The following is a 113,873-nucleotide window of genomic DNA, read 5'->3' on the forward strand; positions in this document are numbered from 1 at the left end:
AGGACGGCACCCTCCGCTTCCGGCTGCCCCGCGAGGAGGTCGGCCAGGGCCTCACGACCGCCGTGGCCATGCTCGTCGCGGAGGAACTCGACGCGCCGCTGGCCAGCGTCCGGGTGGAACTGGACGACGCCCGGCCCGAGCTGCTGTTCAACCAGCTCACCGGTTCCTCCAACTCCATCCGCTCCCTGTACGGGCCGGTCCGCCAGTGCGCCGCGACCGCCCGGGCCCGCCTCGTCGCGGCCGCCGCCGCCCGCTGGAACCTCCCCGCCGCGTCGCTGACCACGGCGAACGGCTCCGTACGGGCCCCGGACGGGCGCACCGCCGGCTACGGGAGCCTCGCCGCCGAGGCCGCCGCACCCGGCCTCGTCGTACTCGGCGCCACGCCGAAGCCGGCCGCCCGGCACTCCCTCGTCGGCACCCCGACCGGGCGCGTCGACGCCCGCGCCATGGTCACCGGCGCCCAGCGCTACACCCTCGACCTCGACGTGCCCGGCGCCAAGCCCTGCGTGGTGCGCCGCCCGCCCAGCCTCGGCGGTACCGTCCGCTCCGTGGCCAACCGCGCGGCCGTCCAGGCGATGCCGGGCGTCCTGCACGTGGTGACGGTCCCCACCGGGGTCGCCGTCGTCGCCGAGACGTTCGGGCAGGCCCTCGACGCCAAGGCGGCCCTCCAGGTCGACTGGGGACCCGGCCCCGCCGACCAGCTGTCGGACGAGCAGGTCCGGGCCAGGCTGCGCGCCGCCACCCCGCCCCCGCTGGTGCCGCCGCTGCTCACCCCGTACGTGGACGCCGAGTTCGACTTCGCCTTCGTCAGCCACGCCCCGATGGAGACCAACTCGGCCGTCGCCGACGTCCGCGACGACCGGGCCGAGATCTGGTCCGGCCTCAAGTCCCCCATCGTCGCCCGCGAGACCATCGCCGCGGACCTCGGACTCCCGCTGGACAAGGTGAAGGTGCACGTGGTCCAGGCCGGCGGCTCCTTCGGCCGGCGCCTGTTCTTCGACGCCGCCCTGGAGGCCGCCCGCGTCTCCCGGGCCTGCCGCCGCCCGGTCAAGCTCATGTGGACCCGCGTGGACGACACCCGCCACGGCCGGATGCGCCCCGCCACCCACCACCGGATCCGGGCCACCCACCTGCTCGGCGAGGTGCTCAGCTTCGAGCACCGGGTCGCCGCCGCCGAGACCGACTTCCGCCACGGACTCGGCGAGATCATCACCGCCACCGCCGCGAGCCTGCCCTCCGGCATCGGCAACGCCACCCTCGCCCAGACCCTGTTCCTCACCACGGTGAAGTCCCCGTACCACTTCGGGCTCACCACCCAGGCGCTGACCGAGGTGCCGACCGGCGTCCCCACCGGTTCCTGGCGCTCGGTCTACTCGGCCAACACCCGCGGCGCCGAGGAGATCATGGTCGACGAACTGGCCGCCGCCACGGGCAAGGACCCCTACCGCTTCCGGCGCACCTTCCTCAAGACCGACGCCCAGCGCGCCGTCCTCGACAGGGCGGCCACCGAGGGCCAGTGGGGGCGCGCCCTGCCGGCCGGCTGCGCACAGGGCATCGCCTTCCACGAGGAGTACAAGTCGCGCACCGCCTGCCTGGTGGAGATCGACGCCCGAGACCCGGAGCACGTCCGCGTCACCCGGGCGGTCATCGCCGTCGACGTGGGCCTGCCCGTCAACCCGCGCGGGCTGGAGGCCCAGATGATCGGCGGGCTCACCGACGCGATCTCCACCACCCTGCGCGCCGGGCTGCACCTGGACAGGGGGCTGCCGCTGGAGGGCAGCTACAGCCAGTTCCACTGGGCGAAGCAGCGCGACACCCCGCAGGACGTACGGGTCTTCGTGCTCCCGGCGACCGGCACCGAGCCGGGCGGCGCGGGGGAGCTCGGCGTGCCCGCCGCCGTGGGAGCCATCGCCAACGCCTGGGCCCGGGCGACCGGTTCCAAGCCGCGCAGCTTCCCCCTCGACTTCGACGTCGATTTCACCCCCTACCCGCGCTGACCACCGGAGTACCCCGCCGTGCCCTCGCACACCTTCACCGTCAACGGACGGAGCGTCACCGTCGACGCGCCCGACGACCTGCCCCTGCTGTGGGTGCTCCGCGACATGCTGGGGGTCACCGGCCCCAAGTACGGCTGCGGGGTGGACGTCTGCAAGGCCTGCACCAGCCACCTCGACGGGGTGGACGTCCGCCCCTGCGTGGTGCCGGTCTCGGCCTGCGCGGGCCGGCGCGTCACCACCATCGAGGGGCTCGCGGACGGCGACCGGCTGCACCCCGTCCAGGAGGCCTGGCTCGAACAGGACGTCGCCCAGTGCGGCTTCTGCCAGCCCGGCCAGATCATGGCCGCCGTGGCCCTGCTCCGCCGGACCGCCGAGCCCACGGACGAGGACATCGACGCCATCGCCAACATCTGCCGCTGCGGCACGTACTTCCGCATCCGCGAGGCCATCCACGGCGCGGCCGCCCGGATGCGGGAGCAGGGCACGCTTCCGTAGGGGCCGTCCGGGACCGCCCCTGGGCCGTACGGGCGACGCCGACCCGGCGGGGTACCGCGCGTGGACGCCCGAAATCCGCAGGACATTGATATCCATCGCGGAATGAGGCGAATCAATGCGAAACGGCTGCTGGTCGGTGAGCCCCTCGACACCGCGCGCCTGGGCGAGACGCTGCTCCCCAAACGGCTGGCCCTGCCCATCTTCTGCAGCGACCCGCTCTCCTCGGTGGCCTACGCCACCGAGGAGATCCTGCTGATCCTCGCCCTCGGCGGAGTCGCCCTCCTCCACCTCGCCTGGTACGCGGCCGCCGCCATCGTCTTCCTGATGGTGGTGGTCGTCGCCTCCTACCGGCAGACCTGCCACGCCTACCCCGGCGGCGGGGGCGCGTACGTCGTCAGCTCCGAGAACCTGGGCGCCACCGCCGCCCTCACGGCCGCCAGCGCCCTGCTCGTCGACTACGTGATGACCGTCGCGGTGTCGGTGGTCTCCGGGGTCGCCGCCATCACCTCGGCCATCCCCTCCCTCAGCGACCACCAAGTCGCCCTGTCCGTCGCCTTCGTGGTGCTGCTGACCGTCATGAACCTGCGCGGGGTGCGGGAGTCGGGGCGCGTCTTCGCCGTCCCCACCTACGGGTTCGTGCTCGTCATCTACGTCATGTTCGCCGTCGCCGCCGTCCGTCTGGGCACCGGCGCCACCATCCGCGCCGAGTCCGCCCACCTGCCGATCGAAGCGACCGGCACCTACACCGGCATCGCCGTCGTCTTCCTCGCCCTGCGCGCCTTCGCCTCCGGCTGCACCGCCCTCACCGGCGTCGAGGCCATCAGCAACGGCGTGCCCGCCTTCCGCAAGCCCAAGGCCAGGAACGCGGCGACCACCCTCGCCGCGATGGGCGCGCTGTCCGTGACCATGTTCGCCGGCATCACCGCCCTCGCCATGGTCTACCAGGTGCACGTCGCCGCCGACCCCACGGAACTCGGCCTGCCCCCGGGCACCCCGATGTCCACCGCCCTCGCCCAGATCGGCCGGGCCACCTTCGGGGACCGGCACCTCCTCTTCTACCTGCTCCAGGCCGCCACCGCCGGGGTGCTGGTCCTCGCCGCGAACACCGCCTTCAACGGCTTCCCGATGCTGGCCTCGATCCTCGCCAAGGACCACTACGCCCCGCGCCAGCTGTACAACCGGGGCGACCGGCTCGTCTACTCCAACGGCGTCGTCCTGCTCGCCCTCGCCGCCATCACCCTCATCGTCGCCTTCGACGCCGAGCTGACCCGCCTCATCCAGCTCTACATCATCGGCGTCTTCGTCTCCTTCACCCTCTCCCAGGCCGGCATGGTCCGGCACTGGCGGCGCGCGCTCGCCTCCCCCGACACCCCGCGCGCCGGGCGGGTCCACATCCACCGCAGGCTCGCCATCAACGCGGTGGGCGCGGCCATGACCGCCGTGGTCCTGGTCATCGTCCTGACCACCAAGTTCACGCACGGAGCCTGGCTGGTCGTGATCGCCATGCCCCTCCTCTTCCTCGGCATGAAGGGGGTCCGCCGCCACTACGACCGGGTGGCCGGACAGGTGGCCGTCGCCCCCGGCGAGCGGCCGCGCAAGCCGTCGCGCCACCACGTCGTCGTCCTCGTCGCCAACGTGCAGGCACCGACGCTCAAGGCCCTCGGCTACGCCCAGGGGCTGCGGCCCGACAGCCTCGGCGCACTCTCCGTGGCCGCCGACGAGCAGGAGGCGCGCGGGCTGCGCGAGGCCTGGGCCGATGTCGACCCGGGCATGCCGCTGAAGATCCTCCACTCGCCCTACCGCGAGGTGGTCGGCCCCGTGGTGGCCTACGTGGAGGAGGCCGCGGCCGCCGAGGGCACCGACATGCTCTCGGTGGTCATCCCCGAGTACGTCGTCGGGCACTGGTGGGAGCAGCCCCTGCACAACCAGAACGCGCTGCGGCTCAAGGCGCGGCTGCTGTTCACCCCGGGGATCGCGGTGATCGACGTGCCGTACCTGCTGGAGTCGGCCCGCCACCCGCAGCCCCGGGACCGGGAGGCGGCGCGGCCGTAGCGCGCTGGGCCACCGCCGCGTGGGCCAGCGCCAGTTCCACCACGTGCGCCGGGTCCGACAGGGCGCGGCCGGTGAGCTGCTCCAGCCGCCGCAGCCGGTTGGAGACGGTGTTGCGGTGGCAGTAGAGCCGCTGCGCGGCGTACGTGGTCGAGCCCTGGCAGGCCAGCCAGGTGCCCAGGGTGAGGAGCAGCACGCGTGCCTCCTGCGGCGGCAGCGCCAGCACCGGGCCCAGCACCACCTCCCGCAGCCGGGCCGCGAGTTCCGGGTCGGCCGCGACCAGCGCCGCCGGGATCCGCTCGTCGAGCAGGGCGACGCCGGCGCCGGACGGGGGCGGCCCGGCCCGCAGCGCGAGCGCCGCGAGCCGGCGGGCCCCCGCCAGCTCGCCCGGGGACCCGACCACCGGGCTGATCCCGGCGCGCACCGCGAGCGGGGCGAGCAGGGCGGCCAGGGCTTCCGGCGGGTGGTGGCCCAGCTCGGCGAGGCCGGTCTCCCCGTCGGCCCGGATCCGCCACAGCACCCGCGGGGCGTCCGGCCCCGCCCCGGTCACGCCGCCGGTGCCGCCCGGGCCCAGCACCACGACCGCGAAGCGGCCCCGTTCCGGCAGCCCCAGCCGTGCGGCGGCGGAGGCCGCCGACTCCGGTGTCCGCGCGGCCGCCGCGGAGTCGTCGAGCAGCGCGTCCAGCAGGGCCGCGCGCCGCTCGCGCTCCCGTTCCGCGCGCTCGGCCCCGGCCTGGTGGTACGCCTCCGACGCGGCGTCCGCCAGCTGGTCCAGTACGTCCCACAGCGCGCCCGCCCCGGCCAGCAGCCGGGGCAGCGCCGCCCGGTCGTGCGCCGCCACCGCCTCGGTCAGGCACTGCCACACCAGCCTCCCGACGTGCCGGTAGGCGCGCCGCAGGGAGGCGAGCGGCAGGCCCTGCCCGGCCCGCAGTGCGCCCGTGGCCCGGGCGTCCGCCAGCTCCACCGGCTCCCCGCGGGAGGTGCGCACCAGGCCCTCGACCGCCTGGTGCAGGGTGTGGTGGATCCGCTCGCGCAGCTCGCCCCGGCCGAGCAGGGCGGCGTAGGCGGGGTCCTCGGTCAGGGTCCGGTCGGTGAGCCGGTCGGCCGCGACGGCGATCCGGCGGTCCAGGTCCTCGCGTATCTCCTCGATGATCCGCTCCATGACGGGCAGGGTGACACGGGGGAGGGGGCGGTGGGGAGGGCCCGGAGCGGGCGGGTCCGCTAGCGTGGTGTGAGCACTGCACCCGCAGTGCTCACACGCGGCCCGCCGCCCGACCCCAGGGGAACCGCCATGCGCCAGAATCCGGAACGCCGGGCCGCGCTGCTCGACGCAGCCATCGAGGTCCTGGCCCGCGAGGGCTCCCGGGGCCTGACCCTGCGCGCCGTGGACAAGGAGGCCGGGGTCCCGACCGGCACCTCCTCCAACTACTTCGCCCACCGCGGCCAGCTGCTGGCGCAGATCCTGCGCCGCACCCGCGAGCGCCTCACCCCGGACCCCGCCGAACTCGCGGGCCCGCTCGACACCGTGGAGCTGCTGCGCCGGCTCCTGGGCCGGCTGCGGCGCGAGCCCAGCGTGCAGATAGCGGTCCTGGAGCTCCGCCTGGAGGCCACGCGCCGCCCCGAACTCCGCGAGGAGCTGTCCGCGTTCCTGGCCGCCGAGCTGGAGGCGAACATCGCCGGGCACCTGGAGGCGGGACTGCCCGGGGACCGGCAGGGCGTGGAACTGCTCTACTTCGCGATGCAGGGCCTGATCGTGGACGACCTCACCGTGCCCGCGCTGCTCGACGCCCACCCCGTCGAGCCCCTCCTCGGGCTGATGGTGGAGCGCCTGCTTCCGGAGCGGCCCGAGGAGTGACCGGAGCGGCCGCGGGTATGACCCGGAGACGGGTGTTCGGGGCGGAGGTTCCCCTTCCGGTGCGTGTCACGGGCACGCGACGACACTCTTGATCAAAAACGAACGGGTTCCGGCCAAGCTGTCACGCGCGACCGCGCATGTTCCAGCGGAAAATGCCAGAACACCCTTCCACAGTGTGGAACTTGAGTAAGTTCCCTCCTGTCACGCCGTACGACGACCGTGCGCCCAGCACGTCCGGCCGGGAGGGGAGCCCGCGTGCCCGGGATCGACGAATGCCTGCTCGAAGCCATGGCCCTGCCGGGTGCGCGGGGGGCCGCGCTGGTCGACTGGAGCAGCGGACTGGCCCTGGGCACCGTCGGGGAGTCCCCCGTCGGCGACCACGAGACCACCGCCGCCGAGACCGCCGAACTGGCCCGGGCGGCCGCCGAGTACGAGTCCTTCGCCCAGCCCGCCGCCGTGGCGCTCCCGGCGGGGGCGGGACCCGCGGGCCCGCCCGTCGAGGACCTGATCGTCACCACCCGGACCGGCTACCACGTGCTCCGTTTCGTCGAGACCAGCTTCGACAGCAGCGTCTTCCTCCACCTGTGGCTCGACCGGGCCGAGGGCAACCTCGCGCTGGCCCGGCTCAGACTCCGCAGCCTCGCCGAAGGGCTGGTGCTCCGGTGACCGCCGCTCCCGTCCAGGGCCTCGCCGCCGTGTCGCCCCTGCTGACCCGGCTCGCCGCCGAGCGGGCCACCGGCGCCCTGCTGCGCGACCGCGGCACCCTCTTCCTCGAGGACGGCCGCATCGTACACGCCGAGAGCCCCTCCACCCCGGGGCTGGACGTCCTGCTCACCACCGGCGGCGGCCTGGCCCCCGAACGCTGGAACGAGGCCGTCAGCGAGGCCGGGGCCACCCGCCAGGTCGCGCGGTTCCTCGTGGACAGCGGGGGCCTGGCCGACGGGGAGCTGGAGATCTGCCACATAGCCGCGATATTCGACGCCGCCTTCTTCGCCCTCTCCCCGGGCAGCGGCCCCTCCCGGTTCCGCCGCGGCGCCACCCACTGGATCGGCTCCGTCCGCTCGGTCCCCGCGGCCGCCGTGGAGCGCGAGACCCGCCGCCGCCGCGAGCTGCTCGACGCGGTCTGGCCGTACCCGCGGCTCGACACCGCCCCGGTCGTGCCCCGGCCGGCCGCGCCCGGGCAGATCGTCACCGCCCGCCAGCGCGCCCTCCTGGCGCAGGCGGACGGCGTACGGACCCCCGCCGACCTGGCCTGGGTGCTCGGCCGGCCCGCCTTCCACACCCTGCTCGACGTCCGAAGACTCGCGGCGGCCGGACTCGTCGAGACACCGCACACCCCGCCGGCGCCGCCGCCGGCCGCACCCCTGCCCGACTGGATGATCCAGGCCCAATCCCCGGACGTGGCGCTGCTCCGCCGGTTACGCGACGCACTGGAGGCAAGCCTGTGAGGCTCCCGCTGCGACCGGTTCTGCGAGCCGACCGCTCCGAGCGGAGGCCGCCCGAAGGGAGGAAGGCCGACATGAACACCGTGATGGTGCCCGCCGAGGCCGAGGCCGAGATACTCGCCGAGCTCCGCCGGCTGCGGGCCCGGGTCCCCCAGCTGAGCGGGGCCCTCGCCGCGAGCGTCGACGGCCTGGTCCTGGCCCAGGACAGCGCCGCCACGGAGGTCGAGTCCGTCGCCGCCCTGACCGCCGCCGCCCTCGGGGTGGCCCAGCGGCTCAGCGACTGCACCGGCCAGGGCGGCTTCCGCGAGCTGCTCGTGCGCGGCGAGCACGGCTACATCGCCACGTACGCCGCCGGAGAGGCGGCCGTCCTCACCCTGATCGCCGAGCCGCGCGTCAACGTCGGCCGCCTCCACCTGGAGGCCCGCCGCTCCAGCGTCCGGATCACCGAGCTCATAGAGCACAGCCTGGGGCGCCGCTCCGGTCCCGCGGCGCCGCCGCCGGACGGGTCCGACCGTCCCTGACGGAAACGACAGATCAAGCCCAGCGCAAACGACTGCAAAGGAAGACTCATGGCCAACGTGGAAACCGCCCTCAAGGAAGCCCACAGCAGCATCGAGGGCGCGATCGGCGCCGCGCTCGTCGACTACGGCAGCGGGATGGCGCTCGGCCACATCGGCGGCGGCAAGGACCTGGACCTCACGGTCGCCGCGGCCGGGAACACCGACGTGGTCCGGGCCAAGGTCCGCACCATGGAGATGCTCGGCCTCAAGGACGAGATCGAGGACATCCTGATCACTCTCGGTGGCCAGTACCACCTGATCAGGCTGATGAAGGGACGCAACAGCGAGGGCTTCTTCCTCTACCTCGCACTCGATCGGGGCCGGGCGAATCTGGCCATGGCACGCCATCAGCTGAAGAAGATCGAGGAGAGTCTGGAGGTCTGACGGTCCTCACGGCGGCCCCGAGGGGGCTCGCGACGGCGCGGTGGCGGGCGGCTGAATTCTTTGCCGTCCGCCCCGGCGGACCGAGCGATATGTCCGAGATGGGTCAGCTTTATCATCCCGTTACCGAGTAAGATGCTGTAATTGGCTGATCATCAACCCGGTCGACAAAGATAAATACGCTGGAGAACCCGTCACCCATGCCCCCGCGCCTGAGCATCGTCGTACCCGTGTTCAACGTCGAGCTCTATCTCGACGAGTGCCTCGAATCCCTAGCGGCTCAGACGTTCGACGACTTCGAGGTCGTCATCGTCGACGACGGGTCCACGGACAGCAGTGCGGTCCTCGCGAAGGCCTTCGCCGAGCGTGACAAGCGCTTCCGGGTGGTCCTCCAGGACAACGCCGGTCTCGGCGCCGCACGGAATGTAGGCTTCCGGCACGCCGCGCCGGGTACCGAGTACGTGGCGTTCGTCGACAGCGACGACACCATGCCGGCCGACGCCTACCAGAAGCTGATCGAGGCCCTCGACTCCACCGGCTCCGACTTCGCCGCCGGCAACGTCAAGCGCTTCCGCTCCGTCGGCGCGCAGCAGTCCTGGGGTCACCGCGTCGCGTTCGCGAACACCCGGCTGAAGACCCACATCTCCGCGTTCCCCGCGCTGGTCACCGACCGCACCGCCTGGAACAAGGTCTACCGGCGCGACTTCTGGGAGGAGCACGGGTTCCAGTACCCCGAGGGCATCCTCTACGAGGACGCCCCCGTCAGCATCCCCGCGCACTACTTCGCCAAGAGCGTCGACGTGATCAGCGACTGCGTCTACCACTGGCGCGTCCGCGAGACGGGCGAGCGCTCCATCACCCAGCGCTCCACCGACCCGGTCTCCGTCATCGACCGCGTCACCTCCGTACGCCTGGTCCGCGAGGCCCTGCTCGGCAAGACCGGCGAGAAGTACGCCCGCTACCTGCGGGACTACGACCACAACGTGCTGAGCGAGGAGCTCCCGCTCATCTACAAGTACGTCGCCGAGGGCGGGGACGACTTCCGCGCCGCCTTCGTCAAGGAGGTCGGCGGCCTCATCCGCGAGATCGGCACCGACCCCTGGACCGACCTCACGGTCGCCGACCGGCTCAAGGCGTACCTGGCCCGCGAGGGCCGCGTCGAGGAGTTCATCGCCCTCCTCCACCACCAGCGGGACTTCTCCTACAGCGTGCCGGTCAAGGGCCTGGCCCGCCCGCAGGCCGACTACCCGTTCCTCAAGGCCCCGGTCCCGCCGAAGCTGCTGACCCTCGGACCGCGCGAGCGCCGCGTCGTCAGCCGGCTGGAGCAGGCCGTCTGGAGCGACGGCAAGCTGCTGCTGCGCGGCTACGCCCTCCCGGGGCACATGGGGGCCGAGAGCCGTCTGGGCTCCCGCAAGATGCTCGTCTTCCGCGAGCAGGGCAAGCGCCGCCGCACCGTCGTACCCACCCGTACCGTGGCCTCCCCGATGGCCACCGTGCTCTCCCCGCACCTCGCCCTGCGGCACGCCGACTGGGCCGGCTTCACCGCCGTCGTCGAACCCACCGTCTTCCAGACGGGCGGCAAGTGGCGCGAGGGCATATGGACCACCTCCGTCGCCGTCACCGGCCCCGGAGGCCTGCACCGGGCCCGCCTCAAGGGCGGCGACCACGACAGCGGCATGAACCCGCCCGCCCACTGGGTCACCCCCGACGTCCGCATCCTGCCGACCGTCGCCGGCGCCCTCACCGTCCAGGTCGAGATCGTCCGCGCCCGCGTCCTGGACGTCCGCCCCTCGGGCGACGACGGCCTGGAGCTCACCGGAGAGCTGGCCGCCGGAGCCGGCGAGGGCGTCGTCCTGCGCGCCGAGCACACCGCCAGCGGCAGCGGCTTCGAGGTCCCGCTCACCCTGGGCACCGCCCCGGCGGGCGGCCGCGTCCCCTTCACCGCCGTCGTCCCCCTCGACGGGCTCGGCGCCATCGCGCCGGCCGTCCGGGAGCCCGGCGAGTGGAGCCCCCAGGTGTGGACCCTGACCGCGGTCCGCCCCGACGGCACCCGCCACCCGCTGGCCCACGACGAGCGCGGCGGCTTCACCGGCCTGGCCGCACTGCTGCCCGGCGACGACACGGACCTCGCCGTCTTCGCCAAGCGCGCCAAGAGCGGCCACCTCGTCCTCTCCGTCCAGCCCTCGCCGCCGCTCGTCGACGCCGTCTCCGCGGAGGCCGGCACGCTGACCCTGCGCGGCAGCTTCCACGCCCCCGCGGACCGTGCCGACGAGCCCTACGAGCTGGTCCTGCACGACCAGCACGGCACCGAGTTCAGCTACCCCGTCACCCGCGACGGGGACCGCTTCGAGGCCGCCTTCGAGCCCGTGCTCCCCGAGCCGTACGCCGGCCGCACCACCCTGCCGGAGGGCCGCTGGTGGCCCACCCTGCGCCCGGTGGGCCAGGGCGGCACCACCGCCGGCCTGCTCGGCGTCGACCGCGGCGCCCCCGTCCAGCTCGTCGGCCCCGCCCTGAACGCCGGACCCCACGCGGTCACCGTGCTGGGCCGCCGCATGCGCGTCGAGGCCCGCCACCACGACCGGATGGCCCTGGTCAGCGACCCGCTGCTGAGCCCGCACGACCGCTCCCGCTTCGCCCAGCGCGTCGCCCGCGACGTGACCTACCCCGAGCAGCGCCGGCTCCCGGTCAAGGACCTGGCCGTGTACGACACCTTCCGGGGCAGCGGCGCCGGCGACGCCCCCCGCGCCATCCACGAGGAGCTGCTGCGCCGGGGCGAGAAGCTGGAACACGTCTGGCTGGTCCGCGACGGCCGCGCCGAGGTCCCGCCGACCGCCCGCGCCGTCCAGTACGGCAGCCTGGAGGCCTGGGACGTCCTGGCCCGCGCCCGCTACTACGTCGTCAACGACAGCGTGCCGTCGACCTTCCGGCGCCGCCCCGGCCAGACGGTCGTCCAGACCTGGCACGGGACGCCGCTCAAGCAGATCGGCTACGACTTCGTCCACGACTACTACACCAGCCCCGAGGTCCTGGAGGGCCTGGCCCACGACAGCGCCCAGTGGACGCTGCTCGCCTCCCCGAGCTCGTACGCCACGCCCATCCTCAAGCGGGCCCTGGGCTACGAGGGCGAGGTCGTCGAGTCCGGCAGCCCGCGCACCGACGCCCTGGTGCGCCCGGACGCGGAGCGGATCGCGCAGGTCCGCCGGCGGCTCGGCCTGCCCGAGGGCAAGAAGGTCGTCCTCTACCTGCCGACCTGGCGCGAGAACCGCGAGGGCTGGAGCGGCGGCTACAAGCTCGACCTGCGGATCGACCTGGACGAGGCCCGCCGCGAGCTCGGCGAGGACCACGTCCTGCTCGTCCGCGGCCACCACCTGGTCACGGAGCAGGTCCGCGACGGCGTGCGCGACGGCTTCGTCGTGGACGTGTCCCGCTGGCCCGACACCACGGACCTGCTGCTCGTCGCCGACGTGTTGATCTCGGACTACTCGTCCGCGCTGTTCGACTTCGCGCTGACCGACAAGCCGATCCTGCTGTTCACGTACGACCTGGAGCACTACCGCGACACCCTGCGCGGCTTCACCTTCGACCTGGAGGAGAAGGCGCCCGGCCCGCTGCTGGGGGACTCCGCGAGCCTGATCGCGGCCGTCCGCGACGCCGACGCCGTCGGCGCCCGGTTCGCCCAGGCGCGGGCTGCGTTCCGCGCCGAGTTCTGCGACCTGGACGACGGCCGCGCCGCCGAGCGGGTGGTCGACCGCATGCTCCAGAAGTGACCGTGTAACCCGAACGGGTGAAAGTCACGGACCGGCCCCGCGCCCACCGATGAGTTTCGGGCGCGGGGCCGGTCTGTAGGGGAGGGACGGCCGCCCGGCCCCCTCACCCACCCCCCGGAGGCAGCAGCCATGACCAGCAACGGCTTCACCACGTGCCTGTGGTTCGACGGCGACGCGGAGGCCGCCGCCGACTACTACCTCTCCGTCTTCAAGGACGGCCGGATTCTGCGCACCGGCCGCTACACGGATGCGGGCCCCGGTCCGGCCGGCGAGGTGATGGTCGTCGAGTTCGAGATCAACGGACAGAGGTTCATCGGCCTCAACGGCGGCCCCCAGTTCCCCTTCACCGAGGCCATCTCCTTCCAGATCCACTGCGCCGACGAGCCCGAGGCGGACTACTACTACGAGGCGCTGACCGGCGGCGGGGGCCAGGAGTCGGCCTGCGGCTGGGTCAAGGACCGGTTCGGGGTCTCCTGGCAGGTCATCCCGCCCGGCGCCCTCGACCTGATCACCGACCCGGACCCGGGCCGGGCCGCCCGGGCCACCGCCGCGATGCTGAGGATGAAGAAGCTCGACGTGGCGGCCATGCGCCGCGCGGCCGACGGCGAGGACACCCCCTAGGCGAAGCGGGCCAGCAGGGCCGGGAGGGCGGTGCCGATCGGCTCGCGGACCAGCTCCTCGGCCAGGGAGTCGTACGGGGTCTCCTCCGCGTTGACGATGATCAGCCGCGCCCCGGCCTCGGCCGCCATCCCGGCGAGCGAGGCGGCGGGCTGCACCTGGAGGGTCGTCCCGACGGCGATGAACACCTGGCACCCCTTGGCCACGGCCACCGCCTGGGCGAGCACCTGCGGATCCAGCGGCTCCCCGAACATCACGGTCGCCGCCTTGAGGATCCCGCCGCAGGCCCGGCAGGCCGGATCGGGTTCCCCGGCGGCGACGCGGGCCAGCGCCCCGTCCATCGGCGAGCGGGCGTGGCAGCCGGTGCACACCACGGACCGGGCCGTCCCGTGCAGCTCGAACACCTTCCGCCCGGGCATCCCGGCCAGCTGGTGCAGCCCGTCCACGTTCTGGGTGATCACCCGCACCGGGGTGCCGCCGCGCTCCAGCCCGGCCACGGCCAGGTGGGCCGCGTTGGGCCGGGCCGCGAGCGCCGCGATCTCGGCGCGCATGAGCCAGGAGCGGCGGCGGATCTCCGGATCGGCCATGTAGTACTCGTACGTCACGAGCTTCTCGGCCTCCGGGTCGCGCCGCCAGAGCCCCTGCGGCCCCCGGTAGTCCGGGATCCCGGAATCGGTGGACATCCCGGCCCCGCTGAACACTGCGACAAGCTGCTTCCCCATGCGCCGACCCTAGGCGGAACCCGCCCCGGCCGGCGAACGAATTCCGCCGCCGCCCCGGCGATGCACCGGGGGCCGGTCGGCGCAAGCGGAGGGGCGTTCCTGCGGTGAATCTCCACGCCCACCGGAGTGAGAACGCGCCGCGCCCCGGCAGACCACCGGGGCCGCCGGTTACAAACCCGACATGACGCTCACCCCGCACCGCTCCGGCACCCTGCTGCTCGCCGCCGTGTCCGCCCTGATCCCCCTGGTCGCGTCGTCGGCACCGGCGGCCGCCCTCGCCGACCCCCACCCCGTCCGGCACCACCGGCACATCCGTGCCGACCCGCAGCCCCGCTGGTACCACAGGCACACCACGGAGGAGATCACCCGCTTCCTGCGGACCTTCTACGGCAGCCACGGCCCCTCGCAACAGGACCGGGTCCAGAGGGTCTCGCAGCTGCTCCGGGACAAACAGGCGCACGCGCCGGAGACCGACGTGCTGCTCTGCCACCCGGGCACGCCGCAGTCCGTCACCGTCGGCCAGGCCACGGCCATGCCGGCCGCGTTCGTCGGCTGGGCCACCGTCACCACCACCTGGGCCTCCGGGGCCACGGACACCTTCACCGCGTACGTCCGCACGGACTCGCGTCCGATCATGCTCGACGACGTGATCTGCGCGGGGTGATTTCCGGGGTAGAACACCCGGCATGACGCGATTCGAGATCACCGGCGCGAGCGCCGCCGACATGGAGATGCTGCGCACCTGGGCCGACGAGGAGGGCTGGAACCCGGGGGACGGCGACCGCTACGCCTTCGCGGTCGCCGACCCGGAGGGCTTCCTCGTCGGCCGGCTCGACGGGGAACCCGTCGCCTGCATCTCCGCCGTGCGCTACGGCGCCGGCTTCGGGTTCATCGGCTTCTACATCGCCCGACCCGACGTCCGCGGCCAGGGGTACGGCATCCGGCTGTGGCGGGCGGGGATGGAGCGGCTCGACGGGCGGCTCGTCGGGCTGGACGGCGTGGTCGAACAGCAGGACAACTACCGCAAGTCCGGGTTCCGCTCCGCCTGGACGAACATGCGCTACTCGGGCGTCCCGCGGTCCGGCGACGACTCCGGGGTGGAGATCGTGGACGCGGCCTCGCTGCCCTTCGCCCGGCTCGCCGCCTACGACCGCCGCTTCTTCCCGGAGGCCCGCGACGCCTTCCTCTCCGCCTGGACCGCCCTGCCCGGCCGGACCGCCCTCGCGGCGGTCCGCGACGGGCGCATCGAGGGCCTCGGCGTGATCCGCCCCTGCAGCTCCGCCTCCCGGATCGGCCCCCTGTACGCGGCCTCCCCGGAGGTGGCCGCCGCCCTGGTGCGGCGGCTCGCCGGGCACGCCCCCGACGGGGAGGTGGCGGTGGACGTGCCCGACGCGAATCCGGCCGCGGCCGCGGTGGCGGCCGGCCTGGGGCTGGCCCCGGCCTTCGAGACCGCCCGCATGTACACCGGCCCGGCGCCGGAGCTGGAGCTGGCCGGGCTGTACGGGGTCACCAGCCTCGAACTGGGCTGACGGGCAGGGCCCGCGGGGCCGGGCGGCGATCGGCGGCGCCGCCCGGCCGCTCCGCGGGCGACCCGCCCGCGCGCGGCGGCCTCAGATGCCGAAGAGCACGCCGGTGCTGCTGTGCAGCCCGCAGGGGTTGCCGAAGGTGTAGGTGTAGCTCATCCGGCGGCCCTGCCAGACGCCGTCGGCGGTGACCGTCACCGGGTTCCACTCCCGGGTGCAGGCCGTGTCGGGGCGCGGGGCGGCGAGTGCGTCCAGCGACCGCCCGTTCGCCTTGAGCTCCGCGCAGGCCGCGGCCGGCGACGGGTGCGTGCCGCCCGGGCGCGGGGCGCACACGAGGGTCACGGCGCGCAGCACCGTTCCGTCGGCGGCGTTCTGACCGGCCGTCACGCTGACCACGAGCGCGGACGGGGCGTACAGGCTCTGCGTTCCGGTCGGTGCCGCGTCGGCGGCTCCGGTCCCGGCCAGGGCGGTGAGGGCAGTGAGCGCCATTGCTCCGGAAGCCAGTCCCAGACTCCTGGTGATGGACCGCATTTCGAACACTCCTCGGGTCGGTGTTTCGGATAGCGGACGCGAGTCTTGCCCATCCGGAGCGGGAACGCCCGTTCGTACCGCTATTTCTCGTCACCGATCGTGAGCGCATGAGTGCACTCCGCAGCGGGCGCCGCCGCCGTGACCTGTGGGGGAGGCATTCCGGGAATCGGCCGAACACGCCCCCCGCACGGTGCCGGAGCGGGGTGCGGGGGGCGGGTGGCCGGGGTTCGGTCCGGGGGGCGGCGGCGGTCCCGGCGGCCGCCGCCGGGGTCAGCGGGTGGCCGTGGTGCGGGGGGCGTAGAGGTCGAGGAGCCGCGTGCGGGTCTGCTGGAGCCGCACCGCGAGGATCCGTGCGACCCAGTGGCCGACCGCAGAGCCGAAGGCCGGGTCGGCGTCCATGAGCATCCGGACGGCCGGCCCGTCGAACTCGTAGGCCCGTACGGGCGTCATCGCCTCGGCGCTCAGCTGCCAGGTGTACGGCGGGAACAGCCAGGACCAGCCGACGAGCTCCCCGGGTCCGAGGCTCTCGACGGAGACGGCGCCCCGGCGGCCGCCCGAGGGGAGCGGGACCTCCAGGGTCACCGTGCCCGAGCGCACGATCCAGAAGGCCTCCGCCCGGCCGCCCTCTTCGAAGATCCGCGCGCCCTCGGGGAAATTGACCTCACGTGCGTAGGACATCAGCCGGCCGCGGTGTTCGGCGGACAGTACGGCGGCGATCCGGATGGGGGAAGGTGTGCTCACGACGGCCTCCGTTCAGGACCCCCCGCAACCTTCTGCTCCCCCCAGTGTCGCCGACGGGGGCCGGATCGCCGCACACCACGGGGCACCGGGGTGCCCGAGTGCCTTCCCTCCGGTACGACCGGCCGGTAACTTGTGCGCCGCAGCCGCCCGGACGGGGCGGCCGGAACGGGTGGGAGCCAGATGAAAAGCCTTGTACGGGTGCTGTTGAGCGTGCTGCTCCTGGCGGGCGGAGGTATCCTGCCGGCCGCCGCCCCCGCCCTGGCCGCCGTACCGGCCGCGCCGCAGGCCCCGCAGTCCGCCGACCCCGCGCCGTGGACGCCCCCGCTGTCCACCCGGGGCCGGTACGTCGTCGACGCGCAGGGCAACCGCTTCCGGCTGCGCTCCGGCAACTGGGACGGCGCCCAGGGCTCCTGGAACGGCTCCGGCGACCGCAGCGACCCCGCCAACCACCACGCGGGCCAGGACTCCCACGGCATCCCCCTCGGCCTGGACCGGGTGGCGCTGCCCGCGCTGCTCGCCGACTTCCGCGCGCTCGGGCTGAACAGCATCCGGCTGCCCTTCTCCAACGAGATGCTCCACACCGCCGCCCCCGTCCCGGACGCGGCGGTCGCCGCCAACCCGGCGCTGCGCGGCCGCACCCCGCTCCAGGTCTACGACGCCGTCGTCGCCGCCCTCACCGACGCGGGCTTCGCCGTCATCCTCAACAACCACACCGGAACCACCCGCTGGTGCTGCGGGCTCGACGGCAACGAGCGCTGGAACAGCACGCGTTCCACCGCCCAGTGGGCCGACGACTGGGTCTTCCTGGCCCGCCGCTACCGCGACAACCCCCGCGTGGTCGGCGCCGACCTCTACAACGAGGTCCGCCGCGACACCTGGGACGACCCCAACTGGGGCCTGGGCGACGGACACGACTGGCAGGCCGCCTCACAGGAAGCCGCCGACCGGATCCTGACCGAGGCCAACCCGAACCTGCTCATCGTCGTCGAGGGCATCAACTGGACGGGCATCCCGGCCGACGGACTCCCGCACGGCCGCCCGGCCCTCACGCCCGTCCGCACCCTCTCCCACACCCTGGTCGTCTCGAACAAGCTGGTCTACTCGGCCCACTTCTACGGCTATACCGGCCCGCACCACAGCGGCGCGACGGGCCTCGGCGAGACCCATGACGCCCGCTACCAGGACATGAGCCGGGCCCAGCTCGAACAGACCCTCTACGACCAGGCCTTCTTCGTCTCCGCCGAGACGGGTGCGCACTTCACCGCGCCGGTGTGGATCAGCGAGTTCGGCATCGGCGCCGACGAGAACGCAGCCGCCCCGCGCGCCTGGTTCCAGAACATGACGGGCTACCTGGCCTCCTCCGACGCCGACTTCGCGTACTGGCCGCTCGTCGGCTGGAGCACCACCGCACAGGGCGCCCCCGGAGGCGACAGCTGGGCGATGCTGCGCTACGACGCCACCGGCCGGCGCAGCGGCGTCCTGGACCCCGCCGACTGGCGCACCGCCCCCTGGACCGCACTGACCGCCGCCGCCGGCCGCACCGGCCCGGTCCCCGCCACCCCCTCCTGGTACCAGCTCAGCACCGACCACCGGGACCACGACGCCTCGCTGCTCAGCAGGGCCGCCGGGGACTGGGACGCCGGCGCCCGCAAGGCCGTCTGCCCCGACGGCTCCCGCCTGGCGGGCCTGAGCCACACCGGCGGGCGCGGGCTGTGCTCCACCTCGGACCTGCGGGCACCGGGAGGCGCCCGGACGGTGGTCCGCGACGAGTCGTACGTCCCGCAGGGCGGCGACTGGGCCACCGGCTACACCAAGCTCCAGTGCCCGGCCGGGCAGTTCCTCATCGGGTACAGCCTGCGCGGCGACCGCGTCTCGGCCGCCCTGTGCGCCCCCTCCCGCCTCCCGCTCGCGGGCGCCGGCCGCACGGTCTGGTTCGACCGGGGCGACGACCGCCCGGCCGGGAACCCGGGCGCCGACTTCGCCTACGGCCACTACAAGGGCCAGTGCCTGCCCACCGAGTACGCGGCGGGCATCGCCTTCACCGGCCGAGCCGGGTTCCGCCCCTCCCCGGCGTCCCTGCTGTGCCGGGCGCTGCCCGCGGGCTGAGGCACCCGGGGCCCGGGGGAGGGGCGCGGACCTCCCCCGGGCCGGAGGCCGTCCGGCATTCGTCCGGTCGACCCTGGTGACCGCGGGGGCGATCCGACCTAGGGTGCGCCCTTACGGACAACGGACACCGAACTGGGGGGTTCATGCGTAGATCCAGAGGGCCGGCAGCCGCTCTCGCCCTGTGCCTGGCCGGCACCGGAGCGTTCCTGGGGCTCGGGCCCGTCCCACAGGCCGCCGCCATCACCCCGCCCGTGGCCTTCACCGCCGACGCGCTGCCCACCTGGCAGCCCAACGGCATCGTCTGGGCCCTCGCCGAGGCCGGGGGCACCGTCTTCGTCGGCGGGACCTTCTCCGCCGTGCGCCCGCCCGCGGGCGGGGCGGGCGGCGAGCGGCCGGCCGTGAACTTCGCCGCCCTCGACGCGGCGACCGGCGCCCCGACCTCCTGCACCCTGTCCTTCACCATCGGCAGCGGCACCGCGACCGTCCGCGCCCTCACCCTGTCGCCCGACAAGAAGACGCTCTACGCGGGCGGCTACTTCGGCGCGGTCAACGGCACCCCGGTCTCCAGCATGGCCGCCATCGACGTGGCCACCTGCACCGTCAAGCCCTCTTTCCGCCCCGCCTTCGCGGCCACCGTGCGGGCCATCGCCGTCACCGGCGACACGGTCTACGCGGGCGGTGACTTCCTCACCGTGAGCGGCCAGCCCCGGCAGCGCTTCGCCGCCGTCGGCGCCGGGGACGGGGCGCTGCGCCCCTTCCGGGCCGACGCCGACGAGCCAGGCCGGGCGGTGGAGGTCACCCCGGACGGCGGGAACGTCCTGCTCGGCGGCGACTTCTTCACCGTGAACGGGACGAACACGCACGCGCTGGCCGTCGTCGACGCCGCCAGCGGCGCCCTCACGAAGGGCTACCCCGGGTTCATCGAGACCAACTCCGTGGTCAAGGACATCGCGACCGACGCCACGGGCTTTTACACCGCCAACGAGGGCACCGGCGGCGGTGTCTTCGACGGACGCATCGCCCTGAACCTCTCCGACTTCGGCCAGCGCTGGCGCGACACCTGCCTGGGCGCCACCCAGGCCGTGCTGCCGTACCGCGGGGTGCTCTACAGCGCCTCGCACGCGCACGACTGCTCCAGCGTCGGCGAGTACCCCGACGGCCAGCGCCACCACCTGCTGGCCCAGCCCACCACCGGCGTGGGCAAGTTGGGCTGGGCGCCCGACACCAACGACGGCGTCGGCGAGGGCATCGGCCCGCGCGTGATGACCGTCGGCTCCGGGGACGGCACGCCGTACCTGTGGGTCGGCGGTGAGTTCACCACCGTCAACGGGTCGGCGCAGCAGAGCCTGACGCGCTTCTCCTCCACGGGCGACACGGGCGCGCCGACGGTCCCCGTCGCCAGCGCGGCGAGCTTCAGGCCGGGCGAGGTCCAGGTGCGCTGGCGCACCAGCCTCGACCTGGACGACAGCGCGCTCACCTACCGGATCTACCGCAACGGCGCGGCCTCCCCGATCGGGACGGTCACCGCGGACTCGCTGTTCTTCAAGCGCCCGCAGGCCTCCTGGACCGACACCACGGCCCAGCCGGGACAGTCGTACACCTACCGGGTGACGGCCTCCGACGCCGCGGGCAACACCAGCGCCCTCTCCGCTCCGGCGGGCGTGACCGTCCCCACCTCCGCGGAGGCGTACGCGAACCAGGTCCGCGCGGACGGCGCCCAGCTCTACTGGCGCTACGACGACACGGTGCTGCCGTACGTCGCGGACTCCTCGGACGGCGGCAACCAGGCGGGCGTGCACCACTACGCCCCGGCCCTGCGCCAGGGCCCGGGGGCGGTGGCCGGCCCGAGCACGGCGATCGGCTTCAACGGCACCGACGCACACGTCTACGCGGACCGCCGCCAGACGGTGGGCGCCGGCTACAGCATCGAGACCTGGTTCAAGACCGGCACCACCCGGGGCGGCAAGCTCGTCGGCTTCGGCAACCAGCAGACCAACGGCAGCAGCCAGTACGACAAGCACGTCTACATGACCGATGACGGCCGGCTGGTCTACGGCGTCTACACGGGTGCCACGCGCACCATCACCACGACCGCCGCGTACAACGACGACAAGTGGCACCACGTCGTCGCCACCCAGGGGCCCGGCGGGATGGCGCTGTACGTGGACGGCGTCCAGCGGGGCACCCTGGGCGTCACCACCCACGAGAACTTCGCGGGCTACTGGCGCGCGGGCTTCGACGGGCTCGGCGGCTGGCCGGACCGGCCGACGAGCGAGCACTGGGCGGGCCTGCTGGACGAGACCGCGATCTACCCGGCCGTCCTCAGCGCGGCCCAGGTGCAGAACCACTTCGCCCTGGCCTCCGCCCCGGCCGACCCGGTCGTCCAGGTGACCGCGGCGGAGGACACGTACGCCAACGCGGGCGCTCCGGGCACCAACTACGGCACCTCCGGCTCCCTGGCGGTCCGCGGGACCTCCCTGTACACGAGCTACCTGCGCTTCGACCTGCCGGCCGCGCCGGCGGGCAAGGTCCTGAAGTCGGCCACGCTCAGCGTGAAGACGAGCACCATGGCCGGCGCCGGCACCACGGACACCGTCTCGGTCGTCCCGGTCACCGGCGCCTGGACGGAGGCCGGGACCACGTACGACAACCGCCCGGGCACGGGCGCTCCGGCGCTCGGCGCCTTCCCCGGGGTCCCGGACGGCTCGGCGGTCCACACCGCCGGGCTGAACACGGCGGCCCTCGCGGGCGCCCTGGGCGGCCCGTACAGCCTGGCGCTGACCAGCGCGGGGACCGACGCCCTGTGGCTGTGGTCCTCGGAGGCGGCGGCCGGAGAGGCGACGCCGCGGCTGACGCTCACCTTCGGGGCGCCCTGACCGCGGCCCCGGCGCGTGCTGCGCCCGGCGGCCGTGGTGCATGTGTTCCGGCACGTGCCGCAGCAGGGCGGTGACGTGCTCGCCGTGCAGCTCGTAGACCACGCCGCGCCCGTCGCGCCGCCCGGCCACGAGGTCGAGGCGGCGTAGCGGGCGCAGGTGGTCGGAGACGGTGGGCCGGCCGAGGCCGAGTGCCCCGGCCGGCTCCCCGACCGGGCCGGGCGCCTCCAGCCGGGCGGGCCGGGATGCGGATCCGGGCGGGCCGGGCGAGCCCCCGCACCGTCCGCCCCACCGGACCGACCCTCCAGCCGACCGGCAACGGCGGCGCCGCCCGGGCCCTCTTCGCGGCCGCCTCCGCGCTCGGCGGGCTCTCCGCCCTCCTCGTGGCCGCCAAAGCCCCGCGCCTGCTGCGCCACCGCGGCGCGGCCCGAGCCGGGGCCGCCCCCGGCTGACGTACCTCACCCCCCGGGGTGGGGCGCGCGCACCTCCAGGAACCGGCGCCCGCGCGGGCCCCGGTAGAGCAGGCAGTCCCAGCCGTGGCGCTCCAGCTCCGCCGCGCAGGCCGTCAGACGCTCCTGCTCCTCCCCGGCCGCCCCGCTCCCGGGCGGGCCGACCCAGCCGACCTCCACCGGCCCGTCCGTCCCGGCCGCCACCCGGTAGCCGGTGCGGCTGCGCCGGCCGTCGGCGTCCATCGCCGACGGCGGGAATCCGGCCGCCTCTAGTACGAGGGCCACCGCGCGCGGCGCCCTGCGCAGCTCCCACGGGGCGGGCGCGCGGGTGCCGCCGGTCAGCAGGCGGCGGATCTGCACCAGCCCCTCGTACGCCGTGCGCAGCTCGGCGGCCCGTCCGGCCCCCGACGGCTGCGGGCCGTCGCCCGTCGCGGGCTCGAAGCCCCGCCCCTGCGGATCCGCCACCACGTCCGCCCTCCGCGATCTGAGTACCCCGGGTCCAACGGCCTGAGTACCCGCGCCGATTCCCCGGCGCGGCGCCGCTGCTGGAATGACGGCATGACCTCGACGAACCCCCGCCCGCACCTGCGCCGGGTGACCTGCGCCGGCTCCGCCCTCGCCGTGGCCCTCGTACCGCTCGTGGTCGGGGTCCTGGCGGCCAAGGGCCTGGGCGCCGACCCGCACGCCCCGGTCAACGCCCTGATCACCGGAGGCGGCCAGCGCGCCGGGCTGCCGCGCGCCGAGTGGAGCCGGCGGGGCCACGGTGCCGTGCGCCGGCTGCGGACGGCCCGCCGGTCGGTCCGCAGCCGGTGCGGGGCCCTCGGGAGGCCGCCGGTCCGGGTGCCCCGCTGACCTTCCGCGCGGGTTCCGGTCCGCCGGCGGCCCGGCGCCGGCCTTCCGCGCGGGTCACCGGCCGTACTGGCGGACGCACAGGTCGACGACGGCCGGCGGGACCGTCCCCTCCGCCGCCTCGCACAGCTCCTCCCCGCGCGGGAGCGGCCGTACCGCGCGGTACGGGGGAGCGGGCTTCGGGGGCCGGGCACGGCGGGGCGGGGCGGGCTTCGCCGGGCGCTCGGCGGGCGGCCGCACCGTGCGCTCGGGCGCCGCGGGGGCCGGGTCCGGATCGGGTGCCGGGCTCGGTTCCGGGACCTCTCCCAGGGGGAGCGGCAGGTCCGGCGGTGCCGCGGAGGGGCGAGCCGGGTCCGGGGCGCCGGCGGGCGGTGCGGAACCCCGGGCGGGGCCCGGGGCGCCGGGCTCCGGGCCGACGGAGACGCAGCCGGCGCTCGCCAGGAGGGCCAGGAGGGAGAGGGGCAGGGCGGCGCGGCGTAACAGCACCCGACCACCATGCCGCAGTCCGGGGCCGCCCGGCCGCGAAGCTCACGCTTCCGGGTGATGGAGGAGGCGGAGGGGAACGGCCCGCCCACCCCGGTGAACCGATTCTCCACAGGGCCGGCCGGAAAGGGCCCCGACGGCCGCAGAATGGGCACGAACGCGATCGGCACGGCACGGCAGTGCGGGCGACGGGGGAGGCGCGACCCCCGGTGCCTGGTGCCGCCGTGCCCCGTTCACCGTCCGCCCGCCAACACCCCGTACGGAGTGCCGAGCATGACCGAACCAGCCGCGTCCAGCGTTCCCCGACCCGATGACCGCCCCTGGAAGGGATGGGCGGCCGTCGCCGCCGTCTCCCTCGGGATCTTCTGCCTGATCACCTCCGAGCTCCTGCCCGTCGGACTGCTCACCCCCGTCGGCGCCGACCTCCGCGTCTCCGACGGCACCGCCGGCCTGATGGTGACCGTCCCCGGGCTCGTCGCCGGCCTCTGCGCGCCGCTCGTCACCGTCGGCGCCGCCCGTCTCGACCGGCGGCACGTGCTGTGCACGCTGATCGGCCTCACGGCCGCCGCCAACCTCGCCGCCGCGCTCGCCCAGGACTTCGCCGTCGTCCTGGCCGCCCGGCTCCTCGTCGGCGTCGGCGTCGGCGGGTTCTGGGCCATCGCGGGCGGCCTCGCCGTCCGCCTGGTCCCCGCGCACCGCGCCGGCCGGGCCACCGCCCTGATATTCGGCGGCGTCCCGACCGCCTCGGTGCTCGGCGTACCCGCCGGCACCCTCCTCGGCGAACTCGGCGGCTGGCGGGCCGCGTTCGCCGCCGTCGGAGCACTCGGCGCGCTCACCTCGGCGGCCCTGCTCCTGCTGCTGCCCGCCCTGCCCCCGACCGCGCGGGTCGGCTTCGCCGAACTGCCCGCCCTGCTGCGGCACGACGCGGGTGTGCGCACCGGAGTGGTCGTGACCTTCCTCGTGGTCGCCGGCCAGTTCGCCGCCTACACCTTCGTCCGGCCGATCCTGCGGGACGTCTCCGGCGTCGACGCCGGCCTCGTCAGCACGCTGCTGCTGGGCTACGGCCTGGCCGGAGTCGCCGGCAACTTCCTGGCGGGGCCGCGCAATCCCCGCCGCACCCTGCTCACCGTCAGCGCGGCCCTCACCGCGGTGCTCGCCCTGATCGCCGTCCTGCCGGGTGCCGCCGCCGGGACCGCACTGCTGGTGGTCTGGGGCCTGGTCTACGGCGGGGTCTCCGTCAGCCTCCAGGGCTGGATGCTCAAAGCCGCCCCCGGGGCTGCCGAGGCCGCGTCCTCGCTGATGGTGGCCATGTTCAACCTCGCCATCGCGGCGGGCGCGCTCGCCGGCGGGCTCGCGGTGGACCGGGTCTCGGTGCCCGCCGCCCCGCTGACCGGAGCCGCCCTGATGCTGGCGGCCGCACTCACGGTGGCGGTCCACCTCCGCCGCGGCCGGAAAGACGGAGAACGGATGGATGGGGCGGATCGGACACCCGGCTTGACCGGAGTGGTCCCGGACGGAAAGAGTCCGCTCCATAACGACCGCATGAGCCGCACTTCGGAGTTGCCCCAGATGTCGATATCCGCCCGCTCCCCGCTCACCGTGCCGGCCATCGGAGCGGGCCGGATTCCGGCCGTCCGGCGGCGCAGGGCCTGACCGGCGGGCCGGGGTCCGGTGCCGTACCGGCACCGGACCCCGGCCGAGCCGGGAGACAACCGTGTCCCCACACTCCGACGAGAGCGGGCCCGAGCCCGACGACCGCCTGTTCGTACGCCCCTACATCGCCGTCCCCGAGGACCCGTCCGGCTCCGCGTACCCCGCCTGGCCGACGCTCCCGGAACCGGTGGAGGAGCCGACCGAACCCCTGCCGCGCGTACCGTCCCCGCCCCCGGCCCGCCCGGCGGCGACGGCGTCCCGCCGCCACGCGCCCGAGCGGCGGCGCAGCCGCCTGCCCCTGGCCGCCCTCGCCCTGGTGGCGCTGGCCGGAGCCGGCACGCTGCTGCTCCTGCCGGACGGGTCCGGACCGGACTCCGCCCCGGCCCCGGCCCGCCCGGACCTGGCCCTTCCGGCGCTGCCCGCCCGCAGCCCGGGCGCCGGGGAACCCGAGGTGCGCAACCAGGCCGCCACCGCGAAGCCCTCCGCGGTCACGCGCACCCCCTCGGCGTCCGCGACCTCCGCGAAGCCCGCGACGAGTCCCACGACCGGACCGGACAAGTCCGCGACGCAGCCTCCCACGGGCTCCGGGACCCTGCGCCCGGGCGACAAGGGGCCCGAGGTCAGGGCCCTCCAGGAGCGGCTCTACGGGCAGGGCTTCACGTACGTCCGCCCGACCGGGGTCTACGACGGCCAGACCAAACGCGGCGTCTCCCAGCTCCAGCGGGACCGCGACATCAAGGGCGACCCCAACGGCGTCTACGGCCCGGCCACCCGGGCGGCCTTCGGCTGACCCGCGGCCCGGGCCGGCTCACCGGCCGCCGGAGACCCGCAGGACCGCCCCGGTCGTGTACGAGGCGTCCTGCGAGAGCAGCCACGCGATGGCCCCGGCGACCTCCTCCGGCTGCCCGGGCCGTCCCAGCGGGATGGTGGCGGCCGCCCGGGCGGGACGGTCCGGGTCGCCCATGGCGGCGTGCATGTCGGTCTCGATGACGCCCGGCGCCACGCAGTTGACCCGGATGCGGTCCGGCCCCAGCTCCTTCGACAGGCCCGTGGTGAGGGCGTCGACGGCCGCCTTCGCCGCCGCGTAGTGCACGTACTCGCCCGGGCTGCCCAGGGTGGCGGCCGCGGAGGAGACGTTCACGATGGCCCCGCCGCCCGTCCGCGCCATGTCCCGGGCGGCCCGGCGGCAGCAGAGCAGGTAGCCGAGCAGGTTCACCTCCACCACCCGCCGCAGGTCCTCGGTCCGGGCCTCGGCGAGCCGGCCCAGCGGCCCGGTCACCCCGGCGTTGTTCACCAACCCGGTGACCGGGCCCAGTTCGGCTCCGGCGACGTCGAAGAGCCGCTCCACGTCCTGCTCCCGCGAGGTGTCGCCGCGCACCGCCACGCACCGCGCGCCCGCCGCCCGTACGCGCTCCGCCACGGCCTCGGCGGCCTCCTCGTCGCGCGCGTAGCCCAGCACCAGGTCGTGGCCCTCGGCGGCGAGCCGGACACAGGCCGCGGCGCCGATGCCCCGGCTGCCTCCGGTGACGACGGTGACGGGGCGATGTTCCACGGGTTCCTCCACCTCGTACGGCCGTGCGGCCGGTTGCCGGGCCCGGCGCAGGCTAACACCCCGATATCCGGTGGACCAGCGGAAATGGCGGCCCCGACAGTGATCCGGTCACCACCCGGCCGATCCGAGGAGCCGCCCGTGTCCACCCTGCGCGTCACCGCCGAGGAACTCACCGTCCACGCCCACCCGAACGCCGACGCCCTGGAGCTGGCCCAGGTGGGCCTCTACCGCGCCGTCGTCGCCAAGGGCGCCTACCGGACCGGGGACTTCGCCCTCTACATACCCGAGCAGGCCGTCCTGCCCGCCGCCCTCGTCGAGGAGCTCGGCCTCACCGGCCGGCTGGCCGGCAGCTCCCACGACCGGGTCAGGGCCGTGCGGCTGCGCGGGGAGCTCTCGCAGGGGCTGGTGTGCAGGCCCCGCGCACTCGACGGGGTCGACCTGGCGCTGGCCGCCGAGGAGGGCACCGACTTCGCGGAGGCCCTCGGCATCGTCAAGTGGTCGCCACCCGTCCCGGCCACCATGAACGGCGAAGTGGAGGCCGCCCCGCGGCTGCTGCCCTGGGTGGACATCGAGAACCTCCAGCGCTACCCGCAGATCTTCGAGCCGGGGGAGCCCGTCGTCCTCACGGAGAAGCTGCACGGCACGGCCTGCCTGGTCACCTACCTGGCCGACGAGGGCCGGGTGCTCGTCTCCTCCAAGGGCTTCGGCGCGCGCGGCCTGGCGCTCAAGGAGGAGGAGCGCAACCTCTACTGGCGGGCCGTCCGCGGCCACGGCGTGGAGCGGGCCGCCGCCCGGCTGGCCGAGCGGCTCGGCGCGAGCCGCGTCGGCGTCTTCGGCGAGGTGTACGGGTCCGGGGTGCAGGACCTGCCGTACGGCGCCCGCGCCCGGGCCGCCGACGCCCCGCCCGGCTTCGCCGTCTTCGACGTCTCCGCCGAGATCGGCGGACAGGTGCGCTGGCTGGACCCGGCGCGGGTGCTGGAGGAGGGCGACCTCCCGCTGGTGCCCCGGCTCTACGAGGGCCCGTACGCCCTGGAGACCGTGCTGGAGCTGGCCGGCGGCCGGGAGACCGTCTCCGGGCGGGACCTGCACCTGCGCGAGGGCGTCGTCGTCCGGCCCGCCACCGAGCGCCACAGCCCGGTCGTCGGCGGCCGCGCCATCGCGAAGGCCGTCAGCCCCGCCTACCTGACGCGCAAGGGCGGCACCGAGTACGAGTGAGGCGCGGGTTCGGCCGCCGCCCGCGTTGCGCCGGGGCGCGCCGCGCGGTTCGTGGTGGGATGGGGGACGGGGTGGTCGCACCGGTTCACCGAGAGGGCACACCCATGCCGCAGGACCCCCGGCCCACCATGAGGGCGATGGCCTACGAGACGTACGGCGGACCGGAGGTCCTGGCCGAGACCCGGCTCCCGGTTCCCAAGGTCGCCCCCGGCGAGGTCCTCGTGCGCGTGCGGTACGCGGCGGTCAACCCGGTCGACTGGAAGATCATGGCGGGCGGGCTCGACGGCCTGATGGACGTCGTGTACCCGGTGGTGCCGGGCTGGGACGTGGCCGGCACCGTCGAGCGGGTCGGCATCGACGTCCCCGAGTTCGCGGAGGGCGACGAGGTCATCGCGTACGCCCGCAAGGACTACGTGCACGGCGGCACCTTCGCCGAGTTCGTCTCCGTCCCCGTACGGGCCCTCGCGCGCAAGCCCGTCTCGCTCGACTGGCGCGAGGCGGCCGGCCTGCCGCTGGCCGGCCTCACCGCCTACCAGCTGCTGACCCGGCTCGGCACCGGCGCGGACGACACCGTCCTCGTCCACGGCGCCGCGGGCGGGGTCGGCTCCCTCGGCGTGCAGATCGCCCGCTCCCTCGGCGCCCGCGTCATCGGCACCGCCTCGCCCCGCAACCACGACCGGCTGCGCGGCCTGGGCTGCGAACCCGTCGCCTACGGGGAGGGGCTCACCGAGCGGGTGCGCGCCCTCGCCCCCGACGGCGTGAGCGTCGTCGCGGACTTCGTCGGCGGGGTCCTGGACGTCACCACCGCGGTGCTCGCCGACGGCGGCCGGCACGCCTCCATCGCCGACCACACGGTCCTCGGGGCCGGCGGCCAGTGGATGTGGGTCCGCCCGCTCGGCGAGGACCTCACGACCCTGGCCCGCCTCGCCGACGAGGGCCGCCTGACGGTGACGGTCGCCGAGACCTTCCCGCTCTCCGGCCTCGCCGACGCCTTCGCCCTCAGCCAGGCCGGCCACACCGCCGGAAAGATCGTGATCGAACTCTGAACCCGGCGGGCGGTGCCGCCCCCGGGTCCGGCCGTGTGCACAGGGCCCGCCCGGCCGGCCCCCGCCGTCCGGTGCCGCCCCCGGGTCCGGCCGTGTGCACAGGGCCCGCCCGGCCGGCCCCCGCCGTCCGGTGCCGTGCACCGCAGGACCGCGTCCGCGAGAAGGGTGCACCTCCGCCCGCCGGCCGCCACGGCGGCACCGGCCCGGCCGGAGCACCGGGCCGTGCCTTCCGCATCGTGGCGGGGCCGCGGCGGGTCGACCCGGCCCGATCCGGGACGGACGGCCTGGGTCGCCTCCTTCGGATCCCGCCGGTTGGAGACCGTCTCGCCCGGTGCCGCGCATCGGCACGCCGGCGGAGCGCCGCCGTACCGGACGTACGCGGTGCCCCGCCAAGGCGGCGAGGTGCGGTACCGGGCGACACGGGTCAGGCCCGATCCGGGAGGGAGGCCTGGACGAGGTCCGGGACCTCGCCGCCGTCCGCCCGGGCCGTGTCCACCCCCGGCAGGCCCGCCGCCCAGGGGCCCGTCACGGCGGCCAGGGCGGCGGCGTCCGGCGGGGCGGAACCCAGCCCGACCGCGTAGCGGGCCAGGGCCGCCGAGCGCTCGAAGGCGTGGGGCCAGGCGTGGGCCTCCGCGAGCCCGGCCTCCTCCAGGGCGGCGAGCAGGGCGCGCATCCGGCCCCGCGCCCGGCCCAGGTTCTCCTCGAACTCCGGAGCGGAGTCCCCCCGTACGGTCACCACCGCCCAGGCCGCGTGCCGGCGGTGCGGCGGGGGAGCGGCCAGGATCCCGTCGAGCCCCTCGGGCTCCGCCTCCAGCCGCTCCCACGTCTCGTACAGCTCCCGCACCAGCAGGTCCCGCAGGCCCGCCCCGACCTGGGCCGTGCAGCTGCGGACCGGCGCCGAGGGGGTCAGGACGGTGACCGGGCCCGTCCCCGCACCGGTGTCGGCCGCCGGGTCCAGGGACACCGGCCGACTCCAGTCCCAGGCGGCCCAGGTACCGAAGAAATCCCGCCGCAGCGCCGCGGGCGAACGGTCCCCGGCCTCCCGCACCGTCCGGGCCGCCAGCACGGACCAGGCCAGGCCCGGCAGGCCCCCGAAGGGTGCCGAGTCCAGGCCCCGGGCCCGCGCCCAGGCCTTGACCTCGCGGGCGAGCCGGGCGAAGGCCGAATGCTCCGCCCCCACCGCCTCCCGGACGGCCTCCGCGTCGGAGAGCGCGCTCAGCGCCACCGCCCGGGCCCCGCCGAGCTCCGACCGCCGCTCCACGGCCCGCGCCGGGTCCTGCCCGCCGGCCCCGACCACCACCAGGTCCACGTCCAGGCCGGACGCGCGCAGCCGCAGCCCCGGCACCCGCGCCCCCGTCACCTCCCGCAGCCGCTCCGCCTCCGGCAGGGCGGCCGCCACCCGCGCCCGCAGCGCCGCGGGGTCGGCCGCCCCCGGCAGCACCGCCACCAGGTCCAGGTCGGCCTCCGGCAGGGCGCAGCCCATCGCACGGGATCCGGCCGGACGCACCACCGCCCCGGGCAGCGCCGCCGCGATCCGCGCCATGAGCCTCCCGGCAGCCCCCGGCACCTCGGTCGCCGCACCCGGCGTCGGCGGCCCGCTGCGCCCTCCCGGCCCGCCGGGCCCCGGCCTCTCCCGGGGCGTCCCGGTCTCCCGCCGCTCCGCCAGCGCCGACGGCGTCCGCTCCGGCCCGCCGGGCCGCGCGGTCCCCGCGGGCATCCCGTGGTGCGCCACCACCGCCGGCGCGGCCTCCGGGCCTGCGGGGCCCGCCGGCTCCCGGTCCGGCGACGTACCGGAATCGGTCCACCGCCAGGCACCGGTGCCCAGTTCCACCACCGCCCGCACCCGCATCGGGCCGTCCCCGCGCCGCGACAGCACCGCCAGCTCCCCGACGCACGCCGTACGCGCGTCCGCCCCGAGCCGCCGCGCGCACTCCCGCTCCGCCCGCTGCGGATCCCCGCTCCGGCCCAGCGTCAGGTGCGGGGTCCAGCCCCCGGAGCGCCCCCGGCAGCCCGGGAACCGGTCGGTGAGCGCCCGCCGCAGCTCCTGCCAGGGCGCGTCCCCGCCCTGGCCCGCCGCCGGGTCCAGCCACAGCGTCGCGTCCTCGCGCCAGCCGAAGGAGTGCACCCCGTCCAGCCGGGCGGTGAACGGCCGCACCGCCGCCGCGGCCCCGGCCAGCAGCGGCAGCGCCCGGGCGAAGGAGGACTCCGGTACGAAGCCGAACAACAGGTTGACGTGCGCCGGCCAGCGCTCCACCCCGGGGTCGTGCGCCCGGCGCAGCTCCGCGACCGCCGGATCGTACGGCGGCAGCCAGGCCACCGCCGTGCGCGCGGTCGCCGGTACGCCGAGCAGCACCTCGGCCGCGTCCCGCGCCCCGTACTCCACCGTGGCCTCCACCCCGAAGTGGTCGGAGGGGAAGAGCCCGTCCGGCGCGGGGGAGTCGCCCCGCAGCGCCGCGCCCAGGACGCGTGCCCCGCCGGCGCAGGACAGCAGGATCCGGTCCAGCCGGCCCGCCCGGCCCGTCAGCGAGCCGACCGCGGCCAGCGGGTTGGCCCCGGGGTCGAAGGTGGGCGTGTCGTCGGCGGGGCCGTGCACGTCGTTCCAGGCGTCCCGCAGCCCCAGCGCCGCGGCGGGCCCCTCGGCCCCGGACCGGCCGTCGTTGAAGTCGCCCAGCAGCGCGAGCCCGGCGTCGATCCGGCACAGCCCCTCCGCCAGCCGCGCCAGTTCGACGGTCCGCCGCCCGGCGCCGCCCTCGGTGTGGTCGCTGGTGAGGTGCGTCGCGGCGACGACCAGGGGGCCGCCGGCGGTGTCCACGGTGACGGCGGCGACCGCCTTGTGCGGGCCGAGCGCGTGCAGCCCCGCCTCCCGCACGGGCAGCCGGCTCAGCACCAGCAGCCCGCTGTCCGCCACGTCCGCGCCGTGCGGATCGGTGCCCAGCGCGTACCCGGCCCGCACCCAGGGCTCCGCCATCAGCAGGGCCAGCAGGGCCGGTTCGACCTCCTGGAGGGCGATCACGTCGGCGTCGGCCACCGCCAGGTCCGCCAGGAGCAGCGGCCTGCGCCGGGCGGTGGCGATGCGCGGGGCGTCGTACCGGTCCCACAGGGTGTTCCAGGTCAGCAGCCGCACCCGCGCCGGCGGGTGCGCGGCGGGACCTGCCCGGACGGGCCGCCAGGCGCCGCCGTCCGCAGGGTCCCAGGCGTGCGGGGTCCGCGCCGTGAAGAACGGCCCGTCCAGCAGCCGCCGGCCGCGCACCCGTCCGGCCTGCGTCGTGTCGATCCGGTCCAGCCCGGTCGCCCGGTCCCACACCGGTTCGCCGTCGGCCTCGACGAACAGCACCCGGTGCCACGGGACGTCCCCGCCGGGCACGAACGAGGGAAGCGGCACCCGCTTGGGGGCGGCCCCGCGCTGGAGCAGGCCGAGCGTGAACCGCGCCGGATCGAACCGGGGGTCCCAGCGGACCTGGTGGTAGAGCTGCTCACTGGTGCGCATCAGAGGTCCTCCCCCTCGTCGGCCGCCCCCAGGGAGCCGGCCCTGTCCCCGACGGTTCCGTCCGCCCCGACGTACCAGGTCCGGTGCGCCTGCCCGGGGTGGGGCGGGCTGAACCGGCGCAGCTGCGCGGCCAGTACGGGTTCCGGCACCGGGTGCGGGCGGACCGCGTTGCGCCGCAGCAGCTCGGCCTCCCCGACCAGCACCGCGACCCGGGTCACCAGCGCGTCCCGGCGCCGTGCGACGGCTGCGGCCAGGCCGCGCTGCCGCTCCGTCAGGGAGGTGGCGTCCCACACGACGGTGCCGCCGGCGGCCAGGGCGCGGTCGAGCCGGTCCAGGCCCTCGCGCAGCACCTCCGGGTTGGCCCGCTGGTCGGCCCGCGCGCCCCGGGCCTCGCGCAGGTCGTCCAGGGCGATGTACGCGTCCACCCCGGGCAGGCCGCGCGCGAAGGTGCTCTTCCCGCTGCCCGAGGGCCCGCAGAGCTGGACCAGCCGCGGGTACGCCGCCGGGTCGCGCCACCGCCAGGTCGCGGCCACGGCCTCCTGCGGGGTGGAGAGCGCACCCCGGCCGAAGGCCTCGCGGGCCTCGGCCCAGCAGCGGTCGGCGGCGTCGGCGTCCAGCCCGCCGAGGGCCCCGCGCAGCCCGTCCCGCAGGGGGCCCAGCGGGTCGGGGCCGAGCAGCCCGGCCTCCTCGGCGCACAGCGCGGACCACTCCGCGCAGTCGGCCTCCTCGGCCGTCGCGTCCGGAAGGGCCGACGCCAGCGCGTGCAGCACCCCCAGGTCGGCGGCGGCCGCCAGCCGGACCAGCCCGGCCCGCCGCTCCTCGTCCGGGTAGGGCCTGCGCAGCGCCGGGTGGAGCCCCACCAGGTCCGCCACCCGCCGCGCCGTCCGCATCCCGAGCGGCCCCGCGGCGAGCCGCGCCGCGAGGGCGGCCCGCGGCTCGCGGTGCAGCGCGGCGGCCAGCACTCCGGCCAGCCGGGCCTCCCCGGTGCGGCCGGCGCCGTCGAGCCGTGAGGTGACGGCGGCGACGGCCCGTTCGTCCTCCGGGCGGGCCGGAACCCCGGTGCCGAGGGCGGACAGCAGCCCGCCGAGGTCGGGTTCGGCTCCGGAGCGGACGGCCCACAGGGGGGCGGCGGGGCCGAGCCCGTTCACCACCACGGGCGCGTACATCCAGTGCGTGTCGGTCCGCACGTGCCCGCCGCGCACCCACTTGGCGACGTAGCGGCCGAAGTCGGCGCGGTCGAAGCCGGCCGTCGTGCGGACGACGTACCCCTCCTGCCGGGCGGTGTCGACGCGCAGCCTGCGCAGCGCGCGCTCGTCGTAGACCCCGCGCCAGAGCACCCGGGGCACCGGGACGCCGAGGCCGCTCAGGAACCGCACGGTGCGGTCCCAGTCCAGGCAGTGGTCGCCGTCCCACACCGAGAACCCGTAGAACCAGCTGTCGAGTTCCTCGTAGCCGAGGGAGTGGCGGGCGTACAGGTTCTCCCCGCAGATCCGCCGGCCGGCCGGGATCCGCGCACCGATCCGGCCCTGGAGGCCCTTGACCCAGGTGCGGGAGGGGTGGTGGCCGGAGTCGAGGGAGCGGGCGTGCAGCCCGTCCGGGTACAGGGTGGTGTTCTCCCCGTCGAGCTTCTCGGTGACCACCACCTCCCGCCCGGCCAGCGCCGCCGTGCCCCCGGAGCGCACGTCGTCCGCCGTGGCGCCCGGGGACCACGGCAGGTGCGCGGTACGGGGGTAGTGCGTGCGCATGGTCGGCTCCTGCTCAGGGGGACGGGGTGTCCGGTCACTGTAGGTAGCCGGGGCCGGAGCATCCACCCAATTCCCGCCTGCGCGGTCGGGGTCGTCTAGTCCAGCCGGTCCAGCTCGTGGAACTCCAGGCCGTCCGGGCCGAGTTCGGTGTTCTCCGCGTGCTCGGCCATCCGCGCGGCGTACTCGGGATGTGCGGCGAGCGAGGTGTAGTCGTCGAAGTCCAGGTCGAGGACCTCGGCGAGGTCCGCGAGGTACACGTCGAGGCCGGGGTACATCACGGCCACGTACGGCAGGTCGTCGAGGTCCGTCACCAGCACCGGGTACTCGCCCGTGGAGTCCGGCGAGCCCAGGTAGAGCAGGCGGCGCGAGTCGCAGCCGCCGACGAGCGGCAGGCACACGGCGGGCAGGAGCTCCTCGAAGTCGGCGAACATGCCGGCCATGCCGTCGCCGGTGCCGTACATCCACTCCGCCGTGGCCCCCAGCCCCCGGTCGCCGAACACGGGCGCGGCCGGGTCCTCGTACCAGCCGACGCCGGCGAGCCAGGAGCCGTCGAAGGCCAGCCAGCGGCGCAGGCTGGGAGGCAGCGGCCTGCCGCCGGGCAGCCGCAGCCGGTCGAGCACCTCCGGCGCGACCGGCACCGGCTCGTCGAGGTCCGGGGCCTCGCAGGTGGGCCAGCCCCGCTCGCGGACCCGTTCGATCACCCGGTCGATCAGTGCGGCGCCGTGCATGTGCTCGTCCATGCGGTGCACTGTGCCACGCGCCACCGACAGCGCCCGCCCCGCTACCGGCACAGGGCCGCGATCGCGGGGTCCACCCGCCCCTTGGCCGCCTCGCACAGCGCGGACATGTCGTACGAACGCCGGGGCGCGGGCCGGGGCGCGGGGCGAGCGGGCTGCCGTGCGCGCGGCTTCGCGGCGGGGGCGCGGTGGGTCGGCCGGGCGGGGGAGGCGCGGCGCGGGGGACGGTCGTCGGAGCGGTGCGGCGCGGCGGGAGCGGGCCGCTGCGGAGCGGCTTCCGGCTCCGGGGCCCGTACGGGGGCCGCCTCCTCGGCGGGCGGCGGCGCGTCCTGCGGCTCCGGGACGGGCCCCAGCGGCAGCCCCTCCGCCGCGGGCGGCCGGGGCGTCCATGCGGTCCGGACCGCGGCGGGCTCCTGCCGGGGAGCCCCGGCCGGCGCCTGCGGCCGTACGGTGACGCACCCGGCGGCCAGCAGGAGGACGGGGACCCAGAGCGGGAGGCGCAGGCGCGACGGCATCCGCCCACCCTGCCGTACCGGGGCACCGCCCGGCGCCCCCGCTCACACGGACGGGTGAGTGCGGGGTCGCATACGTGGTCGGACCAGCGACTTTCACACCGCCAGCCCGCATCACGGACCGTATCAAGATCGACATAATCGGGCAATAAGGAGGGCCCGTGAGGTATGCGGCCGGCGAAGCCGCGGGCCCCCGACCACCCGCCGCCCGCCGTAACCCGGCGGTCGCGCCCGCTGTTGCACAGGCGGCGGACCCACCCACGGTGAACGGAGTGCCCATGCCCCAGCTGACCGACGACCCCGGACGGAAGGGCACCTGGATGACCCCGGCGGAGTACGGGGCCTCGCGCGCCGCCCTCTGGACCGGAGCGGTCGTCCTCGTCACCGACACCGACGGGCGGGTCCTCGTGCAGAGCGTCGACTACCGCCCCGACCGGCTGCTGCCCGGCGGCGCGGTGGACGCCGGGGAGGCGCCCGCGGCGGCGGCCGCCCGCGAGGTGCGCGAGGAGCTCGGGGTCGACGGCCACTACCCGCGCGGCCTCGCCGTGGACTGGATCCCCGCCGACACCCCGGGGATCCCGCCCGAGATGCGCTTCCCCGGCGAGATCCTGCACGTGTACGACGGCGGCACCTGGACCCCCGACCGGATCGCTTCCATCCGCCTGCCCGCCCAGGAGATCACCGGCATCGACTTCGCCGAGCCCGCCGACCTGCCCGCCCTGATGGAGCCGGGCGACGCCCGCCGCGCCCTCGCCGCCCTCCGGGCCCGGATCGGCGGCTCCGGGCCCGCCCTGCTGGAGGACGGCCGCCCCACCACCCCCACCGCCCTCGACCGGCTGGGGGTCCTGCGCACCCGCCGCGTCCCTCAGCACGGCACCTGGCACCCCGGCCCCGTCCCCGCGCACCTGCCCGTCCGCGGACACTGCGGCTGGCTCTTCGCCCCCGACGGGCGGGTGCTGCTGCTCGTCGCCCGCGCCACCGGCGGTGCGCACCTCCCCGCCCCCGGGGCGGAGCCCGCCGTGGGGGCCCTGCCGCTCGGCTACCGGTACGCAGACCGGGCCGCGCTGGCCCGTACGGCGGCCCGCCTCACGGGGCTCGCCGCGGCCGGGGACCCGGCGTACGCCCGGCTGCTGGCCACCCCGGAACAGGTGCGGGAGCTCAGCGACTGGGGCTCCGCGGGCCGGCAGGAGCTGGCGGCCGTGCACGCGGCCCGCACCCAGCTCGGCCTCCCGGTCCCGCCCCGCACCCCGCCCACCGAGCTCCCGGAGCAGGGCCTGCGCTGGTGAGGGGCCCGCCCGCCCCGCCCCGGCCGGAGCCGCGGCCTCCGGGCCCGACACCGCCCCCGGCCCCCGGACGGGCCGGGCGGTCGTGTGGAATGGGGGTATGGGGACCAGCGAGATACAGACGAGCGGGACGCCGGGGGGCACCCGGGAGACTCCGGCCGCGCCGCCGGCGCCGGGGGAGGGCCGGGAGCCCGCCGGGCGGCAGGAGACCGCACCACCGGCGCTGCACGCCGGGCCCGACCGCTGGCGCTACGCCCGCCACCTCGACCTCCTCGCCGCCGCGGGGGCGGCCGGCGGAGCGGACGAGGCCGGCGCGGTGGCCGCCGTCCTGCGCGACCCCGACCCGGTCATGGCGCAGAGCGCCGTCGTCACCCACATCGACCGCCGGGCCGTGCGGCTGCTGCCCGGCGCCGGATTCCGCGACTGGGCCCGCACGCTGGGCTCCGTCCTCGAGGGGCACCCGTTCCCGGCCCGCCGGCTGCGCGAGTGGACGCTGCTCAAGGCGATGGCGAGCGGCGGGAGTTGGTCCGCGGCCGAGCTCGCCGCCGCCTCGGACTGGTGTCAGCTCACCGCCGTGCGGTCGCCCGCCTCCGACGAGGCGCTGGCCCTGCTGGCCGCCTCCGCCCGGACCCGCCGCGTACGCAACGCCGCCGCCCGGCGGCTGCGGCGGCGCGCGGCCCCCCGATCGGAATGATCAATCCCACGGAGTGCTCGCCATACGGCTGTTCGGGGGTTTAAGGTCGGCGTACCCGGCCGGGTATCAGCGTTGAACCGATGCCATTCCGCTGGAGGATGACTCTCCGTGTCGCACGTTTCACAGGCTCCCGTCACCACCCCCGACACCGAGCCCGCACCGCCCGCACCCCGCTCGTTCAGTGAGGTGAAGGGCTGGTTCTCGGCGTACGACCAGGTGCTCTTCGACTGGTTCCTGGCCCGCCAGAACGACAGCGCCGACGCGAAGGGCGACCTCCTCGAACTGGGCGCCTTCATGGGCAAGAGCGCGATCTTCGCCGCCCGCTACCTGCGGGAGGGCGAGGAGTTCACCGTCGTCGACCTCTTCGACTCGCCCGCGCCCGACGACAGCAACCTCGAAGAGGTGCGGGACTCCTACCCCACCCTGACCCGGCGCGGCTTCGAGGCCAACTACCTGGCGTTCCACGAGGAGTTGCCGACCGTCATCCAGGCGCCGACCTCCGTCGTGGCCGACCGGGTGCGCCCGGGCAGCTGCCGCTTCGTCCACATCGACGCCTCGCACCTGCACGAGCACGTCGTCATGGACATCGCCTCCTCGAAGACCGTCGCCGCCCCCGGGGCCGTCGTGGTCTTCGACGACTACCGCTCCGCCCACTGCCCCGGCGTCGCGGCCGCGGTCTGGGAGGCGGTGGCCGTCGGCGGGCTGAAGGTGATCGCCGTGTCCGCCGCGAAGCTCTACGCCACCTGGGACGACCCCGAGCCGCACCAGGCGGCCCTGCTCGCCTGGCTGGACGGCCGCACCGACCTGTGGCACGGCGTGGACACCGTCTGCGGACGGCCGCTCGTGCGCATCGGCGACCACGGCGTGGCCGCCCCGCCCGCCCCGCAGCCGCTGCGCGCCACGCCCGAGCCGGTGACGCCGCCGCCCGCCCCGAAGCCCGCGCCCCGGCCGGGGGCCGGCTGGCGCAGGCTGGCCAAGGACCTGCTCCCGCCGGTGGTCACCCGCGCGATCGTCACCGCCCGGCGGCGCCGCCGGGCCTGATTCCGGGGGGGTGTCCGGCAGGTCGGGGCCGGACACCCCGGGCCGTCACAGCCCCTTGCGGACCCGGGCCGCGCGGCGGGCCTCGGCGGCCTGGCGCGCCTCGATCGTCTTGCGGGACTCCTTGCCCCGCCCGGCCCGGCCCGGGCGCGTGCCGAGGCCGCGGAAGCCCAGCTCCGTACCGCTCGGCCGGCCCTTGGCGTCCGTCGGCAGGGCCCCGGACAGCGGAACCCCGGAGGGCCTGCGCGCGCCGGTGATCCGGCTCAGCGCCGCCTCGCCCGAGCGCACCTGGGTGATGGTGGGCCGGATCTTCGCGTCGGCCATCAGCCGGACCATGTCGCGCCGCTGGTTGGGCGTGACCAGGGTGACGACCTTGCCGGACTCGCCCGCACGGGCGGTGCGCCCGCCGCGGTGCAGGTAGTCCTTGCTGTCGGCCGGCGGGTCCACGTTGACGACGAGGTCGAGGTCGTCGATGTGGATGCCGCGCGCGGCGACGTTGGTCGCGACCAGGACCGTGAGCAGGCCGTCCTTGAACTGCCCGAGGGTCTTCGTGCGCTGCGGCTGGGACTTCCCGCTGTGCAGGCCCTCCGCCCGCACACCCATGGCCCGCAGGTGCTTCACGAACTGGTCGACGCCGTGCTTGGTGTCCAGGAACATGATCACCCGGCCCTCGCGGGCGGCGATCTCCGTCGCGGCCGAGACCTTGTCCGCCGCGTGGATGTGCAGCACGTGGTGGTCCATCGTGCCCACCGAGGCCGACTGCGGGTCCACGGAGTGCGAGACCGGGTCCTTCAGGTAGCGGCGCACGAGCTGGTCGACGTTGCGGTCCAGGGTGGCCGAGAACAGCATCCGCTGCCCGTCGTGGTGCACCTGGTCCAGGAGTTCGGTGACCTGCGGCATGAACCCCATGTCGCACATCTGGTCGGCCTCGTCCAGCACCGTGATCCGCACCCGCTCCAGGTGCACGTCACGCCGCTTGACCAGGTCGCTGAGCCGGCCCGGCGTGGCCACCACGACCTCGGCGCCGGTGCGCAGCGCCCCCGACTGGCGGCCGATCGACAGCCCGCCGACGACGGTGGCCATGCGCAGCCGCAGGGCCTGCGCGTACGGGGTCAGCGCCTCGGTCACCTGCTGCGCGAGCTCGCGCGTGGGTACGAGGACCAGCGCGAGCGGCCGCTTCGGCTCCGCCTGCCGGCCCGCGGTGCGGGCCAGCAGGGCCAGGCCGAAGGCGAGGGTCTTGCCGGAGCCGGTACGGCCCCGGCCGAGGATGTCGCGGCCGGCGAGGGAGTTCGGCAGGGTGGCCGCCTGGATCGGGAACGGCTCCCGCACCTGCTGGGCGGCCAGGGTCTCCACCAGCTCGGCGGGCAGTGCGAGTTCGTCGAACGAGGCCACCGGGGGCAGGGCCGGCGTGGCCGTCCGGGGCAGGGTGAACTCGCCCTGCGGGCCCAGGGTCCGCGGGGCCTTGCCGGCGCCGCCCCCGCCCTTGGAGCGGGAGCCTGCCGACGCCGCGGCCTTGATGCCGAAACGCCCGTGAGCTGACGGGTTCTTCATGCAGAACCTTCCGTGAGGAGAACCGAGCGGGGTGGGGAACGGGGTCCTGAACGGCGACGAGCCGGGGTCCGTACCCCTCGGTACGGTCCCCGGCTCGTCGTACGCGTCCGCACCGGGCGAAAGCGCCCCGCGCCTGAAGTCTTGCGCCCATTTTACCAGCGGGCCGCCGTGGGGCGGGGGCGCGGGCGCCCACCCGGCGGGACCGGGTGCTCGGCCGGGTCGGGCAGATGTTCGAAGCGCCCGGTTGGCGGTGCTCCGAGTGTGGCGCGCGGGACGGGTGGGCAGTATCGAGACGGCCGCGCAGGCGGCCCGAGCGGAACGTCGAGTGAGGATCAGTACCGATGGCAACTGGCACCGTGAAGTGGTTCAACGCGGAAAAGGGGTTCGGGTTCATCCAGCAGGACAACGGCGGCCCCGACGTGTTCGTGCACTTCTCCGCCATTCAGGCGCAGGGCTACAAGTCCCTCGACGAGAACGCCCTGGTCGAGTACGAGGTGACCCAGGGGACCAAGGGTCCCCAGGCGGAGATGGTGCGGCCCATCTGACCGCCCTCCGCGCACCCCGTGCGTGACGGCGGCCCCCGCCGGTCCGGCCGGCGGGGGCCGCCGCGTCACTCCCGCTCCGCCGTCTCCCGTACGGTGATCGCCGACACCGGGCAGGCGCGGGCCGCCTCCCGGACCATCGGGCTGCCGTGGCCGTCCTCGCGGCCGGGCAGCACCTCGCTGAGCCCGTCGTCGTCCTGGGTGAACACCTGGGGCGCGGCCAGCACGCACTGGCCGGCGCCGATGCAGACGTCCCGGTCCACGGAGATCCGCACGGCGCTCACCACGCCACGGGCAGTTCGACCATGCCCTGGACGGTGTCCCCGGGTTTGAACGGGATCGTGTCCGGGTCGGCGTCCAGGCGCAGCCCGGGCAGCCGCTCGAAGAGGGTGCCGAGCGCGATCTCCATCTCGGCCCGGGCCAGGTTCTGGCCCAGGCACTGGTGGATGCCGAAGCCGAAGGCCAGGTGGCGGTTGGCCGGCCGGTGCCAGTCGAGCACGTCGGGGGCCGCGAACACGGCGTCGTCACGGTTGATCACGGAGGTGGAGAAGACCACCCCGTCGCCCGGCCGGATCGTGACCCCGCCGACCTCGATCTCCTCGGTGGCGAACCGCAGCATCGCGTCCGCGATCGACAGGAACCGCATCAGCTCCTCCACCGCCCCCGACAGCAGCGAGGGATCGGCCCGCAGCTCCGCCAGCTGCTCGGGGTGGCGCAGCAGGGTGAAGGTGCCCAGGGAGATCATGTTGGCCGTGGTCTCGTGCCCGGCGATCAGCAGGATCGCGGCCAGCGAGACCAGCTCGTCGACATCGGTCTCCCCGGCCTCCAGCCGGGTGTGGACCAGCTCGTCCAGCAGGCCCTCGCCCGGCTCGGTGCGCTTGCGCAGGATCAGCTCCCGCAGGTAGTCCTGGAGCCGCTTGCGGGCGTCGTCGACGTCGGCGGGCGCGGGGCCGCGCAGCAGCCTGCGCGACTGGGCCTCGAAGAACTCGTGGTCCTCGTAGGGGACCCCCAGCAGCGCACAGATGACCATGGACGGCACCGGCAGGGCGAAGGCGCCGACCAGCTCGGCCCGCGGACCCTTCGCCACCATCGCGTCGATCAGCCGGTCGACGGTCTCCTGGATCCGGGGCCGCAGGGCGGCGGCCCGTTTGACCGAGAAGCTGGGGATCAGCATCCGGCGCTGGGTGTTGTGGACGGGGTCGTCCTCCCCGAGGAGCGCGGTCCGCTGCCGGGCGATCCCCCTGAAGCGCGCGCTGGGGAGGGGGAAGGCCTCGTGCGTCCGGTCGGTGGACAGCCGGCCGTCCGCGAGCAGGGACCGGGCCTCGGCGTGGCCGGTCACCACCCATACCGGGCGGCCGTCGAAGAGGGTGACCCGGCTCAGCGGCCGGGTGTCCCGCAGGGGCTGGTAGGCGGCCGGCGGGTGGTAGGGGCAGGTGCGGTCCTGCGGGAAGGCGAGGGCGCCGGACGGGGCGCCGGAGAGGGTTTCGGACATGGAGAACAACACCTCGCAAGGGATGGTTCCGTCGTGCCGCATCCATTACATGCCTCAGGCACCTATCTTACCCATGCCACTTTCGGCCAGTCTGCCCGAGTTCACCCTCGGGAGGACACGGAGCCCGGCCCGCGCACCGCTCTAGAACCCCGCCCCCTCCAGGAGGTCCCGCAGCGCGGACGCCGTCAGCGGGCCGGCGTGGGTCGCCACCGCCTCGCCCGAACGCAGCAGGACCACGGTCGGCGCGCCCGCCACCCCGTAGCGCCGCGTCGTGGCCGGGCAGCGGGTGATGTCCGCGCGGACGGCCGTCAGCCGGGCGCCGTACTCCCGCGCCACCTCCGCGACGACGGCGTCCATCGCCCGGGAGGCCTCGACGGCCTTCGGCCAGGTGCCGGTGAAGTAGGCCAGCACCGGGGTCCCCTGTGCCATTCCGGTGATGAAGTCGAATTCCCGGTCCTCCAGGGGCCGGTGTACCCCACGGGTCATGGGCGGTGCTCTCCTCGCTCGTGTCTGCTCGCCGCCCAGCCTAGGCGGCGCGCCAGCGGGGCCCGTTGTCAGTGGCGCCTGTGATCCTGTGGGCATGGACCTCAGCACGCCGCGCCGGAGGGTCTACGGCGCCGACCACGACGATCCCGATCCGGGCCCGCGCCCCGGCCACGCCTACGGCGAGCTCGTCGGCGGCCCCCTGGACGGGCTGCTCCTCGACGTCACCGGCTGGAGCCCCGCCCGGCTCGCCGAGGAAGCCCGCCTGCCCACCGAGATAGGCCGCTACGGGCCCGGCGGGCGCGCCCACTACCGGCGCCGCGCCGCCGACCCGGACCGCTGGGACTGGTCGGGGGACAGCCGGTAGGGACCAGCCCGGCTGTTTCGCGCGAAGCGGCCGGTTCGGAGATCATGAGACATCGCCTGGGGAAGGAAGTGGCCGTGGGGCACCTAGTCATGAGCACCGGCAGCATGCGCGAAGCGATGCGGCTGCTCACCGCCGTGGAGCGCACCCCCGAGCAGGAGCGGACGCTCGTCACCGTCCGCGAGAAGTGCCGGACCGTGGACGGGCGGCTGCACGGCCAGGGCATCGACCTCGACGTCTCCGTGGCCCAGGCCCTGGAGGAGCTCCTGGACGGCGCCGTCAGCGCGACGGAGGGCCCCGCCTACCACTACGCCCTGCACGCGCTGATCTCCTCGTACTTCTCCGACACCCACGACCTCGGGGACTGGCGGCGCCAGTCCTGGTTCTGGACGGTGGACGAGGAGCTGGCGCGCCTCGGCCTCCCGGCCCGCCTCGCCATCTCCCAGATCCTCATGTCCGGCCCGCCCGTCCGGCTGCCCCCCGCCGGCGACACCACCCCCTGGATGGGGACCTTCCCGACCGAGCTGGCCGCCGAGTTCGTCGCCGCGCACGAGGCGGTGCTGGACCGGGTGGATCCGGAGGTCCGGGAGACCGTCGAGGTCTTCCTCAAGGCCGTCCGCCTGGAGGCCGAGGAATGGGCCGCGACCCGGGAGGACCGGCGAGCCCAGCAGGACACGATGTTCTTCTGGTGCGCCTGACTCCGGAAAATTCCTCGAAGAATTTCTCCGGGAGCCGTCGATCCGGGCCCTCCCCGTTCGACGCAGGGGTGAGAGGCGGGGAAAGCCCCCGCCCTCCCGACCGAGGAGTCACCATGCCGCGCTTCCTGACGCTCATCCGCATCGACGAGCAGGACCTCCCCCCGAAGGACTTCCCGCCGGAGTTCGAGCAGCGCATGGGCGCCCTGCTGGAGGAGGTCACCAAGGCCGGGGTCATGCTCGACACCGCCGGACTGCTCCCCACCGCCCAGGCCACCCGCCTCCACTGGTCCGCGGGCGCCATCAGCGTCACCGACGGCCCCTTCACCGAGACCAAGGAGGTCGTCGGCGGGTACGCCCTCCTCCAGTGCAAGGACAAGGCCGAGGCCCTGGAGTGGACCAAGCGGTTCCTGGAGACCCACCCGGCGTCCTGGCACGTCGGCGCCGAGGTCCGTGAGATCCAGGAGATGTGACCGGCGGCGGGAGGCGGCCCCCGCCGCCTCCCGCGCCGGGTTTGCCCCGCCGGGGCGCGGCTGCTCTGATGGGTGGCCGTGACGGCAGTGACCACGGCCCGTGCGGTCGAGACGGTGTTCAGGATGGAGTCCCCGCGGATCATCGCCGGGGTCGCCCGGATCGTGCGGGACGTCGGCATCGCCGAGGAGCTCGCCCAGGACGCCCTGGTGGCCGCCCTCGAACAGTGGCCCGCCTCCGGGATCCCCGACCGGCCCGGCGCCTGGCTCATGGCCACCGCCAGGCACCGGGCCGTGGACCTCGTGCGCCGCAAGGAGACCTACGCCCGCAAGCTCGCCGAGGTCGGCCGCGCCCTGGAGGACGTACCGCCGCCCCCCGAGCCCGCCGAGCCGGACGACATCGACGACGACCTGCTCCGGCTCGTGTTCACCGCCTGCCACCCGGTCCTCGCGACCGAGGCCAGGATCGCGCTCACCCTGCGCCTGGTGGGCGGGCTCACCACCCGGGAGATCGCCCGCGCCTTCCTGGCCTCCGAACCCACCGTCGCCCAGCGCGTCGTCCGGGCCAAGCGGGCCCTGGCCAAGGCCGGGGTGCCCTTCGAGGTCCCGTACGGCGCCGACCGCGAGCAGCGTCTGGCCTCCGTCCTCGAGGTCATCTACCTGATCTTCAACGAGGGCTACTCCGCCACCGCCGGCGACGACCTCCTGCGCCCCGCCCTCTGCGAGGACGCCCTGCGCCTGGCCCGGCAGCTGGCCGCCCTGATGCCCGACGAGCCCGAGGTGCACGGCCTCGCCGCCCTGCTGGAGTTCCAGGCCTCCCGCACCGCCGCCCGTACCGGCCCCGCCGGCGAACCGGTCCTGCTCGCCGACCAGAACCGGTCCCGGTGGAACCGGCTCCTGATCCGCCGCGGGGTCGACGCCCTGCGGCGCGCCGGCACCGGCCCCTACTCCCTCCAGGCCGCCATCGCCGGCTGCCACGCGGCGGCCGTCCGCTACGAGGACACCGACTGGACGGCCATCGCCACCCTCTACGGGCGCCTGGTGCAGCTGGTCCCCTCACCGGTGGTCGAACTGAACCGGGCCGTCGCCGTCTCGATGGCCGAGGGCCCCGAGGCGGCCCTGCCGCTCGTCGACGCTCTGGCGGGGGAGCCCGCCCTGCGCTCCTACCACCTGCTGCCGAGCGTACGGGGGGACCTGCTGGAGCGGCTCGGGCGCCACGAGGAGGCCCGCGCCGAGTTCGAGAAGGCGGCCTCCCTCACCCGCAACGCCCGCGAACGGGACCTGCTGCTGGCCCGGGCCGCCGCCCTCCCCGGCGTCAGCCCCTGAGCCCCGCCGCACGCGCCCGGCCGGGCTCGGGCCGCCGCGGGGCCGTCAGCCCGACCGGCCTGCGGAAGCCGCCCGTGCGGGCCACGCTCTGCACCGTCCGGCGCAGCGCCTCCTGGAAGTCGTCCATCGCGCGCCGCGCCGCCGGGGTGTCCACGTACAGGGAGTTCATGTGCAGCCCTTCCGCGTCCCGCTGGAACCACGAGCAGGTCCCGTTGCCGGTCGCCGACCACACGTGCGTGGTCGGCCGCCACTCCTCGTGCCGCTCGGCACCCGGACAGCGGCGCATGTCGATGTACGAGAAGAAGTTCACCGCGTACGGCCAGGAGCGCAGCGCGAACTCCTCCGGGGCCAGCAGCTCCCAGGCCCGGACGAACGGCACGTCCAGATGCCGCATCATCTCCCGGAACCCCTCCCCGACCCCGGCCACCACCTGGGCGAAGTCCTTGCCGGGGGAGGCGTCGAACTCGATCGGCAGCGTGTTGACGAACCAGCCCACCGAGTTGGCCCACGTCTCGCGGCCGCGCTCGCTGACCGGCATGAACCCCCGGTACACCCCGGGCCCGCCGGCCTCGCGCAGGCACACGGCGACGGAGGCGAGCAGCCCCATGAAGGGCTTGGCGCCGGTCTCCCGGCACACCTTCTCGAACACCTCGGCCTCCGCGGCGTCCAGCAGCCAGGACGCCTCGTTGACGATCGGGTACGTCCGGCCCGGCTCGACGCCCAGGTCCAGCGGGCAGCGGGGGAAGAACTCCCCGTTGCGCTCGATGAAGGACTTCCAGTAGCCCAGGCGCTCGTCGTCCGCGTCGATGGAGAGGTAGCGGCGGCGCTGTTCGTCCGCGAAGTCGAGATAGCTCGGCGCCGGCGGCAGTGCGGGCTCCTCGCCGCGCAGCAGCGCCTCGTACGAGGTGAGCACCTGGTGGGCGACGACCGGCATCGACATGCCGTCGCAGACGATGTGGTCGAACGCCAGGTACACGGTCGCGGAGTCGGGGCGGACCACGGCACCCATCACGAACAGCGGCCAGGACAGGGTGTCGATGCTCCGCTGGAACCGCTCCGACAGGAACGCCCCCAGCCGGTCGGCCGACCCGTGCGCGGCCACCTCCTCGGTCTCCAGGGCGAGTTCGTCCGCCGGCAGGGGAGCGCACGACACCTCCCCGGCCAGCCGCAGGAACTCGCACCGCAGCACCTCGTGCCGCCGGACGAAGCCCAGCAGGGCCCGCGCCAGCACCGCCTCGTCCAGGGCGCCCTCGACCTCGAAGGTGACGGCCACCCAGGAGGCGACCCGGTCCCCGTCGGCGCGGCTCTCCTCGGCGACGGTGAAGTGCTTGTCCTGGTTGAACGAAGCCCTCCGGTCCGCCGCGCCCGCAGCGGTCGTGGAGCGCAACCTCCACTCGACCAGGCGCCCCGGTGCCACGTGGTGCATCTCCAGCGGAAACTGCCGCATTCACGCCATCCCTTCGTCCCCCGAATCAGCCCCGAGCGCCTAACGACACCCGGACCGCGGAAGTGACGCCCTCGCCCCCGCTCCCCTCCGCGGCGCGGTCCGCCGGCCGGTCAGGGCGGCCCGGCGGACCGCCCCAGCCGGGCCCAGAGGTCCAGCAGGAGCCGCACGGAGCGCGAGGCGGAGGCGAGCTCCCAGGAGCGGCCGGTACGGGACCACCGGTCCAGGAGGTGGGCCAGGGCGGAGTCGCAGAAGGTGACGCGGGCCGCGTCGAGGACGAGGCGGCGGGCGCCGAGGGCGGCGCCGTCGTCGAGCAGGGCCCGCAGGGGGAGACAGCCGTAGTGGTCGAACTCCCCGGCCAGGCCGACGGAGAGGACCCCGCCGTCGAGCCAGGAGAGGATGCGGGGAGCCGGCGGGCCGGCCGGCTCCGGCGGAAGGCCGGGTGGGGGCGGGGCGACGGGCAGACTCCGGGGCGGGAGGCCCCGCAGGGTCCGCAGGGGCGGGCCGGCCAGGGCCGGCCGGGGGCGGTCTATCGGGTCTATGGGGGTGTTCACGCCCCTCCAACGGGGCGTCCCCCGGCCGGGAACCGGTGCCGGGGCGCACTTCACCCGCGTGGCCGCGGGACCGTCCGGGCCGGCGGAAGCTGGTGGCTGCGGCGCTGCTCCGGCGTCGGCGGGTGCAGGACGCGCCCCGCCGCCAGGCGCAGCAGCGGCGCGGCGCCGTCCGGGGCGGCCGGGGTCCACAGGCGGACCGTGCGGTCGCGCGAGGAGGTGGCGATGCGGCTGCCGTCGGGGGACCAGGCCAGCCCGTTGACCCAGTCGGCGTGCAGCCCGACGACGGCGACGGGCCCGGCCGCGACCGGGTCCCACAGCCGCACCGTCCGGTCGCGGGAGACGGAGGCGAGCCGGGTGCCGTCCGGGGACCAGGCGACGCACTGCACCCGGTCGTCGTGCCCGGCCAGCACGGCGAGCGCCCCGGACGGCCCGTCGGCCGCGGGGTCCCACAGGCGGACGGTGCGGTCCCGGGACCCGGTCGCCAGCCGGCGCCCGTCCGGCGACCACGCCACCTCCCACACCTGGTCCTCGTGCCCCTCCAGGGTCCGCAGCCGCTGGCCCGTCCGGGCGTCCCAGACGATGACCGTCCGGTCCGTCCCGCAGGTGGCCAGCAGTCTGCCGTCCGGCGACCAGTCGGCCCCCGTGACCCAGTCCCCGTGGCCGCGCAGCACCCGGGTGGGCCCCCGGCCGGCCGCGTCCCTGAGGTGGACGAGGCCGTCGCGCGCGGCCGTCGCCAGCCGGGTGCCGTCCGGGGACCAGCACACCGCCGACACCTCCGCGCCGTGCCCGCCCGGCAGTTCGGCCGCGGGGGTGCCGTCGCGCAGCCACAGCGCCGCCGCGCCGTCGCGGCGGCCCACCGCGAGCCGCGACCCGTCCGGGGACCAGGCGAGGTCCCCGCACTGCCCCGTCGCCAGTACCCGTGCGGGCCCGAACTCCGGGGCGTGCCACAGGCGCACGGTCCCGTCCTCCGAGGCGCTGGCCACGCAGCCGCCGTCCGGCGACCAGGCCGTCTGCCACACCGAGTCGGTGTGCCCGCGCAGCACGGTGGGCGGCGCGGCCGGCTCCCAGACGGCCAGCGTCCCGTCCTGCGAGGCGGTGGCCAGCCGACGCCCGTCGGGGGTCCAGGCGACCGCGTGCACGGTGTCCAGGTGTCCGGTGAGCCAGAGGGCCGGGCCCTCTCCGTCGGCCCCGGCCGCGGCCTCCACGTCCCAGATCCGGACGTTGCGGTGCTGGTCACCGGCGGCGAGCCGGGTCCCGTCCGGCGACCAGGCCAGGCAGTCGACCCGGTCCATGCTCCGCAGGACCCCTGCGGTGCGGCCCGTGGCGGCTTCCCGGAGCACCACGGTGCGGTCCGCGGAGGCGGAGGCGAGCAGGGAGCCGTCGGGTGACCAGGCGAGGGCCGTGACGGCGTCCTCGTGGGCGGCGCCGGCCGCCACGGGCCCGCCGCCGGCCGCGGACCAGATCCGTACGGCCCCGTCCTCCCCGGCGGCGGCGATCCGGCCGCCGTCGGGTGACCAGGCCGCGCACCCCAGCGTTCCCGGCGGGGCCTCCAGCGCGCCGGCCGGGGCGAACGGGGCGGTGTCCCACAGCCGCAGCCCCCCGCCGGCCCCGGCCGACACCAGCCGGCGGCCGTCCGGGGAGAACGCCAGAGCGGCCGGCCCCCCACCGGACCCGCCCTCGGCGCCGGGCTGCCGCAGCGCGGCCGCCGGCCGCCAGCCGGCGGTGTCCCAGACGGTCAGCCGGGCGTCCCGCCCGACGCAGGCCAGCAGGGCGCCGTCGGGCGACCAGGCCACCGTACGGGGCGCCCCGCCCGGCACGTCGAGGACGACCGGCGCCGCCTCCCCGGCCCCGTCCGCGTCCTGCGGACCCTCCTCCAGGCCGCGCGCCGCCCAGACCCGCACCCGGCCGTCCCCCGAACAGGCGGCGAGCCGCGCCCCGTCGGGGGACCAGGCCGCGCCGGTCACCGCCGCACCGGAGCCCCCGCGCACCGCCCGCAGCAGGGATCCGTCCAGCGCGGTCCGCAGGGCCTGGAGGGCGGCCGGGGTCGGTGCCCACTCGGTGACCGCCGCGAGGGCGACCGCGACGGCCGTCTCCGGTTCGCGGCTCTCCAGCACCCGGGCCGCCACCGCGTCCGCCGTACGCGCCCGGGCCGCCCCGTCCGCCCGGGCGCTGCGCTCCACGTACTCCGCCACCAGCGCCGACACCTCCAGCCCGGCGGGGGCGTGCTCCCGCCAGGCACGGGCCGCGGCCAGCCGCTCCCCGGTCAGCAGGAAGGCCTCGCCCCGGCCCGCGAACTCCCACTCCTGGGCCCACCGCTCCCACGCGCCGCGCCGCCGCAGCTGTTCGACGTGCTCCTCGACGGCCCGCCGCAGGGGCGGCCAGCGGCGCAGCAGCGCCTCGTGGGCCAGGTCGAGGACCCCCGCGTCGGAGGTCAGCAGCCGGCCGGCGACGAAGGCGTCGGCGATCTCCCTTTCGGCGGGCGCCAGTTCGGACCGGGCCACGCGCCTGCGGACGGGTTCCTCGCCCTGCACGGTGACCAGCCGCAGCAGGGTCCCCACCACCGGGTCCGGATCCTGCGTCCCGACCCCGCCGGGGCCCAGCAGCTCGGCGCGGATCCGGTCGGCCTGCCCGACGAGCGCCCCCGCGACCCCGCCGACCTCCCGGTAGTGGACGTACCGGACCACCGAGCCGGGCCCGCCCGCCAGCCGGTACAGCTCCTGGAGGGTGTAGGCGAGCAGCGGCAGCGCGTCGCCGCCCCCGCAGTCGTCGACGATCCGGGACACCAGGCCCGCCTCGAAGGAGACCCCGGCGGCCGCGCCCGGCCGGGCCACGACCTCGTGCAGCGCCTCCCGCTCCAGGGCGCCGATCACCACCGGATCCCTGACGAGGAAGGCCAGTTCGGCCTCCAGGAACCCGGTCAGGAAGTCCGAGCGCAGGGTGCCCACCAGCCACAGCCCCGGCTGCCGCGTCAGCTCCGCGCGCACGGCGGCGGCGAACGCGGCCCGCTCGCGCGGCCCCGACAGGGTCAGCAGCTCCTCCAGCTGGTCCACCACCAGCACCCGCGGCCGCCCGTCGGCCGCCGGGCCGTCCAGGGTCCGCCGCAGCGCGCCGACCGGGTCGGTGCCTGGGGTCAGGGGCGGGTACGCCGTCCAGCGCGTGCGGCGCCCGGTCAGCGCGGGCAGCAGCCCGGCACGCACCAGCGAGGACTTGCCGGAGCCGGAGGGCCCGACCACCGTCACGAACCGGTGCGCCCGGGCCGGCGCCGCCGGGTGCAGCCGGGCCACGAGCGCGGCGGTCTCCCGCTCCCGCCCGAAGAACACGGCCGCGTCCTCCTCCCCGAAGGCCTCCAGCCCCGGGTACGGAGGCTGCCCGGCCGTCCACGCCACGGGGGCCGTCACCGGCCGCCGCTCCAGCCAGCGCAGCCACAACTGGCCGCCGACCAGGGCGAGGAGCCCAACCCCCACGAGGGGTATCGACCACTGGCGCAGCAGCCGCAGCGGGAGCGGCACCTCGCCCTCCACGTTGGTGGCGTAGTTGGTCGCGATCCCGAGCAGGGCGCCCACCAGCATGAGGAGGACGTCGAGAACCAGGGCGAGCGGTCGTCGTTGCATGAGGCCAGAACCTAGCCGCGACACCCCTCGTCCGCGACCGCCGTCCGCCGAACCGCCGTCCGCCGAACCGCCGTCCGCCGAACCGCCTGCCGCCGAACCGCCTGCCGCCGGGGCGGGCCGGCCGCCCCGCCCCGGCGGTCGGAGCCGGTCAGACCCGGGCGGCGTCCCTCGCGCCGATGGCGGACATGACGCGCTCGACGGTCTCCCGCTGCTCGCCGACGGGGGCCGCGTAGGCGACGGCGGCGCGGGCGGCGTCCTTGCCGAGGGTCCGGGTGATGGTCCAGGCGGCCAGGTACTGGGAGGCCAGGCAGCCGCCCGCCGTGGCGACGTTCCCCTCGACGTGGAACGGCCCGTCCAGCACGGGGACGCCCATGGCCTCGACGAAGGGACGGGTCGTCAGGTCCGCGCAGGCGGGCCGCCCGGCCAGCAGCCCGAGCCGCGCGAGCACCAGCGCACCGGAGCACTGCGAGCCGATCAGCTGCCGCGCGGGGTCGAGCGGCAGCATCGACAGCAGCCGGTCGTCGGCGATCACGTCGCGGGTCTTCACCCCGCTGCCGATCAGCACGGCGTCGGCCTCGCGCACGAACTCCATCGGGCGCTGCCCCGTCACCTCGACGCCGTTCATCGAGGTGACCACCGGCGTCGGCGTGGTGATGAAGGCCTCCAGGCCGTCCGGGCGACAGCGGTTGATCAGGGCCGAGGCGATGAAGCTGTCGAGCTCGTTGAATCCGTCGAACGTGACCACTGCTACCCGCATCACCACTCCTCTGGGAATCCGACCGGAAGCCCCATGATCGCAGGTGCGTCCGCGCCGTTCCACGGTGCGTCACGGGCCGGTGGGCGGCCGGGTGGTCGGTTCCGGGCGCCCGGTGCCCCGGCCCGCGGGCATCAGCTGGCCCGTGGCGGCCAGCGCGAGGCGGGAGAACAGGGTTCCCGAGAAGCCGAACAGGAGGGCGATCGCCAGGGAGATGGGCTGCGCGGGGGAGCCCCAGGAGTTGTCCAGGAACACCTGGCCCAGCAGGTTCAGTTCGGGATCCGCGAGCATCCTCACGAGCAGCAGCCCGCCCGGCGCCGCCAGCGCCCCGCCGACCGGCGCCAGGACGAGGACCCCCCAGGAGGCGGGCCGCTGGGCGCGCAGGACGCCGATCAGCGGGGACAGGAACCCGCCCAGGCCGCCGAGCAGCAGCGAGAGGCGGTGGTCGAGGACCAGACCGATCAGCAGCACCGCCCCGATGCCGATGAGGGCCAGCCACAGCGCGATGCGCTGGAGCTCGTACTCGCGCTCGAAGGCGCCGTCCTCGCGCTCGGCCAGCCGTTCGGTGACGGCGATCAGCGCGGCCCGCGCGTGCGCCGGGTCGCCGGTGTGCGCGGCGAGCTCCTTCACGAGGGCCGCGCCGTCGGGCTCCCCGCCCTCCTCCAGGCGCAGGCGCAGCGCCCGGGCGCGCAGGGCGGTCTCCTCCGGGCCCTCCAGGCGCATCAGCTGGGCCTCGGCTTCGTGCAGCACGCGCCAGGCGGAGGCCAGTTTGGACAGCGGGATGGCCACCACCCAGCGCCGGGGCAGCAGGCGCCAGGCGACCTGCCCGTTGCGCTCCAGGCGGTCCAGCCGGTCGGTGACCGCCTTCAGCGCGGCGGCCGTGACGGCCGCGTCCGCCCCGTCCCGGGCCGCGGAGGCCGCGCACACCGCAGCCCGGACCCGGCAGCCGTGCAGGCGCGCCTGGAGCATCCGGTAGCGCGGGGCCGCGATCAGCCCGCGGCTGGTGATGTACACGACCACGAGGTAGCAGGCGCACACCAGCCACAGCGCCCAACGCCCCTCGCCGACCACGTATGCCACGAACACCCCGGCCCCCCTCCGCCGCCCCCGGCCGGTTCCATGCTCCTACGCGGCGGGGCCCCCTGTCCCGTGTTCGCCGCCCTCGCCGACCGAGGTCCTCAGGGCCTGGGCGAGGGCGGTGGCGTACGGCTGCGGGGAGCGCAGGGGAGCGGCGACGCCGAGGTGGCGGGCGGGCCGGGGCGGGGCGAGCGGGACCACGGCCGAGCCGGGCGGCGGGGCCAGGGCGATGTGAGGGACGAGCGCGACGCCGACTCCGGCGCCGACCAGGGTCTGGGCGAAGAAGTAGTCGGTGGTGGACGCGGCGGTCCGCAGCTCGAACCCGGCCCGGTCCGCGTAGCGGCGCAGGAAGGCCTCCGTCTTGAGGCACCCCATGACCCACCGGTCGGCCGCCAGCTCGGCCGGCTCGACCGCCGCCCGCCCGGCCAGACGGTGTCCGGCGGGCAGGACCGCGTACAGGGGGTCCTCCAGCAGCGGCAGCCAGGACAGCCCGGTCCCCGAGGGGAGCGGGCCGTCGAAGTGGTAGGCCAGCGCCAGGTCCGCCGCCCCGGCCCGGACCATCGGCAGCGAGGCCTCGGGCTCGGCCTCCAGCACCGTCAGCTCCACTTCGGGATGCGCGGCGACGAAGGCGGCCAGCGCCGCCGGCAGCAGGTGGCGGCCCCCGCTGGTGAAGGTGGCGACCGTCAGCCGGGGGCGGCCGGCGGCCAGCCGGTCGATCCGCGCGCGGACCAGGTCCAGCTCGGCGGTGATGGTCTCGGCCGTCTCCACCAGCAGCCGGCCCGCCTCGGTGAGGGTGACCCCGCGGGTGCTGCGCTCCGCGACCGGATGGCCGAGGCCGCGCTCCAGCGAGGCGATGTGCTGGGAGACCGCCGAGGGGGTCAGCCGCAGGGCCGCGGCGGCCCGGTTGAAGCTGCCGTGGTCCGCCACGGCGCGCAGGACGCGCAGCCGGTGCACATCGATCAAGGGTGTTCCTCGGATCCGGTCGGAGAGGGGACGGGCGCTCGCGCTGGGACCCTACAGCGGTGGAGCCGGGACCCGGGCAGCGGGACGGGCGCTCAGCGCTCCCCGCCGCCCGGGTGCCGCTCCAGCGGCGCGGCTACCGCCGAGTTGCTCACACTGAAAGTGACGCTGCCGGCCCGGTAGCGGTCGTCGGACCACTCGATCGGACGGCCCGTACGCGTGGCCGAGACATGCCGTTGGCGCAGCAGCGGGCTCCCGCGCCGGATCTCCAGCAGCCGGGCGTCCTCGCTGCCCGCCGGGAGCGCGTCGATCAGGTGCTCGCCGTAGTGGGCGACGATCCCGGAGTCCGCCGCCAGGCCGTCCATCACCGAGCGGCAGTCCTCCGGCATGGCCTCGACGGCCGCCGCGACCCAGTCGGCGTACGCGGTCCGCTCCACCATGGTGGGCTCCCCGTCCAGCAGCCGCAGCCGCAGCACGGCCAGGACCTCCGTCCCCGGCGCCAGCGCCAGCCGTTCGGCCTCCTCGGCCGTCGCGGGCCGCCGGGTGCGCGACAGGAAGCGGCTGCGGGCCTCGTGGCCGACCCCCTCGGCCCACTGCGCGAAGCTGTTCAGCTCGCCGAAGCTGTGCCGGCGCTCGTGGCGCAGGACGATCCTGCGGGCCCCCTGGCTGGAGCCGACGAGCCCCTCGGCGGCCAGCGTGGCCACGGCCTGGCGGACCGTGCCGCGCGAGGCGGACCACCGGGCCGCCAGATCGCTCTCCGACGGCAGCCGGGCGCCCACCGGGTACGCGCCGGACAGGATCGCCCGGCGCAGCTCCTCCGCGATCTCCAGATACCGGACCGTGCCCATGCCGTTCGCCCCCCGCTCGCCGTGTGCGGGTCCTCCCGCACCGCCACTCATGATCATCCCAGTGGGTCCTGTCACGACTTCTTTCGGTCATTCTCGTGTTTTCTCCGAGCCGTGCCCCCCGGTCCAGGCGCCGTTCACCGCCCGTACAGCGGGCCCGGGCGAACTGGGGCCAACTTGTTCAGACAAGTGACGCCTGACAAGTGATCCCCCCTTCGTCTCCGGGAGAGACCGTGTTCCGTTCCTCCGCCCGTCGCGGTGCGGCCGTCCTGCTCAGCGCCGCCGCCCTCGCCACCCTCGGCGCGTGTGGCGCCGCCCCCGACCAGGCCGCCGCCGGCGGCGACGCCAAGGGCAAGGCCCAGCCGGCCACCGCCGCCTCCGCGGCCGACCTCGGCGGCATGGACGCCCTCGTCGCGGCCGCCGAGAAGGAGGGCCAGCTCAACGTGATCGCCCTGCCGCCGGACTGGGCGAACTACGGCGAGATGGTCAAGGCCTTCCAGGCCAAGTACCCCAAGGTCAAGGTCTCCAGCGAGAACCCGGACGCCACCAGCGCCGACGAGATGGCCGCCGTCAAGTCCCGCAAGGGCCAGAAGCGCGCCCCCGACGTCCTCGACCTCGGCATCGCCTTCGCCCGCAGCGGGGCCGGCGAGAACCTCTTCGCCCCCTACCGGGTCACCGCCTGGGACAAGATCCCCGCCTCCCAGAAGGACGCCGACGCCCGCTGGTACAACGACTACGGCGGCTACGTCTCCATCGGCTGCGACGCCGCGAGGATCCCCACATGCCCGCAGAGCTTCGCCGACCTGCTCAAGCCGGAGTACAAGGGCAAGGTCGCCCTCAACGGCAACCCGACCAAGTCCGGCTCCGCCTTCGGCGGCGTCTACGCGGCCGCCCTCGCCAACAAGGGCTCCTTCGCCGACATCCAGCCCGGCATCGACTTCTTCGGCCAGCTGCGCAAGAGCGGCAACTTCATCCCCGTCGAGTCCACCCCGGCCACCGTCGAGAAGGGCGAGACCCCCATCTCGATCGACTGGGACTACCTCAACGCCGGCTACGCCGAGCAGTTCAAGGACAAGGGCGTCGACTGGAAGACCGTCGTCCCCGCCGACGGCGTCTACGCCCAGTTCTACTCCCAGGCCATCAACAAGGACGCCCCCAACCCGGCGGCCGCCCGCCTGTGGATGGAGTTCCTCTACAGCACCGAGGGCCAGAACATCTGGCTCAAGGGCCACGCCCGCCCCGTCCTGCTCCCGAACATGACGCAGGACGGCACCGCCGACAAGGACGCCGTCACCAAGCTCCCCCAGGTCCAGGGCACCCCGTCCTTCCCGGCCTCGACCGAGCTCGACAAGGCCAAGGCCGTCCTCGCCGAGAAGTGGGACAAGGCCCTCAGCTGATGTCCGCACCCACCACCACCCCTCACACGGAGGGACCCGCCGGCGGCACCGCCCCCCGCCGCCGGCGGCGCGGCCCGCGCACCTGGCTCGCCGCCCTCCCCCTCCTCGTCTTCACCGGGCTCTGCTTCGGCATCCCCCTCGGCGCCATCGCCTTCGGCGCGGTCACCCGCACCGACCCCGACGGCGGCGCCACCCGGGTCACCGGCGAGCACCTGGCCCGCTCCCTCCAGGGCCCCTACCTGGGCTCCCTGGTGGGCAGCGTCCGGCTCTCCGCGCTGACCGCCCTGCTCGCCACCCTCCTCGGCGTCCTGATCGCCCAGGCGCTGGTCACCTCCCGCTCCACCGCCCTGCGCTCGGCGGCCCTCACCGCCTCCGGCGTCCTCGCCAACTTCGGCGGGGTCCCGCTGGCCTTCGCCTTCATCGCCACCGCCGGCATCTCCGGCGTGGTCACCCGGCTCGCCGACCTCACCGGCCTGGGCTGGGACCTGTACTCCTTCACCGGCCTCACCGTGGTCTACCTGTACTTCCTGATCCCGCTGATGGTCCTGGTCACCGTCCCCGCGCTGGACGGACTGCGCCCCCAGTGGCGCGAGGCCGCCCAGAACAGCGGGGCCACCGCACGGCAGTTCTGGCGCCACGTCGGCCTGCCGGTGCTCGCGCCCTCCCTGCTCGGCGGGTTCGTCCTGCTCTTCGGCACCGCCTTCGCGGCCCACGCGACCGCCGCGGCCCTCGTCGGCGGCTCCGTGCCGCTGGTCACCCTGAAGATCGCGGACGCCCTCTCCGGCAACGTGCTCACCGGCCAGGAGAACGTGGCGCTCGCCCTCGGCCTCGACATGATCCTGATCGCCGGCCTGGTCATGGCGGTCTACCTGCCCCTCCAGCGACGGAGCGCCCGATGGCTGCGATGACCGAGACCGCCGAGACCGCCGACACCTCCGAGACCGCCGACACCTCCGGGGCGCCGGCCGGCGCCGCGCCGGCCGCCCGGAAGGCGCGGCCGGCCGGCGCCGCCGCAGCGGCTCCGCGGCGGGACACCGTCCGGGCGCGGATGGCGGCCCGCCCCCGCCCCCGGGTGTGGCGCGGCGCCGTACTCGCCCTGGCCGGCGCGTACTTCCTGCTCCCCCTCCTGGCCTCCTTCGTGTTCACCGTGCACGTCCCCGGCCAGGGCCTCACCTTCGAGGCGTACACCGACCTGCTCGGCGCCGACGGGTTCGCCCAGAGCCTGCTGCTCTCCCTGGGCCTGGCCGCCGCCACCATCGCCCTGTCCCTGCTGCTGGCCGTGCCCGCGCTGATCGCCGTGCGGATCGGCTCGCCCGGGCTGCGGCCCGTGGTGGAGGTGGTGTGCATGCTGCCGCTGGTGGTCCCGCCCATCGCCCTGGTCACCGGCATCACCACCGTGCTCCGCTGGGGCCCCGAGCACCTGTCGCGGACCCCGCTCTACCAGACCTTCATCGCCGTGCAGGACGAGCGCTTCCCCGTCGTCCTGGTCCTCGCCTACACCGTGCTCGCGCTGCCCTTCGTCCACCGCTCGCTGGACGCGGGCCTGCGCGCCGTGGACGTCCCGACCCTGGTCGAGGCCGCCCGCAGCTGCGGCGCGAGCTGGCCGTACGTGGTGCGGCGGGTGCTGCTGCCGAACCTGCGGACCTCCCTCGCCGGAGCGGCCTTCCTCACCCTGGCGCTGGTGCTCGGCGAGTTCACCATCGCCTCCCTGCTGGGCTTCCGGCCCTTCGCGGTGTGGATCGTCTCCATCTCCGGTGCCCAGGCCCGGATGTCGGTGGCCGTCTCCATCCTCAGCCTCCTCATCACCTGGCTGCTGCTGCTCGTCCTCTCGCGGGCCGGAACCGCGCCGACCGCCACGGCCTCCGCCCCCGCCACCTCCCGCAAGGAGTCCTGACCCGCATGTCCACCACCCTGACCGAGGCCGGGAAGCCGGCCGAGTCCGCCGCCACCGGGGGCGCCCGCGTCGAATTCCGCGGCCTGCGCCGCGCGTTCGGCACCACCACCGCCCTCGACGGGCTCGACCTGACCGTGGAGCCCGGCGAACTCCTCGCCCTGCTCGGCCCGTCGGGCTGCGGCAAGACCACCGCCCTGCGCGTGCTCGCCGGCTTCGAACACCCCGACTCCGGCGAGGTCCTGGTCGACGGCGAGGACATCACCCGCGTCCCGGCCAACCGCCGCGACGCCGGGATGGTCTTCCAGTCGTACAGCCTCTTCCCGAACCTCAACGCCCGCGAGAACGTCGCCTTCGGCCTGCGCGTACGGGGCGTCCCGGCAGCCCGCCGCCGTGAACGCGCCGCCGAACTCCTGGACCTGGTCGGCCTGCCCGAGCACGGCGACCGCTACCCGCACCAGATGTCCGGCGGCCAGCAGCAGCGCGTCGCCCTCGCCCGCGCCCTGGCCCTGCGCCCGCGCGTGCTCCTGCTCGACGAACCCCTCTCGGCCCTGGACGCGAAGGTACGGGCCAACCTGCGCGAGGAGATCCGCCGGCTCCAGCTCTCCCTCGGCATCACCACCGTGTTCGTCACCCACGACCAGGAGGAGGCCCTGTCGATGGCCGACCGGGTCGCCGTCCTCAACGCGGGGAGGCTGGAGCAGTGCGCCGCCCCCGCCGAGCTCTACGAGCGGCCCGCCACGCCCTTCGTCGCCGAGTTCGTCGGCACCATGAACCGGCTGCCGGGCCGGCTCGCCGGCTCCGGTCGGGTGGAGGTCGCCGGCACCCGGCTGCCCGTCGACGGGCCGGTCCCCGACGCCACCGACGTGGAGGTGCTGGTCCGACCGGAGAACCTGACCGTCGCCGCCGACGCGGAGGGCAGCGCCACGGTGACCTCGGCCTCCTTCTTCGGGGCCGTCACCCGCCTCCACCTCGACCTCCCCGGAGGCACCCGGGTCAAGGCCGACGTCCCCTCCCGGGACGCGGGCGGCCTCACCCCCGGCGCGCGGGCCACGGTCGGCCTGGCCGAACGGCCCGTGCTCGTCGTGGCGAGGGCCGCGTGAGCGCACTCGCCGCCGTCCTCTTCGACATGGACGGCACCCTCGTGGACACCGAGGTGCTGTGGTGGGAGGCCACCGAGGAGGTCGCGGACCGCCTCGGCCACCGGCTCGGCCCGGCCGACGCCCCCGAGGTCGTGGGCCGCGCGGTCGCCGACACCGCGGCCCACCTGGTACGGGCCACGGGCGGTGCGGACACGGGGGCGGTGGCGGAGGAGCTCACCGAGGGCTTCTTCCGCCGGGTCGCCGCCGGCGCCCCGATCCGGCCCGGAGCCCAGCGGCTGCTGACCGCCCTGGAGGCGCAGGGCATACCCTTCGCCCTGGTCAGCGCCTCGCCGAGGGTGGTCGTCGACCAGGTGGTCGGGGGCGCGCTGGCCCACGTCCCCTTCGCCTTCACCCTCTCCGCCGACGACACCGCGCGCACCAAGCCGCACCCCGACCCGTACCGGGCGGCGGCCGGGCTCCTGGGCCTCGGACCGGGGGAGTGCGTCGCGGTGGAGGACTCCCCGGACGGTGCGGCCTCCGCCGAGGCCGCGGGCTGCCCGGTCCTCGTGGTGCCCTCGCTGCTCGGGGTACCCGCCTCGGCGGCGCGCACCTTCGCCGCCTCCCTGGAGGAGGTCACCCCGGAGCTGCTGCGGAGCCTCAGGCGCACAGCCCGATGATGTCGCGGATGCCGTCGGCGTAGGCGGCGGTCACCGATCCGGGCGGGCAGGCCGGCCCGCCGCTCAGCTGCGGCAGGCCGGCCCGGACGAAGGCGACGCACTGCCCGTAGAGCCCCGCCTCGTACGCGGTCCCGTCGTCCGTCGTGGTCAGCAGCGCGAGGAGGGTCCGCAGCAGGGCCTCGCGGGTGGCCAGCCGGGGCGGGCCCGCCGACCAGACGGCCATCAGCACCGCACAGGCCGCGGGGGCGGGCGGCCAGAGCCTGGTCCCGGCGAACACGTGCCCCTCCAGGGCGTGGAAGGCCGCCGGATGCCCCTCGGCGGCGTGCCACAGGGTGTCCTCCAGATGCCCCGCCGAACGGCCGCAGCCGCACTCGATGGACGCCCAGTCGTGCCGTGCGATCGCGTCCCCCACGGCGGCGGGCACCAGCGGGCTGCTGCGCGCGGTGTCCTTGTCCTTCCCTCTCATGAGGCCCAAGTATGGGAGCAGGCGCGGGGGCCGGTCGAGCGGGCCGTCCGAGGGGCGGACGGCCGGCCGCGACGCCGCCGCGGAAAACGGGTTGAACCGCGGGAACACCGCTGACATCGTCCGGGCCGTGACTTCCTTCCCCGCCGCCGACGGCACCCGGCTCACCTGTCACCTCTCGGGAGACGGGACCCCGCTCATCTGCCTGCCCGGAGGGCCGATGCAGGCCTCCGCCTACCTCGACGGCCTCGACGGCCTCCTGCCCGGGCGCCGGCTGGTCCGCCTCGACCTGCGCGGCACGGGGCAGTCGGAGGTTCCCGAGGACCCCGGCTCCTACCGCTGCGACCGGCTGGTCGCGGACGTCGAGGCCCTGCGCGGGCACCTCGGGCTGGAGACCGCCGACGTCCTCGCGCACTCCGCCGGAGCCAACCTGGCGGCCCTCTACGCGGCCCGCCACCCCGAACGCGTGCGCCGGCTCGTGCTGATCACACCCAGCGTCTTCGCCGTGGGGATCCCCGTCACCGGCGAGGACCGGCTGGAGAGGGCGCGGCTGCGCTCCGCCGAGCCCTGGTTCGCACCGGCCTACGCGGCCCTGGAGGAGCTCGTCGCCGGGCGGCCCACGGAGGGGACGGGGGAGTCGATCGCCCCGTTCTGGTACGGCCGTTGGGACGGGGCGGCCCGGGCGCACTCGGCTGCCGGGCCGGCGCAGAAGAACCCCGGGGCCGGCGCCGCCTACGCGGCCGAGGGCGCCTTCGACCCGGAAGCCACCCGCGCCGCCCTGGCGAAGCTGGACGTCCCCGTGCTGCTGCTGGCCGGAGAGGTGGACCTGGCGGCCCCGCCGCGCGCGCTGGCGGCCTACGCCGAGCTCTTCCCGGACGCCGCGCTTGCCGTCCAGCCCGGGGCGGGACACTTCCCCTGGCTCGACGACCCCGCCCGCTTCGCGGCCGCCGTGACCGCGTTCCTCGGCCGGCGCGGCCGGGGCTGACACGACGGAGCCGGGACGCCCGAAGGGTGTCCCGGCTCGTGGTCGTTCACGTCGAGGGCGAGGAAAGCGGGGGGACTATTCAGTGGATGGTGAGAAGGAAGTCCGCCCATGGCCTCGCCGGGGCCAACGGTAGCAGTCAGCCCGGGATCAGGGCACGCAGGTTTTCCGGGGTCACGACCACCGAGTCCGGGTGCAGCCCGTCCGGGCGCTCCATGCCGATGTAGGTGACCGGGCCGTCCGGCAGCACCGCACCGTCGCCGGTCATCGTGGCTCGGGCGCGTCCGGCCAGCAGGCCGAGCAGGTAGCGGACCGTGAGGTGCTCGCGGCCGACGGCGGCGCGCACCAGCGTGCCCACCGTCGCCCGGTTCTCCTCGACCCGGTTGGCGCTCGGGGTGCCCCGCAGGTACAGGTGCAGCCACTTCGCCCGCCACCCGCCGTCGGCCCCGCGCAGGAACACCAGGGGCAGCGCGACCCGGCCCGGCCCGCGCAGCTCCGACTTCATGCGGACCGTACGCGGCTCGAAGGGGCGGCCCGACTGCTCGCCGTCGCGCAGCATGAAGCCGAAGAAGGACTCGGCGGTCTCCTCGAAGCCCTCCCCGGAGAAGATGTTGACCTGCGGGACGATGAAGTCGCCCTGCACCGCGGCCAGGCGCAGGTTGATGAACTCCGAGGCGCCGTCGGGCGCGGGCGCGTTCGTGATGTCGCCCGAGTGCTCGCCGCCGACCGCCTGGAGGGCCGTGTACGACAGCCAGGACAGGGTCGTGTACGAGGAGTCCAGCATCACGGCCGACAGGTCGTAGTCGGTGCTCCGGTTCGTCTGCCTCCAGTGGACGAAGAACCGCAGCAGCTCCCCGTCGACCGGGGACAGCGAGCCGCGCGGCAGGACGCCGAGCCCGGCGGCCGTCGCCTTCCCGCTGAGCGGAAGGGCCACGTCGAGCACGTCCGGGTCGACCACCAGGTGCCCCGGGTCGGGGAGGCGGCGCGCGACCTCCGCGTCCAGGGCCGCGACCAGGCGCTCCACCTCGGACGGGGGCAGGGGCGCACGGGTGTCGGCGGTGACCCAGGCGCGGCCGAGCCGGTTGGTGAAGACCCGGAGCACCTCCGGGCCGCCGGTCCGGTTGTGGAAGTGCTCGCGCACCGACAGCAGGACCCGGCCGGAGACCCGCGGGGCGGCCCCTTCGGCGACGGCCGCGACGGCCCCGCGCTCCTGCGGGCCCGGGCAGGCGCGCAGCAGCCGGTCCAGGGAGCGCAGCAGCCGGCCCGGTGCGGCGGTCGCCAGCAGCCGGGCCGCGCCGACGACGTCGCCCGCGCCGAGCAGCGCCTCGACCCGGCTGTCCGTGCTCCGGGCCTCCCGCTCGCCCCGGGCGACGGCGAACACCTCGGCGGCGTGCGGCCGGCGCGGGTACTCGTGCGGGTGGAGCCGCTCGCCGAGCCGCTTGAACTCCTCGCGGTGGGCGGTGACGTCGGCGAGCTTGGCCGGGGCCGCGGCGACGACTCCGTCCAGGGCGGCCAGTAGGGCGCGCCGGACGGGCCGGGAGAACGAGCGCAGCCGGGTCGGCTCCGTGAGGGTCACGTCCCCGTCCGACAGGGCGCAGGCCAGGCGGAGCACGTCGGTGACGGTGTCCACCAGCAGCTCCGCGCCGCGGTCGAGCCGGGCCCGGTTGACGACCGCGCGGTTCTCCCGGACGGGTATCTCCGGCGGCTGGGGGCCGCCGGCGCAGTGCCCGGCGAGCAGCCCCAGGTCGCGCAGGCCCTCCTCGCCCAGCGGCGTGGTGCTGCCCGCCAGGGCCAGGTAGAGGGCGGTCACCTCGTGGTCGAGGCCGTCGCCCCGGTGCAGGACCGTCATCCGGTCCCCGGCGGCGGCGATCAGCTCGTCGTGCGCGGCGAGCATCTCCTCGTAGGTGTGGCGGTGGTTGCCGTACGAGGGGAGGGTCAGCAGGTCGAGCACGCCGGTGCGGAGCTGCGCCAGGGTGCTTCCGCGCGCGGCGCCGTCGGCGAGGGCCTCGCGGACGCACTCCATCCAGAAGTCGAAGGTGTCCGGGACGTTCGCCGGGAAGTCCTTGAAGTAGACGTTGTGCCGGACGTGGTCGCCGACCATCTCGCGCACGGTCTCCAGCGTGTGCGCGGCGATCCGGACGACGGTGTCCTCCGCGAGCCCCGACAGGTGCTCCAGCAGCGGCGCCGACAGCTTGAAGCCGACGGACAGCAGCGCGGCGTCGAACCGCCGCGCCGCCGCTGCGCCCAGGCCGGCCGGACCGCAGGGGACGGGGAGGCGGAGGGCGTGCCGGACGACCAGGGGGGCGAGGTCCGCGGATTCGAGAGGACGTTCCATCCGGGCATGCTCCCAGACCCCTCGCGGCCCGCGCACACGGGTTTCCGCCCGCGTACCCTCTCTGAGGTGTCCCTTTCCCGCCCGCACCGCGTAGCCGTCCTCGTCCTGGAGGGGGCGAAGCCGCTCGACGTGGGCATTCCCGCGCAGGTCTTCAGCACCCGCGCGAGCATGCCGTACGAGGTCCGGGTGTGCGGCGCGGCCCCGGGCCTGGTCACCGGCGGCGACGGCCTGTCGTACCACGTCACCCACGGGCTGGAGGCCCTCGCGTGGGCCGACATCGTCTTCGTCCCCGGCTACCGCTTCCCGGACCGCGAGGACCCGCCGCGCGAGGTGGTCGAGGCGCTGACCGCCGCCCACGCCCGGGGCGCGCGGCTCGCCGCCATCTCCACGGGGGCGTTCGCCCTCGCCGCCACCGGCCTGCTCGACGGCAAGCGCGCCACCACCCACTGGCACTACGCGCGGGCGCTGGTGGCCAGGTACCCGCGCGTCCGGCTCGACGAGAACGTCCTGTTCGTCGACGAGGGCAGCGTCCTGACCTCGGCCGGCGCCGCCTCGGGCATCGACCTGTGCCTGCACATCCTGCGCCGCGACCTCGGCGTCGCCGCCGCCAACCACGCCGCCCGGCGCCTGGTGGCGGCCCCCTACCGCAGCGGCGGCCAGGCGCAGTACCTGCCGCGCAGCGTGCCCGAGCCGCTCGGGGAGCGCTTCTCCGCCACCCGCGAATGGGCGCTCCAGCGGCTCGGCGAGCCCCTGACCCTCGAGGCGCTCGCCCAGCACGCGGCGGTGTCGCCCCGTACGTTCTCGCGGCGCTTCGCCCAGGACACGGGGTACACGCCCATGCAGTGGGTCATGCGGGCCCGGGTCGACGTGGCCCGGGAGCTGCTGGAACGCTCCGAGCGGAGCGTCGAGCGGATCGCCGCCGACGTGGGCCTGGGGACCGGCGCCAACCTGCGCCTGCACTTCCAGCGGATCCTCGGCACCACCCCGACCGAGTACCGGCGCACCTTCACCCGGGGCGAGTAGCCCGGATCCTTGGCGAGATACTTGTGAACCATGGCGATCTCGCCACTGTCGTGGGCGGCCGCCGGGCGCGAACCTGATGGCGAACAGAAGGGGACACCGCTCATGACTCGCATCGCCATCAACGGATTCGGCCGCATCGGACGCAACGTGCTGCGCGCGCTGCTCGAACGCGACAGCGACCTGGAGGTCGTGGCCGTCAACGACCTCACGGAGCCGGCCACCCTCGCGCGGCTGCTGGCCTACGACTCGACGGCCGGCCGCCTCGGCCGCCCGGTGACCGTCGACGGCAGCACCCTCGTGGTCGACGGCCGGCGCATCGCGGTGCTCGCCGAGCGCGAGCCGGAGCGGCTGCCCTGGGCCGAACTCGGCGTCGACATCGTCCTGGAGGCGACCGGCCGCTTCACCTCCGCGGAGGCCGCCCGCGCCCACGTCAAGGCGGGCGCGCGGAAGGTCCTCGTCAGCGCCCCGTCGGACGGTGCGGACGTGACGCTCGCGTACGGCGTCAACACCGGCGCGTACGACCCGGAACTGCACACGATCGTCTCGAACGCCTCGTGCACGACCAACGCCCTGGCGCCGCTGGCGTCCGTCCTCGACGAACTGGCCGGCATCGAGCACGGCTTCATGACGACGGTGCACGCCTACACCCAGGAGCAGGCCCTCCAGGACGGGCCGCACCGCGACCCCCGCCGCGCCCGCGCCGCCGCCGTCAACATCGTGCCGACCACGACCGGCGCGGCCAAGGCGATCGGCCTCGTGCTCCCGAACCTCGAGGGGAAGCTGTCCGGCGACTCCATCCGCGTGCCCGTCCCGGTCGGCTCGATCGTCGAGCTGAACACCACCGTGGCCCGCGACGTGACCCGCGACGAGGTCCTGGCGGCCTACCGCGCCGCCGCCCAGGGCCCGCTGGCCGGGGTGCTCGAGTACTCGGAGGACCCGCTGGTGTCCTCCGACATCACCGGCAACCCCGCCTCGTCGATCTTCGACTCGGAGCTCACCCGCGTCGACGGCCGCCACGTCAAGGTGGTCGCCTGGTACGACAACGAGTGGGGCTTCTCGAACCGCGTGATCGACACCCTCACGCTCCTCGCGGGCTGAGACCTCCTGCCCCGGTCCTCCGTCCGGGACCGGGGCAGGACCACGTCGGGCCCTGCGGGCCGGGTCAGGCCCGGGGCAGGATCACCGTGACCCCGCGCCCCGGCGCCGTGCCCATCGCGGCCAGGGCCGCCGGCACCCCGTCCAGCGGGATCGTCGAGGTGACGAGGAGGTCCGGGCGCAGGACGCCGGAGCGGACCAGTTCCAGCATCGGGGGGTAGGCGTGGGCGGCCATGCCGTGGCTGCCGAGGACCTCCAGCTCCCAGCCGATCACCCGGTCCAGCGGCAGGGCCGCCGGGCCGGCCGCCGCCGGGAGCAGCCCGACCTGGACGTGCCGCCCGCGCCGGCGCAGCCCGGACACCGAGGCGGCGGCGGTCGCGGGGGAGCCCAGGGCGTCCAGCGAGAGGTGCGCGCCGCCGCCGGTCAGCTCCCGGACCGCCGCGGCCGTCCCGCCGGGCCCGGCGGTGGCGGGGTCCAGGCAGTGCGCCGCCCCGAACTCCCGGGCCAGCTCCCGCGCCCCGGGAGCGGTGTCGACGGCCACCACCCGGGCCCCGGCCGCGGCGGCGATCATCACGGCGGACAGGCCGACCCCGCCGCAGCCGTGGACGGCGACCCATTCGCCCGCCTTCACCCTGCCCTGCGCGACCACCGCCCGGAAGGCGGTGGCGAAGCGGCACCCCAGACCGGCGGCGGTCGCGTACGACAGCTCCCCGGGCACCGCCACCAGGTTCACGTCGGCGTGGTCCAGGGCCACGTACTCGGCGAAGGAGCCCCAGTGGGTGAACCCCGGCTGTGTCTGCCGGGCGCACACCTGGTGGTCGCCGGCCGCGCAGTCGGCGCAGCTCCCGCAGGCGCAGACGAAGGGCACGGTCACCCGGTCGCCCGCGCGCCAGTTCACCACCCCGGAGCCCACCGCCTCGACCACCCCGGCCAGTTCGTGCCCCGGGACGTGCGGCAGGGCGATGTCCGGGTCGTGGCCCATCCAGCCGTGCCAGTCGCTGCGGCACAGCCCCGTGGCCTCGACGCGCACCACCACCCCGCCCGGGGCCGGTGCCGGGTCCGCCACCTCCCGTACCTCGGGCCGCTCGCCGTACCGCTCGAACACCACCGCGCGCATGGACCCCGCCCTCCTGTCGACCGGCCCGCAGGCTACCGCCCCTGCCGGGCGGCGGCGGCCCGGCGCAGGGCCAGGGCCGCGAGCGCCTCGGGGGCGCCGGCCTGGCCGCGGATGCCGGGGAAGGCGTTGACGTCGACGATGAGGGGCCCGCCGCCGTCCTCGGCGATGACGTCCACCCCGTAGACGTCCAGTCCGAAGACACGGCCGACGCGCAGGGCCAGTTCGGCCCACCCGTCGGGCAGCCGCTCGGGGCCGCGGGGCGACTCCGCCGCTCCGGTGGCGAGTTCGGAGCGGCGCAGGCCGGCGAAGACCTGGTCCCCGACCACCCACAGCTTGTGGTCCCAGCCGCTGTTGGGCGCGAACGCCTGGGTGACGACCGGCTCCGCACCCCAGCGCGGCGCCAGCTCCCGCAGGCCGTCGGGGCCGTCGAGGCGGACGACCAGGTCGTCCTTGCGGCTGCGCCGGCTCTTGACCACCAGCGGCCACTCCTGGTCCGCCGCCGACGCCAGCAGCGCCAGGGAGGCGAAGGTGCGGGTGGCGGCGAAGGGCAGCCCCGCCCCGAGGGCCAGCTCGGCCATCCCCGTCCGGTCCTGGCAGCGCTCGGTCGCGGCGGCGGAGTTCACCACCGGTGCCCCGCCGCGCTCCAGCGCACGGGCCAGTTCCAGTGCCGCCGGGGTCCGTGCCTTGAGCAGGTACACGTCCGCGGACGCACCGGCGGCCGCCGCGGCCCCCGCGGCGGGGTGCAGGACGTCCACCTCGTGCCGGCCGGCGAGCAGCGCGGCGGTAGCGGCCAGCAGCGGGTGCGCCGGGTCGGGGGTGATCAGGCCCATCCTCATGCGCCGTCCCCCGCCGCCACCTGGGCCGGGATGCCCACCGGCAGGGGGTACGGCCGCAGCGCCGGGCGGGGCGCGACGGACGCCCGGCCGCCGCCGGCGCGGGCCAGGTCCAGGACGGCGCCCGCCACCCGGGCGGCGGCCTCCGGGACCTGGCGGAAGCTCGGGAAGTCGTTCACGTCGACGACCACCGGCCCGTCGGGGCCCAGCAGCACGTCCACCCCGTACAGGTCCAGCCCGTACACCTCGCCCACCCGGGCCGCGATCTCCGCGACCTCGGCCGGCAGCGGCACCCGGCGCTCGCGGACCGCGGCGTCGGGGTGCAGGGGGGAACAGCGCTCGGTGGCGTGGAGTTCGCCGTTCACGCAGTACACCTTGATGTCGGTCCCGGGGTTCGGGACGTACGGCTGCGCGATCAGCACGCCCTCGCCCGCCAGGGCGGGGAGCAGCGCCGGGAGCCGGTCCGGCGAGGGCAGCAGGTGCACCCCCCGGCCGGAGCTGCCGTCGGCCGGCTTGACGACGAGCGGGTACAGCTCGTCCGGGACCTCCGCGAGGAGTTCCGGCCGGGCCACCGCGTACGTGGGCGGCAGGGGGAGCCCCCGCGCGCTGCCGAGGGCGGCGGCGAGCGCCTTGTCCCGCACCCCGCGGATCGACCGGGCGTCGTTGACGGTGGTCACGCCGGCGGCGGCCGCGGCCTCCAGGAGGGTGAGCCCGGGGCCTCCCGAGACGGTCTTGAGCACCCACGCGTCGTGCGTGCCGGCCCGGACCAGGTCCGTCATGCGCAGCAGCGAGCCGCCGGGCCGCACGACGTCCACCCGGTGGCCCCACGCGGTCAGCTGACGGATCACCTCGTTCGGCATGCCGTCGTGGCGGTAGTGCTCCTCCACCAGGAAGCAGAGCCTCATGGATCTTCCCCATATTCCCCGGACGTCCGCCGTCGGACCCGTCCGGCGCGTTGTGACGTCACAGGATGCCATGGCATAGCCCCGAAACCGCTCCAGAAGCAGCCTTAGTGGGCGCTACGCAGCGTGATCTTCGTCAAGGGCTTTCCTAAACGATCACCAATCCTCTTATAGTGATGCCTCGTTGCCACAGGAACCCTCTCTTCCATATACGCCCCTTTTTTGAGGCTTTGATTGATGACGGCGTCGCCCTCCCCCCTGCGCCCCTCCGTGCTCGCCCTGCTGGTCACGGCGGTGGCAGCGGGCACCATCTCCGCGGCGGCGGTGGCCGCGGCCCCGTCGAACGTCCAGCCCCCGCTGGCCTGGTTCGCCGCCTTCGGCACCCTGCTGCTGTCCCTCGCCGCCTGCGCCGTCACCTGGTCGGCGCGCACCACCCGGCAGCTGCGCGGCAGCCTGGCCCTCCTCACCGGGGAAGTCGCCACCCGCGACGGGTACATCGCGCGCCTGACCGCCGACGCGGCCCGCGAGACGGCGGACCTCACCGCCGAACTCGCCCGGCTCACCGCCGACCACACCGCCCGCGTCGCGCGGCTCACCGCCGAGCACGCCGCCGAGACCGACCGGCTGACGGCCGCCCGCAGCGCCGAGGCCGCCCGGCTGACCGCCGCCCACACCGCCGAACTCGACCACCTGGCCGCCGCCCAGCAGGCCACCCGCGAGAAACTCGGCGAGGAACTGCGGCGGGCCCGGTCGGGCCGGGCCGCCGCCATGGCCGCCGCCGCCAACGCGGCCGGCCGGATGCAGGCCCTGGCCACCGGCATGCTCGCCGACCTGCGCGAGATGGAGCACAAGCACGCCGACGAGGAGGTCCTCGGCGACCTCCTGCACCTCGACCACCGCACCGCCCAGGCCGGCCGCCTCGCCGACTCCATCGCCGTCCTCACCGGCGCCCGCTCGGGCCGCCGCTGGGCCAGGCCCATCGTCATGGAGTCGATCCTGCGCGGCGCCATGGGCCGCATCGGCGGCTACCAGCGCGTCCGGCTGCACTCCACCAGCGAGGCCGCCGTCGCCGGACACGCCGCCGAGGGCGTCATGCACGCCCTCGCCGAGCTCCTCGACAACGCCGCGAACTTCTCCCCGCCGACCGCCGAGGTCCACGTCTACGTGGAGGAGGTGCCGACCGGCATCGTCATCACCGTCGAGGACAGCGGCCTCGTCATGAGCGAGCTCCAGCTGCGCCGCGCCGAACAGGCCGTCAGCGCCGAGACCCTGGACCTCGCCGGGCTCTCCGGCACCCGCCTCGGCCTGGCCGTCGTCGGCCGCCTCGCCCGCAAGCACGGGCTGACCGTCTCCTTCCGGCCCTCCGCGCGCGGCGGCACCGGCGCGCTGATGATGATCCCGGAGGAACTCGTCAGCCACGCGCCCGCCGAACCCGTCCCCGCGCCGCCGCTCCTCGCGGCCCCCACCGCCGGCCCGGTCCGCGCCCCCTCCCCGGGCCGCGGCGCCGTACCGCCCGCCCCGGTCCGCGCCGCCCTGCCGCCCGCCCCGCGCGCGGACGCCGAGCCCGCCCCCGACGGCCCCCACGACCCCGAGACCACCGGCCGGAACCCGGTCCTCGGCGAGAGCGGACTGCCCCAGCGGCGGCGCGGCCGCACCCTGGCCGCCGCCCACCCGCAGGGCCCCGACGCCGCCTCCGCGGCGTCCCGCACCCAGGCCGCCCCCACCGGCGCGTCCCGGTCCGCCGCCCGCTTCGGCAGCTTCCGCCAGGCCGTGCGCGACGCGCCGGCGCGGCAGCAGCCCACGAATCCCCCGCACCCGGAAGGCGACACGAGATGACCGGCTCCACCACCGACGAGAAGCTCAGCTGGCTCCTGGAAGGCCTCCTGGAGCGCACCCCCGGCGCCCGGCACGCCCTGGTGCTCTCCCGTGACGGCCTCAAGCTGTGCCGCACCCCCGAGCTCTCCGTCGACCAGGCCGACCAGCTCGCCGCCATCGCCGCCGGCATCCAGAGCCTCTCCCACGGCGCCTCCATCGAGTTCGGCGACGGCACCGGGGGAGTCCGTTCCGCCATGGCCGAGTTCTACGGCGGGATCCTGTTCATCGTCGAGGCCGGCGAGGGCGCCCACCTCGCCCTCGTCGCCGCCGAGGACGCCGACGCCGGGCTCGTCGGCCACAACATGTCCGAACTGGTGGAGCAGCTGAGCGAGCACCTGATGGCCAGGCCCCGGGGATGAGCCGCGCCAGGCCGGGCCGGGACGACTCCCCGGACCGGCTCTACACCCTCACCGGCGGCCGCAGCAGCTCCGGGAGCGACGCCCTCGACCTGGTGACCCTCATCGTCGCCGAGTGCGACCCGGTGCCCGGCATGCAGTCGGAGCACGCGGCCATCCTGCGGATGTGCCGCTACCCGACGGCCGTCGTGGAGGTGGCGGCCGAACTGGGCCTGCCGGTGTCGATCGTACGGATCCTGCTCGCCGACCTCCTGGCCGCCGGCCGCGTCAGCGCCCGGCACCCGCGCGCCACGACGTACTGCCTTCCCGACCCCGAACTCCTGGAGCAGGTGCTCGTTGGACTCCGCAACCTCTGACCCGGGCGCGCCCCGGCAGGCACTCAGCAGCACCGCCGACAACGGCCTGAAGATCGTGATCGTGGGCGGCTTCGGCGTCGGCAAGACCACCATGGTCCGCTCGGTCAGCGAGATCCGCCCGCTGAACACCGAGGAGACGATGACCCAGGCCGGCGAGGCCGTCGACCACACCGACGGCATCACGGCCAAGACCTCCACCACCGTCGCCTTCGACTTCGGCCGGATCACCCTCGACGCGCGCAACGTGCTGTACCTGTTCGGCGCCCCCGGACAGGAGCGGTTCTGGTTCCTGTGGGACCGCCTGTTCTCCGGCACCCTCGGCGCGGTCGTCCTCGTCGACACCCGGCGGCTCGCGGACTCCTGGTACGCCATCGACCGCCTCGAACACCACGGCACGCCCTTCGTCGTCGCCTGCAACGACTTCGGCGGCCCCGCCCACACCCCGGAGCAGATCCGCACCGCCCTCGACCTGCCGCCCGAGGTGCCGCTGCTGTTCTGCGACGCCCGCTCCCGCGAGTCCAGCAAGCAGGTGCTCATCTCCCTCGTCCTGCACCTCCAGCACCTCCAGAGCCTCCAGCCCCTTCCCTAGGGGGCGCCAGAGCCCCCGAGACCAGAGCCCTCCACGGCCGTCCCCGCACCCTCCCGGAGCCCACGCAGTGACCACCCCCGAGCCCCAGCCCGTCTACCTCGGCGGACCCCGCTTCCAGAGCGACCCCGCCGAGCTGTACCGGGAGATGCGCCGCGACCACGGCGCCGTCGCCCCCGTCGTCCTCGACGGAGGCGTCCCGGCCTGGCTGGTCCTCGGCTACCGCGAACTGCACCAGGTCACCAGCGACCCGCAGCTGTTCTCCCGCGACTCGGACCTGTGGAACCAGTGGGACCGCATCCCCGCCGACTGGCCCCTGCTCCCGATGATCGGCCGCAAGCAGCCCTCCATCCTCTACACCACCGGCGAACGCCACCGCGAGCGCGCCGCCGTGATCAGCGAGGCCCTGGAATCCGTCGACCCCTTCGAACTCAAGGGCCACGCGGAGCGCTTCGCGGACGAGCTGATCGACGGGCTCTGCGGCAAGGGCTCCTGCGACATCGTCGGCGAGTACGCCATGCTCCTGCCGCTGCGCGTCCTCGCCCGGATCTACGGCTTCTCCGACGAGCAGGGCCCCGGCCTCGTCACCGCCATGAACGACATGATCAACGGCCGCGAGGGCGCCCTGGACGGCCAGCGCCACCTCGGCGAGTCCATGTACGCCCTGCTCGCCGCCAAGGCGGCGGCCCCCGGACACGACGTCGCCTCCCGGATGCTCGCCAACACCGCCGGCTTCACCCTCGCCGAGGTGGCCCAGGACCTGATGGTGATGATGGCCGCGGGCCACCAGCCCACCGCCGACTGGATCGGCAACTCGCTGCGCCTGATGCTCACCGACGACCGCTTCGCCGCCTCCCTCGCCGGCGGCCGCCACAGCGTCGGCGAGGCCATGAACGAAGTGCTCTGGGAGGACACCCCGACCCAGAACGTGGCCGGCCGCTGGACCACCCGCGACACCAAGCTGGGCGGCCGGACCATCGCCCGCGGGGACCTGGTCCTGCTGGGCCTCGCCGCCGCCAACGGCGACCCGCACGTACGCGCCGACGCGGGCGCCCTCACCGGCGGGAACAACGCCTTCTTCTCCTTCGGCCACGGCGAACACCGCTGCCCCTTCCCGGCCCAGGAGGTCGCCGAGGTCATCGCCCGGACCGGCATCGAGGTCCTCCTCGACCGCCTCCCCGACGTGGACCTCGACGGACCGGCCGCCGAACTGACCAGGCGGCCCTCGCCCTGGCTGCGCGGCCTGACCGCGCTCCCCGTGACGTACACCCCGACCCCCGCGCTTGGAGCCATCCGATGAGCTGCCCGATCGACCGCACCGGCGCCGTCCCGGCCGCCGCCCCGATCACCCTCGACCCCTTCGTCACCGACCTCGACGCCGAGAGCGCCGCACTGCGCGCCGCCGGCCCGCTGGTCCGCGTCGTCCTCCCCGGCGGCGTCGGCGTGTACGCCGTCACCCACCACGCCGAGGCGCGCGCCCTGCTCACCGACCCCCGCGTCGTCAAGGACATCGGGGTGTGGGGCGCCTGGCAGCGCGGGGAGATCCCCCTGGACTGGCCGCTGATCGGCCTCGCCAACCCCGGCCGCTCCATGCTGACCGTCGACGGGGACGAACACCGCCGCCTGCGCACCCTCGTCGCCCAGGCCCTCACGGCCCGCCGCGTCGAGAAGCTGCGCGCCGGCATCGAGGCCCTGACCGAGGAGGCCCTCGACAAGCTGGCCGGCCTGCCCGCCGGTGAGACCGTCGACCTGAAGGCGGCCTTCGCCTACCCGCTGCCGATGAACGTCATCAGCGAGCTGATGGGCGTGGACTCCGCCGAGCACCCGCGCCTGAAGGCCCTCTTCGAGAAGTTCTTCTCCACGCAGACCCTCCCCGAGGAGGTCCCCCAGATGATGGCGGACCTCGGCTCCCTCTTCTCCCGGATCGTCGAGTCCAAGCGCGCCACCCCCGGCGACGACCTCACCAGCGCGCTCATCGCGGCCTCCGAGGACGGCGACCGGCTCAGCACGGAGGAGATCACCAACACCCTCCAGCTGATGGTCGCCGCCGGCCACGAGACCACCATCAGCCTGATCGTCAACGCCGTCGTCGCCCTGGAGACCCACCCCGAGCAGCGCGCCCGCGTCCTCGCCGGCGAGGTCCCCTGGGAGAACGTGATCGAGGAGACGCTGCGCTGGGCCACCCCCACCTCGCACGTCCTGATCCGGTTCGCCACCGAGGACATCGAGGTCGGCGACCGGACCCTGCCGAAGGGGGAGGGCCTGATCGTCTCCTTCGGCGCGCTCGGCCGCGACGAGGGCCAGCACGGGGAGAGCGCGGGCGCCTTCGACGTCACCCGCACCCCGAACCGGCACATCTCCTTCGGCCACGGCCCCCACGTCTGCCCCGGCGCCGCCCTGTCCCGCCTGGAGGCCGGCGTGGCCCTCCCGGCCCTCTACGCCCGCTTCCCGCACCTGTCGCTCGCCGTGCCGCGCGGCGAACTGCGGAACAAGCCGGTCCTCACCCAGAACGACCTGTTCGACCTTCCGGTGCGCCTGCACCCCTGACCTGCGGGAAAAAGAAATGGTAGTCGTACTGGAGCCGTTGGTAGGTTGATCGCGTGCCGAAGCTGAATCAGATCATCGCAGTCGAAAAGGGCGTCAAGTCCAAGTCCCTCCAGGAGCTCTCCCAGGCCCACCACGACGTGCAGAAGCCCGCCCTGCTGGCCGGCATCTCGCGTACGTACCAGCCCAAGGACGAGGAGGGCGAGCAGCTGCCGCCCGAGTCGACCCGGGTCCAGGTCAAGGCGGAGGACGTGCTGCGGGCGACGGCCACCACCCTGACCCGCCTGTTCGACGTGACGGCGACCAAGGACTGGGCGAACCGCACCGCGGCCGCGGACGTGGTCGTCGACGGCAACGTGCTGCTCGCCCAGGTGCCGGTGCCCTACCTGCTCTTCCTGGAGAAGCAGCTGACCGACCTGCACACCTTCGTGCGCAAGCTGCCGGTCCTGGACGCCTCCGAGTCCTGGAACCTCGACCCCTCCACGGACTCCTGGAAGACGGAACCCGTACGCACCATCCGCACCAAGAAGGTGCCGCGCAACCACGTCAAGGCGGAGGCCACGGAGAAGCACCCGGCGCAGGTCGAGGTGTACTACGAGGACGTCGCGGTCGGCTACTGGACGACGGTGAAGTTCTCCGGCGCCCTGCCCGCCCGCCGGGTCAACGAGCTCCTCGACCGGGTGGAACGGCTCCAGCAGGCCGTGAAGTTCGCCCGCGAGGAGGCCAACGGCGCCGAGGTCACCGACCAGCGGGTCGGCGACGCCGTGTTCGGCTACCTGTTCGGGTAGCCCCGAGAACGCCCCCTGCGGCGCAGGGGGTGCGCGAGAGCGCAAGCTGAAACTGATGTTGAAGCTGAAACAGGGGTGTCAGTTGGGGGTTCGAATCCCTCCCCCGGCCCATACGTGCCGGGGTGGCCCAAGCCGGCAGAGGCGGCCCCTTGAATCTCAGATTATCGCTCCAGTCTCAGCATTCGCCGCCGAACACCGGATCGACCGAGCAGGGACGATCACCGACGGATGGGGGTTCAAGTCCCTCCTGCGCCTCTGCGTGGCGCGGTAGTTCAAAGGCAGAACACGTCGGCCTCAAGATGATCCCCGCTCTTAAACGCCGCCGGTGTGCGCAATTGGGTGGCACACAGGGGCCCGGGAATTGGACATATTCCCGGGCCCCGTCACGCCGTCCGGGACCCTGCGGCACACGACCGTACGACCTGCCGGTGACGCGGGCTGCGACCGCGGGGTGACACGGCGTCCGCCCAGGAGCTGACGACCGCCCCCGACCGCCCGCATAGCGTCGCCGACATGAACACCACACGCCGCACCGCAGCCGCCGCCGTCTTACTCGCCCTCCTGCTCCCGGCCCCGCTCCTGGCGGCCTCCGCCGCCTCCGCCGCACCCGCGGCCGCCGCCGACGCCCGTACCACCGGGCCCGAGCTCCCCGCCCCCACCGGCCGCTTCGCCGTCGGCCAGGAGGACCTCCACCTCGTCGACCGCAGCCGCACCGATCCATGGGCCCACACCGGCCCCCGCGAGCTGATGGTCACCCTGCGCTATCCCGCGCAGCGCGGCACCGGCCGCGCCCCGGCGCCCTACCTCAGCACCGAGGAGGCCCGGCTGATCCTCACCGACCGGAACATGGAAAACGTCGTCGACCCCGCAGTCTTCGCGGCCACCCGGGCCCACGCCCGCGTGGGCGCCCGGCCCGTCGACGGCCGCTACCCGCTGATCGTGCTCTCGCCCGGCTTCACCGTCCCGCGCGCCACCCTCACCGCACTCGCCGAGGACCTGGCCTCCCGGGGCTACGTCGTGGCCGCCGTCGACCACGCCTACGAGAGCGCCGCCACCGCCTTCCCCGGCGGCCGCATCCTCACCTGCCTGGCCTGCGACCAGGCCCAGCAGGAGGGGGGACACGAGGCCGTCACCAACGTCCGGGCCCAGGACGTCTCCTTCCTCCTGGACCGCCTCACCGGCCGCCACCCCGCCTGGCGCCACGCCGGGCTCATCGACACGAGCCGCATCGCCATGGGGGGCCACTCCATCGGCGGCGCCGCCGCCCTGACAGCCATGGCCGCCGACCAGCGGATCCGGGCGGGCGTCGACATGGACGGCGGCCTGCCCGAGCCCTATCCCGCCGCCGGGATCGGCGGCCGCCCCTTCATGCTTCTCGGCTCCGCCGCCAGCGTGCCCGGGGGACAGTCCGGCAACTGGTCCAAGCTGTGGCCGGACTTCGACGGCTGGAAGCGCTGGATCACCCTCGACGGCACCGACCACTTCGGGCCCACGGACTTCCCGGCCATCCGCGACCGGCTCGGACTGCCCCACCCCGACGCGCCACTGGACGGCCCGCGCGCCGTGGAGCTGACCCGGACCTACGTCGCGGCCTTCTTCGACCAGCACCTCAAGGGGCAGCCCAGGCTTGTCCTGGACGGCCCGCGCCCCGAGGCCCCGGAGGTCCGCTTCCACAACCCCTGACGCTGCTGCGGGGCCCGCACCGCGGGCCCCGCACCCCCGGCGGAGGTCACACCGGCACGGCCACGAACGTCCTTCCCGACTCGTTCTCCACCAGCACCGCCTTGACGTCCGCCGGGTCCACCGCCGCGGAGCCGTCCAGAGCCGCTCCCTTGCCCTCGCCGTGCTCCGCCGTGCCCACGACCCATCCGCCCGCCGTGGACCGCGTACCGTCCCGGGAGACCACCACCAGACGGCACCGCTCCCCGGCCGGCACCCCGGTCACCGCCGCCCGCACCCGCACCCACCGGGCCGCCGGAGTGACCTGTACGGTCATCCGCGCACCGGTACCCGGGTCCGTGGCCGAGGCCACCCTGGTCCCGGCGGGCGGCGCCGAGGGCGCGGCCGACGCGCTCGGAGACGGCTGCGGGGGAAGCGCGGCGGTGTTCCCCGCGTCCCCGCCCAGCCGCGCCCCGGCCCAGAACACGGCCGCCAGCGAGGCGGCAGCCGCCAGGCCCGCCACCGCGCCCCGCCACCGGGCCCGTGCGGCCCGTTCGCCGCGCACCTGCCGCAGGGTCCGCTGGAGCAGCAGGTCGCCGCCCGGCGGGGGCCCGTCGAGGAACGCCTCCTCGGGCACCTCGCCCAGCACCCTCTCCATCTCGCGCAACGCGGCCACCTCCTCCCGGCACCCCGTGCAGTCGCCGACATGCTCCTCGACGCGCCGTACGTCCTCCTCGTCCAGGACACCGAGCACGTACGGTCCGAGCAGCTCCTCCTCGTGCCGCCGCGCGTTCACGCCACCACCTCCCGCAGTCCGCCGGGCTGCTGGGGCGGCCGGCCTGATCGTCTGTTCCCGCCGAAGCCTTCGGCGCCGCCGTCCGCGAACACCGCGCGCAGGGCCTTGAGCGCGTAGTGCGAGCGCGACTTGACCGTGCCCGCCGGGATGCCCAGGCGGTCGGCGGCCTCGGCGACGCTGTGCTGGCGGTAGTACAACTCCGTGAGCACGTCCCGGTGTTCCGGAGACAGCCGGTCCAGGGCGCCCAGGACCGTCATCGCGTCCACCACGGAGTCCGCGTGGTCGCCCTCCACCGGGGGAGCGGCCGCCGAGCCGGAGACCTCCGGCGGGCGGGCGGCCCGGGCCCGGTAGCGGTCCGTGATGATGTTGCGGGCCACCGTGAGCAGCCAGCCGCGCACCGAGCCCTTCCCGTTGACCAGGGCCTCGGAATGCCGCCAGGCCCGGATCAGGGTCTCCTGCACGACGTCCTCGGCGGCGGCCCGGTCGCCGGTGAGCCGGGTGGCGTACGCGAGCAGGGCGTTGCCGTGTTCCTCGTAGACCGCCCTGATCAGTGCCTCGTCGGTCGAGCCCCGCCGCGCGCGGGGCCACAGTGGTCCGGCCATTCACGCTCTCCGTCCGCCTCGTGCCACCTGGTGCGCTCGGAACACGCCCCGGACGCGGCGCCGGTTCACGTGAGCTGCGTCACTCATGTCCGGCAGGTGCGGCCCTCGTTGAGGCAGGCGACCAGCTCGCCCATCCGCTCGTCGGTCATCACGTCCACGAACATCGCGTGGTCGGTGAGCGGGCTGTGCCGCTGCTCCGGGAAGGAGTCCAGCGCCAGCGGCACCCCCGGGGCCACCGCGTACGCCAGCGAGACGCGCAGCTCGGGCACCGGGAAGGTGCCCTGCGGGCAGACCCCGCCGGCGGAGGGGAACAGCAGGTGGGAGCGGTGGTCCGGGGCGGCGGTGTCCAGCCCGTTCCAGCAGCTGGGGAAGACCAGCGTGCGGGTGACCAGCTGCCCCGCCGGACAGCGCGGGTAGCCGGTGGTGGACCGGTCCGGCAGGCCCGAACACCCCCAGCGGGCCCGCACCCCCGCGCCCCCGCCCGCCGTGTACGCGACGGCGTCCCCGGTGATCGCCCGAAGGAACCGGGGCATCGCCACCACCTTGCTCACCGGACTCCCCCGGAACTCCACCCGTACCGAGGCCTCGCGCAGGATCTCGCCCGCGTTGCCGTGCCCGGCGGCACCCTCGTGCGGGCCGCTCCCCGGCCGGTCCGTGCGGCGCAGCACCGGCCAGTAGTACACGGAACGGTCGCCGCCCGTGCAGCTCGTGGCCGCCGCGGCCAGGGAGGCGTCCGTCGACAGGGCGTCCGCGGACAGGTTCCCCACGTAGGCGTGCGTGTGGTGGGCGCCGGCGGGCAGCCCGGGCGAGACCACCAGGTTGTCCTCGTTCCAGTGGCCCTCCTCGTTGCGCCCGCACTCCACCGTCACCGTGCCGGTCGAGGCCCCCGGACCGGGCGCCGGCGCGGCCGGCCCGGGCGGCACCCGGAGCAGGTCCACGTACGGGCCCGCCGCGGAGGCCCGCCCGGGGCCGCCCGCCCGCCAGGCGCCCAGGACGGCGGCGGCCAGCCCGAGGCCCAGGACCAGGCAGGCGAGCAGCACCGGGAGCCGTTGTTCCTTCCCCAAGGGGTTCCCCATGGCGGTCACGGTCGCCGGTACCCCGCACCACCGTCAACCGGGCGACCCCACGAGCGGCGGCCCGACCGCTCGTAGGTGTCGCGGTACGGGCGGGAAGGCGCGTACGGGAGTTGGCGCGCGGGAGGCTTGCCCGGCCGGATCCCGGACGGGGAGAGTTCTCCGTATGACACCGGAAGAGCTGCTGCGCGACTTCGCCCGCACCCGCGCCTCCCTCGACGGGGAGGAGGTCGTCTACGGGTGGAGCGGGGACGTCCACTCCTGGGCCCCGGGAGAGCCCTACCGGCGCCTCTTCGGCTTCGAGGGCCTCAACGTGTCCCGGCTCGTCGCCGACGAGGAGGAGGGCGGCTACCGGATGCTCTCGCGGGAGGCCGCCTTCTACCTCGACCCCGCCACTCGGGAGATCCTCGAGACCTGGCAGGGGAAGCCCGTGGTCCACGTCTGGAACGACCCGGCCAACCTGAGGCTGCGGCCCTTCCCCGTCCCCCGGACCGAACTCGGCGACCAGGTCTGCTTCAGCCTGGAGATCCCCCTCGCCTACCCCTCCCCGCTGCCCGTCGCGGACTACCCGCTCCACTCCGCCGACGACACCTACCGGGCGCTGGAGCTCTTCCAGTTCCTCACCCCCGCCGCCGCCCTCGCCGGCGGTGCGCCGAGCGTCCCGGCGACCATGACGTGGACGCGGATGTCCCCCTGGCTGCCCTGGATGGAACAGGGACAACGCCCCGGCGGCCTCGTCTTCCACTGCCGCGGCGCCAAGCTCGGCTCCTACGCCGAGGTCCCCGGACGCACCCGCGCCTACATCGCCGGACGGCACCCGGAGTTCGCCCACGCCCCGGAGAAGTGGACCGAGCCGAACGAGACCAGCTGGACGTACTTCCGCGCCCTGCACCCGCGCGGCATCCCGGAGTAGACCGCACGGCGCCCCCGGCAGGCGGGGGCGCCGTTGATGACGTGCGTGTTGCGCGCGGATTGCACAGCTGTTCCACAGGGGTCCCACAGGGTTCGGCAGGGTCCGGACAAGGGTTTTCCCCGTATCGCGTTCATCCCCGCGTTGCCTACTGTCTGCCCACCGGCGATCTCCCGCACCCCGAACCGCCCCCGCACCAACCCCACATGGTGTGAAGCGGTACGCGGTGGCGCGGATCGCCGGTACACGCAGTCGCCCAGCCCCGCCGTTGCGGCCGGGCGACTGGAGCGCGGCGGCGGCCGGGGCGGTCCGACCAGCCCTCCCGGTCCCGCGGCGCCGGTTCCACCTCCCACACCGCACATACCGGCCGCTCCGGCCTGCCCGGAAACGGCACGTAAGGGGAACAACGTGCACGCATCCCGACGACGGCTCATATCCGTCGTGGCCATGTCCGTCACCCTGCTCGCAGGCTCCGCGACCGCCGCGGTGGCCGTGACCCCCACGGGTGACCCGTCCGCCCGGACCCTCCCGGCGGCGGCCGCTCCCGCCGCCCCCGCCGCCGCCCCGGTCGAGAACCTGATCGTCGGCTACAAGTCCTCCGCCCCGGAGGCCGGCTCCAACACCGCGGCCGCGGACGACGCCAACGCCAAGGGCAAGAAGGCCGGCAAGAAGGCGAAGTTCGACCGCCGCCTGGGCACCGGCGCCGCGCTCGTCAACCTGGGCGGTGCGACCGCCCCGGCCGACGCCGCGGCCGTGATGGCCCAGTTCCGCGCCGACCCGGACGTCGCCTACGTCGAGCCGGACTCCCGCGCCTACGCCATGGCCGCCCCGGACGACACCGAGTACGCCAAGCAGTGGGACCTCTTCGAGCCCACCGCCGGCATGAACGTGCCCGCCGCCTGGGACAAGACCACCGGCTCCGGCGTCACCGTCGCCGTGATCGACACCGGCTACGTGGCCCACTCCGACGTCGCCCCCAACATCGTCGCCGGCTACGACTTCATCTCCGACTCCACCGCCGCCCGCGACGGCAACGGCCGCGACAACAACCCGGCCGACCAGGGCGACTGGAGCGCCGCCGGCGAGTGCGGCACCGGCTCCAAGGCCAGCGACTCCTCCTGGCACGGCACCCACGTCGCCGGCACCATCGCCGCCGCCACCAACAACGGCAAGGGCGTCGCGGGCATCGCGTACAACGCGAAGATCCAGCCCGTCCGCGTCCTCGGCAAGTGCGGCGGCGCCACCTCGGACATCGTCGACGCCATCACCTGGGCCTCCGGCGGCAGCGTCGCGGGCGTCCCGGCGAACCCCACCCCCGCCAAGGTCATCAACATGAGCCTCGGCGGCTCCGGCACCTGCAGCGCCAGCTACCAGAACGCCATCAACGCGGCCGTCGGCCGCGGCACCACCGTCGTCGTGGCCGCCGGCAACAGCAACGCCGACGCGAGCTCCTTCACGCCGGCCAGCTGCAACAACGTCATCACCGTGGCCGCCACCAACCGCACCGGCGACCGCTCCTTCTACTCCAACTACGGCGCCAAGGTGGACGTCTCCGCCCCCGGCGGCGAGACCCGCCGCGCCACCGACACGCCCGGCACCGTCACCACGCCCGAGAACGGCATCCTCTCCACGCTGAACAACGGCACCACCACCCCCGGCGCGGAGATCTACAAGCCGTACCAGGGCACCAGCATGGCCGCCCCGCACATCGCGGGCCTCGCCGCGCTCCTCGTGGCCGCCAAGCCCTCCCTGACCCCGGCCCAGGTCGAGGCCGCCATCAAGGCGAACGCCCGCCCGCTGGCCGGCACCTGCACCGGCGGCTGCGGCGCCGGCCTCGCCGACGCGGCCGCGACCGTCAACGCCGTGACCTCCACCCCCGCCACGCCGTTCTTCGAGAACACCGCGGACTTCGCCATCGCCGACAACAGCACGGTGGAGAGCCCGATCACCGTCACCGGTGTCACCGGCAACGCCCCGGCCGCCCTCAAGGTCGGCGTGAACATCGCCCACACCTACATCGGCGACCTGAAGGTGGACCTCGTGGCCCCCGACGGCACCGTCTACACCCTGCACAACCGGGCCGGCGGCAGCACCGACAACATCAACCAGACCTACACCGTCGACGCCTCCTCCGAGGTCGCCAACGGCACCTGGAAGCTGCGCGTGAACGACAACGCGGGCGGCGACACCGGCAAGATCGACTCCTGGAGCCTCGGCTTCTGATCCCCGCCGGGCCCCACGGTCCACTCCCCGGTCCGCGCCCCCGCCGGAGTCCCCCACCTCCGGCCTGACGGGGCGATAGTACGGACCAACCCAGCCCGCGGACCTGCCGATACCTCCCGTACCGGCAGGTCCGCGGCGCCTTCCTGTCGCCCGACTGAATTCTGCGTCACAATCCGGGTCTGCCGGGGGGCTGACCTCGTATTGTCGCGTCTCACAGGAAGGGCGCGGACCGGGGAGCGAAAGGCTGGTGGCTGTGCGTGGCGGCGACGGGCAACCCTGACACCAACGTCGGGCACGGCGTACTCATCGAGGCCGTCGGCCGCGCGCTGGCCGGACCCGGCCGCGCCATCCTCACCGGCCCCGCGGGAGCGGGGAAGAGCGAGGTGGCGCACGCCGTCGCGGCCGCCGCCGAAGGCCGCCGCGAGACCGTCCTGAGGCTCGCCCCCGACGCCGCCGACCAGCACATACCCGAGGCCTCGGCCGCCGCCCTGCTCGCCTCCGTCCACCGCAGTGCCCTCGACCGCCTCGCCGGACCCCAGCGCGAGGCCATCGCCCTCCTGCGCCGCGAGGCCGACGCCCCCCGCGCCGGACGCGACCACGTCGCCCTGCGCCTGGCCGTCGTCGAGGTCCTGCGCACCCTCGCCGCCCCCTGCCCCGTCCTGCTCGTCCTCGACAACGCCCAGTGGCTCGACGCCGAGAGCACCGACCTGCTCCGCTTCGCCCTGCGTCTGGCCCCGCCCCGCGTACGGGTGCTCGTCGCCGAACGCGGCCAGGGTGCCGCCCCCGTCGCCGAAGCCCTCTGCGGCCCCGGCGCCCCCGCCGTCCGCGTCCCCGCGCTCGGCGCCGACGAGGTCGCCGAACTGCTGCTGCGCCACGGCCTGCCCGCCCGCCTGGCCGGACGCATCCACCAGGCCAGCGGCGGCAACCCCCGGCTCGCCCTCGCCCTCGGCCACTCCCTCGCCGAAGCCGCCGTCGGCCAGGGCGGCTGCGCCCACCACGCCGACCCCCTGCCCGTGGCCGGGCAGGCCCGCGAGGTCGCCCGCCGCCTCCTCGCCGAAGCCCCTGCCCGCACCCGCCCCACCCTGCTGCTCGCCGCCCTCGCCAGCCGCCCCACCACCGTCCTGCTGCGCCGCGCCGGCCGCCCCGACGCCGAAGCGGAACTCGCCCAGGCCGAACGGGCCGCCCTGGTCACCGTCGGCGAGGACGGCGCCGTCGCGTTCACCGCCGGTGCCCTGCCCACCGCCCTGGCCGCCGACGCCGGCTGGCCCGAGCGCTCCGCCGGCCACGCCGCGCTCGCCGCCGCCGTCGACGACCCCGTCCAGGCCGTACGCCACCGGGCGCTGGCCGTCGACACCCCCGACGCGGAACTCGCCGCCGAGATCACCCGCGCCGCCGACGCCTGCCGCCGCCGCGGCCAGCGGGCCCTGGCCGCCGAACTCGGGCTGCTCGCCGCCGAACGCACCCCCGCCGCCCTGGCCGCCGAGGAACTCGCCCGGCTGGTCTGTGCCGCCGAGGACGCGGGCTGGGCCGGCCGCGCCGACCTCGCCCGCCGGGCCACCCGCGCCGTCCTGGCCCGGGACGCCTCGCCCGCCCAGCGCGTCCGGGCCCGGCTCGCGGTGATCGACGCCGCCGGACAGGCCCTGGCCGCCCTCGACGAGACCTTCGCCTTCGCCTGCGCCGAGGCCGACGCCGCCGACGACCCCTCCCTGCTGGCCGCCGTCCGGCTGCGGATCGCCTGGAAGCACAACCTCAGCGACGGCGACCCCGTACGCTCCCGCGACGCCGCCGCCGAGGCCGGAGCCCTCGCCAAGGCCGGCGGGGACCAGGTCGCCGAGGCGATGGCCCTGACCGTCCGGGCCCGGATGGGCCGGATCCTCGCCGACCCCGACGCCGAGGACATCCTCGACCGGGCCCTCGCCCTGCCCGCCCCCGAGGTCCCCCTCGGCATGCGCAACGCGCCCCAGTACCTCGCCGTCCGCCACGCCCTCTTCGACGACCGGCTCGCCGACGCCCGCAGCCGGCTCCTCGTCCTGCTGCCCGCCGTCCAGCGCACCGGCTCCGCCGAGGACGTCTTCGAGGTGCTGCGCAGCCTCACCGAGGTGGAACTGCGCGGCGGCCGCTGCGTCACGGCCGCCGCGCACGCCCGCCGCGCCCTGGAGCTGACCATAGAGGCGGGCCTCTCACCGGGCCCCGCCTGGTACGTCGCCGCGACCGCCGAGGCGGCCGGCGGCAGCTTCGCCCGGGCCGCCGCCTACGCCCGCCGCGGCATCCGGGCCTCCGAGGAGGAGCACGACCAGGTCTTCCTGTCCCGGGGGCTCTACGCCCTCGGCACCGTCGAACTGGCCACCGGCGAGGCCGCGAAGGCCGTCGCCACCCTGCGCCGGGTCGCCGGCCTGGAGGAGGCCCAGCAGGTGGTGGACCCCTCCATCCTGCGCTGGCACGGGGAGCTCGCCGAGGCCCTCGTCGCCGCCGACGACCCCGCCGGGGCCGTCGCGTTCCTCGACTCCGTCACCCCCGTCGCCCGCGCCCTGGGGCGGACGCCGGTCCTCGCCGCCCTGGACCGGGCCCGGGGGCTCGCGCTGGCGGCGCAGGGCGAGCCCGAGTCCGCCGTCGCCCTGCTCCAGGACACCGCCCGGCGCTTCGACACGCTCGGCCTGCCGCTGGAGCGCGGCCGCACGCTGCTCGCGCTGGCCCGGGCCGAACGCCGGCGCCGGCGGCGGGCACCGGCCCGGGAGGCGCTGCGGGAGGCCGCCGAGGTGTTCGAGCGGGCCGGGGCCGCCCCCTGGCTCTGCCTGGCCCGCGAGAGCGCCCCCGAGACCGGCGCCCCGCACCCGGGGGTGTCGTCCCTGACCGACGCCGAGGTGCGGCTGGCCCTGCTGGTCGGCGGGGGCGCCAGCAACCAGGAGGCGGCCGCGAAGCTGTTCCTCAGCGTCAAGACGGTCGAGGCCCGGCTCACCCGGATCTACCAGAAGCTCGACGTCCGCTCCCGGGCCCAGCTGGCCACCGCGCTGCGGAGCCACTGACCGGGCCGGCCGGCCCAGGGCGGGCGGTTCAGCAGCCCAGCCGGTCGCCCGGGGTGACGCCGAGGATCTGGGTGAAGGCCTGGTACGCGTTCACCCGGCTCTGGACCTGCGCGGGGTTGCCGCCGTTGCACTCCAGGGCCCCGTTGATGGAGCGGATCGTCTCGCCGAAGCCGGCCCCGTTGACCATCGCCGCGTGCGCGGTCATCGTGCCCGGGCCGTTCTGCGTGTTCCAGTACCAGAGCGCCGTCTTCATCGCGACGGCCGGGTCCTGCTCCACCAGGTAGGGGTTGGCGAGCAGGTTGATGCCCAGGGCGTCGCCCGCCGCCTTGTAGTTGAAGTTCCACGACAGCTGGATGGGGCCCCGGCCGTAGTACGCGGCCTGGCCGGCCGGGCAGCCGTAGGGCTGGGAGGCGTCGCAGTAGTGCGGGTAGTTGGCCGTGTTCTGCTCGACGATGTGGACCAGCCCGCCCGTCTCGTGGGAGACGTTCGCGAGGAAGGCCGCCGCCTCGCGCCGCTTGACCGTGTCGTCCCCGGTGTGGGCGAAACCGGGGTACGCGGAGAGCGCCGCCACCAGCCCGTTGTAGGTGTAGAAGGGGTTGCGGTCCGGGAACATCCGGTTGAACTGGGCCTCGCTGACCACGAACCCGGAGGGGTCGCCGGTGCCCGGGTCGGGGTCCTGGCCGCCCCCGCCGCCGCAGGCGCCCTGGTCCGACCAGACGCCCCACTGTCCGGTGGTGCCCGGGGTCTCGCCCTGGGTCCACCACTTGGCCTGCCAGTTGTGGCCGCCGTACGAGGCGCTCATGCCGTTGGTGTAGACGGCGGCGGAGCTCCAGGCGCCGGTGCAGGCGGGGGCCGCTGCGGCGGGGGAGGCGGGCAGGACGACGGCGAGCCCGAGGGTCGCGGCGGCGGCCGCGGCGAGGGAGAGGGCGCGGCGGCGAAGCGCACGTATCACGTAACTGCTCCTTGAGTGGGGGGAGTCGTCGCGGGGATGTGGGGGGCGACGGGTACCGCCACTGAACCGAAATGGTCTGAACCTGTCAAGGTCTAGACCAAATTTCGGCATGCCGTGCGCACGCACGCCGGAGCGGCGCGGCGACCGGGTCGCCACGCCGCTCCGGGACCGCGGGATCAGCTGCCGGACGACAGGTTCCCGGACAGGACCGGGATGTTGGAGGCGATGTGCGAGAGGGTCTCGTCGCCCTTGGCCTGCGTGGAGTTCTCGGCGCACTGCTGGTTCTGCGGGTTGGACGCGATCGGGATGTCCTGGACGCCGACGTTGACGAGGGCCAGGACGGACTGGACGTTGACCTTGGCCGGCAGGCCGACGCAGAGCTTGTTCAGCGAGCCCTGGACCGCGCTGAGCTGCGGGCTCATCGCGCCCGAGGTCTCCTGGTTGCCGTAGATCTGCTGCGCGCCGTTGCCGTTGACCGTGTTGACGCCGTTGTCGTTGCCGATCGCCATCGCCGGGGAGGCCGCGAGGGCGCCCGTGCCCAGGATGGAGGCGGTGACCGCGGCGGTGGCCATGAACTTCTTGAGCATCGTGGAGATCCTTCTGTCGCATGAGCTGTCCCCGGCGGGACGCCTGGATCAACTGCGCCCGGCCCCGGGGGTTATCGCCCGTCACCCGGGCGGCCCAACGATCCGTCCGCCGCCCCTGCTCAGGCGGGTGGGGAGGGGGCCTCGGCCCCGCCTCCGGAGCGGATCGCCCGCAGGGCCGCGGAGTGGAGCGCCTGCGGGTCCCCGTGCGCCGCCGGGCTGCCGGTGAGGGTGTACCACTCGTCCGCGTCGGTGTACTGCACCTCGAAGCGGACCCTCCCGTCCGGCCCGCCCGTGGTGCGCAGCGTCAGCGGGCCGGTGATGACCCCCACCTCGTCGGTCATGGCCCCGCCGGGGCCGGCGAGGACCTCGTCCTGCCACTGGTACCGCCGGGGCCCGGTCATGCGGCGCAGGTGTCGATCATGGTGGTGAGCACGGCCCTCTCGGCTTCGGTGACGGTCAGCTGGTAGTGGGACTTCACGGTGGTCCAGGCGCGTCCGTACTGGCACCAGCTCGACCTGTCCGGCGGCTGCCACAGGTCGGGGCTCTGGTCGCCCTTGGAGCGGTTGGAGGTGGCGGAGACCGCCAGCAGCTGCGGCCGCACCAGGTCGTTGGCGAAGGCCTTCCGCTGCGCGGCGTCCCATCCGGAGGCGCCGGAGCGCCAGGCCTCGGCGAGCGGGACCATGTGGTCGATGTCCAGCTTCGAGGCCTCGTTGACGACGGCGCCGTCGTACAGGCTCCTCCAGCTGCCCGACACGGCCCGGCACTCGGAGTCCTGGGCGACGTCCCTGCCGTCGCGCTTGAGGACCACCTCGCGGGTGTCGCACTTGGCGCCCTGCTCGGCCCAGTGCGTGAACTTGTCGCGGCTGTAGCCGGCCATCGTGCCGGGCTTGCCGGTCGTCAGCGCCGCCAGCTGCGCGCGCGCCGCGGCCGCGCCGACCATGCCCGGCAGCACGTCCCCCGGGGCGGGCTTCGCGTCGCCGCCCGGGGACGCGGCGGAGGGGGCCGGTGCGGAGGGCGCGCGGCTCGCGCTCGCGGACGGACCGCCCGGGGTCTTCCCGTCCCCGGACTTGCCGGAGCCGCCGCATCCGCTCAGCCCGAGCAGCAGCGCCGCGGCCACCGCCCCGGCACGTGTCCCCGTCCGACGACCCACGACAACCCCACCCCGCCCTGACGGAATTCGGCATACCGACCCGGGAAGACTACCCATAACCGGACAACCAACCCCGCACCGGTCCCTCGGCGGGGCTCCGCGTCCCCGTCCCGCGCCTTCCAGGGCGTCAGGACCCGTGCCAGATCCTCCGGTACGCCTCCCGGTAGCCCTGCGGGTCCCAGGAGGTGGCCCCGCCGCTGTTCTCCGCCGTCACCACGTGCACCGGGGCCACGTAGCCGCTGGCGGGCCGCCCGGCGAAGGCGCGGTTGAACTCGTCGACGATCTGCCAGCCCTGCTGGTTCAGCGGTTCGGGGACCGTGGCCGCCTGGAAGCCGCGGCTGTTGATGCGCTGGAAGGCGGACGGGTCCCCGTCGCCCGCGCCGATGTTGAAGGGCGGGCCCCCGCCGGGCCGCCCCGCGGCGCGCAGGGCCGGGGCCGCGTCGGCGAAGTAGAGGTCGTTGATGGCGACGGAGTCGGTCCAGCGGTCCCCGAACCGGGCGAGGAGCGAGGAGACCTCCTGGGGGGTGCGCTGGCCGGCGTCCGGGATGGGGATGTTCTCGGTGGCGAGCAGGGCGACGCCCGGGCACTCGGCGAGGCGCCGGCGGACCAGCTCCGCCTTGGTGCGGGCGAAGGGGATGGAGTCGTCGGTGAAGAGCACCGCCCCGCCGGACCCGCCGGAGCGGGCGACGACCCAGTCCGCGCTGATCCCCGCCACCTCCTCCAGCCTCGTGGTGACGTTGGTGAACAGCCGGGGGTCCGTGCTCGGGCCGGGGGAGCCGACGGCGTGCCAGCCGATCAGCGGGATGCCCCCGGCCTGCGCGCGCGCCGTCTCGCGCTGCGTCAGCCGCGGGTCGAACCCGCCGATGACGATGCCGTCGGGTTTGAGGGTGACCGCCTGGCCCAGCGCCGCCTGGATGCCGGCCGGGGTGCCCTCCCCGTCGATCACCCGGACGTTCCAGCCGATGTCCGCCGCGGCCTCCCGCACCCCCTCGGCGACCTGGGCGACCCCGGGGTTGGTCATCGTCTGGGCGACGTAGACCAGGGTCTTGCCGGGGGCCGCCGCCGGGCCGGTGGTGGGCCCCTTCCAGGCGGCGCCGGTCCGCTCGGCCCGCGCCACGGCCGCCCGGGCCTTCGCGAGCGCCTCCGCGCAGCCGGTCGCCGAGGGCGGGGCAGGCGCGTGTGCGGGGCGGCCCGCCCCGCAGCCCGGGGCGAGGACGGAGGCGGCCGCCCACAGGGCGGCGGCCGCGAGGAGGCGCTTGCGGGTCGGGTACACGGTGCTCCTGATCAGGGGTGCGCGGGCGGCTGGTGCGCGGGGGGCCGGGGCGGGGCGCCGCCGGCGGGGGAGGGCGGCCCGTCCTCCACGGCCCGCGGGCGCAGCCGCCGCCGCGCCGCGTAGCCGGCCAGGCCGACCGCCACCAGCAGGGTGCAGCCGTTGAACAGCGGGGTGGCCCAGAACGCGGCGCCGAGCTGGCCGATCCCGGCGAGCCCGACGGCGAGCACGCCGACGGCCACCAGGGTCCCGGGGGCGTTGGCGCGTCCCGGTGCGATGGTGGTGGAGCCCAGCAGCGCCCCGACGAACGCGGGCAGCAGGTACTCCAGCCCGACGCTGGGGTTCCCGATCTGCTGCTGTGCGGCCAGCAGCACCCCGGCGACACCGGTGACCAGGCCCGACGTGGCGAAGGCGTAGACGGAGTACCGGCGGGTGGGGATGCCGAGGACGGCGGCGGCGCGGGGGCTGGAACCGGTGACGTAGAGGCAGCGGCCGAAGGGCAGCCGCTCCAGCACCACCCACAGGACCAGGGCGACGGCGAGGACGTAGAAGGCCGGCAGCGGCAGGCCCAGGAACACGGCGTCGTAGAGGGCGGTGAAGGAGGACGGCAGCCCCTCCGGCCCCGGCACGATCCGGCTGCCCCCGGTGAGCCAGCCGGTGAGGGCGTACATGATGCTGCCGGTGCCGAGGGTGGCGATGAAGGAGTCGATGCGGGCGAACTCGACGACGATCCCGTTCACGGCGCCGGCCAGGCCCCCGCCCACGACCACGGCGAGGCAGGCGAGCGGCCAGGGCGTCCCCGCGTCCACGATCAGGTGGATCACCAGGACGTGGGCCAGGCCCAGGCCGTAGCCGAGGGACAGGTCGAACTTGCCGGCGGCGATGGGCACCGTCGCCCCGAGCGCGAGCAGGGCGGGGATGGACTGGTTGGACAGGATCGCGGAGACGTTGTCGCGGGTGGGGAAGGTGTCCGGCAGGGCGAGGGAGAACGCCGCGAAGAGCAGCACGGCCAGGGCCGGCAGGCCGTAGCTTCCGACGAGGTGCCCGTGCGGGGGCCGGTGGGTCACGGAGCCCCCGTGCTGCCGGTGATCGGGGGCATGGCCGAGGCGGTGCGGGTGAGTTCGGCGGGGGTCAGGCGGGCCCCGGACAGCTCGGCCGCCACCGCTCCGCGGACGAAGACCAGCGCCCGGTGGCACAGGTCCGCGACCTCCTCGAAGTCGGTGGACACCAGCAGGATCCCCGTCCCTCCTGCGGCCGCACCGTCGAGCATCCGGTGGACCGCCGCCTTGGCGCCGACGTCCACGCTCGCGGTCGGCTCCTCCAGGACCAGCAGCCGCGGGCGCCCGCGCAGCCACCGGCCCAGGACCACCTTCTGCTGGTTGCCGCCCGACAGGGTGGCGACGGGCGCCTCGGTGTCCCGGGGCCGCACCGAGAACCGGTCGAGCAGGGCGGCCGCCTCGCGCCGCTCGCGCCGGGGCCCGAGCCAGCGCCACGCCGGCACTCCGGCGGCCCGCGGGTGGGCCAGCAGGTTCTCCCGGACCGTCAGATCGGGGGCGCACCCCTCCTCCTGGCGGTCGGCGGGCACGAACCCGACGCCCCGGCCCACGGCTCCGGCGGCGCCGCGCGGCCGGTACGGCCTGCCGTCGAGCAGCACCCGCCCGCCGCGCAGCGGCAGTACGCCGGCCAGGGCGCGCCCCAGGTGCGCGTGGCCGGCGCCGGTCAGCCCGACCATGCCCAGGATCTCCCCGGGCGCCAGCTCCAGGCTGACGGGCCCGCTGCGGTCGGTCGTCACGGCGTCGAGGCGCAGGACGGGGGGCCGCCCGGGCGCCGGCCCTGCGGAGGGCGCGGGCCCGCGCCCCGCGGGGACGCTGCCCGTGATGTCCCGGACCAGTCGGCCGGGGTCGTAGCCGGAGAGGGCTCCCCCGGCGACCAGGCGGCCGTCGCGCAGGACGGCGAAGGCGTCGGCGACCCGGTACACCTCGTCGAGGCGGTGGCTGACGTAGAGGATGCCGTGGCCCCGGTCGCGCAGCGCGTGCAGGACGTCGAAGAGCCGGGCGCAGTCGGCGGCGGGGAGGGTGGCGGTGGGCTCGTCGAGGACGAGGAGCCGGGTGTGCCGTGCGAGGCCGCGGGCGATGGCCACCAGGGAGCGCTCGGCCGGGGCCAGGTCGGCGAGGCGGGCGTCGGCGTCGAGGTGGCCGGCGACGGCCGCCAGGGCCTCGGCGCACCGCTCCCGGGTGCGCCGCCAGGAGATCAGGCCGTGGCGGCGCGGGTAGCCGGTGCCCAGGGCGATGTTCTCGGCGACGGTCATCCAGTCGACGAGGCCCGGGTCCTGGTGGATGAAGGACATCGCCGCGGAGGCGGCCTCGGAGCCGAGCGGGTGCCCGGCCACGCGCACCTCGCCCGTGTCGGCCCGGTGGACCCCGGCGAGGACCTTGATGAGCGTGGACTTGCCGGCGCCGTTGGGGCCGAGGAGGGCGAGGACGCTGCCGCCGTGCAGGTCGAGGTCCACCCCGTCCAGGGCGACGGTGCCGCCGAACCGCTTGCCGAGACCCCGGATCCGCACGAGCGGCTCCGGGCCCGCAGTGCGGGCCGGGCGGCCCGGTGGGGCGTCGTTCTCGTCATGGGCGTCGTGCACGGACGTCTCCGGGGCCGGCCTCGGATCCCGCGGGAGGGCGGGACAGGGGGGATGCTACTGGCCGTCGGCGCCCGTTTCCGGATACGACGGCCGTCATGCCGCGTCCAGGGCGCATTCGGCCCAGATCACCTTGCCCCGGGGGGTGTAGCGGGTGCCCCAGGCCTGGGCCAGCTGTGCGACGAGGAACAGGCCGCGGCCGCCCTCGTCCGTGCTGGCCGCCCGCCGCAGGTGCGGGGCGGTGCTGCTGCCGTCCGAGACCTCGCAGATCAGGGTGCGGTCGTGGATGAGGCGGACCTGGATGGGCTCGCCCCCGTAGCGGATCGCGTTGGTGACCAGCTCGCTCAGCAGCAGCTCGGCGGCGAACGCGAGCTCGTCCAGCCCCCAGTCGGCCAGCCGCCGGGTGGCGGCGGCGCGGAGGTCGCCGACCTTCGAGGGGTCGGCCGGCAGGTCCCACGCGGCGATCCGGTCCGGGGGCAGGGTGTGGGCGCGGGCGACCAGGAGGGCGATGTCGTCGCCGGGGTGCTCGGGGGCCATGGCGTCCATCACGGCCCGGCAGGTCTCCTCGGGGCCCCGGTCCGGGTGGGCCAGGACGCCGCGCAGCCGGTCGAAGGCGACGTCGATGTCGCGGTGGCGGTCCTCGACGAGCCCGTCGGTGTAGAGGACCAGCGTGCTGTCCTGCGGCAGCTCGATCTCGGCCGTCTCGAACGGCAGGCCGCCCAGGCCCAGCGGGGGTCCGGCGGGCAGCTCGGGGAAGGTGACGCGGCCGTCGGGGTGGACCAGGGCGGGCGGGAGGTGGCCGGCCCGGGCCATGGTGCACTGCCGGGTGGTGGGGTCGTAGACCGCGTACAGGCAGGTGGCGCCGACGATGCCGGTGCTGCCCGGGGCCTCGTCGCCGCCCTCCTCCCGGTCGAGGCGCACCATGAGGTTGTCCAGGTGGGTGAGGAGCTCGTCGGGGGCGAGCTCCAGCTCGGCGAAGTTGCGCGCGGCGGTCCGCAGCCGGCCCATGGTGGCGGCGGCGTGCAGCCCGTGGCCCACGACGTCGCCGACGAGGAGGGCGACGCGGGTGCCGGACAGGGGGATGACGTCGAACCAGTCGCCGCCGACCCCGGACTCGGCGGGCAGGTAGCGGTGGGCGACCTCGACGGCGCCCTGTTCGGGCAGGCCGCGCGGCAGCAGGCTGCGCTGGAGGGCCAGGGCCAGGTTGTGCTCGCGGGTGTAGCGGCGGGCGTTGTCGATGGACAGGGCGGCGCGGGCGGCGAGCTCCCGGGCCAGCCGGGTGTCGTCGTCGCCGAAGGGGGCGGGGTCCTGGGAGCGGTAGAAGCTCGCGATGCCCAGGAGCACGCCGCGCGCCAGCAGCGGGACGACGATCAGGGAGTGCACGCCGTGGTCGAGCAGGTCGCGGGCCCGTTCGGGGTTCTGCGCGATCCAGCCCGCCGCGGCGGCCAGCTCGGGCTCCAGGACGGCGTGCCCGCTGGTCAGGCAGCGCATGTGGGGGGTTCCGGCGAGCAGCTCCACGTTCTGCCCGGCCGGGTAGAAGGGGCAGTCGTCGCGGATCCCGTGGACCACGGTGCGGTGCAGCTCGGCTCCGGGGGCGGCGGACTCGTCGCCGCGCAGCACCGATTCGGGCAGGTCGACGGTGACGTAGTCGGCCAGGCGCGGGACCGCCGTCTCGGCGAGCTCCCGGGCGGTGCGGCCGACGTCCAGGGTGGTGCCGATGAGGGTGCTGGCCTCGGCCAGCAGCTCCAGGCGCCGCCGGGCCTCGACGGCGTACCGGCCCACCTCGGGCTCCCCGACCAGCACCAGGCCCCGGACCGGGCCGGCGGACCGGTCCGGCGCCGGGTGGGGCGGCGGCGGGCCGTCGCCGCCGATGACGGCCTCCACGACCATGCCGTCCACCCCGGTCCCGCTGGTGAGGGGGCGGCTGAGCAGCGTGGCCTCGCCGCCGCGGGGGAGGGAGACGCCGAAGGTGCCGGGGCGGCCCGAGGAGATCAGCTCCGTGGCCCGCTCCTTGAGGACCGCCCGGTCGTGCGGGTCCAGTCCGAGGCCGGCCGGACCGAGGAGGGTGTCCGGCACGTCCGCCCCGTCGGGCTCCGGCGTCCCGTCGGGCCCGGCCGCGGTCGGGCGGGCGAGCCGTTCGGCGTCGAGGTAGGCGTGCAGCAGCCCGCGCTCGCGCGCCGAGCTCTGGGCCATCAGCCGCCGTTCGATCGTCCCGACCGCGCGGCCGAGCACGCCAGCCAGGTCCGGATGCTCGTACGCGTACGGGTACCCGAAGCAGAGCACGCCGACGATGTGCCCGCTGAGCTGGTCGCGGATGGGGGCGGCGCAGCAGGCGTTCGACTGGGCCCGCTCGGCGAAGTGCTCGGCGCGGTAGACCCGGACGGGACGGCGCTCGGCCAGCGCGAGGCCGATGCCGTTGGTCCCGCCGTACCGCTCCGCGAAGACGAAGCCGGGCACCGTCTGGATGGGGGCGAGGCTGCGGGCCAGGGAGGGGTCGCCGAAGCGGCGTTGCAGCACCATGCCGTCCGCGTCGGTGACCGCGATGTTCATCCGGCTGCCGGAGAACCGGTTCTGCAGCTGGTCGAGGACCGGCCCGGCGGCCCGTACCAGCCGGCTGTCGGGGTCGAAGTCGTCCCGGTAGGGCAGCTCGGCCTGGTCGGGGGAGAGCCCCAGCAGGCGGCAGCGCAGCCAGGAGTTCAGGATGGGGCCGCGCACCCCGGTCTCGACCGGGCCGCCCTCCAGGAAGCGCTCACGGGAGCGTGCGGGGCCGGTCTGGTCTCCCGTGAGCCCCATCTGCATCACTTCCCCTTGCCGGTGTGGCCCGGCTCCCTCGGGACGATCGCCGTGGTCCGTGGTCCGTGGTCCGTGGTCCGTGTCCGTGGTCCGTGCGCCGTGGCCCGTGCGGTGAAAGTTGAATAGGTGCTTTTTGAGTATATTCCGGGTGTTTTGCAGCTTCACAGGACGGCGACCGGATTGACCGGGGACCCCGTCCCGCCGGGGACGTCGAGGGGCGTCACGACGAGCAGGAACTCGTGGCGTCCGGCCGCGGCGCAGGCCGCGGACAGCCCCTCCAGGTCCAGGTTGTCCAGCAGGGGCACCCCCATGGCCGTGATGGCCAGGGTGTGGACGGGGGAGTGCAGGCCTTCGACCGGCGAGGGGCGCAGGTCGCCGTCGCCGTCGGAGCCGAGCAGGCCGATGCCCCGCTCGGCCAGCAGGGGCACCGCGTCCACGTGGAAGCCCGCGCTCGCGGCGTCGAGGTCCCAGGGGCCCAGCTCCCGGCGGCGCCGGAACCGGCCGGTGCGCAGCAGCACCGCGCAGCCCTCGTCGATCCGGGCACCCAGCTCCCGCTCCGCGGCCAGGACGTCGCCGGCCCGCACCGCCCGCCTGGGCTCCAGCCAGCCCGTCCCGAGGACGGCCGGCAGGTCCAGGAGCACGCCCCGGGTGACGAGCGGGCCCAGGGCGGCCACCGAGCCGAAGCGGACGCCGCCCGCCCCGACGGCGCCGCGGGCCGGCACGCCCCCGTAGAGCTCCCCCCGGTAGGCGATGTGCGACAGCGCGTCGAGGTGGCTGACGGCCTTGCCGTGGTAGTCGGCGCCGAGGAAGTCCTTGTGCGCGGAGGGCTCGGGGGGCTCGACGTCGCCCAGGTCGGTCATGTGGTGCAGGGCGGGCCGGGGGTTGTCGGGGCCGGGCCGGGTGTCCCACGGCCGGCCGAGGGCGACCGGAGTGCCGTCGCGGACCAGGGCGGCCGCCCGGCGCACGTGGCCGGGGGTGACCCGGTTCCAGGCGCCCCGGTCGGCCGGGTCCCAGCGGCCCCAGGTGCGGACCGCGGCGAAGAGGGCGTCGAACTCCCGGCGGGAGACCCGGGGGACGTCCGCGGGGTCGGTGCTCATGGGGCGCTCCAGGGTCGCGGGGCCGGCCGACGGGCCGCTCCCGCATCCCTATCCGGTCCGGGCGGCCCCCGGGCGGCGGCCGGGGGCGACGCGCCGGACGAAGTGGCGGCCGTACGCCCGGGCGAGGCAGGCTGTACTCATGAGAGCGCTCTTGCGCTCGCCCCCGGGAGCGGGAGACGGCGGCCGCCACCAGGTCCTCTTCGTCCTCGCGGAGGCCCTGCCCTTCGCGATCGCCCTCGTGGTGCTCGTCATCGAGTTCAGCCCCGCGCACGTCGTCTACACGGGCCCGCTGCTGGTCGCCACCCCCGCCCTGGCGGCCGTGACCATGGGCCCCGCGGGCACGCTCGCGGCGGCAGGGCTGGCCCTCGGCGTCAGCATCGCCACCGCCACGTACAACCACGCCTGGGGCGGCCAGCAGGTCTACACGAACTTCCTGGCCCTCTTCCTGGTGTCCGCCGCCAGCCTCATGACCAGCCGTGCCGTCCGCACCCGCCGGGACATCGAGCTCGGCCAGGTGCGCCGGATCGCCGAGGCCGCCCAGGAGGTGCTGCTGCGGCCCGTACCGGCCCGGCTGGGCCCCGTACGGGCGGCCAGCATGTACCTGGCGGCCGAGGCGGGCGCGCAGATCGGCGGGGACCTGTACGACGCGGTCCAGACCCGGTACGGGGTGCGGCTCATCGTCGGGGACGTGCGCGGCAAGGGGCTGCCCGCCGTGCGGGCCGCCGCCGTCGTCCTGGGCGCCTTCCGGGAGTCCGTGCACTACGAGCGCGACCTGGTGGAGGTCGTCGACCACTGCGGAGCGGCCCTGCGGCGGGACGCGGCCACCGCGAGCGCGGGCCTGGCGGGCGGCGACGACGTGCTCCTGGAGGGGTTCGTGACCGCGCTCGTGGCGCAGATCCCCGAGTCCCTCGACGTCCAGGTCGTCAACCGGGGCCACCCGCCCCCGCTGCTGCTGCACGACGGCGGCGTCCAGCCCCTGATGCCCACGGTCCCGCTGCCCCCGCTCGGCCTGGAGGAGTTCATCAGCGGGCCGCCGGGGCGGACGGACAGCTATCCGTTCGCCCCCGGGGACCGGCTGCTGCTGCACACCGACGGGGTCATCGAGGCGCGCGACGGCGACAACGCCTTCTTCGACCTCGCCGCGGCCGCCGAGACCCTGCGCGACCGCAGCAGGCAGTCCTTCCTGGAGGGCCTGCGCCAGGCCCTGCTGCGCCATGCGCGGGGGCGTCTGGCCGACGACGTGGCGGTCGTCCTCGTCGACCGGCTCGGCTGAGATCCGGCTTTTATCCGCATTCCGCGGTGCTGTCAAGTCCCGACTTTCCGGAACGTGACCCTGCCGTGCCCGCCGGGGCTTACTTGAGGTGCGGAAAGGAAACGAGGAAACAGGAAAGAGAAGGAAATCCTCCCCGAGGAATTCCCGCTCGATCCCCCTCACCGCACCGTCCCGAAATTCCGGGGCACCTCGATGAATCCCATGCGCAGTCAGGAGAAAGTCATGAACCGCAAGTTTGACACCACCGCCGTTCGTCCGCAGCGCCGGGGCTTCCGCCTCGCGACCCTCGCCGCCGCGGCGGCCATCGTCACCGGAGGCGTCGTCCTCCCGGCCTCGGCGGCCATGGCGGCCCCCGCTCCGGCCCATGTGGTCACCGCCCTCCCGGACGGCGGCGGCAAGGGTGGAGACGGCGGTGCGGGCGGCGGCGGTCTCGTCGGCGGCGGCGGTGGCTCCGGCGGCTCCGGCGGCGGCAGCGTCTTCGGCGTCGGTGGAGACGGCGGCAAGGGCGGCAACGGCGGCAACGGCATCCTCTCGGGTGGCGGCGGCGGTGGCGGTGGTGGCGGCGGTGACGGCGTCATCGGCGGCAACGGCGGCGGCGGCGGCAAGGGCGGCTCGGGCCTCTTCGGCGGGAACGGCGGCGGCGGCGGTGGCGGCGGCGACGGCATCCTCAAGGGCGGCAACGGCGGCAAGGGCGGCGGCGGCGGGTTCGGCGTCTTCCAGGGCGGCGACGGAGGCAAGGGCGGCGTCGGCGGCCTCGGCATCTTCGGCGGCTCCGGCGGTGGCGGCGGCGAGGGCGGCGGCAGCATCTTCTGACCGCGGCCCGACCTGACGGGGCGGAGGCCTCCGGGCCTCCGCCCCACCCCCCTCGACCTCATCCACACCTCTGGCACGAACGTTCTCTGAAACGGAGAAACCCCCATGTTCACGATCCCCTTCCAGCGTCCGCTCATCCTGGCCGCGGCCTCCCTGGCCCTCGTCACCGGTACCGCCTGCGCCGCGCAGGCCGCGGTGTCCCACACCCCGGCGGCCACCAGCGCCTCGGTCCCGGGCCTCCAGGCCGCGAACTGTTCGGCGGGCGGCGCGGGTGGCGAAGGCGGCAAGGGCGGCGAGGGCGGCAAGGGCGGCCAGCCCGGTCAGCCGGGCGAGCCCGGGAAGCCCGGCGGGACGGCCTGCCTCGGCTTCGCAGACCTGCCCGACAAGCCCAAGTCGGAGCTGACGGTGGTGGACAGGGTACGCATCGCGCTCACGGTGATCGCCGACGACTCCAAGGAGCTGAAGGAAAAGATCGCCGACAAGTACAAGATCACCCCCGAGCAGATCGACACCTGGAAGAAGCAGTACCTCGACGGCGACTGGTTCGGCCTGATGAGCGGTCCCGTCTCCTGATCCGGCGAGGCGGCGAGCGGAGACGGAAAGGCTCCCGGGCGCCCCGGCCCGAAAAGAGGCCGGGGCGCCCCCGCACATCCGAACGGATAAAGATTTCCCACCCGTACCCGGAAACCATTCCCCAGCAAGGAAGAAATGCCATGCGTGTACGTTCTTGGAAGCTGCGTCTCGGTCTCGTCGTCTCGACCACCCTGCTCGGTGCCGGCGCCCTCGCGCCCGTCGCCTCCGCCGCCCCGGCCGCCCCGGCCGGCCACACGGCACAGGTCCTCACCGGACACCACGGCTCCGGTTCCGGCTCCGGCAACCGGATCGGAAAACTCCTCGGCGGCGGATCCGGCCTCGGCGCCGGCGGAGTGAACATCGGCAACGGAAGCGTCCGCGTCGGCGACAACGTCTGCGCCGGCCGCTGCAACGGAACGGTCAACGGCACCAACGGCAGCAACGGCGGCGTCTGCGCCGGCCTCTGCAACGGCAGCGCCAACGGCGGCAACGGCACCGACGGCACGCTCGGCGGCAACGGCAGCAACGGCGGCAAGGGCGGCGTCTGCGCCGGCGTCTGCGGCGGCAGCGCCAACGGCGGCAACGGCGGCAACGGAGGGGCCGCGCCGGCCGGCGGCGACGGCGGCGACGGCGGCCGGGGCGGCGACGGAGGCATCTGCGTCGGCGTCGGCTGCGAGACCGGTGGAGGCGGCGGACGCGGTGGCGACGGCGGCTCCGACTGACCCCCGCAGGCCACCCCTCGGACGCCCTCCGGAGCACCCCGCCCCGGAGGGCGCCGCACGCGTACGGACCGCCGTCGCCGACGAGGGGCACCCGTATCGATCACTGGATAGACTTTCGATGAGCGAAGAGCGGCCCGCCGCACCCCCTGTGCGTCCGCGGCGGCCGGGTGAGGGCGGCGCCTGATGGGCACGGCATCCAATCTGCACCTGTACGCGGGCCGGGCCTCCGGGCTCATCGGCCGGCAGATCGCGGGCTACCTGGTCGAGCGCATGATCGGCCGCGGCGGCATGGCCGTCGTCTACCAGGCCAGGGACCTGCGGCTGGACCGCGCGGTCGCACTCAAGCTGATCGCCCCCGAACGGGCCCGCGACGAGACCTTCCGGCGCCGCTTCACCCACGAATCACGGGTGGCCGCCTCCATCGACCACCCCCACATCGTGCCGGTGTTCGAAGCGGGCGAGACCGACGGGGTCCTCTACATCGCCATGCGCTACGTCTCCGGCCTCGACCTGCGGGCCCTGCTGGACCGGGAGGGCCCGCTCCCCGTCACCACCGCGCTGCGCATCGCCGGCCAGGTGGCCTCCGCGCTCGACGCGGCCCACGACCACGACCTCGTCCACCGGGACGTCAAGCCCGGCAACATCCTGGTCGCCGCGGGCACCGACAGCGACCACCCCGAGCACATCTACCTCACCGACTTCGGGCTCACGAAGAAGAGGCTGGCCCCCACCGGGTTCACCACCGCCGGGGAGTTCGTCGGCACGGTCGACTACATGGCGCCCGAGCAGATCTCCGGCCGCCCGGTGGACGGCAGGTGCGACCTCTACAGCCTCGCCTGCGTGGTCTACGAGACCCTCGCGGGCGGGCCGCCCTTCGGACGCGACGCCGATCCGGCCGCCCTGCTGTGGGCGCACCAGTACGACCAGCCGCCTCCCCTCACCGGCAAGCGGCCGGACATCCCCCCCGCCGTCTCGGAGGTGCTGGCCAAGGGTCTGGCCAAGGTGCCCGAGGACCGGTACTCCACCTGCCTGGAGTTCGTCGCCGCCCTGCGCGCCGCCACCGGGACGCCCGGCCGGCGCGTCGACCCGGGACCCGGGGGCGGCCGCCCGCCGGCCGGGGGGGACCACCCGGCCACCGAGGTCTCGGCGATCCCCGAACTGCCGCAGGAGCCCCCCTCCTGGGCCCTGCCCGTCTTCCGGGCGCAGCAGGACGGCCCGTACGGCGCGTTGCCGTACGGGCCGTAGGGCCGGGATCGAGGGGTTCGGCTTTCCGGGGCCGGGGCCGGGGCCTGGCCTCGTGTCAGAGGCCCATCGAGATGGCGAGGCGGGTCAGCTCCGCGGTGGTGTTGACACCGAACTTGGCGCGGATGCGGCGCAGGTAGGCGTCGACCGTGTGCTTGGAGAGGCCCATGTTGCGGGCGGCCTGGAGGTAGGTGCACCCGGCGGCGATGTGTCGCAGCGCCTCCTGCTCACGCGGGGCCAGAGAGGCGGGGGCCGAGGGGGCTTCGACGTGCTCCATGACGAGGGTGAGGCTCATGAGATTTCCTCCGCCGTGTCGGCTCGGTCATCGCTGCTGCTCACACCCTTGGAAGCAGGGGGACATATATCGGAATGTCGCTGTATGTCTTTGATAAAGAGCCTGAAGGCGCCACTTCATGGAGTTGTCCGTCGACTGTCACAGGCGCGTCACAGGGGGCCGGACCGGGGAACCCGGCCCCTCCCGCCCAGGGCCTCAGAACCCCACGAGGGACTGCTCGGCCCAGATGGTCTTGCCGGTCGGGGCGTGCCGCGTGCCCCAGCGCTGCGCCAGCTGCGCCACCAGCAGCAGGCCCCGCCCGCCCTCGTCGAAGGTCCGCGCACGCCGCATGTGCGGGGCGGTGCTGCTGGCGTCGGAGACCTCGCAGATCAGCGTGTTGTTCTCGTGGATCAGCCGCAGCTGGATGGGCGGCCGGCCGTAGCGGATGGCGTTGGTGACCAGCTCGCTGACCACCAGCTCCGCGACGAACGAGGCCTCGTCCAGCTCCCACGCCGTCAGCTGCTCCGTGGTGTACCGGCGGGCGTCCGCGACGACCGAGGGGTCGGACGGCAGGTCCCAGACCACCACCTTGTCGGCGTGCAGGGCCCGTGTCCGGGCGATCAGCAGCGCCACGTCGTCGTCGGGACGGTGGGTCAGCAGGGCCGTCAGCACCCGGTCGCACACCGTGTCCAGGGTCGAGGCCGGCCGGGTCAGGGCCCCGAACAGGGTGTCCAGGGCCTCGTCCAGGTCGTGCTCGCGGGCCTGGAGCAGGCCGTCGGTGTACAGCGCCAGGAGGCTGCCCTCGGGCAGTTCCACCTCGACCGTCTCGAACGGCAGGCCCCCCAGCCCCAGCGGCGGACCCGCCGGCACGTCGAGCAGGTACACCGAGCCCTCCGGAGACACCACCGCGGGCGGCGGATGCCCCGCCCGCGCCACCGTGCAGCGGCGGGTCACCGGGTCGTAGACCACGTACAGGCAGGTCGTGCCGATGCCCCCGGCGGACTCCTCGGGCACCTCCGGGTCGGCCTCGTCGGCCGACAGGTGGATGATCAGGTCGTCGAGGTGGGTGAGCAGCTCGTCGGGCGGCAGGTCGACGTCGGCCAGGGTGCGTACGGCCGTCCGCAGCCGGCCCATGGTCGCGGAGGCGCGGATGCCGTGCCCGACCACGTCGCCCACCACCAGCGCCACCCGCGCCCCGGACAGCGGGATCACGTCGAACCAGTCGCCGCCCACGCCCGCCTCGCCGCCGGCGGGCAGGTAGCGCGAGGCGATCTCCAGCGCCCCCTGCTCGGGCAGCGTGTGCGGGAGCAGGCTCCGTTGCAGCGTCATCGTGGTGGTGTGCTCGCGCTGCTCCCGGCCGTGCGGATGCGCCTCCGCGGCGTCCTGCGCCGGCGCCGTGAGCTCCTGGGCCAGCCTCAGGTGCTCGTGGTGCGGGGCGCCCTCGGCCCCTCCGCGGTCGTGCGCGGCCAGGCACACGGCCCGCACCCGGCCGTCCCGGTCGCGCAGCGGGGCCAGCGAGGTCTCCCAGGCCTGCTCCCGGTCCTCGCCCGTCGGGGGGACGAAGGCGGTCAGCCGCTGGGACTCGCCGGTCTCCACGACGAGCCGCATCCTGCGCTCCGTCTCGTCGCTCACGGGGTCCGGGGCGATCTCCGGCAGGCGCAGCCCGCGCATCTGGTCCTCCGTGAGGGAGAGCATGTGCTGCATGCCGGTGTTCGCCCGCAGCAGCCGCAGGTCCGCGTCGAAGACCGCCAGGAAACAGGGGGACTGGGCGAAGGCCCACTCGTTCAGCGGAGCGTCCCAGGGCGCGTCGGCCGGGCCCGCCACGGCGGACACCACGCTCCACTTGACGGTCCCGCCCGTGGACGTCCAGCGGTGCGCCAGCAGCGGTACCTCGACGCGCCGGCCGTCCCGGTGCCGCAGCGCCACCGTGCCGCTCCACCGGTCCTGCCCCGGGGTGATCCCCGGGGCAGGAACGCCCTCCTCGGCCAGCAGCCGGGCGGCGGGCCGTCCCACGACCTCCGAGGACGCGTAGCCCAGGAGCCGGGCGGCGCCCTCGCCCCAGTCGGTCACGACGCCGTCGTCACCGATCGTGGCCGTGGCGGTGTACGCCGCCCCGCCCGGGGCGCTCGTACCCTGCGGCCGCTCACCGGGAAAGGTGGGAAGTTGCGCCATCGCCGCTCATCTCGCCCTCGCTAGTCCGGCCAGGGTGGCTCCACTGACAAGCATGATCCGGCCGGGCGGGGAGCACCAACGCAGTACCGCCCGCCGCGTCACGCGTGCGCGAGGACGAGGGCCACGACCACGTCCCCGGCCCGCCAGGCCATCGCCCGGCGCGGCCCGCCGAGCGCGGGGGGCCGCAGCCCCAGGAGCGGGATCCGGTGCGGGGCCCCGCCGAAGGGCCCGCTGCGGTCGGCCTTGACGGCGGCCTCCTTCAGTGCCCAGGCGCCGGCCAGGGCCTCGTCGCGGTCCGTGCCGCGGTCCGTGCCGATGAGGGAGAGCTCCCGCGGGGAGAAGGCGTGGTGGGCGGCCCGGTGCACGGTGTCCGCCGGTGCCGTCTCGCACAGGTCCACGCCCACCGGCTCCGGTGCCAGGGCCGCGGCGGCGTGGCCGGGTGTGTGGCTGACGGAGACGTGCAGGGAGGGCAGCGGGCGGCCGCCGACCAGCAGGTGCGGGCTTCCGTCGTCGCGGGGGAGGACCTCCACCTCCCGCGCCGGCGCCCCGACGAGCTCGCCGGCCAGGCGCTTGGCGAGCAGCCGGCCGGCCATCCACCCGGACCGCCGCCAGGCCGGGAGGGCGCGGGCCACCCGCTGTTCGGCGGCCGAGAGGCACAGCGGCAGGTGGGTGAGGTCGGGGCGGCGGGCCACGAGGAGCCCCGCGCCGCCCCAGCGGTGGACGCGGCCCGGTACGAGCGGCCGGAAGAGGGTGTCCATGGCGGGCCCCCGCTCAGGCCGCGGCCGGGGCCGCGTCGGGGGTGTCGGGGACGTCGGCTGCGCCGGTGCCGCCCGCGTCCGGTCGGCGCAGCTCCTGCGCCGGCGCGGTCACCGCCCGGCGGATCCGGTCGGGCGTGCGGGAGGGGGGCGCCTGCGCGAGGGTTCCCGACGGGCCGGCCGTGCCTGCCGGGGCCGGCACCGGGTCTTCGCGGCCCGGCCCCGGGGCGGGGCCGGCCGGTGCGGGGCCGGTCGCGGCCGGGGCGCCCGCCGCCGGGGCGTCCCCGGTGGGGGCCGGGGCGTTCGGCGCGGGGGCATCCGCCGCCCGCTGCGCGGGAGCACGAGGGGCCGGTGCGGGGGCGGTCGCGGTCCGGGGTTCCGGGGTGGGGAGGGCGCCGGTGAGGTGGGTCAGGAGGGCGACCTGCTGCCGGATCAGCCCGAGGAGCTCGTACGGGGTGTCGTCCGTCGGCCTCCCCCCGGTGGGAGCGGGCCGCGACGGCGGGACGGGGGCCGCGGCGCGGCGGCCCTCGGCGGGTGCCCGGGACACCCGGTAGGACCGGGTGTCCGGACCGGCCGGGGGCAGGTCCAGCAGACGGCGGTCCTCGGCGGGGACCAGGCCCCGCGGGTCGACCGGGACGCCCAGGACCGCGAGCCGGGCCAGGGTGCGCACGAAGCCGCGGCCGTCGTCCCTCCCCGCCGCCGCCTCGTCGGCGGCGAGGACGTGGACGTCGTGGTGGTGGTAGAGCGTGCGGCGGACCGGGGTGAGCAGCGAGCCGCCGCCGTTCACCTGGAGGAAGACGCGGGCGCCCCGCTCGTAGGCGGTGCGGACGGCGTCGGCGAAGCGGACCGGCGCCGAGGCGTGCCGGGCCCACAGCCCGCGCAGGACGGCGGGGTCCGTGCAGGGCTCCGCGTCCACCGTCGACACGAACGCCAGGGCGGGAGCGCAGACCCGCAGCCCGGCCAGGGCCGCGCGCACCTCCTCCTCGGCCGGGGCCACCAGCGGGGAGTGGAAGGCACCCGCCACCTCCAGCACCGCCGTGACCACCCCGGCCCCGGCGCAGGCCCGCCGCAGGGCGGCCAGACCCTCCGCGGTGCCGCTGACCACGGTCTGCCGCTGTTCGTTGAAGCAGGCGAGCCACACGCCGTCGACGCCGGCGACCAGCCGCCGGCAGGTCTCCTCGTCGGTCTGCACGGCGAGCATCCCGCCCGGCGGACCGCTCCGCGCGGCCCGCCGCAGGGCCGCGCCCCGGGCCGCCAGCAGCCGTACGGTGTCCTCGCCGGCCAGGGCTCCGGCCGCGGCGGCCGCCGCGAACTCCCCGGCGCCGTGGCCCAGGGTGAGGTCGGGGGTGACGCCGCAGCCGGATAGGAGGCGGGTGGCGGCGAGCTGGACGGCGCCGAGCACCGGCTGCCACACATCGGTGGCGGTGAGCCGACGCGCGGCCTCCCCGGCCCCTCCCCGGGCGTCGGCCGTCCCGTACAGCAGGGCGGCCGCGTCCTGACCGGCGACGGCGCCCAGGGCGTCGACGGCCGCGCGGAACCCGGCGTACCCCTCGTAGAGGCCCCGCATCATGCCCGGCCGCCGGCTGCCCTGGCCGGGGTAGAGGAGGGCGATCCTGCGCCGGGCCGCCGGCAGCGGGGCCCCGGCCGCGAAGGCGTCGTCGCCGAGGTCGCCGAGCTCGCCGTCCTCCAGCTGCCGGAGGGCCCGGCGCAGGCGCTCCGTGAACTCCGCCGTGTCGGCGGCCACGATCGCGAGCCGGGCCTTGAGCGGCTCCCGCGCGCCCAGGGTGTGGGCGAGCGCCCCCAGCGGGGGCCGGTCGGCCGGGTCGAGCGCCTCCAGGGTGCCGAGCACGTCGCCGATGTGCCGCTCCAGCAGCCGCACGCTGCCGGCCGACAGCAGGACGAGCTGGGGCGCCGGGGCCGCGGCGCCACCGCCGGCGCGCACGGGCGGCCGGACCGGCGCCGGCTCGGGCCGCTCCTCCGGCACCCCGTGGACGTCGGTGCCGCCGAAGCCGAACGAGCTGACGGCGGCCCGGCGCGGGGCGTCCCCGTCCGCCCACGGCAGGGCGGTCCCGGCGAAGCGCAGCCCGGCCGCGGCGACCCCCAGGTCCGGGTGCGGGGCGGTGCGGGGCTGCGGGGCGACGGCGCGGTGGGGGACGACCAGGGCCGTCCCGATCAGGCCCGCGACGCCCACCGCCGACAGGAAGTGCCCGATGAGGGCGTTGCCCGAGCCGAGGTGGCACAGGCCGGGGCCGTCGTCCGGCCACCCGGTGCGCAGCCGCCGCAGCGCCTCGATCTCCGCCCGGTCCCCGGTGGCGGTGCCGGTGCCGTGCGCTTCCGGGAAGCCCACCGCGGACGGGGGGAGCCCCGCGTCCGCGCAGGCCCGGCGCAGGGCGCGCAGCCGGCCCTCGGCGGTGGGGACCAGCAGCCCGGGGGAGGTCCCGTCGTCGGCGGAGCCGATGCCCTTGATCACGGCGTAGACCCGGTCCCCGGCGGCGAGCGCGTCGGCGAGGGGCCGCACGACGACCGTCCCGGCGCCCTCGCCGAGGACGAAGCCGTCGGCCTCCTCGTCGAACGGGCCGCACACCCCGGCGGCCGACAGGGCCCACAGCCGGGAGGGGGTGGGCGCGGCCCTGGGGGCGGAGAACCGGCGTCCTCCGCCGATCAGGAGCAGCAGCCGCCGGCAGGCGAGGGTGTCCCGCGCGCCCGGGAAGCGGCAGCCGAGTCCGGTGATGGCGATGTCGGTCATGACGGTCCTCCTCCGGCCCGGACGGTCGCCCCGAGCACCCGAGGGTGCTCGGCACGGTGGATTTCCACCGTGCCCGGGGGAGGGACGGGACCGTAGCCCCGGCTGTTCGTTACTTGACAGGCCCGCGGAGGTAGGCCTCCAGCGCCGCGGCCCCCGCCAGCAGGGCCCGTCCGCGCGCCGACAGCCGGGCGCGCCAGTCGCCCAGCGCGGCCTCCAGCGGCTTCAGTCCGCCGGCCCCCCGCACCCGTTCGACCAGCGGGGCGATCTGCTCCAGCGGGTACCCGCCCCGCCGGAGCTGGTGCACGAGCCGGGCGTCCCGTACGGCGGCCCCGTCGTAGACGCGGTACCCGGTCCGCGGGTCACGGCCGGGGCGCACCAGCCCCGCGGCCTCCCAGGCGCGCAGCGTCGCGGGCCGGATCCCGAGCTCCCGGGCCAGCGGCCCGATGAACCGGCCGCCGGACCCGCCCGCCGCGGTGCCGGCCCCCGTGTCCGCCGCCGCGTCCGGTGCGGACGCCAGGTCGCGTACGGCCCGCTCCACGGCCTCGAGGGTCCTGCGGTCCGCCAGCAGCTGGGCGTGGCTCCGGTCGATGAGGCGGAACGCCTCGTCCACCGCCTGCCGGTTCACCGCCCGCATCACCGCCGACGCCGTCGCGTGGCCGTGGCCGGGGACCAGCGCCAGGAACGCGGACAGGGCCAGGGCGTGCACCGGGGTGTAGGCGCGGTAGCCGGCGGGGCTGCGGGCGGCGGCCGGGAGGACCCCGGCCTCCTCGTAGTTCCTGACGGCCTGGGTGGACAGACCGTGCGGCCGCGCCAGATCGACGGGCCTGAGCTTCCTGCCCATTTGAAGGTTTTCTTCCACCCGAGCGACGATAGCGCGGCCACCACCGGCAAAAGTTTCCACCGAACCTTCAACGATAGCGTTGAAGCCATGACGAACGGCATCGAGGACACCACGCACCCGGTCGAGGCCGCCGCCCTCCTGCGGCTGCTCGGCACCCGGCCCCGGCTGCTCGCCCTGGGCGAGCCCACCCACGGCGAGGACGCCCTCCTCGACCTGCGCAACGAGCTCTTTCGGCAGCTCGTCGAAGAGGAGGGCTACCGGACCGTCGCGATCGAGAGCGACTGCCTGAAGGGCCTGGCCGTGGACGCGTACGTCACCGGGGGCGCCGGCACCCTCGACGCGGTCATGGAACACGGCTTCAGCCACGGGTTCGGGGCCTCCGCCGCCAACCGCGAGCTCGTGCGCCGGATGCGCGCGTACAACGCGGGCCGCCGCGCCCGCGACCAGGTCCGCTTCGCCGGGTTCGACGGCCCGCTGGAGATCACCGGTGCCGCGAGCCCGCGGGAGGCACTGACCGCGCTCCACGGCTTCCTCGAGGCCTCGGTGGACCCCGCCCTGCTCCCCTGTACGGCCGGCACGCTCGACCGCCTGCTCGGCCCCGACGACCGGTGGACCGACGAGGGCGTGATGTGGGACCCGGCGCTGTCCGTGGGGCGGTCGGCCGGGGCCCGGGAGCTGCGGCTGCTCGCCGACGACCTGGTGGAACTGCTCGACGAACAGACCCCGCACCTGATCGCGGCCACCTCGCGGGACGACTGGGACCGGGCCCGCCTCCACGGTCGCACCGCCACCGGCCTGCTGCGCTACCACCACGCCATGGCCGACGGCTCGCCGGCCCGGATGACCCGGCTGCTGGGCGTGCGGGGCCGGATGATGGCCGCCAACCTCCTCGCGCTCGCCGACCGGGGCCCGGTCCTGGCCTTCGCGCACAACGCCCACCTCCAGCGGGAGAAGAGCGCGATGAGGATGGGCGGGGAGCCGCTGGAATGGTGGAGCGCCGGCGCGCTGGTGGGCGCCCGTCTCGGCCGGGAGTACGCCTTCGTGGCCACGGCCGTCGGCACGATCCGCCGGCACGGGGTGGACGTCCCGGCGCCGGACACCGTCGAGGGCCTCCTGTACGCGCTCCCCGGGGACCGCTGCCTGGTGGACGCCCGCCGGCTGGCCGCCGCCCTGGACGGTACGCCGCCCGCACCGCGCGTCTCGCCCTGGTTCGGCTACGCCCCCCTGGACCCGGACCGTCTGGCCGGGAGTGACGCGCTCGCGTTCGTCAGCGACCTCCCGCCGGAGGCCGGGCCCCGGCGGGAGGTCTGAGGGACGGGCTAGTAGCCGTTCTGGTTCTGGTTCTGGTTGTTCTGGTTCTGCTGGTTGTTCTGGTTCTGGTCGTGCTGCTGGTTCTGGTTCTGGTTCTGGTCAGGGGCGGGCGGCTGGGTCGCCGGCGCCGGGGCCTCGGTCTGCGGGGCCTCCGTGGCGGGCGCGCGGGTGGCGGGCGGCGGAGTGGCGGGTGCCTGGGTCGGCGCCGGTGCCTGCGTCGTGGGCCGTTCCGTGGCCGGGGCCTGGGTGGCCGGAGGCTGCGTGGCGGGCGGCTCGGTGGCCGTCTTCGGCGCGGCCGGGGTCTCGGTGGCCGAGGGCACCGGGGCCGGGGCGGTCGGCGTCGGCTTCGGGGCCGGCGGGGTCTGGGTCGCCGGGGTGGGCGTCGGGGCCGGCGTCTCCTTGGTCCCGGTGGTCGGGGTGGGGGTGGCCGGGGTCTCCGTCGCCGGCGAGGGGCCCGTGGGCGTCGGCGTGGCCGTCGGCGGCTTCGTGCCGGGCGTCTGCGTCGACGGGGGCCGGGTGTTCGGCGGCTTGGTCGACGGCGGCTTCGTACCGGGGGACTGCGTGGTCGGCGGCCTGGTTCCAGGGGGCCAGGTACCGGGCGTCTGCGTTCCCGGCGTGTACGTTCCGGGCGGGTACGTCGTCGGCGGGGGCGGCGGCGGGGCCGTCGGCCAGTGCCGGGGCGGGGGAGGGGCCGGCTTGTCGTGGTGGACCTGGTCACCCGTGTACCGGTGGACCCACTGCTTCTCCTTCTGGTCGTAGAGGACGAAGACGTTGACCGGCCGGGGCGCGCGGTTGACGACCACGACGTTCTGCGGCTGGTAGCCCGCCCAGCGGTGCCCCGTCTGCCGGGGCGTGCCCGGCTGCGGAACCACCCGGCTCAGCGGGTTCCCGCAGGCGCACCGCACCTTCGGCTCCCCGTACTTGTCCACCAGCACGGCCGTCCCCGCCTGGAGCACGGACTGGTAGCTGGTGGCGACGCCGTCACGGTAGCCGTGGTTGGTGACCCGGGTGTCCGAACGCAGCTGCACGGGAGTCAGCGACCGCAGGTAGGCGGGGACCGCGGACTCCTGTACCCCCACGACGGAGGCGAAGCTGCGGTTCTTGGCCGGGTCGGCCGACAGGTAGCGGATCTGCTTCTCCACGTCACACGCCGCCGTGTTGCGGGTGCCGCCGTAGAGCCCGGGCTCCGAACCCGCCACGCTCGCGATGGCGTCCTTCCGGGCGGGAGCCGTACTGGGCGCCGCCGCCGGCATGGACGCCGTCGTGTTCGCCGTGGACGGGGTGTACGGGTCCACGCCCGCGTCGTCCGTGGGCTGGAGGATGACCTCGCCGGCGCTCGCCGACTGGCCGCCCGGGCGGCCCAGGACGACGGCCAGGACCACGGCGACGACCACGGCGGCGGTGATCGCCGCGATCCGCGGCACGGAACGCCACCAGGGGCCGTGGCCGTCCCCGCCGGAGGGCGGTGTCGGGCCGCCGCCCCCGCCCCCGCCCCCGCCGGAGCCGGACGGGGGACCGCCCGGGCCGGACGGGATGTCCCCGCCCCTCGTGGGCGGGGGCGGCTGGGGGGCCGCCTGGTCGCCGGACTGGCGGCCGGACAGGGGGCCGGAGGGCGGACCGGTGGGACGCTCTGACAGCGGTTCGGAACTCACATTCCCCTCCCACCGGACGGGTGCAGGAAAGGTGAAAACCGCATGATGTGCATGGTTTATGCAATTTCATCCGGTTTTCACACCGTTAGCGCCCATTGTGCGCTCCGGTCCCGTGGAGTCCGCAAGCCGAACGGCCTACACCCAGGACCCGGCCACCAGGGACCGCCGCGCCGCCGTCAGGTGCGTCGCGGCCGCCAGCCAGGCCCGGGCGTACCCGTCGGCCGAGGGGTCGGTGAGCCGGCCGAAGGCGTCCCGGGGGCGCCGCTGCGCCTCGGCCACCAGGTCGGCGGCCAGATCGGCCGCCCCCGTGAAGCCGGCCCGGCGCAGCGGGGCGTACGCGGCCGCCGGCTCGGGCGACCGCGCCGACTCCGCCACCGCCCGGCGCCCGCCCGCGACCCCCGCCTCCAGCAGCCGGCCCACCCGCCACAGGGGCGAGTCGGCCAGTACGTCGGGACCCGGTTCGGCGGAGCCGACCACCGGGGCGGGGGCCCCGGTGACATGGCCGCCCTGGAGGCGGTCGTAGCCGAGGTCGGCCCGGTCCCGCCACTCGGACGGCAGCCGCAGCGTGTACGCCGCCCCCGGCACCGGCCCCACGGCGAGCGGCAGCAGCGTGGCCGCCCGGTCCGGGTCCGGACGGCCCACGACCCGCAGGGCCAGCCCCGGCCAGGCGGCCAGGCGGCGCAGGTTGGCGGTGTGCGCCAGCTCCGGGTGCGGGTGCGCCGGGCGCAGCCGCAGCAGCGGTGCGTCCGCCCGTACGGTGCCGTCGGGTGACAGCTCCCGTACCAGGAGGTGGTCGCCAGCCGCGCCCGCGACCTGCACGGCGCAGCCCAACAGGCCGGGTTCCGCGTCCCGCGCCAGCAGTGCGGCGACGGCCCCGGCCGCCGGACGGGAGAACAGCGCGGCGAGCGGCTCGCCCTCCCAGGAGACACCCGGGACCGGTGTGGCCCGGACCCCGCGTCCGGAACCGAGCCGCCCGTCGGCGGAGACCGTCGCCCCGGCGATGCGCAGGCCCCCGCGCGCGAGCCCGGCATGGTCGAGGACGCCTCCGCCCAGGGCCACGGAGGCGGACCCCGCCCCCTTGGCGCGGGCGAGCCCGCCGGGGCGGACGTCCGACAGCGTGTAGGGGACGCCGTCCGCGCCGAGCAGATGGGTGACCACGCCCCCGTAGCCGGTCGCGGTCAGCACGGGCTCCCGGCACACGCCGTGGACCCTCAGAGAGCCCCCCGACGCGTAGCCGCGGCGGTTGCTCCCGGTCACCCCGGGGCCGCCCGTACCGGCCGCCAGCAGGGCGGCGGTGCGCAGCAGCGTTTCGAAGGCCGCGGCCAGGTCGGCCAGCCGCTGCCCGGCCGCGCGCTCGCGCGCGGCCCGCAGCCCCCGCACCACCCGCAGGGCGCCGGCCTCGGCTGCGGGCAGCCCGGCGACCCGCGCCGTGTGCGCGGCCCGCAGCAGCTCGGCCTGCACCACGGCACCCCCGGCGGCGACCCCGGCGGCCAGCGCCTCGGCCCCGACGGCCCACAAGGCGGCCCCGGCCCGGACCTGTGCGGCCGTGGGCGCCACGGCGCCCCCGGCCGTACCGGTCCGGCCCGCGCCGGCCGGCCCCGCGGCGCCCCCGCCGGAGGCACCGGCCCCGGCCGGGCCACCGGGTCCGGCGGCGCCGGTCCCGCCGGCGGTGGCCGGCGTCCGCTGCCCGGCGGTCCCGCCGTCCCGGCCCGGTTCCCCGGCGGGATCCGCCGGGGAGGCGTCCTCCGGGCCGGCACCCGACGGGGCGTGCGGACCGGTGGCGGCAGCCGGGTCCGGCTCTTCCTCCTCGTCGCCCGCACCGGGCCAGGGCAGCGGGTCCGCCACCGGGGCCGCCGTCAGGACCGCCGCGCGGTGCAGGCAGCGCGGGGACAGCAGGCAGGTGCAGGCGGCCTGGGCGGCATCCGCGACCACCCCCGGGGGGCCGGGCCGCAGCGTGACCACCGCGTCCTCGCCGAACCGGACGGTGACGCCCCCGTCCGCGCCGGCCTCCGCGCGCTCCCCGCAGCCCTCCACGGCGGCGTCGAGCTTCTTGCGCAGCCGGGCGGTCAGGGCCTCCACGGCCTCCGCCGCCACCTCGGCGGCGACGGGCGGCAACAGCGGGCTGGTCATCAGGGCTCCCCACGGAGTCGGTCGCCCACCCAGCGGGCGAGGGCGAGAGGGCTGAGCGCGGCCACCGGCATCCCGGCCGCGACGAGCTGCCGCGCCACCGGGACGGAGTACCGGGGCGCGCCGGAATCGTCGAGGGCGGCGCAGCCCAGCAGGTGGGCGCCGGACGCGGCCAGGGCGCGGACCTCCCCGAGCAGGCCGCCGACCGGGCCGCCCTCCTCGAAGTCGCTGACCACGACGACCAGGGTGCGGCTCGGCACCGTGATCAGGGTCCGGGCGTGCGCGAGGCCCGCCGCGATGTGCGTACCGCCGCCGACCCGGACCTCCAGCAGCAGCGAGAGCGGGTCGTCGACCCGGCCGGTGAGGTCCACGACCTGGGTGGAGAAGGCCAGGAAGTGCGTGGACAGGGTCGGGACCCCGCCCAGCACGGCCGCCGTCAGCGCCGACCAGACCACCGACGCCTCCATGGAGCCGGAGACGTCCACGACCAGGATCAGCCGCCAGTCCGCCTCGCGGGACGCGCGGGTGCGGAACACCGGGCGCTCCGGGACCACCACCACCCGCCCGTCGTCGTAGCGGCGGGTGTGCGCCAGGTTGGCCCGCAGGGTGCGCGCCAGGTCGAGCCGCCCGCCGGGGCGGCGGGTCGGGCGCGGGGTGGACAGGCCGGACAGGGCCGGGCGCATCCGGTTGGCCAGCTGCGCCGTCAGCTCGTCGACCAGCCGTCTGACCAGCGGCCGCAGCCGGGCGAGCTGCTGCTCGGGCATGCCGCCGGCCAGCGAGAGCACGGAGGTCAGCAGGTCCACGGAGGGCCGCACGGACGCCGGGTCGAGCTGGGCCAGCACGTCGGTACGGCCCGCCCCCGCCGCGTCCGCGAGCACCTCCTCCCGGACGTCGGAGCCGAACAGCGACTCCAGCTCCTGCGCCCACTCCCGGGCCGTCGGGAAGGACGCCCCGTCGCCGCCGCCGGAACCGGACCGGCCCACGTCGCCCGAGCCCTCGCCGCGCCCCGCGCCGTACAGCTCGTCGAGGGCGCGGGCGTAGCGGTGCGCCCCGGCCGGCAGCCGGTCGCGCTGGCGGCCCAGGAGCAGCCGCCACCGGTCGGCGGCGGCCAGCCGCCGCCCGCCGCCCGGCTCGGCCGCCCCGTCCCGCACCGCCTCGGCGGCGGCCGCGCCCGCCTGCGGGCGCGTGGACGCGGCGGCCGCTGCCGCCGTCCCCTCCGGCTGCCCCGGAGGCGTGGCCGCCGGTGCGCCGGCCGCGGAATCCGCGGGCCGGCCGGGCGCCCGCGCTGCGGCGGCCGGTTCCGTCGTGCGCGGGGGCAGCGGGAGTTCCCCGAGCGCGTCCAGGCCGGCCGCGTCGGCGGCGGCCCAGAGGGCGAGCAGGGCGGGCGGGGCGTCGAGCGCGAGGTCGAGGCGGTCCCCGAGCCGCTCGGTCACCGTGTCCAGCAGGCGGTCCCGCGCCGCCGGGGAGAGCGCCTCGAACCCGGCGCGCAGCGCGGGAAGCCGCTCCAGGAACGCCGCGTCGGCCAGGCCGTCCACCCGGTCGAGCAGCGGGGTCAGCGCGGCCGGAGAGGTCTCCAGCAGCGGTCCGGCGGCGGTGAGCAGCCCGGCGAGCCGGCGGGCCAGCGCCCGCCGGCCGTCGGCCGTGGCGGCCCCGTCCAGCCAGGCGGCCGCGCGGGCACCGAGCCCGGCCGCCTCGTCGAGGTCCAGCAGCACCCGTACGGCCAGGGCCG

100 protein-coding genes (2 of these 100 running past the window's edge) are annotated in these 113,873 nt (G+C 75.7%); 53 read left to right on the plus strand and 47 right to left on the minus strand.

Going from position 1 to position 113,873, the window contains the following annotated elements; all coding sequences use genetic code 11:
• The 3 genes from AB0469_RS08355 to AB0469_RS08365 all read left to right on the plus strand — a co-directional run.
• On the plus strand, positions 1–1,997 hold the 3' portion of the coding sequence (locus AB0469_RS08355; RefSeq protein WP_366450540.1) for a molybdopterin cofactor-binding domain-containing protein. 250 nt of this gene lie to the left of the window's left edge; the window shows 1,997 of its 2,247 coding nt (coding positions 251–2,247); its start codon lies off the left edge, out of view; it ends in the stop codon at positions 1,995–1,997.
• 18 nt (positions 1,998–2,015) lie between these two features.
• Complete coding sequence (locus tag AB0469_RS08360; RefSeq protein WP_366450541.1) at positions 2,016–2,492, plus strand: (2Fe-2S)-binding protein; 477 nt, start codon at positions 2,016–2,018, stop codon at positions 2,490–2,492.
• Positions 2,493–2,594: 102 nt separating this feature from the next.
• The gene (locus AB0469_RS08365) at positions 2,595–4,544 is read left to right on the plus strand and encodes an APC family permease (RefSeq protein WP_366450542.1); all 1,950 of its coding nucleotides are present in this window, start codon (positions 2,595–2,597) and stop codon (positions 4,542–4,544) included.
• Here AB0469_RS08365 and AB0469_RS08370 read toward each other — a convergent pair.
• Positions 4,453–5,703, minus strand: a complete 1,251-nt coding sequence (locus AB0469_RS08370; RefSeq protein WP_366450543.1) for a helix-turn-helix domain-containing protein — start codon at positions 5,701–5,703, stop codon at positions 4,453–4,455. The genes AB0469_RS08365 and AB0469_RS08370 overlap by 92 nt on opposite strands.
• Positions 5,704–5,832: 129 nt before the next feature.
• Here AB0469_RS08370 and AB0469_RS08375 point away from each other — a divergent pair, with 129 nt between their 5' ends.
• The 7 genes from AB0469_RS08375 (at position 5,833) to AB0469_RS08405 (ending at position 13,170) form a co-directional block, all read left to right on the plus strand.
• Entirely contained in the window at positions 5,833–6,396 is a 564-nt protein-coding gene (locus AB0469_RS08375) for a TetR family transcriptional regulator (protein ID WP_366450544.1), read from the plus strand.
• Positions 6,397–6,651: 255 nt separating this feature from the next.
• The gene (locus AB0469_RS08380; RefSeq protein WP_366450545.1) at positions 6,652–7,062 is read left to right on the plus strand and encodes a hypothetical protein; all 411 of its coding nucleotides are present in this window, start codon (positions 6,652–6,654) and stop codon (positions 7,060–7,062) included.
• The gene (locus AB0469_RS08385) at positions 7,059–7,844 is read left to right on the plus strand and encodes a transcriptional regulator (RefSeq protein WP_366450546.1); all 786 of its coding nucleotides are present in this window, start codon (positions 7,059–7,061) and stop codon (positions 7,842–7,844) included. Before AB0469_RS08380 ends, AB0469_RS08385 begins: the two co-directional genes overlap by 4 nt.
• Positions 7,845–7,927: 83 nt before the next feature.
• Positions 7,928–8,362, plus strand: coding sequence for a roadblock/LC7 domain-containing protein (locus AB0469_RS08390; RefSeq protein ID WP_042818700.1), 435 nt, complete (start codon positions 7,928–7,930; stop codon positions 8,360–8,362).
• A gap of 48 nt (positions 8,363–8,410) precedes the next feature.
• Positions 8,411–8,785 carry a hypothetical protein gene (locus AB0469_RS08395; protein ID WP_042818690.1) on the plus strand — a complete coding sequence of 125 codons (375 nt, stop codon included), beginning with the start codon at positions 8,411–8,413 and terminating at the stop codon, positions 8,783–8,785.
• A gap of 197 nt (positions 8,786–8,982) precedes the next feature.
• Positions 8,983–12,549, plus strand: coding sequence for a bifunctional glycosyltransferase family 2 protein/CDP-glycerol:glycerophosphate glycerophosphotransferase (locus tag AB0469_RS08400; protein WP_366450547.1), 3,567 nt, complete (start codon positions 8,983–8,985; stop codon positions 12,547–12,549).
• A 129-nt stretch (positions 12,550–12,678) separates the two neighbouring features.
• Entirely contained in the window at positions 12,679–13,170 is a 492-nt protein-coding gene (locus AB0469_RS08405) for a VOC family protein (protein ID WP_366450548.1), read from the plus strand.
• On the opposite strand, the gene AB0469_RS08410 is transcribed toward AB0469_RS08405, so the two are convergent.
• Positions 13,167–13,889 carry a Sir2 family NAD-dependent protein deacetylase gene (locus AB0469_RS08410; protein WP_366450549.1) on the minus strand — a complete coding sequence of 241 codons (723 nt, stop codon included), beginning with the start codon at positions 13,887–13,889 and terminating at the stop codon, positions 13,167–13,169. The two genes, AB0469_RS08405 and AB0469_RS08410, sit on opposite strands and share 4 nt — an antisense overlap.
• Before the next feature lie 181 nt (positions 13,890–14,070).
• On the opposite strand from AB0469_RS08410, the gene AB0469_RS08415 reads away from it, so the two are divergent.
• Positions 14,071–14,553, plus strand: a complete 483-nt coding sequence (locus AB0469_RS08415) for a hypothetical protein (protein ID WP_366450550.1) — start codon at positions 14,071–14,073, stop codon at positions 14,551–14,553.
• 22 nt (positions 14,554–14,575) lie between these two features.
• On the plus strand, positions 14,576–15,418 hold the full coding sequence (locus AB0469_RS08420; RefSeq protein WP_366450551.1) for a GNAT family N-acetyltransferase: 843 nt from the start codon (positions 14,576–14,578) through the stop codon (positions 15,416–15,418).
• 81 nt (positions 15,419–15,499) lie between these two features.
• Here AB0469_RS08420 and AB0469_RS08425 read toward each other — a convergent pair whose 3' ends face one another.
• Both AB0469_RS08425 and AB0469_RS08430 read right to left on the minus strand, forming a co-directional pair.
• On the minus strand, positions 15,500–15,901 hold the full coding sequence (locus AB0469_RS08425; protein ID WP_366450552.1) for a subtilase-type protease inhibitor: 402 nt from the start codon (positions 15,899–15,901) through the stop codon (positions 15,500–15,502).
• Positions 15,902–16,213: 312 nt separating this feature from the next.
• Entirely contained in the window at positions 16,214–16,684 is a 471-nt protein-coding gene (locus AB0469_RS08430; RefSeq protein ID WP_366450553.1) for a Crp/Fnr family transcriptional regulator, read from the minus strand.
• Between the two features lie 180 nt (positions 16,685–16,864).
• Here AB0469_RS08430 and AB0469_RS08435 point away from each other — a divergent pair, with 180 nt between their 5' ends.
• From AB0469_RS08435 to AB0469_RS08445, 3 genes are all read left to right on the plus strand, one after another.
• Positions 16,865–18,790 (plus strand): cellulase family glycosylhydrolase, encoded by a 1,926-nt coding sequence (locus AB0469_RS08435; RefSeq protein WP_366450554.1) that lies wholly within the window; start codon positions 16,865–16,867, stop codon positions 18,788–18,790.
• 143 nt (positions 18,791–18,933) lie between these two features.
• Positions 18,934–21,666, plus strand: coding sequence for a DNRLRE domain-containing protein (locus AB0469_RS08440; RefSeq protein WP_366450555.1), 2,733 nt, complete (start codon positions 18,934–18,936; stop codon positions 21,664–21,666).
• Positions 21,667–21,908: 242 nt separating this feature from the next.
• The gene (locus tag AB0469_RS08445) at positions 21,909–22,115 is read left to right on the plus strand and encodes a hypothetical protein (RefSeq protein WP_366450556.1); all 207 of its coding nucleotides are present in this window, start codon (positions 21,909–21,911) and stop codon (positions 22,113–22,115) included.
• A 6-nt stretch (positions 22,116–22,121) separates the two neighbouring features.
• Here the strand turns inward: AB0469_RS08445 and AB0469_RS08450 are convergent, their stop codons facing one another.
• Complete coding sequence (locus tag AB0469_RS08450) at positions 22,122–22,577, minus strand: hypothetical protein (RefSeq protein ID WP_366450750.1); 456 nt, start codon at positions 22,575–22,577, stop codon at positions 22,122–22,124.
• Positions 22,578–22,670: 93 nt separating this feature from the next.
• Here AB0469_RS08450 and AB0469_RS08455 point away from each other — a divergent pair, with 93 nt between their 5' ends.
• Positions 22,671–22,964: a hypothetical protein gene (locus tag AB0469_RS08455; RefSeq protein ID WP_366450557.1), complete on the plus strand. Its 294-nt coding sequence runs from the start codon at positions 22,671–22,673 to the stop codon at positions 22,962–22,964.
• 54 nt (positions 22,965–23,018) lie between these two features.
• Here the strand turns inward: AB0469_RS08455 and AB0469_RS08460 are convergent, their stop codons facing one another.
• Entirely contained in the window at positions 23,019–23,447 is a 429-nt protein-coding gene (locus AB0469_RS08460; RefSeq protein ID WP_366450558.1) for a hypothetical protein, read from the minus strand.
• A gap of 270 nt (positions 23,448–23,717) precedes the next feature.
• Between AB0469_RS08460 and AB0469_RS08465 the strand changes: the two genes are divergently transcribed.
• Both AB0469_RS08465 and AB0469_RS08470 read left to right on the plus strand, forming a co-directional pair.
• Entirely contained in the window at positions 23,718–25,097 is a 1,380-nt protein-coding gene (locus AB0469_RS08465; protein ID WP_366450559.1) for an MFS transporter, read from the plus strand.
• Positions 25,098–25,158: 61 nt separating this feature from the next.
• Positions 25,159–25,887, plus strand: coding sequence for a peptidoglycan-binding protein (locus AB0469_RS08470; protein ID WP_366450560.1), 729 nt, complete (start codon positions 25,159–25,161; stop codon positions 25,885–25,887).
• 18 nt (positions 25,888–25,905) lie between these two features.
• Here AB0469_RS08470 and AB0469_RS08475 read toward each other — a convergent pair whose 3' ends face one another.
• Positions 25,906–26,649: a glucose 1-dehydrogenase gene (locus tag AB0469_RS08475; RefSeq protein ID WP_366450561.1), complete on the minus strand. Its 744-nt coding sequence runs from the start codon at positions 26,647–26,649 to the stop codon at positions 25,906–25,908.
• 138 nt (positions 26,650–26,787) lie between these two features.
• On the opposite strand from AB0469_RS08475, the gene AB0469_RS08480 reads away from it, so the two are divergent.
• The gene (locus tag AB0469_RS08480; protein WP_366450562.1) at positions 26,788–27,864 is read left to right on the plus strand and encodes an RNA ligase (ATP); all 1,077 of its coding nucleotides are present in this window, start codon (positions 26,788–26,790) and stop codon (positions 27,862–27,864) included.
• A 128-nt stretch (positions 27,865–27,992) separates the two neighbouring features.
• Positions 27,993–28,910, plus strand: a complete 918-nt coding sequence (locus tag AB0469_RS08485) for an NADP-dependent oxidoreductase (protein WP_366450751.1) — start codon at positions 27,993–27,995, stop codon at positions 28,908–28,910.
• Between the two features lie 424 nt (positions 28,911–29,334).
• Here AB0469_RS08485 and AB0469_RS08490 read toward each other — a convergent pair whose 3' ends face one another.
• The 4 genes from AB0469_RS08490 to AB0469_RS08505 form a co-directional block, all read right to left on the minus strand.
• Positions 29,335–32,397 carry a poly(A) polymerase gene (locus AB0469_RS08490; protein ID WP_366450563.1) on the minus strand — a complete coding sequence of 1,021 codons (3,063 nt, stop codon included), beginning with the start codon at positions 32,395–32,397 and terminating at the stop codon, positions 29,335–29,337.
• Complete coding sequence (locus AB0469_RS08495) at positions 32,397–34,142, minus strand: RNA ligase family protein (protein WP_366450564.1); 1,746 nt, start codon at positions 34,140–34,142, stop codon at positions 32,397–32,399. Before AB0469_RS08495 ends, AB0469_RS08490 begins: the two co-directional genes overlap by 1 nt.
• 95 nt (positions 34,143–34,237) lie before the next feature.
• Positions 34,238–34,882: a hypothetical protein gene (locus AB0469_RS08500; RefSeq protein WP_366450565.1), complete on the minus strand. Its 645-nt coding sequence runs from the start codon at positions 34,880–34,882 to the stop codon at positions 34,238–34,240.
• Between the two features lie 41 nt (positions 34,883–34,923).
• Positions 34,924–35,394 (minus strand): hypothetical protein, encoded by a 471-nt coding sequence (locus tag AB0469_RS08505; RefSeq protein ID WP_366450566.1) that lies wholly within the window; start codon positions 35,392–35,394, stop codon positions 34,924–34,926.
• Positions 35,395–35,669: 275 nt separating this feature from the next.
• Between AB0469_RS08505 and AB0469_RS08510 the strand changes: the two genes are divergently transcribed.
• From AB0469_RS08510 to AB0469_RS08520, 3 genes are all read left to right on the plus strand, one after another.
• A complete protein-coding gene (locus AB0469_RS08510) occupies positions 35,670–36,677 on the plus strand; it encodes an NUDIX domain-containing protein (RefSeq protein WP_366450567.1) in 1,008 nt (335 codons plus the stop codon).
• Between the two features lie 97 nt (positions 36,678–36,774).
• Positions 36,775–37,368, plus strand: a complete 594-nt coding sequence (locus AB0469_RS08515; protein ID WP_366450568.1) for a hypothetical protein — start codon at positions 36,775–36,777, stop codon at positions 37,366–37,368.
• Positions 37,369–37,476: 108 nt separating this feature from the next.
• Complete coding sequence (locus AB0469_RS08520; RefSeq protein ID WP_366450569.1) at positions 37,477–38,409, plus strand: class I SAM-dependent methyltransferase; 933 nt, start codon at positions 37,477–37,479, stop codon at positions 38,407–38,409.
• A 45-nt stretch (positions 38,410–38,454) separates the two neighbouring features.
• Here the strand turns inward: AB0469_RS08520 and AB0469_RS08525 are convergent, their stop codons facing one another.
• The gene (locus AB0469_RS08525; RefSeq protein WP_366450570.1) at positions 38,455–39,957 is read right to left on the minus strand and encodes a DEAD/DEAH box helicase; all 1,503 of its coding nucleotides are present in this window, start codon (positions 39,955–39,957) and stop codon (positions 38,455–38,457) included.
• Between the two features lie 341 nt (positions 39,958–40,298).
• On the opposite strand from AB0469_RS08525, the gene AB0469_RS08530 reads away from it, so the two are divergent.
• Entirely contained in the window at positions 40,299–40,502 is a 204-nt protein-coding gene (locus AB0469_RS08530) for a cold-shock protein (RefSeq protein WP_042813842.1), read from the plus strand.
• Between the two features lie 65 nt (positions 40,503–40,567).
• Here AB0469_RS08530 and AB0469_RS08535 read toward each other — a convergent pair whose 3' ends face one another.
• The 3 genes from AB0469_RS08535 to AB0469_RS08545 form a co-directional block, all read right to left on the minus strand.
• Positions 40,568–40,774, minus strand: coding sequence for a ferredoxin (locus tag AB0469_RS08535; protein ID WP_366450571.1), 207 nt, complete (start codon positions 40,772–40,774; stop codon positions 40,568–40,570).
• A gap of 5 nt (positions 40,775–40,779) precedes the next feature.
• Positions 40,780–41,991, minus strand: a complete 1,212-nt coding sequence (locus AB0469_RS08540) for a cytochrome P450 (RefSeq protein WP_366450572.1) — start codon at positions 41,989–41,991, stop codon at positions 40,780–40,782.
• Between the two features lie 141 nt (positions 41,992–42,132).
• The gene (locus AB0469_RS08545) at positions 42,133–42,477 is read right to left on the minus strand and encodes a thioredoxin family protein (RefSeq protein ID WP_366450573.1); all 345 of its coding nucleotides are present in this window, start codon (positions 42,475–42,477) and stop codon (positions 42,133–42,135) included.
• A gap of 94 nt (positions 42,478–42,571) precedes the next feature.
• Between AB0469_RS08545 and AB0469_RS08550 the strand changes: the two genes are divergently transcribed.
• The 4 genes from AB0469_RS08550 (at position 42,572) to AB0469_RS08565 (ending at position 45,329) form a co-directional block, all read left to right on the plus strand.
• On the plus strand, positions 42,572–42,841 hold the full coding sequence (locus AB0469_RS08550) for a hypothetical protein (protein WP_042813840.1): 270 nt from the start codon (positions 42,572–42,574) through the stop codon (positions 42,839–42,841).
• Positions 42,842–42,930: 89 nt separating this feature from the next.
• A complete protein-coding gene (locus AB0469_RS08555; RefSeq protein WP_366450574.1) occupies positions 42,931–43,536 on the plus strand; it encodes a hypothetical protein in 606 nt (201 codons plus the stop codon).
• Between the two features lie 113 nt (positions 43,537–43,649).
• Positions 43,650–44,006, plus strand: a complete 357-nt coding sequence (locus tag AB0469_RS08560) for a YciI family protein (protein ID WP_366450575.1) — start codon at positions 43,650–43,652, stop codon at positions 44,004–44,006.
• Positions 44,007–44,093: 87 nt separating this feature from the next.
• Complete coding sequence (locus tag AB0469_RS08565) at positions 44,094–45,329, plus strand: RNA polymerase sigma factor (protein ID WP_366450752.1); 1,236 nt, start codon at positions 44,094–44,096, stop codon at positions 45,327–45,329.
• Here AB0469_RS08565 and AB0469_RS08570 read toward each other — a convergent pair.
• The 7 genes from AB0469_RS08570 to AB0469_RS08600 all read right to left on the minus strand — a co-directional run bounded on the left by AB0469_RS08570 (position 45,319) and on the right by AB0469_RS08600 (position 54,577).
• Positions 45,319–46,776 carry a condensation domain-containing protein gene (locus AB0469_RS08570; protein ID WP_366450576.1) on the minus strand — a complete coding sequence of 486 codons (1,458 nt, stop codon included), beginning with the start codon at positions 46,774–46,776 and terminating at the stop codon, positions 45,319–45,321. The genes AB0469_RS08565 and AB0469_RS08570 overlap by 11 nt on opposite strands.
• A gap of 110 nt (positions 46,777–46,886) precedes the next feature.
• Positions 46,887–47,327, minus strand: a complete 441-nt coding sequence (locus AB0469_RS08575; RefSeq protein WP_366450577.1) for an STAS domain-containing protein — start codon at positions 47,325–47,327, stop codon at positions 46,887–46,889.
• Positions 47,328–47,377: 50 nt separating this feature from the next.
• Positions 47,378–50,938 (minus strand): AAA family ATPase, encoded by a 3,561-nt coding sequence (locus tag AB0469_RS08580; RefSeq protein WP_366450578.1) that lies wholly within the window; start codon positions 50,936–50,938, stop codon positions 47,378–47,380.
• Between the two features lie 148 nt (positions 50,939–51,086).
• On the minus strand, positions 51,087–51,695 hold the full coding sequence (locus AB0469_RS08585; protein WP_366450579.1) for a DJ-1/PfpI family protein: 609 nt from the start codon (positions 51,693–51,695) through the stop codon (positions 51,087–51,089).
• Positions 51,696–51,764: 69 nt separating this feature from the next.
• Positions 51,765–52,778 (minus strand): hypothetical protein, encoded by a 1,014-nt coding sequence (locus AB0469_RS08590; RefSeq protein WP_366450580.1) that lies wholly within the window; start codon positions 52,776–52,778, stop codon positions 51,765–51,767.
• Positions 52,779–52,817: 39 nt separating this feature from the next.
• The gene (locus tag AB0469_RS08595) at positions 52,818–53,732 is read right to left on the minus strand and encodes a LysR family transcriptional regulator (protein ID WP_366450581.1); all 915 of its coding nucleotides are present in this window, start codon (positions 53,730–53,732) and stop codon (positions 52,818–52,820) included.
• A 92-nt stretch (positions 53,733–53,824) separates the two neighbouring features.
• Positions 53,825–54,577, minus strand: coding sequence for a GntR family transcriptional regulator (locus AB0469_RS08600; RefSeq protein ID WP_366450753.1), 753 nt, complete (start codon positions 54,575–54,577; stop codon positions 53,825–53,827).
• A gap of 230 nt (positions 54,578–54,807) precedes the next feature.
• On the opposite strand from AB0469_RS08600, the gene AB0469_RS08605 reads away from it, so the two are divergent.
• The 5 genes from AB0469_RS08605 to AB0469_RS08625 all read left to right on the plus strand — a co-directional run bounded on the left by AB0469_RS08605 (position 54,808) and on the right by AB0469_RS08625 (position 59,621).
• On the plus strand, positions 54,808–55,971 hold the full coding sequence (locus AB0469_RS08605; RefSeq protein WP_366450582.1) for an extracellular solute-binding protein: 1,164 nt from the start codon (positions 54,808–54,810) through the stop codon (positions 55,969–55,971).
• Positions 55,971–56,879: an ABC transporter permease subunit gene (locus AB0469_RS08610; protein WP_366450583.1), complete on the plus strand. Its 909-nt coding sequence runs from the start codon at positions 55,971–55,973 to the stop codon at positions 56,877–56,879. The genes AB0469_RS08605 and AB0469_RS08610 overlap by 1 nt, the downstream gene beginning before the upstream one ends.
• 140 nt (positions 56,880–57,019) lie before the next feature.
• Positions 57,020–57,865: an ABC transporter permease subunit gene (locus AB0469_RS08615; protein WP_366450754.1), complete on the plus strand. Its 846-nt coding sequence runs from the start codon at positions 57,020–57,022 to the stop codon at positions 57,863–57,865.
• Between the two features lie 5 nt (positions 57,866–57,870).
• Positions 57,871–58,965, plus strand: a complete 1,095-nt coding sequence (locus AB0469_RS08620; protein ID WP_366450584.1) for an ABC transporter ATP-binding protein — start codon at positions 57,871–57,873, stop codon at positions 58,963–58,965.
• Positions 58,962–59,621 carry an HAD family phosphatase gene (locus AB0469_RS08625; RefSeq protein ID WP_366450585.1) on the plus strand — a complete coding sequence of 220 codons (660 nt, stop codon included), beginning with the start codon at positions 58,962–58,964 and terminating at the stop codon, positions 59,619–59,621. The genes AB0469_RS08620 and AB0469_RS08625 overlap by 4 nt, the downstream gene beginning before the upstream one ends.
• On the opposite strand, the gene AB0469_RS08630 is transcribed toward AB0469_RS08625, so the two are convergent.
• Positions 59,602–60,087: a hypothetical protein gene (locus tag AB0469_RS08630; RefSeq protein ID WP_366450586.1), complete on the minus strand. Its 486-nt coding sequence runs from the start codon at positions 60,085–60,087 to the stop codon at positions 59,602–59,604. The two genes, AB0469_RS08625 and AB0469_RS08630, sit on opposite strands and share 20 nt — an antisense overlap.
• Before the next feature lie 127 nt (positions 60,088–60,214).
• Between AB0469_RS08630 and AB0469_RS08635 the strand changes: the two genes are divergently transcribed.
• Complete coding sequence (locus tag AB0469_RS08635; protein ID WP_366450587.1) at positions 60,215–61,069, plus strand: alpha/beta hydrolase; 855 nt, start codon at positions 60,215–60,217, stop codon at positions 61,067–61,069.
• A gap of 136 nt (positions 61,070–61,205) precedes the next feature.
• Here AB0469_RS08635 and AB0469_RS08640 read toward each other — a convergent pair whose 3' ends face one another.
• Complete coding sequence (locus AB0469_RS08640) at positions 61,206–63,401, minus strand: hypothetical protein (RefSeq protein ID WP_366450588.1); 2,196 nt, start codon at positions 63,399–63,401, stop codon at positions 61,206–61,208.
• A 66-nt stretch (positions 63,402–63,467) separates the two neighbouring features.
• Between AB0469_RS08640 and AB0469_RS08645 the strand changes: the two genes are divergently transcribed.
• On the plus strand, positions 63,468–64,424 hold the full coding sequence (locus AB0469_RS08645) for a helix-turn-helix domain-containing protein (RefSeq protein WP_366450589.1): 957 nt from the start codon (positions 63,468–63,470) through the stop codon (positions 64,422–64,424).
• Between the two features lie 102 nt (positions 64,425–64,526).
• A complete protein-coding gene (gene gap / locus AB0469_RS08650) occupies positions 64,527–65,522 on the plus strand; it encodes a type I glyceraldehyde-3-phosphate dehydrogenase (protein WP_366450590.1) in 996 nt (331 codons plus the stop codon).
• Positions 65,523–65,586: 64 nt separating this feature from the next.
• On the opposite strand, the gene AB0469_RS08655 is transcribed toward gap, so the two are convergent.
• From AB0469_RS08655 to AB0469_RS08665, 3 genes are read right to left on the minus strand one after another with little or no spacing between them, the layout of a single operon-like run.
• Positions 65,587–66,636 (minus strand): zinc-dependent alcohol dehydrogenase family protein, encoded by a 1,050-nt coding sequence (locus tag AB0469_RS08655; protein ID WP_366450591.1) that lies wholly within the window; start codon positions 66,634–66,636, stop codon positions 65,587–65,589.
• A gap of 32 nt (positions 66,637–66,668) precedes the next feature.
• The gene (locus AB0469_RS08660) at positions 66,669–67,472 is read right to left on the minus strand and encodes an alpha-L-glutamate ligase (RefSeq protein ID WP_366450592.1); all 804 of its coding nucleotides are present in this window, start codon (positions 67,470–67,472) and stop codon (positions 66,669–66,671) included.
• Positions 67,469–68,374: a hypothetical protein gene (locus AB0469_RS08665; RefSeq protein WP_366450593.1), complete on the minus strand. Its 906-nt coding sequence runs from the start codon at positions 68,372–68,374 to the stop codon at positions 67,469–67,471. The genes AB0469_RS08660 and AB0469_RS08665 overlap by 4 nt, the downstream gene beginning before the upstream one ends.
• Positions 68,375–68,608: 234 nt before the next feature.
• Between AB0469_RS08665 and AB0469_RS08670 the strand changes: the two genes are divergently transcribed.
• From AB0469_RS08670 to AB0469_RS08705, 8 genes are all read left to right on the plus strand, one after another.
• Entirely contained in the window at positions 68,609–70,207 is a 1,599-nt protein-coding gene (locus AB0469_RS08670) for an ATP-binding protein (RefSeq protein WP_366450594.1), read from the plus strand.
• Positions 70,204–70,605: a roadblock/LC7 domain-containing protein gene (locus AB0469_RS08675; RefSeq protein WP_042815130.1), complete on the plus strand. Its 402-nt coding sequence runs from the start codon at positions 70,204–70,206 to the stop codon at positions 70,603–70,605. Before AB0469_RS08670 ends, AB0469_RS08675 begins: the two co-directional genes overlap by 4 nt.
• Positions 70,602–70,958, plus strand: a complete 357-nt coding sequence (locus AB0469_RS08680) for a DUF742 domain-containing protein (protein ID WP_366450595.1) — start codon at positions 70,602–70,604, stop codon at positions 70,956–70,958. The genes AB0469_RS08675 and AB0469_RS08680 overlap by 4 nt, the downstream gene beginning before the upstream one ends.
• Entirely contained in the window at positions 70,939–71,547 is a 609-nt protein-coding gene (locus AB0469_RS08685) for an ATP/GTP-binding protein (RefSeq protein ID WP_366450596.1), read from the plus strand. The genes AB0469_RS08680 and AB0469_RS08685 overlap by 20 nt, the downstream gene beginning before the upstream one ends.
• A gap of 67 nt (positions 71,548–71,614) precedes the next feature.
• A complete protein-coding gene (locus AB0469_RS08690) occupies positions 71,615–72,844 on the plus strand; it encodes a cytochrome P450 (protein ID WP_366450597.1) in 1,230 nt (409 codons plus the stop codon).
• Positions 72,841–74,091: a cytochrome P450 gene (locus AB0469_RS08695; protein ID WP_366450598.1), complete on the plus strand. Its 1,251-nt coding sequence runs from the start codon at positions 72,841–72,843 to the stop codon at positions 74,089–74,091. Before AB0469_RS08690 ends, AB0469_RS08695 begins: the two co-directional genes overlap by 4 nt.
• 53 nt (positions 74,092–74,144) lie before the next feature.
• The gene (locus AB0469_RS08700; RefSeq protein WP_366450599.1) at positions 74,145–74,876 is read left to right on the plus strand and encodes a hypothetical protein; all 732 of its coding nucleotides are present in this window, start codon (positions 74,145–74,147) and stop codon (positions 74,874–74,876) included.
• 513 nt (positions 74,877–75,389) lie between these two features.
• Positions 75,390–76,559: an alpha/beta hydrolase gene (locus tag AB0469_RS08705; RefSeq protein ID WP_366450600.1), complete on the plus strand. Its 1,170-nt coding sequence runs from the start codon at positions 75,390–75,392 to the stop codon at positions 76,557–76,559.
• Positions 76,560–76,605: 46 nt separating this feature from the next.
• Here AB0469_RS08705 and AB0469_RS08710 read toward each other — a convergent pair whose 3' ends face one another.
• From AB0469_RS08710 to AB0469_RS08720, 3 genes are all read right to left on the minus strand, one after another.
• Positions 76,606–77,331, minus strand: coding sequence for a zf-HC2 domain-containing protein (locus tag AB0469_RS08710; RefSeq protein ID WP_366450601.1), 726 nt, complete (start codon positions 77,329–77,331; stop codon positions 76,606–76,608).
• Entirely contained in the window at positions 77,328–77,933 is a 606-nt protein-coding gene (locus AB0469_RS08715) for a sigma-70 family RNA polymerase sigma factor (protein WP_366450602.1), read from the minus strand. Before AB0469_RS08715 ends, AB0469_RS08710 begins: the two co-directional genes overlap by 4 nt.
• An 83-nt stretch (positions 77,934–78,016) precedes the next feature.
• Entirely contained in the window at positions 78,017–79,009 is a 993-nt protein-coding gene (locus tag AB0469_RS08720; protein ID WP_366450603.1) for a DUF1996 domain-containing protein, read from the minus strand.
• 163 nt (positions 79,010–79,172) lie between these two features.
• Here AB0469_RS08720 and AB0469_RS08725 point away from each other — a divergent pair, with 163 nt between their 5' ends.
• From AB0469_RS08725 to AB0469_RS08735, 3 genes are all read left to right on the plus strand, one after another.
• The gene (locus AB0469_RS08725) at positions 79,173–79,919 is read left to right on the plus strand and encodes a DUF1838 family protein (protein ID WP_366450604.1); all 747 of its coding nucleotides are present in this window, start codon (positions 79,173–79,175) and stop codon (positions 79,917–79,919) included.
• 444 nt (positions 79,920–80,363) lie between these two features.
• A complete protein-coding gene (locus tag AB0469_RS08730) occupies positions 80,364–82,139 on the plus strand; it encodes a S8 family serine peptidase (protein WP_366450755.1) in 1,776 nt (591 codons plus the stop codon).
• Between the two features lie 257 nt (positions 82,140–82,396).
• Positions 82,397–85,162 (plus strand): LuxR family transcriptional regulator, encoded by a 2,766-nt coding sequence (locus tag AB0469_RS08735; RefSeq protein ID WP_366450605.1) that lies wholly within the window; start codon positions 82,397–82,399, stop codon positions 85,160–85,162.
• 28 nt (positions 85,163–85,190) lie between these two features.
• Here AB0469_RS08735 and AB0469_RS08740 read toward each other — a convergent pair whose 3' ends face one another.
• The 9 genes from AB0469_RS08740 to AB0469_RS08780 all read right to left on the minus strand — a co-directional run bounded on the left by AB0469_RS08740 (position 85,191) and on the right by AB0469_RS08780 (position 95,643).
• Positions 85,191–86,114, minus strand: coding sequence for a glycoside hydrolase family 19 protein (locus AB0469_RS08740; RefSeq protein ID WP_366450606.1), 924 nt, complete (start codon positions 86,112–86,114; stop codon positions 85,191–85,193).
• Between the two features lie 176 nt (positions 86,115–86,290).
• The gene (locus AB0469_RS08745; RefSeq protein WP_366450607.1) at positions 86,291–86,701 is read right to left on the minus strand and encodes a rodlin; all 411 of its coding nucleotides are present in this window, start codon (positions 86,699–86,701) and stop codon (positions 86,291–86,293) included.
• 119 nt (positions 86,702–86,820) lie between these two features.
• On the minus strand, positions 86,821–87,102 hold the full coding sequence (locus tag AB0469_RS08750; RefSeq protein WP_366450608.1) for a hypothetical protein: 282 nt from the start codon (positions 87,100–87,102) through the stop codon (positions 86,821–86,823).
• Positions 87,099–87,851, minus strand: a complete 753-nt coding sequence (locus tag AB0469_RS08755; RefSeq protein WP_366450609.1) for an HNH endonuclease family protein — start codon at positions 87,849–87,851, stop codon at positions 87,099–87,101. The genes AB0469_RS08750 and AB0469_RS08755 overlap by 4 nt, the downstream gene beginning before the upstream one ends.
• A 127-nt stretch (positions 87,852–87,978) precedes the next feature.
• The gene (locus tag AB0469_RS08760; RefSeq protein WP_366450611.1) at positions 87,979–89,124 is read right to left on the minus strand and encodes a substrate-binding domain-containing protein; all 1,146 of its coding nucleotides are present in this window, start codon (positions 89,122–89,124) and stop codon (positions 87,979–87,981) included.
• Positions 89,125–89,135: 11 nt separating this feature from the next.
• A complete protein-coding gene (locus AB0469_RS08765; protein WP_366450612.1) occupies positions 89,136–90,188 on the minus strand; it encodes an ABC transporter permease in 1,053 nt (350 codons plus the stop codon).
• Positions 90,185–91,756, minus strand: a complete 1,572-nt coding sequence (locus tag AB0469_RS08770) for a sugar ABC transporter ATP-binding protein (protein WP_366450613.1) — start codon at positions 91,754–91,756, stop codon at positions 90,185–90,187. Before AB0469_RS08770 ends, AB0469_RS08765 begins: the two co-directional genes overlap by 4 nt.
• Before the next feature lie 93 nt (positions 91,757–91,849).
• Positions 91,850–94,546, minus strand: a complete 2,697-nt coding sequence (locus AB0469_RS08775) for a SpoIIE family protein phosphatase (protein ID WP_366450614.1) — start codon at positions 94,544–94,546, stop codon at positions 91,850–91,852.
• A 161-nt stretch (positions 94,547–94,707) separates the two neighbouring features.
• Positions 94,708–95,643, minus strand: coding sequence for a cyclase family protein (locus AB0469_RS08780; RefSeq protein WP_366450615.1), 936 nt, complete (start codon positions 95,641–95,643; stop codon positions 94,708–94,710).
• A gap of 139 nt (positions 95,644–95,782) precedes the next feature.
• On the opposite strand from AB0469_RS08780, the gene AB0469_RS08785 reads away from it, so the two are divergent.
• From AB0469_RS08785 to AB0469_RS08805, 5 genes are all read left to right on the plus strand, one after another.
• Complete coding sequence (locus AB0469_RS08785) at positions 95,783–96,916, plus strand: PP2C family protein-serine/threonine phosphatase (RefSeq protein WP_366450617.1); 1,134 nt, start codon at positions 95,783–95,785, stop codon at positions 96,914–96,916.
• Between the two features lie 222 nt (positions 96,917–97,138).
• Positions 97,139–97,729, plus strand: coding sequence for a hypothetical protein (locus AB0469_RS08790; RefSeq protein WP_366450618.1), 591 nt, complete (start codon positions 97,139–97,141; stop codon positions 97,727–97,729).
• A gap of 105 nt (positions 97,730–97,834) precedes the next feature.
• Entirely contained in the window at positions 97,835–98,302 is a 468-nt protein-coding gene (locus tag AB0469_RS08795) for a hypothetical protein (RefSeq protein ID WP_366450619.1), read from the plus strand.
• A 140-nt stretch (positions 98,303–98,442) separates the two neighbouring features.
• Positions 98,443–99,024 (plus strand): hypothetical protein, encoded by a 582-nt coding sequence (locus AB0469_RS08800; protein ID WP_366450620.1) that lies wholly within the window; start codon positions 98,443–98,445, stop codon positions 99,022–99,024.
• 183 nt (positions 99,025–99,207) lie between these two features.
• Positions 99,208–100,269 carry a serine/threonine-protein kinase gene (locus tag AB0469_RS08805; RefSeq protein ID WP_366450621.1) on the plus strand — a complete coding sequence of 354 codons (1,062 nt, stop codon included), beginning with the start codon at positions 99,208–99,210 and terminating at the stop codon, positions 100,267–100,269.
• Positions 100,270–100,324: 55 nt separating this feature from the next.
• Here the strand turns inward: AB0469_RS08805 and AB0469_RS08810 are convergent, their stop codons facing one another.
• The 5 genes from AB0469_RS08810 to AB0469_RS08830 form a co-directional block, all read right to left on the minus strand.
• Positions 100,325–100,561, minus strand: coding sequence for a helix-turn-helix transcriptional regulator (locus tag AB0469_RS08810; protein WP_042816916.1), 237 nt, complete (start codon positions 100,559–100,561; stop codon positions 100,325–100,327).
• Positions 100,562–100,756: 195 nt separating this feature from the next.
• Complete coding sequence (locus AB0469_RS08815; RefSeq protein WP_366450622.1) at positions 100,757–102,712, minus strand: SpoIIE family protein phosphatase; 1,956 nt, start codon at positions 102,710–102,712, stop codon at positions 100,757–100,759.
• Positions 102,713–102,810: 98 nt separating this feature from the next.
• The gene (locus AB0469_RS08820; protein ID WP_366450623.1) at positions 102,811–103,470 is read right to left on the minus strand and encodes a 4'-phosphopantetheinyl transferase superfamily protein; all 660 of its coding nucleotides are present in this window, start codon (positions 103,468–103,470) and stop codon (positions 102,811–102,813) included.
• A 13-nt stretch (positions 103,471–103,483) separates the two neighbouring features.
• Positions 103,484–106,213 (minus strand): acyltransferase domain-containing protein, encoded by a 2,730-nt coding sequence (locus tag AB0469_RS08825; protein ID WP_366450624.1) that lies wholly within the window; start codon positions 106,211–106,213, stop codon positions 103,484–103,486.
• A 109-nt stretch (positions 106,214–106,322) separates the two neighbouring features.
• Positions 106,323–107,072 carry a MerR family transcriptional regulator gene (locus AB0469_RS08830; RefSeq protein ID WP_366450625.1) on the minus strand — a complete coding sequence of 250 codons (750 nt, stop codon included), beginning with the start codon at positions 107,070–107,072 and terminating at the stop codon, positions 106,323–106,325.
• 69 nt (positions 107,073–107,141) lie between these two features.
• Here AB0469_RS08830 and AB0469_RS08835 point away from each other — a divergent pair, with 69 nt between their 5' ends.
• Positions 107,142–108,365, plus strand: a complete 1,224-nt coding sequence (locus tag AB0469_RS08835; protein ID WP_366450626.1) for an erythromycin esterase family protein — start codon at positions 107,142–107,144, stop codon at positions 108,363–108,365.
• Between the two features lie 8 nt (positions 108,366–108,373).
• Here the strand turns inward: AB0469_RS08835 and AB0469_RS08840 are convergent, their stop codons facing one another.
• The 3 genes from AB0469_RS08840 to AB0469_RS08850 form a co-directional block, all read right to left on the minus strand.
• Complete coding sequence (locus AB0469_RS08840; RefSeq protein WP_366450627.1) at positions 108,374–109,789, minus strand: DUF6777 domain-containing protein; 1,416 nt, start codon at positions 109,787–109,789, stop codon at positions 108,374–108,376.
• A 363-nt stretch (positions 109,790–110,152) separates the two neighbouring features.
• Complete coding sequence (locus AB0469_RS08845; RefSeq protein ID WP_366450628.1) at positions 110,153–112,147, minus strand: hypothetical protein; 1,995 nt, start codon at positions 112,145–112,147, stop codon at positions 110,153–110,155.
• A protein-coding gene (locus tag AB0469_RS08850) for a DUF5682 family protein (RefSeq protein WP_366450629.1) crosses the window boundary here: on the minus strand, positions 112,147–113,873 show its final stretch. It continues 2,122 nt past the right edge of the window; 1,727 of the gene's 3,849 nt are visible here — the last part of the coding sequence; the start codon falls outside the window, past its right edge; the stop codon is at positions 112,147–112,149. Before AB0469_RS08850 ends, AB0469_RS08845 begins: the two co-directional genes overlap by 1 nt.

Origin of the sequence: Streptomyces sp. NPDC093801, from assembly GCF_040701585.1 — a bacterium.
GTDB lineage: Bacteria > Actinomycetota > Actinomycetes > Streptomycetales > Streptomycetaceae > Streptomyces.

Coding starts and splice junctions, on each gene's coding strand:
- AB0469_RS08365 (WP_366450542.1), top strand. CDS start 2,595: ATGAGGCGAATCAATGCGAAACGGCTGCTGGTCGGTGAGCCCCTCGAC.
- AB0469_RS08370 (WP_366450543.1), bottom strand. CDS start 5,703: ATGGAGCGGATCATCGAGGAGATACGCGAGGACCTGGACCGCCGGATC.
- AB0469_RS08375 (WP_366450544.1), top strand. CDS start 5,833: ATGCGCCAGAATCCGGAACGCCGGGCCGCGCTGCTCGACGCAGCCATC.
- AB0469_RS08390 (WP_042818700.1), top strand. CDS start 7,928: ATGGTGCCCGCCGAGGCCGAGGCCGAGATACTCGCCGAGCTCCGCCGG.
- AB0469_RS08395 (WP_042818690.1), top strand. CDS start 8,411: ATGGCCAACGTGGAAACCGCCCTCAAGGAAGCCCACAGCAGCATCGAG.
- AB0469_RS08400 (WP_366450547.1), top strand. CDS start 8,983: ATGCCCCCGCGCCTGAGCATCGTCGTACCCGTGTTCAACGTCGAGCTC.
- AB0469_RS08405 (WP_366450548.1), top strand. CDS start 12,679: ATGACCAGCAACGGCTTCACCACGTGCCTGTGGTTCGACGGCGACGCG.
- AB0469_RS08410 (WP_366450549.1), bottom strand. CDS start 13,889: ATGGGGAAGCAGCTTGTCGCAGTGTTCAGCGGGGCCGGGATGTCCACC.
- AB0469_RS08415 (WP_366450550.1), top strand. CDS start 14,071: ATGACGCTCACCCCGCACCGCTCCGGCACCCTGCTGCTCGCCGCCGTG.
- AB0469_RS08420 (WP_366450551.1), top strand. CDS start 14,576: ATGACGCGATTCGAGATCACCGGCGCGAGCGCCGCCGACATGGAGATG.
- AB0469_RS08425 (WP_366450552.1), bottom strand. CDS start 15,901: ATGGCGCTCACTGCCCTCACCGCCCTGGCCGGGACCGGAGCCGCCGAC.
- AB0469_RS08435 (WP_366450554.1), top strand. CDS start 16,865: ATGAAAAGCCTTGTACGGGTGCTGTTGAGCGTGCTGCTCCTGGCGGGC.
- AB0469_RS08440 (WP_366450555.1), top strand. CDS start 18,934: ATGCGTAGATCCAGAGGGCCGGCAGCCGCTCTCGCCCTGTGCCTGGCC.
- AB0469_RS08445 (WP_366450556.1), top strand. CDS start 21,909: ATGCGGATCCGGGCGGGCCGGGCGAGCCCCCGCACCGTCCGCCCCACC.
- AB0469_RS08455 (WP_366450557.1), top strand. CDS start 22,671: ATGACCTCGACGAACCCCCGCCCGCACCTGCGCCGGGTGACCTGCGCC.
- AB0469_RS08465 (WP_366450559.1), top strand. CDS start 23,718: ATGACCGAACCAGCCGCGTCCAGCGTTCCCCGACCCGATGACCGCCCC.
- AB0469_RS08485 (WP_366450751.1), top strand. CDS start 27,993: ATGAGGGCGATGGCCTACGAGACGTACGGCGGACCGGAGGTCCTGGCC.
- AB0469_RS08490 (WP_366450563.1), bottom strand. CDS start 32,397: ATGCGCACCAGTGAGCAGCTCTACCACCAGGTCCGCTGGGACCCCCGG.
- AB0469_RS08495 (WP_366450564.1), bottom strand. CDS start 34,142: ATGCGCACGCACTACCCCCGTACCGCGCACCTGCCGTGGTCCCCGGGC.
- AB0469_RS08500 (WP_366450565.1), bottom strand. CDS start 34,882: ATGGACGAGCACATGCACGGCGCCGCACTGATCGACCGGGTGATCGAA.
- AB0469_RS08505 (WP_366450566.1), bottom strand. CDS start 35,394: ATGCCGTCGCGCCTGCGCCTCCCGCTCTGGGTCCCCGTCCTCCTGCTG.
- AB0469_RS08510 (WP_366450567.1), top strand. CDS start 35,670: ATGCCCCAGCTGACCGACGACCCCGGACGGAAGGGCACCTGGATGACC.
- AB0469_RS08515 (WP_366450568.1), top strand. CDS start 36,775: ATGGGGACCAGCGAGATACAGACGAGCGGGACGCCGGGGGGCACCCGG.
- AB0469_RS08525 (WP_366450570.1), bottom strand. CDS start 39,957: ATGAAGAACCCGTCAGCTCACGGGCGTTTCGGCATCAAGGCCGCGGCG.
- AB0469_RS08530 (WP_042813842.1), top strand. CDS start 40,299: ATGGCAACTGGCACCGTGAAGTGGTTCAACGCGGAAAAGGGGTTCGGG.
- AB0469_RS08540 (WP_366450572.1), bottom strand. CDS start 41,991: ATGTCCGAAACCCTCTCCGGCGCCCCGTCCGGCGCCCTCGCCTTCCCG.
- AB0469_RS08545 (WP_366450573.1), bottom strand. CDS start 42,477: ATGACCCGTGGGGTACACCGGCCCCTGGAGGACCGGGAATTCGACTTC.
- AB0469_RS08550 (WP_042813840.1), top strand. CDS start 42,572: ATGGACCTCAGCACGCCGCGCCGGAGGGTCTACGGCGCCGACCACGAC.
- AB0469_RS08555 (WP_366450574.1), top strand. CDS start 42,931: ATGAGCACCGGCAGCATGCGCGAAGCGATGCGGCTGCTCACCGCCGTG.
- AB0469_RS08560 (WP_366450575.1), top strand. CDS start 43,650: ATGCCGCGCTTCCTGACGCTCATCCGCATCGACGAGCAGGACCTCCCC.
- AB0469_RS08570 (WP_366450576.1), bottom strand. CDS start 46,776: ATGCGGCAGTTTCCGCTGGAGATGCACCACGTGGCACCGGGGCGCCTG.
- AB0469_RS08580 (WP_366450578.1), bottom strand. CDS start 50,938: ATGCAACGACGACCGCTCGCCCTGGTTCTCGACGTCCTCCTCATGCTG.
- AB0469_RS08585 (WP_366450579.1), bottom strand. CDS start 51,695: ATGCGGGTAGCAGTGGTCACGTTCGACGGATTCAACGAGCTCGACAGC.
- AB0469_RS08600 (WP_366450753.1), bottom strand. CDS start 54,577: ATGGGCACGGTCCGGTATCTGGAGATCGCGGAGGAGCTGCGCCGGGCG.
- AB0469_RS08610 (WP_366450583.1), top strand. CDS start 55,971: ATGTCCGCACCCACCACCACCCCTCACACGGAGGGACCCGCCGGCGGC.
- AB0469_RS08615 (WP_366450754.1), top strand. CDS start 57,020: ATGGCGGCCCGCCCCCGCCCCCGGGTGTGGCGCGGCGCCGTACTCGCC.
- AB0469_RS08620 (WP_366450584.1), top strand. CDS start 57,871: ATGTCCACCACCCTGACCGAGGCCGGGAAGCCGGCCGAGTCCGCCGCC.
- AB0469_RS08630 (WP_366450586.1), bottom strand. CDS start 60,087: ATGAGAGGGAAGGACAAGGACACCGCGCGCAGCAGCCCGCTGGTGCCC.
- AB0469_RS08640 (WP_366450588.1), bottom strand. CDS start 63,401: ATGGAACGTCCTCTCGAATCCGCGGACCTCGCCCCCCTGGTCGTCCGG.
- gap (WP_366450590.1), top strand. CDS start 64,527: ATGACTCGCATCGCCATCAACGGATTCGGCCGCATCGGACGCAACGTG.
- AB0469_RS08655 (WP_366450591.1), bottom strand. CDS start 66,636: ATGCGCGCGGTGGTGTTCGAGCGGTACGGCGAGCGGCCCGAGGTACGG.
- AB0469_RS08660 (WP_366450592.1), bottom strand. CDS start 67,472: ATGAGGATGGGCCTGATCACCCCCGACCCGGCGCACCCGCTGCTGGCC.
- AB0469_RS08665 (WP_366450593.1), bottom strand. CDS start 68,374: ATGAGGCTCTGCTTCCTGGTGGAGGAGCACTACCGCCACGACGGCATG.
- AB0469_RS08670 (WP_366450594.1), top strand. CDS start 68,609: ATGACGGCGTCGCCCTCCCCCCTGCGCCCCTCCGTGCTCGCCCTGCTG.
- AB0469_RS08675 (WP_042815130.1), top strand. CDS start 70,204: ATGACCGGCTCCACCACCGACGAGAAGCTCAGCTGGCTCCTGGAAGGC.
- AB0469_RS08680 (WP_366450595.1), top strand. CDS start 70,602: ATGAGCCGCGCCAGGCCGGGCCGGGACGACTCCCCGGACCGGCTCTAC.
- AB0469_RS08695 (WP_366450598.1), top strand. CDS start 72,841: ATGAGCTGCCCGATCGACCGCACCGGCGCCGTCCCGGCCGCCGCCCCG.
- AB0469_RS08705 (WP_366450600.1), top strand. CDS start 75,390: ATGAACACCACACGCCGCACCGCAGCCGCCGCCGTCTTACTCGCCCTC.
- AB0469_RS08715 (WP_366450602.1), bottom strand. CDS start 77,933: ATGGCCGGACCACTGTGGCCCCGCGCGCGGCGGGGCTCGACCGACGAG.
- AB0469_RS08720 (WP_366450603.1), bottom strand. CDS start 79,009: ATGGGGAACCCCTTGGGGAAGGAACAACGGCTCCCGGTGCTGCTCGCC.
- AB0469_RS08725 (WP_366450604.1), top strand. CDS start 79,173: ATGACACCGGAAGAGCTGCTGCGCGACTTCGCCCGCACCCGCGCCTCC.
- AB0469_RS08730 (WP_366450755.1), top strand. CDS start 80,364: ATGTCCGTCACCCTGCTCGCAGGCTCCGCGACCGCCGCGGTGGCCGTG.
- AB0469_RS08745 (WP_366450607.1), bottom strand. CDS start 86,701: ATGCTCAAGAAGTTCATGGCCACCGCCGCGGTCACCGCCTCCATCCTG.
- AB0469_RS08750 (WP_366450608.1), bottom strand. CDS start 87,102: ATGACCGGGCCCCGGCGGTACCAGTGGCAGGACGAGGTCCTCGCCGGC.
- AB0469_RS08775 (WP_366450614.1), bottom strand. CDS start 94,546: ATGGGGCTCACGGGAGACCAGACCGGCCCCGCACGCTCCCGTGAGCGC.
- AB0469_RS08780 (WP_366450615.1), bottom strand. CDS start 95,643: ATGAGCACCGACCCCGCGGACGTCCCCCGGGTCTCCCGCCGGGAGTTC.
- AB0469_RS08785 (WP_366450617.1), top strand. CDS start 95,783: ATGAGAGCGCTCTTGCGCTCGCCCCCGGGAGCGGGAGACGGCGGCCGC.
- AB0469_RS08790 (WP_366450618.1), top strand. CDS start 97,139: ATGAACCGCAAGTTTGACACCACCGCCGTTCGTCCGCAGCGCCGGGGC.
- AB0469_RS08795 (WP_366450619.1), top strand. CDS start 97,835: ATGTTCACGATCCCCTTCCAGCGTCCGCTCATCCTGGCCGCGGCCTCC.
- AB0469_RS08800 (WP_366450620.1), top strand. CDS start 98,443: ATGCGTGTACGTTCTTGGAAGCTGCGTCTCGGTCTCGTCGTCTCGACC.
- AB0469_RS08805 (WP_366450621.1), top strand. CDS start 99,208: ATGGGCACGGCATCCAATCTGCACCTGTACGCGGGCCGGGCCTCCGGG.
- AB0469_RS08810 (WP_042816916.1), bottom strand. CDS start 100,561: ATGAGCCTCACCCTCGTCATGGAGCACGTCGAAGCCCCCTCGGCCCCC.
- AB0469_RS08815 (WP_366450622.1), bottom strand. CDS start 102,712: ATGGCGCAACTTCCCACCTTTCCCGGTGAGCGGCCGCAGGGTACGAGC.
- AB0469_RS08820 (WP_366450623.1), bottom strand. CDS start 103,470: ATGGACACCCTCTTCCGGCCGCTCGTACCGGGCCGCGTCCACCGCTGG.
- AB0469_RS08825 (WP_366450624.1), bottom strand. CDS start 106,213: ATGACCGACATCGCCATCACCGGACTCGGCTGCCGCTTCCCGGGCGCG.
- AB0469_RS08835 (WP_366450626.1), top strand. CDS start 107,142: ATGACGAACGGCATCGAGGACACCACGCACCCGGTCGAGGCCGCCGCC.
- AB0469_RS08845 (WP_366450628.1), bottom strand. CDS start 112,147: ATGACCAGCCCGCTGTTGCCGCCCGTCGCCGCCGAGGTGGCGGCGGAG.